Below are 115,343 nucleotides of genomic sequence, written 5' to 3'. Positions count from 1 at the left end.
AAGAAGTCGATAAGATTTTTGATTTAGATGATGAACTTTACATGGGACTTATGAAGTTCTCTAAGCAAGTTGCTAAAGCTGTAGAAAAAGCAGTGCCTTGCAAACGTGTCGGGATGACAGTTATTGGTCTTGAAGTGCCACATGCACACGTTCATTTAATTCCGTTAAATGCTATGGAAGATGCGCTCTTTTCAAAAAAGACAGCACTTACTAAAGACGAATTCGAAAAAACCGCTGCTGCAATTAGTGCAGCTATGTAACAGCACATTTTAACCAAGTGCTTTGTTAATTTTTAAAGTAATTTGCATGGTTGTCCCTTTACCTATCTCGGAATGGGACACTTTGATTTTTCCATCATGGAAATCTTCAATGATACGTCTAGCCAAAGATAACCCCAATCCCCAACCTCGTTTTTTTGTTGTAAAACCGGGTTCGAAAATACTATTAAATTGATTTTTAGAAAGTCCTTTTCCTGTATCGGAAACATAAATTCTTACATGGTGTTCGCTAGGTTCAATTTTTACAGATAATTTTCCTCTCCCTTTCATAGCATCAATAGCATTCTTAACTAAATTTTCTATGGTCCAGCTATACAGTTGGGTATTTAGCAATACAGGGATTTCAGTATTTGGAATATCAATACTAAATTCTATTAATTTTGACGATCGTGATTTTAAGTAATCATAAGCATCAATTGTCTCTTTAACCACATTAGCCTGTTCTAAAGTTGGTACGGATCCTATTTTACTAAAACGTTCGGTTATGGTTTCTAAACGGCTAATATCTTTTTCAATTTCTTGAATATAATCGGGATTAACCTCTTCTATTTTTAAAATTTCTGTCCAACCAATCAAAGACGATAATGGTGTACCTATTTGGTGTGCCGTTTCCTTGGCCATTCCAGACCATAATTTATTTTGAGTGGCAATTTTTGTACTGCGATAAAAACTGTACACCAATCCTGCAAATAGCACGAGTATAAGTACAAATGCAATGGGATAATATTTTAATTTGTTTAAAAGTGGAGAGTTTCCGTAGTATAGGGTGTTTAGTACACGACCGTCGTAAATAATTTCGATAGGACTGTTTTCTTTTTCGAAATCTAGAATAAGATCTTTAATGTAAGCAGAGTCTTCGGCTTTTGTTTCATCTAAATTATTATGTTCAATATTACCATCTAAATCTACCATTATCATTGGTGTGGTCGTATTGCTCTGTAAAATTTGAAGCGGTAATTCGCCTATATCTCCATCTAAATTTGTGCTTTTTATTAAATCGCGCTGCGCTGCAGACCAATTTTCCATTTTTATACGTTCTTCAGCTTTAAAACTTTGAAAAAACATATAAGTGTTCCATAAAATAAGAGAGATTATAACAAACGAAAATCCGATAAATATCCAACGAATAAGGTTTTTATGTTTGGTAAAAAGCATGGAAACTAATTTTAGTGGTAATATAATGCAAATCTGTTAATAATATTGTGCGATCAAGTGTCCAAATCATTTTTTGTTAATTGATAGAATAGTTACCTTTGTAAAATATTAAAAGGGTAAATGGATGTAATTTTGAACCTAAGTAATTAATATTAGTAATATTAAATGCTTAATTGTTGAGTGATGAAGTAGCGGTTTATTAGAATATATCTCTATTTAGTTTTTTAATATAAGTCGTAAAATCTACCAATTATGGTGTTTTAGACAAAAAACACATTCAAAATAATTCAGAAAAACATACGTTGTTGAAAGAAAATCTTTAATTAGGTTGTAATTAATGTTGTAAATTACGACTTAGTATATTAGATGCCTTAAGTTGTACTGAATGTGAGAATGGCGTTAATGAATTTGATAAATAGATACTAAAGTTTTTAAAATTATAACCTATTATAATTGAAAGTTTTAAAAGTGTTTTTTTATCTTAAAGCATAAATATAAAGAGAGTTTTTTAATAGAAATTAAATGTAATGGAAGTACAAGGAAAAGTAAAAATGATAGGAGAAACCCAAACATTCGGAAGTAATGGGTTCAGAAAAAGAGAGTTGGTAGTTACAACAGAAGAACAATATCCTCAACATATATTAGTAGAATTTGTTCAAGACAAAACAGATTTACTAAACAGTTACACAGTAGGACAGAACGTAAAAGTGAGTATTAATTTAAGAGGTAGAGACTGGGTTAATCCTCAAGGAGAGACTAAATATTTTAACTCTATTCAGGGTTGGAGAATTGAAGCCGTACAAGATGCAGCTTCAGGAGCCGTACCTCCAGGACCACCTGCAGATGCTTTTGAACCAGCTTCTAGCTTAAATGAAGACGATCACGACGATTTACCTTTCTAGTTTAAAGGTATACAATGACTAATTCAAAGTGTGATTAACCTCAATATCTAACGATATTGGGGTTTTTGCTTTTATATGGATTCTTTTTTTAAATTAGAGGTATGAAATTTTTAACCCATAAAATAGAATTTCCGAGTATAGATGAAGCCACATCAGAAGGTTTAATAGCTGTTGGTGGAGACTTATCTACAGATCGGTTATTATTGGCTTATAAGCGAGGGATTTTTCCTTGGTTTGAAGATGATAAAGCTATTTTATGGTGGTCGCCAGACCCACGATTTGTTCTGTACCCTGAAGAGCTAAGAGTATCTAAAAGTATGCGTCAGGTCCTTAGAAATTGTAAATTTACAGTAACGGTTAACCAAGCATTTTCTCAGGTTATAGAAGCTTGTGCTAGCATAAAGCGCAACGGACAAGAAGGTACGTGGATTACCGAAAATATGACCAAAGCCTATATAGATTTGTACGAAATGGGGTTTGCAAAATCTGTAGAGGTTTGGGAAGATGGTGCACTTGTTGGTGGATTTTATGGGTTAGATTTAGGCAACGATGTATTTTGTGGAGAAAGCATGTTTTCTAAAGTTAGTAATGCAAGTAAAGCTGCATTTATAACATTTGTGCAAAATACCAATTACAAAGTTATAGATTGCCAAATTTATACTTACCATTTAGAAAGTCTTGGCGCACGTTCCATTTCTAGAGATACTTATCTAAGTTATCTTTAATTTCAATTAAACTTCATTATATCTAAAGCAATCTGTTTCATGATCGTTTACCATACCAGTGGCTTGCATGTGCGCATAGATTACTGTAGACCCCACAAATTTGAATCCGCGCTTCTTTAAATCTTTACTTATAGCGTCGCTTAAAGGAGTATTTGCTGGAGAATCTTTATAGTTTTTAAAGCTGTTTTTTATAGGTTCTCCTGCTACAAAATCCCATATATAAGTACTAAAACTTCCAAATTCTTTTTGAATATTTATAAAGGCTTGTGCATTACTTATGGTTGCTTTTATTTTTAATTTATTTCTAATAATCCCAGTATTTTCTAGAAGTTCTGCTTGCTTACTTTCTGTGTAATGGGCTATTTTTTTATAGTCAAAATTATCAAACGCTTTTCTAAAATTTTCTCGTTTTCTCAGAATAGTAATCCAACTTAATCCCGCCTGAAAGGTTTCCAAAATCAAAAATTCAAAAAGGGTGGCATCATCTTTTACGGGCACGCCCCATTCTAAATCGTGATAAGATTCATATAAGGCGTCATTTTTACACCAACCACATCTGTGTTTTTCCATTTTGTAAGGTTTTTCAATTTGAGCTACTAATGTAACAACTGTTACCTAAAAAAATACATTTAAGAATTAAATTTGTAAGGTAAAATAATGAATCTTATGCAAGCAACACGTACTATAGTTAAGAATGAAGTCATTCAAAAGAGTTTAGAAAACGCCATGACTTATCAGGAGTTTAGGGATTTGGTTAAAGAATTATCAAAAACTGGTGGTGCAACGGGTCATGAGCAAACCGCAGCTCTTGTTGGTTATACTAAAGTGAATGAAAGTAGAATGAAGCGTTGGGATAAAACGTTAAAGGTTTCTGAAACAGATACAGAAGCAATTAAAACTTTTAACGGTGATATAACTTGGTTAGTGATTGCAGAGAGCTGGTGTGGAGACGCTGCTCACGTTATGCCTGTAATTAATAAAGTAGCAGAATTAAATGCTAATATTGACTATAAAGTCGTGCTTCGTGATGATAATGATGAGTTAATGAATCTGTTTTTAACAAACGGCGGAAAATCAATTCCGAAGTTAATTATGATAGATAACACAACAGGGGAAGTTGTTAATACCTTTGGCCCTAGACCAAAAACAGCTACAAAGTTAGTTGCAGATTATAAAGCCGAACATGGTGTTTTAACAGCAGAATTTAAGGAATCATTACAGACATGGTATAACTTAAATAAGGGACAAAGTACTATTTCTGATTTAATAGGATTGTTAAAGGCTTAATTTTTGCCTTCAAAATAAAAGGTAATCGAACCGATTTGTGAAGGTTTTGATGCATCTATATTAAAACGTGCTTTTTTGGCGTACTCTAATGCACTGTCAATTAAGCACTCGTTTTTAGATGTAGACGAATTATTTACATAAGTATCTACCACATCTCCAGCATCACTTACAGTTATATTAATAATAATTTTTCCGCTAGCTTCACACAAATATATGGGCGTTGGTAAATACGTATGCGTTCTATTTACTAGCGAATAATGCATACTACTATTTTTATTTGTAGAAGCATTCATCTCAATTTTATTAGTCGAGTTATTACCGTTTGAAGCATTAGATTTTTGCTTCTTTTGTGTTCGCGCTTTTAAAATACTATTTACAGAGTTAAAAGAAGACAATTCTTCGGCATCCAATTCGGTGTCTTCGGATGTTGAATTTGTCGGATCTATCGCATCTTCACTATCGGTTATCTCACTAGTTTCAGTAGTTCTAGAATTTTCGTAGTCTTTTGGTGGTGCTATAGGATTATAAGCTTGAGAAAAACGCTTGGTTTCTTGTGTTTCGTTAAAGGCTTTATTAGTCTCTGCTTTGGCTTGGTCTGTTTGTTCTGCAAGTTCTTTTTCTTCTAACAGCTCCTGTTCTGTTTTTTGTTCAGGTTGCATGTCGTAAAATGTTTCAGAAAGGAAAAATTCACGCTTTGTAAGCTGTATATTAAACACTACAAGTAAAACTGTTCCTGCAATGAGTGCAGTGATTAAGGCGGCTTTATGTGTGTCTGTTAATTTCAAAAATAGGAGGTAAAAGGGCTTACAAAAAACTAATATACGTTTTTTATAAGATTTTAGTCTTTAAGTTGAGCTATAAACTGCTCTGGACTTAAACTGTCTGCAACGTTAAAATCACCAATTTTGGTACGACGTAAAACAGATAGATGTGCTCCAGATTGTAATGCTTTTCCAAAGTCGTTTGCTAACGATCTAATATAGGTGCCTTTGCTACAAACGACTCTAAACTCTACATTGAGGTCTGAAATATTTGTAATTTCAAATTTAGCAATATGAATTGTTCGGGGTTTAATGTCTACAGCCACACCTGCGCGAGCAAATTCATATAAGCGTTTCCCGTCTTTTTTAATGGCAGAAAACACTGGCGGGTATTGTTGAATATCTCCAATAAATGGCTTGGTCGCTTCGTGAATCATCTTCGGAGTAATATGATCTGTCGGAAAAGTTTCGTTAATTTCGGTTTCTAGATCGTAAGATGGTGTGGTGCTTCCTAAAACAATAGTTCCCGTATATTCTTTAATCTGCCCTTGAAAAGTGTCGATTTGCTTCGTCATTTTTCCAGTGCAAATCACTAAAAGTCCAGTCGCCAAAGGATCTAGTGTTCCCGCATGACCCACTTTTATTTTTTTAATATTGAACGCTTGACGAATTTCCCAACGCAATTTATTTACAGCTTGGAAAGACGTCCAATGTAAAGGTTTGTCTATTAATAAAACTTGTCCGTTTAAGTAATCGTCTAATGTTTTCATATTAATTTAAAACAGTATATCCTATTGCAATGCATCCTACAATAGCACAATAGATTGCAAAATAAGAAAGTTTACTTTTCTTTAATAAAGAGATCATCCATGTACAAGCAAATAATCCACAAACAAAGGCTGCAATAAAGCCTGCAGAAAGCGCAGTAATGTCTGTGTTTTCAAAATTTAATTCGCCACCAAGAATGTCTTTTGCTATTTTCCCGAAGATTAAAGGCACTACCATTAAAAATGAAAAACGCGCTGCTTTTGTTTTATCGTTACCTAATAATACAGAAGTAGAAATGGTTGCTCCAGATCTTGATATGCCTGGTAACATGGCAATGGCCTGAGAGATGCCTATAATAAAGGCGTTACTAAATGTTACGGGTTTTCCGGTATCTTTAGCTTTATCTGCCAAAAATAATAACACAGCAGTAACTAACAACATGGCGCCAACTAAAAGTAAGTTTCCGCCAAAAAGAGATTCTAATTGTTCTTCAAAAAACAAACCGATAATTACAGCAGGAATCATAGACAGTACAATTTTTGAGATGAATTGTAAATCGTCATTCCATTCAAATTTTAAAGCGCCTTTTATAAGATCTAAAATATCTTTTCTAAATATAACAATTGTACTTAAAGCTGTAGCAAAATGTAAGACTACGGTAAATAAAAGGCTTTCTTCTGGTACAGAATGATCGCCTAAAATCGCTTTTCCTATTTCTAAATGACCACTAGACGATACGGGTAAAAATTCTGTTAGTCCCTGAATTATACCTAAGATTATTGCATCTATAGTTTCCATTACTTCTTATTCGGATTTAGTAAAATGGCATAAATTTGAACGCCAAATCCAATTAAAATTAAGGTTGGAGCCAATCTAATTCTTCTAAAACTAAAGATGTCTGGGTTAAATACATTGGGGTCGTCGCTTCCTCCTCCAGACATTAATATAAATCCTAAAGCAATTATACCTAATCCAATAAGCATAAATTTATAGTTTTTCTTTCCAAAGATAAATTCATCTTTAGTTAGATTTTTTTGTTTTTGTTCTCCCATAGGTGTTGTAATAATGCGTTTGCTTTACTGCTCCTGCAAATTAACGGTTTTATTTAAAAAGAATCCTTAAAGCTATTCTAAAATTACTCTAATGTTACAGTATCTAAAATGTCGTGTAACACGGCTTTTTCTTCGTCGTTAGTATAAGACAATATAAACGATAAGCTAAAGCCATAACGTACAATACAGTAAAATTCTTGCTGTACTTTATATGGACCATAAGTGGCTTTTGCCTTTAAGATATCGAATGTTTCTCCGCCCAGATTTTCTGTGTCTAATTGCTCTTCAAACTGATATTGTGCAGGTGTTTGTTTTAATAATTCTTTAGAATTGAATAAATAATCGCGGCCACGTTTTACATCTGGACTTCCTGCAATATTTTCTGCAATTACACTTAAAGATGCGTTGTAATCTTGAGTCGATTTTAACGGATATTTAAACAATGAAAATAAATAAGCGGTGTTAATTTGCGACACTTTTAAAATAGATCCCATTTTAGTGTTCTCGCGTGCTAAATATTTTTCACCTTTATCTGTAATAGCTTTAATATCATGCTTGGATTGTTGCGACCAATCTTTTGGATAATCAAAACTTAATCCAAAATACGAATTGGTATATGTGTGGTCTTTTACTTCTCCAAAATCAAAATCTTCGGGTAGGTTTTTTTGCTCTTCTTTACAGCTTAATAAGCATACAAATAATAGAGAAAAGCAAAGCCATTTTATGTGCGTCATATTAATAATATAGTTGATCAGTTTTTAAATTTAAGAATCGTTGGGTAGCAATAAATGTACTAATCCACGTGATTAAAATTCCTAATATAAATATGGTTAAAAACAAACCGCCAATAAGAATAGGGTTGTTTAATAATTGTAGATCCGGGAATGTTTTATTTAAATAATAAAAGACAATAGCCATACCTATTAAAGCTAAAACAGCCCCAATAACACCAAGTTTAACGCTTTTCCAAACAAAAGGTCTTCTAATAAAGTGCTTGGTAGCTCCTACCATTTGCATGGTTTTTATTGTAAAACGTTTAGAGTACACAGATAATCTAATAGAACTGTTAATAAGCAATACAGCTATTAATGTAAAAATGCCGCTAACCACTAAAATCCAAAAGCTAATGCGTTTTACATTTTCGTTCATTAAGTTCACTAAATCATTATCGTAACGCACTTCATCAACAAAGGTTTTAGCAAGCGCTTCGTCTGAAATAATTTTAAGATGTTCTGAGGTTACGAAATCGGCTTTTAAATGTACATCAATCGAATTTTGTAACGGATTAAATCCTAAGAAATTCATGAAATCTTCACCGTTTTCAGCCTTCATAAATTCTGCTGCTTGTTCTTTAGATACGTATTCGGTTGTTTTTACATATTCAGCCATCGATAAACTTTTTTCAAGCTGTTTTGTTTCAACCTCTTTTGCCGTATCTTTTAAATAAATGGTTACTACAACTTGCTCTTTAAAGTGATCGGCAAGTTTTTTAGTATTTAGCACGAGCATGCCTAGTAAACCAAGTAAAAATAGAACTAAAGCAATACTCAATACCACAGAAAAATAAGACGATATTAATCTACGTTTTTGATAATTTTCAAAAGATGAGCTCATATAAGGCGTGAATTTGTTTGTAAAAATATAAAAGAAATCTATTTCCTTAAGGATAACAACGTTTAAACTTTCAACATTGTTATAATAACCTTAAATTTGCGCCTTTATTAAGCGGAATACACAAACATGAAATATAATTTCAACGACATAGAAGCCAAGTGGCAACAATATTGGGCAGAACACCAAACGTTTCAAGCCAAAAATCAATCTGAAAAACCTAAATATTACATTCTCGATATGTTTCCTTATCCGTCTGGAGCAGGATTACACGTTGGGCATCCGTTAGGGTATATTGCTTCAGATATTTATGCACGTTACAAGCGCCATAAAGGTTTTAATGTTTTGCATCCACAAGGTTACGATAGTTTTGGTTTACCGGCAGAACAGTACGCCATCCAAACAGGACAACATCCTGCAATTACTACCGAAACCAATATTGCAACTTATCGTCGTCAATTAGATCAAATCGGATTTTCTTTCGATTGGTCTCGTGAAGTGCGCACCTCTAATCCAGAATATTACAAATGGACACAGTGGATTTTTATTCAGTTATTCGAATCTTGGTTTAATTTAGATTCTGGAAAAGCCGAATCTATAGATTCTCTTATTGCTGTGTTTTCTGCAGAAGGAAATGCAACAGTAAACGCGGTCTGCGACGATAATATAGAACCGTTTACTGCTGAAGCTTGGAATTCATTTTCATCTGAACAAAAACAAGACGTTTTATTACAATACAGATTAACGTATTTAGCCGAAACTGAAGTTAACTGGTGTCCTGCATTAGGAACAGTTTTAGCGAACGACGAAATTGTAAATGGCGTATCAGAACGAGGTGGACATCCTGTTGTACGTAAAAAAATGACCCAATGGAGTATGCGTATTTCTGCTTATGCAGAGCGCTTACTACAAGGGTTAAATGATATAGATTGGACCGATTCTTTAAAGGAAAGTCAGCGTAACTGGATTGGAAAATCGGTTGGAGCGAGTGTTACTTTTAATGTAAAAGACCATAACGAAAGTATTGAAGTCTTTACAACACGTCCCGACACCATTTTTGGTGTAAGTTTTATGACTTTGGCTCCAGAACACGAGTTAGTTTCACAAATTACTACTGCAGAACAAAAAGAAGCTGTAGAAGCGTATATCGAGAAAACTGCAAAACGTAGCGAACGTGAGCGTATGGCCGATGTAAAAACCATTTCGGGTGTGTTTACTGGAGCGTATGCCGAGCATCCGTTTTCTAAGGAGCCAGTGCCAATTTGGATTGGAGATTACGTGTTGGCAAGCTACGGAACAGGAGCTGTAATGGCTGTGCCTTGTGGTGATCAACGTGATTATGATTTTGCAAAGCATTTTGATATTGCAATTCCAAATATTTTTGAAGGTGTAGATATTTCTGAAGAAGCGTTCGCTGAAAAAGGAAATACTAAACTTACAAATAGCTACTTCTTAAACGGCTTGTCTTATAAGGAAGCAACTCCAAAAGCCATTGAAGCCTTGGAAGCAATCGGACAAGGTGAAGGAAAAACAAACTACCGTTTACGCGATGCCGTATTTAGTCGTCAGCGCTATTGGGGAGAACCATTTCCGGTGTATTACGTAAATGGAAAACCACAAATGATTGCAACCGAACATTTACCAATTCGTTTGCCAGAAGTAGAAAAATATTTACCAACCGAAACCGGTGAGCCACCTTTAGGTCGTGCCGATGTTTGGGCTTGGTGTACAGAAACACATACCGTTGTTAGCAACGAAAAGATAAACCATACCACTGTATTTCCATTAGAGTTAAACACCATGCCAGGTTGGGCGGGAAGCTCTTGGTATTTCTTCCGTTATATGGAAGAGGCTTCAAAACGAGGCGATGCCTTTGCTAGCGAAGATGCGCTTAACTATTGGGGAAGTGTCGATTTATATATTGGTGGTAGCGAACATGCAACCGGTCATTTATTATATTCTCGTTTTTGGGTGAAATTCTTAAAAGACCGCGGATTTGTAAACATTGAAGAACCTTTTAAAAAGCTGATTAACCAAGGGATGATTTTGGGAACTAGTGCTTTTGTGTATAGAGTTGATTTTTCACATCACACATCTACAACTTCAAAAGAGTCTAAAGAACCTAGCTTAAGTAAATCTCTTTATGTTTCTTATGATAGCGTCAAGAAATTTGAAGATTTGTATAACTTTATTCTAAGTTCTAAAATTTCCGCGGAAGATAAGAAGACTTTCGGAATGGGTAATGGCTTCAACAAAGGTTTAGCTAGTGTTATTGAAGATACTGTGTTTTTTGATATATTAAACGACGAGCAAAAAGAAACTGTAATTGCTTTTCAAGAATTATATAAAATTATTGAAAAAGATATATATAATCAGAATTTTGGGGTAGTTGTAGAAGGACTTAAATTTTCACCAATCCACGTAAAGGTTCAGTATGTAAATGCTTCAGATGAATTAGATATTGAAGGATTAAAAACTGATGGCGAGTTTGGAGAAGATTTTAAAGATGCCGAATTTATTTTAGAAGATGGTGTGTATAAAGTAGGTCGTGAGGTCGAAAAAATGTCGAAATCTAAATACAACGTCGTGAATCCAGATCAGATTTGTGCAGAATACGGTGCCGATAGTTTACGTTTATACGAAATGTTTTTAGGGCCTTTAGAGCAGGCGAAACCTTGGAATACAGCAGGAATTACAGGAGTACATGGTTTTCTTAAAAAATTATGGAAATTATATATTGATGAAGATGGTTTAGTGGTAACCGATGCCGAACCAACAAAAGACAATCTTAAAACGCTTCATAAAACCATTAAAAAGGTACAAGAAGACATCGAGAACTTCTCGTTTAATACATCGGTGTCTACATTTATGATTGCTGTAAATGAATTTAATGCTCAAAAATGTGAGAGTAAGGCGGTGTTAGAACCGTTCTTAATTTTGTTATCGCCTTATGCTCCACATATCGCAGAAGAATTATGGAGCCAGTTAGGGAATTCAGCATCTATTTCAGAAGCGCCATTCCCGGTTTTCGATGCCAGTCATTTAGTAGAAAGCAGTAAAGTATATCCGATTTCGTTTAACGGAAAAATGCGTTTCACTTTAGAATTGTCGTTAGATTTAACGAAGGACGAATTGGAAGAGATTGTAATGTCTCACGAGAAAACTCAAGAACAATTGCAAGGCCGTACGCCTAAAAAAGTAATTGTGGTTCCTGGAAAGATTATCAATATTGTAGGCTAATACATTGTTGATATTTTCGGATTCACGAAAATTTAATAGTCTTTTTTTAGAAATATATATAATCACCTCTATAAACATAGAGGTGATTTTGTTTTTGGTAATAATTTGATATTCAGTCTTGTGAAGCTTGTGGGTGTTCGTAAAATTATTCAATTTTATGACACTTAAAATCTGTAAATATGAAAATAGGTGTTCCAAAGGAAATCAAAAACAACGAAAATCGCGTAGGTATGACGCCTGCCGGAGTTTTCGAATTAGTCAATCAAGGTCATACCGTGTATGTGCAATCTACAGCAGGAGAGGGTAGTGGTTTTTTTAATGCCGTGTATCAGGAAGTTGGTGCTATCATTTTAGAAACTATAGAAGAGGTGTATCAATCTAGCGAAATGATTGTAAAAGTAAAAGAGCCAATTCAGGAGGAATATGCTTTAATTCAACCAAATCAGATTGTGTTTACGTATTTTCATTTTGCATCTAGCGAGGCATTAACGCTAGCCATGATTAATAGTAATGCCATTTGTATTGCGTATGAAACGGTAGAAGACGAAGATGGCACTTTACCCTTGTTAACACCAATGTCTGAAGTTGCTGGTCGTATGGCGATTCAGCAAGGCGCTAAATATTTAGAGAAACCCATTAAAGGACGTGGCATTTTACTAGGTGGTGTTCCTGGTGTTACGCCTGGAAAAGTCCTGATTCTTGGTGCTGGTGTGGTTGGTGTTCAGGCGGCAAAAATGGCTGCAGGATTAGGCGCTCATGTTACCATTATGGATGTTAATATGAAACGCTTACGCTATGTAAACGATATTATGCCTAGCCATGTGGTTACAGAATATTCTAGTGTTTATAATATTAAAAAACACATTCAGACACACGATTTAATTATTGGTGGAGTATTGCTTAAAGGCGGAAAGGCACCAAAACTAATTACTAGAGATATGCTAAAAGATATGCGTCCAGGAACGGTGTTAGTCGATGTGGCTGTAGATCAAGGGGGATGCATGGAAACTACAAAAGCAACCACTCACGAAGATCCAACATATATTATAGATGATATTGTACATTATTGTGTCGCGAACATGCCGGGAGCTGTGCCTTATACATCAACTTTAGCCTTAACAAACGTAACCTTGCCATATGTGTTGAAACTAGCCAATAAAGGTTGGGAAAAAGCTTGCATAGAAGATAAGTCTTTGGCCATGGGATTAAATATTGTTTCTGGTAAAATTGTGTATAGCGAAATTACGGAAGCTTTTGAATGGGGATTACAATATGCATAAGCACTGACAAAATTTCTTAATATTAATTTGGCGCATTATTTGATATATTATAGTAAATTTAACCTGATTAAAACTTAGAAGAATGTTTACATATTATATACTTATTGGTGCTATTGCTTTAGTAAGCTGGTTAGTTAGCAATAAATTAAAATCTAAATTTAAGACCTATTCAAAAGTCCATTTAAGAAATGGAATGACAGGAAAAGAAATCGCCGAAAAGATGTTAGCCGATAATGGTATTCGCGACGTAAAAGTATTGTCGACTCCAGGACGGTTAACAGATCATTACGATCCTAGAAATAAAACAGTGAATTTAAGCGAGCCTGTATATTCTCAAGCCAATGCGGCGGCAGCTGCAGTTGCTGCACACGAATGTGGCCATGCGGTACAGCATGCACAAGCTTATAGCTGGTTAACAATGCGTTCGCAATTAGTACCTATTGTAAGTGTGTCGTCTAAAATGTCGCAATGGTTAGTTATAGGTGGTATTATGCTAGGTGCTGCAGCAGGAGCCGGAATAGGGTTCTGGGTATCTGTAGTTGGTTTACTAATGATGGGAATGGCTACTATTTTTAGTTTTATAACTTTACCTGTAGAATACGATGCGAGTAATCGTGCTTTGGCTTGGTTAAAAAATAAAAACATGTTAGCCCCTAATGAATACGATGGTGCAGAAGATGCTTTAAAATGGGCTGCAAGAACGTATTTAGTAGCTGCAATTGGTGCTTTAGCTTCCTTATTATACTGGGCATTGCAAATTCTCGGAAATAGAAATTAATATTATACTATTAAAATTAAAAAGGTCGGATATTTATATCCGACCTTTTTTTATATCAAAATGTTATATTTTATTTTATACCGCCACAAGCAATACGTATTCCAGCATCTCCAGTAGGTTGCGTTGTATAATCGTCTGTTCCCTCGTGTATAATGATACCACGACCACCAATCGTTCTAGTGGTGTCCTGACAAGTAATACACCATTCATCAGTTTCAAAGGTTACGGTTGCTTTTCCGTCTTCATCAGTTGTAAAGTTACCTATATCTCCACGATGGTAACCTTGTGAATCTCCCCATTTTCCATGTTTAGAGTTTGTTGGGTTCCAGTGACCTCCAGATGACTTTGCATCGTGAGACGAGCAGTCTGCTTTTTCGTGTAAATGTATAGCGTGTACCGTCCTTGGTGGTAATCCCTCAAGCTCAGCCAACATTTTTACCGTATCGTTTATTTCAGTAAATACAACCGTTCCAGATACTTTACTATCGCTTTTGGCTTCTAATGTTACTTTTATCTGGTCCGTACTATCTATTTCCTCGGCCATCGCATTATTGGTAATGCTTTCTGAATTAGGCGTATGTGTAGGGTCAGACATCGGATTGCTTTCTTTTTTCTTATTATCGCAAGCGGTTAGACCTACAGCGCATACTGCGATCAAAACTAATTTTGTGATTTTCATGATGTTGATTTTTAATTGTTTGCGTCAAAATTAAAAAACAGATACCATAAAAATTGATGGTAATACATAAAAAAATAACTCAAATCCTAAGAGTATAATGAGGAATTATATCGGAATCTGACGATCTATTTGTTGTTGAAGCGAAATAAATGTTTCTGTTCTAGATACCCCAACTATAGATTGTATGTCTTTGTTTAGTAATTGCATTAAATGCTCGTTATCTCGACATAAGATTTTAATAAAAATACTCCAGTTTCCTGTGGTATAATGACATTCGATAACTTCAGGAATCTTTTTTAATTGCTTTACAGCTTCAGGGTTACTCATGGCTTTATCTAGGTAAATACCAATAAAGGCCATGGTTGTATAACCTAATATTTTAGGATTTATAGTGAATTTAGATCCTGATATTAAACCAGATTTTTCAAGTTTCCTAAGGCGTTGGTGTATTGCTGCACCAGAAATTCCTACACCTCTAGCGATTTCTAAAATAGGAGTTCTTGCATCTTCCATTAAAGCCCGTAGAATTTCTTTGTCTATACCGTCGATTTCTATGTTCTGATTTGAAACTTTCATGTGGTGAGTGTTGTAAATTATAATGTAAAAGTATTAAAACTCTATTTAGTTGAAACAATAGCGTGCGTATAAATTATTAATTGTAATAGAAAGTTCCATAAACGCTTTTTGTTTTGTTATTCTTTTGAGTGTGTCACAAGTGATGATTGCTAACACTCTAAGGTTGAGTTTTACAGCATTTGTAGCACTATTTTTACAAAGTATGGAAGCGTATTTTTGACACAGTTCATCTGTTTTAATGGCTGACTATTTTTCTGTTTTTGATGTGTTTTTTAAATCGTTTTAATGTATTGAAAATTAAGGTGTTATAAATTTGTATTCGGATGATTTTATCTGGTAAATTGTTAATAAAAAAGATGCGTTTTTTTCAATAACCAATGCCTGAAATATTTCTTTTAATGGTCTGTTTTAACTAACTTTGTAGTACAGTTTAAAAGGTATTATAAATTTGATTTATATACTGAAATTGAATGTGCAAAATCTTCTAAAATTCAGTTAAGAATGAATAAAAAAATAATAATTACCGGAGGAATTTTAGGTTTTTTAAGTGTAGTTATAGGAGCTTTTGCAGCACATGGATTAAAGGCGTTAATTTCGGCAGAATCTATTCAAACATTTGAGACTGGTGTGCGTTACCAGATGTATCACGCTTTACTTTTGTTATTTATCGGCGGAACATCTTATTTGCCTGAAAAGAAAAAGGCAGTCATTTTTTATCTCGTATTAATAGGAGTTATTTTGTTTTCCGGCTCCATTTACGGTTTAGCAACGAATAATCTAACTGGGTTTGATTTTAAGACCATAGGATTCGTGACACCAATAGGAGGTTTACTAATGATAGTTGGTTGGTTAATTATGATTTTATCATTTTTTAGGTTAAAAAGTGGTAAAAATTAAAAAATAACATATAACTGAAGTAAATTTATATAAATATGAAAAATATTTAAGACACAGTGTCAGATAAAATTTTGATATTTGTATAGTAAAAAAAGTAATATTATGGTAGATAACATTCAAACTACGAAAACGATTTCGTTAGAGTCTTACGGAATCAAAAATGCAGATGTAAAGTATCAATTGTCTTCAGATGAATTACATCAGATAACCATCGATAAGGGACAAGGTGTGGAAGCTTCAACAGGAGCACTAGCAGTTAATACTGGAGAGTTTACAGGGCGATCGCCTAAAGATCGTTTTATAGTTAAAGATGATATTACTAAAGATCGCGTATGGTGGGGAGATGTAAATATTCCTTTTGAAACTAAAGCGTTTGATGCGTTGTATGATAAGGTTGTAGATTATTTGTCTCATAAAGAAGTCTTTGTTAGAGATAGTTGTGCTTGCGCAGATCCAAACTATAAGCTTAATATTCGCGTTATTACAGAAACACCTTGGAGCAATATGTTTGCGCATAATATGTTTTTAAGACCTTCTGCTTTAGAATTAGAGAACTTTGAGCCAGAATGGTCTATAGTATGTGCGCCAGAGTTTATGGCTGTTCCTTCAGAAGATGGTACACGTCAGCATAACTTTGCCATTTTAAATTTTACAAGAAAAATAGCATTAATAGGAGGTACAGGATATACAGGCGAAATTAAAAAAGGAATTTTCTCTGCCTTAAACTTCATTCTACCCGTATTTAAAAATACATTGCCTATGCACTGTAGTGCCAATGTTGGTGAAGCTGGAGATACAGCAATATTCTTCGGGCTTTCAGGAACAGGGAAAACAACCTTATCTGCAGATCCTAACCGTAAATTAATTGGTGATGATGAGCATGGTTGGACCAACGAGAATACAGTGTTTAATTTTGAAGGCGGTTGTTATGCAAAAGTGATTAACCTGTGTAAAGAAAACGAGCCAGATATTTATAATGCTATTAAAAAAGGAGCTATTCTTGAAAATGTTATTTTAGATAAAGATGGCCATGTAGATTTTGAAGATACATCTATAACGCAAAATACACGTGTAAGTTATCCTATAAATTTTATAGATAATATTCAAGTGCCATCCATTGGTAAAAACCCTAAGAATATATTTTTCTTAACCGCAGATGCTTTTGGAGTTATTCCTCCAATATCTAAATTAACACCAGCACAAGCTGCTTATCATTTTATATCGGGGTATACCGCAAAAGTTGCTGGAACAGAAGCTGGAGTAAAAGAACCACAACCTTCTTTCTCAGCTTGTTTTGGAGCGCCTTTCATGCCTTTACACCCTGCAAAATATGCAGAAATGTTAAGTAAAAAAATGAAAGAAGCAGGTGTAAATGTATGGCTTATTAATACCGGATGGACCGGTGGTGCTTATGGTGTGGGTACTCGTATGAAATTAAAATATACACGTGCCATGATTAATGCCGTATTAAATGGAGATTTAGGTTTATATAACCATCACGATTATCATATTCACTCTGTATTTGGAGTTGCACAACCAAGATCTTGTCCAGGAGTGCCAACTTCTGTTTTAAGTCCGAGAGCAACTTGGAATGACGACGAAGCATATTATACTACAGCATTTAAATTATCGAATGCATTTAGAAAAAACTTCAAACAGTTTGAAAGTATAGCAAGTGAAGAAATAAGACGTGGAGGACCGCAACGTTACAATCCATAATAATCTAAAGTGCCAATTGATTTTTCAAACCACAAAAAAGGCGATTCAATATTTGAATCGCCTTTTTATAATTATAAAACAAAGATATTATTTTCCTTTGTTTGCTTTTTCAATATATTTCTCTAAAGCCATTGTCATTGAAGGCGTTTCTTTAGTAGGAGCAGAAATATCTACTCTTAAGCCTTTTTCTTCAACAGCTTTAATGGTTGTATTACCAAAGACGGCAATACGCGTGTCATTTTGTTTAAATTCTGGAAAGTTATGAAATAAAGATTCTATACCCGATGGGCTAAAGAACACTAATACATCATATAATACATCTGCTAAATCAGATAAGTCACTAATTACCGTTTTGTAAAATACAGCTTCTTTCCAATCAATTCCTAAACCATCTAATATTTGTGGTACTTCTGGCTTTAACTTGTCTGTAGTTGGTAATAAGAATTTTTCGTCCTTATACTTCTTAATTAAAGGCGTTAATTCAGGAAAAGTACGTTTTCCAACATAAATTTTTCTTTTTCTGTAAACCACATATTTTTGAAGGTAATACGCTACGGCTTCAGACTGGCAGAAATATTTCATTGAATCTGGTACTTTAAAACGCATTTCTTCAGCAACTCTAAAAAAGTGATCTACCGCATTACGACTAGTTAAAATGATAGCAGTGTAGTTATTAAGGTCTACTTTTTGCTGTCTAATTTCTTTTGCAGGAACTCCTTCTACGTGAATAAAAGGGCGGAAATCTATTTTTACTTTTTGCTTTTCTTGAAGATCAAAATATGGAGAATTTTCTATTTTAGGTTCTGGCTGAGAGACTAAAATTGTTTTCACTTTCATGAGCGTTTTTTATTAAGTTGACCCTAATACATTGTAATAAATTTATACAAAATAATATAAGGTGCGATTTCGAGAGTGCAAAGATACAAAATAAAATAAAAAAGGTTCGATTTTATTAATTTTTGATAACGTTTTAATGTTGTAGACAACCGTACTATTAAAATTACCATGAAGATTGAAAGTACAATATACAAAATTGTTTTTGATGGAGTTACGCTATAAATTAAAAACGCATTTATTGGAATGAGTAACATGCCAAAGTAATTTTTATAGGTCTTTTTCTGAAAAATATAATGTTCTATGACATCGTCCATACTAAATATATTAGCAATTAATCTTTCAAAAAGTATTTTCACAAACAAAAAAGCACCTATGCCTAGGGTGATATTAAGCATTAAATTAGTCTCTATCTTTAAATCGCTATAAAAGGTTTTAAAACAGATACTCGTAAAAACTGCTGTAGAAATTATAAAATTAGAGAGCAGTAAAAGATCGAAAAGATCTATAAGTTTTTGGTCTCTAGAATAGATGTTAAAATATTTAGAAGTGGTTAAAATAGCAGCTAAATCGTTAAATCTATGCGTAAATTTTGCTTTCGCAATAGTAATACTAATTAAGCCTACCATAATTAAAATGGTAAATATTTCGTTATATGTAACTTCTCGAAGCATGCGTCAAAATTATTTAAAATAATATTAGTCACATTCAAATTATTAAGAAATATTTTAAAAAAAGAAATTATGAAATGATGTACATTTGTAAACTTAATAGCATTTATAAGTGAAAGACTCTATAGTCATAATCCCTACATATAACGAGATTGAAAATATTGAGGCCATAATCAGGGCCGTATTTTCGCAAGTAAAGGACTTTAATGTTCTTGTTGTCGACGATAATTCGCCAGATTTAACAGCTTTAAAAGTAAAGGCATTGCAAGAAGAGTTTCCTGAGCGTTTATTTTTAGAAGTCAGACAAGGAAAATCGGGTTTAGGTACAGCCTACATACATGGATTTAAATGGTGTTTAAAACACAGTTATAAATTTATTTTTGAAATGGATGCCGATTTTTCTCATAATCCATCAGATTTAGTACGTTTGTATAACGCTTGTGCAGTTTCTGGAGCCGATTTATCTATTGGGTCCCGTTACGTAAAAGGTGTAAACGTGGTAAATTGGCCTATGAACCGTGTGTTAATGTCTTATATGGCATCTAAATACGTGCGAGTTATTACAGGAATGAAAATTCATGACACCACAGCTGGATTTGTGTGTTATAAACGCGAAGTTTTGGAGACTATTAATTTAGATAAAATTAAATTTGTTGGCTATGCATTTCAAATAGAAATGAAATTTAAAGCTTACATTAAGAATTTTAAAATTGAAGAAGTACCGGTAATTTTTACCGATAGAACCAAAGGAGAATCAAAATTAAGTTCAGGGATTATCTCTGAAGCTATTTTTGGTGTTATTTCAATGAAATTGAAAAGTATATTTAAAAGACAGTAACATTATGCAGCTAAAACAAGTACTTATAAAAAACGCAAAGATTGTAAATGAAGGCGAAATTTTTGAAGGCGACATTTTAATTGAAGGCGAATTTATTAAAGAAGTAGGCGAATCTATAAGTGCAAAATCTTCTGAAGTTCAGGTTTTTGATGCAGAAGGCAAGTATGTTATGCCTGGAGTTATAGACGACCAAGTGCATTTTAGAGAGCCTGGATTAACACAAAAAGCAAATATTGCTACAGAGTCTAAGGCCGCCATTGCTGGTGGAATTACGTCTTTTATAGAAATGCCAAATACCATTCCGCAAACTACAACTATTGAAAAATTAGACGAAAAATTTGCTATCGCTGCAGAAACTTCGCACGCTAATTATTCATTTATGTTTGGAGGAACTAACGATAATTTAGAAGAAATTTTAAAAGTTGATACTAAAAATGTAGCGGCTTTAAAATTATTCTTAGGATCTTCTACAGGGAATATGCTGGTTGATAATCCGAAAGTTTTAGAAGAGATTTTTTCAAAAGTAGATATGTTAATCGCTGTACATTGTGAAGATGAACAAACGATTAGAACAAACTTTGAAGCTTATAAAGAAAAGTACGGAGAAGATATTCCTATTAAATATCATCCGGAAATTCGTAGTGAAGAAGCCTGCTATTTATCGTCGTCTCAAGCTATAGAATTGGCTAAGAAAACAGGAGCAAGGTTACACGTGTTTCATTTATCTACAGGAAAGGAAACTAAATTGTTTTCGAATAAAATTCCTTTAAAGGATAAGAAAATTACTGCAGAAGTTTGTATTCACCATTTGTGGTTTACAGATGCCGATTACGAGAAAAAAGGCACGTTTATTAAATGGAATCCTGCGGTTAAAACAGAAAAGGATCAAGACCAACTTTGGGATGCGCTTTTAGATGGACGTATCGATGTTGTGGCGACAGACCATGCGCCGCATACTTTAGAAGAAAAACAAAATATTTATACTAAAGCGCCTTCAGGTGGCCCATTAGTACAACATGCTTTACCCGCTATGTTAGAGATGCACCATCGTGGTAAAATTTCTATAGAAAAAGTGGTAGAAAAAATGTGCCATAATCCTGCTATATTATTTCAAGTAGAAAAAAGAGGATTTATTAAAGTGGGACATTATGCAGATTTAGTGGTGGTAGATTTAAATAATCCTTGGACGGTTACCAAAGAAAATATTTTATACAAATGCCAATGGTCTCCTTTTGAAGGAACAACCTTTAAATCGCGTATTACTGATACTTTCTTAAATGGGGAATTGGTATATCATAATTTTAAATTCAACAACGTTAAAGCAGCAAAACGTTTAACTTTTGATAGATAGATGAAACGTTTAATTTTAGGTGTATTAGTCGTATTAATAATGGTGTCTTGTCATCAAGTTTCTAAACCAGAAAAACCAAAAAATCTGATTTCTAAAGACAAGATGCTTAATATTATTATTGATATGAGTTTATTGTCTGCAACACGAGGTTTCGATAAAAAAAATCTAGATAGTAACGGGATAACCTTACAATCTTATATCTACGATAAATATAATATAGACAGTTTGCAGTTTGCAGAAAGTAATGAATATTATACCTTTAATTTAGACGATTATGAGGCTATATACGAGAAAGCAGACGATAGTCTAAAGGTGCTTAAACAAAAATTTCAAGACATTCAGGACGAAGAAGCCGAAGCGAAACGTAAAGCAGATTCTATAAGTAAGATAAAAGAACCGGACTTAATTCCTACAAAACATAGAGAAATTAAAAACTTAAAACCTGAGAATTTAAAATCTTTAGAAAAAAAATCAGAAGATTAAAGGTCGTTTTTAAACTGTTTACAAATAGAAGCAATACTTGTTTCGATTGGGATCCAGTTATAGTTTAACAGTGTTGTTATTTTAGCTGTACTATAGTTAGATGTTGTATTAATAGTTTTGGCCAGTTGTTTACTAAGTAAACGCGGTTTTCTCGTAAGTTTATGGCGTAACCAATCTAGTCGCCAACCCAATTTTGCTTGCCAAGGTTGTACCTCTTTTTTAGGTAAATGTACTCCAAAGTGAGTCGCTATAGTTTGTAATAGTTTTTTGTAACTCCAATGTTCTGAAATCACTATATAACTTTCATTTTTAACATCTGTGTCCATTAAATTTATCATAATAGTCACAACATCTTCCACTGCAACAAAACCAGTAACACCATTAGTGTAATATTTTAAGCCATCGTAAACACGTTTAAATAAATTTCCGCTTCCCTGATTCCATGTACCACTTCCTAAAATAACACCAGGATTTATAATAACCGCATGAAGTCCTTCTTGGGTGCCACGCCAAACTTCCATTTCTGCACCATATTTAGTAATGGCGTATACATTGTTATCTTCTTCTGGATTCCAGTATGTTTCTTCCGTAATGGGAGCGTTGGTTAACGACGTTCCTAAAGTAGCTATAGAACTGACATAACATAATTTATTAACCTTAAAACTTAAGCATAAATTTACAATGTTTGCAGTACCAAGCGTGTTTGTGCGTTTTAAAGCGATATAGTCATTAGGATCAAAAGAAACTAAAGCGGCACAATGGTAAACTTGTGTAATATCTTTAAAAGCAATTTCTAAATCAGGAATGTTTAATACATCGGCTTTAATCCATTCAATAGACTCAAATAGAGAGGTGTCTTGTGAGTAATAAGAAAAGACACGCCTTGTAATGTCTAGTTTGTGTTCCGATCTGTAAATTGCTCTTACCTTTTGGTTGTTGCTCGCGAGTTTATAAAGTAAATGCGAACCAACAAGTCCTGTGCCTCCTGTAACTAAAATCATAAATCTAAGGTAAAGAATTATTTAATATAGGGGTAATTATACTACGATTTTTATCTTTGCAAGAGATTATTAAAATTTTAGAAATAATGACTGAGAATTTTGTTGAAGAATTAACTTGGAGAGGTTTGGTACACGATATCATGCCTGGAACTGAAGATCAATTGAATAAAGAAATGACAACCGCCTATATTGGTTTCGATCCCACTTCAGATTCTTTACATATTGGAAGTTTAGTACCCATAATTATCTTGGTTCATTTAGAAAAAGCAGGGCATAAGCCTATGGCTTTAGTCGGTGGCGCAACAGGTATGATTGGTGATCCTTCAGGGAAAAGTGACGAACGTAATTTGTTAGACGAAGCAACTCTTGCAAAAAATGTTGCCGGAATTAAAAGCGTATTATCTCGTTTCTTAAATTTTGAATCTACTGCAGACAATGCTCCTGTGTTGGTGAATAATTACGATTGGATGAAAGATTTTTCATTTATCGATTTTGCCCGTGATGTAGGTAAACGTATCACCGTAAATTACATGATGGCTAAAGATTCTGTAAAAAAACGTTTATCAGGAGATGAAGGAAACGTTGGGATGTCGTTTACAGAATTTACTTACCAATTAATACAAGGGTACGATTTTTACCATTTACATAAAAACTACAACTGTTTACTACAAATGGGAGGTAGTGACCAATGGGGAAATATTACTACAGGTACAGAATTGGTAAGACGTATGAATCCTGGTGTAGAGTCCAAAGCATTTGCCATGACGTGTCCGTTAATTACAAAAGCAGACGGTTCTAAGTTTGGAAAAAGTGAAGGCGGAAATGTATGGTTAGATGCCGATAAAACATCTGTGTACAAATTCTACCAATTTTGGTTAAACACGACAGATGAAGATGCTGAAAAGTATATAAAAATCTTTACCTTTTTAGATAAAGCAACGATTGACGCTTTAATTGCTGATCATAAGGAAATGCCACATTTAAGATTGTTACAAAAGAAATTAGCTGAAGAGTTAACAACATTTGTGCATTCTAAAGAAGAATTTGAAAATGCTGAAAAAGCATCAAACATATTATTCTCAAAATCGTTTAAAGCAGATATTAAAACCTTAGATGAGAAAACATTTTTAGATGTGTTTGAAGGTGTGCCAATGGCCGAGATTACAAAAGCTGAGTTGGAAGATATAGATATGATTGCAATTCTTGCAGCAAAAACTAATTTCTTAGGCTCTAATAGTGAAGCCAGACGTGCGCTAAAAGAAAATGCAGTTGCTGTAAATAAAGAGAAAGTAAAAGAAGATTATAAATTAAGTACAGACGATTTAATTAACGATAGTTATATTATTATCAATAAAGGTAAACGTAACACATATATCGTAAAAGTGGTATAGTTTAAACATAATGAAGCCGGATTAGAATATAATCCGGCTTCAAAAAAAACCAACTAACCATTAAAAACCAAATTATCTTTAATGAACATAAAGACTAATAGGTTTTAATGTAGTCGCCAGTTAAAGCGTTTACTTTCACTATATTTATTTAATAAAATGTTAAAGTTTTAAATGCTGGTTATAAGGCCATTAAATTACAGCCTCTAATATCTGAATTGTCAAAACGGCCTATCACTTCAAAAGCGTTGTTTCCTGTAATTTTTCCTAAATCTTGAGTAGCAATAAAAGCACAAGAATTTACATTTGCCAAATCTATAACATTAATACCACCTGTTTTTCCTTCAGTTTGAATTGTGAGCGCGTCTTCTGGATCACGCGTTAAAATTTTCATCCATGGCGGACAATTAAAAATACCGTGTCCTTTAGAATAGCCCTGACTTAAAAGTTCTGTCATGCCGTATTCACTGTGTATTTCGTTAACACCAAATCCGGCCTTTAAAATGTCGTGTAATTCGGTTCTAATAAGTTCTTTTCTGCGACCTTTCATACCTCCAGTTTCCATAATTATGGAATGCTTTAGATTAAATTGATGGGCTTCAACCAAATCTAATAAAGCAAAAGATACGCCTATTAATAAGACTTTTTGTCCGCGAGCATCGAGTTCTTCTAATTTCGATTTTAAATCACTTAAATTATTTAAATAAAATCCGCTTTCAGGATGGTTAGATTGATTTATCATATCATTAACCATATAAATTAAAGACGATCCGTTACGTTCTAAGTACGATGGTAATAAGGCTAAAACCACATAGTCTTTAATGTCGCCATAAGCGTCTTTAAACCCATTTCTAAAGCTGTCTTCGTATATAGAAACATCGGTTACTATATGTTTACTTGTTACGCTTCCGGTGGTTCCGCTACTAGAAAATGTACATTCTGCAGGATCTGTACTACTTAGAATCTCTCGAGTTTTAAAAAATTCGATTGGTAAAAACGGAATGTCTTTGTAGTATTTAACGTCGCTTGGGTGTACATATAGTAAGTCGCAAAACGATCTATAGGTACGATTGTTTTTAAACTGAAATTGAAATACGTTCAATGCATGCTCATTAAATTGGGCTTCCGTTTTAATATTAAATATGTCTTGAGTATTAATCATAGTTTTAAAGTAAAAAACAACTGCAAAAGTAGTTAAAATAAAAAAGCATTGCCAAGAGCAACGCTTATAATATAGGTTTAAAAAAGAATGCGAATAACAATAATTAAAATCAATTATCGTTATCTCACTACAAGCTTTCTAGTTGTAGAAATATTGTTTTCTTTAATTTTAATGATGTAAATACCAGGGTTTAATTTAGAGATGTTTATCTCTTTTCCAAATAAAGTAGTTTGCAAGATGCGTTTTCCTAAGACATTAAAAATTTCAATGTCTTTAGTAAGATTCTCTTTAGTAACTATATATAATTTACCGTTACTCACTGGGTTAGGGTAAATAGAAAGTTCTTCAATGTTTTGCGTCATATCAGCATCTACCGACTGTGCTTGGGCGGTAAAGGATATTATAAAAAACAAGGAACACGTTAATAATGTAAGTAAGTAGTTTTTTCCCATCTAATCAAAATAATATATAAAGGTAATAAAACCTCTACAAATTTCAGACCATTATTTGTTAAACTACGATTTTGTTGTGCTTAAATTATTAAAGTGTAATATTCAGGTTACGTTATTGTTATTAAAAAATTGTTTCTTAAGAATGATTGTTATATATTTTATCTTTGAAGATTAAATAACATTTTAATAAACTAAAAATGAATATAAAAATTTTGTTGGTTGATGATGAACCGGATATTTTAGAAATAGTAGGTTATAATTTGTCTTCTGAAGGCTACGAAGTCATTACCGCAGAAAACGGAATTGAAGCCGTGAAAAAAGCTAAAAAAGAACGTCCACAACTTATTATTATGGATGTGATGATGCCAGAAATGGATGGTATTGAAGCTTGCGAACAAATTAGAAATATTCCAGAATTAAAAGATACAATTATTACGTTTTTAACAGCAAGAGGCGAAGACTACTCTCAGGTAGCAGGTTTTGATGCTGGAGCAGATGATTATATAACAAAGCCCGTAAAACCAAAGGTTTTAGTAAGTAAAGTAAAAGCTTTATTAAGACGTTTAAAAGAAGATACTGTAAACGAATCTATTGTTAAAATTGGAGCCTTGACAATTAATAGAGACGAGTATAAAATTGTTTTGGAAGATGAAGAAATTGTTTTGCCTAGAAAAGAATTTGAACTTTTATCATTATTAGCTTCTAAACCAGGAAAAGTGTTTAAGCGTGAAGAAATTTTAGATAAAGTGTGGGGTAACGAAGTGGTTGTTGGAGGACGAACTATAGATGTTCACATTCGTAAACTTCGCGAAAAAATTGGAGACCACTGTTTTAAAACCGTAAAAGGTGTGGGTTATAAGTTTGTAGATTAATGCCAAAAAAAACCAAAAAAACATACAAGTTTGCCATTAAAACGGCAGGCTATTCATCCTTATTATTAGGATTTTTATTTAGTATTTATCTATCTGTATTTTCTACTTTTAATATTTTTCATGTCCTACTTTTAGTTGGACTGTTTTTTATAGGCTGTTTTACTATCATTCAATATCGCGTAGAACTTTTTATCTATAAACGGGTAAAGAAAATTTACGACGATTTAACATTGTTAGAATCTACAACGCTTCGTAAAAAACGAATTACTACAGATATGGCTACACTTACTCAAGAGATTGATAAGTATGCTAAAGACAAAAAAATAGAAATCGAAATGTTACAAGTTCGTGAGGAATACAGAAAGGAATTTCTGGGAAATATTTCTCACGAATTAAAAACACCTCTTTTTACAGTTCAGGGTTATATTTTAACATTATTAGATGGCGCAGGAAACGATAAAAATATTAGAGAAAAATATTTAGATCGCGCCAGTAAAGGGGTGGAGCGTTTAATTTATATTGTAAACGATCTAGATATGATTACCAAATTAGAAGTTGGTGATTTAAGGCTGGAAATTGAACCGTTTGATATTGTAGATCTGGTTTCGAATGTGTTTGATATGTTTGAAATGAAAGCTGCAAAAAAACGTATTACCCTCACGTTCGATAGAACTTATACTGAACCTATTTTAGTTAATGCCGATAAGGAACGTATACAGCAAGTACTTACTAATTTAATTGTAAACTCAATTAAATATGGTCATGATAAAGGAACTACAGAAGTGAGCATTGAAAATTTAATTAAAAATAAAGTCATCGTTCGTGTTACAGATAATGGTGAGGGGATTCAACAAAACCATATTCCGCGTTTATTTGAACGTTTTTATCGTGTAGATAAAAGCGGATCTAGAAAAGAAGGTGGTTCTGGTTTAGGTTTGGCTATTGTAAAACATATTATTGAAGCTCACGACGAAAAAATATACATAGAGAGTGACTTTGGTGTAGGGAGTGAATTTTCTTTTACGCTAGAAAAGGTTAAATAAATCTTTAAAATTGGCAGTTGTATTTTGTCCGTTCAATCCGTTGTAATCATGTATATGTTCTAATTTGTCTACAGTAAAATCATCTTGTTTACAATAGGGTACCAGTTTTAATTCGTCTAAACGTTCGGCTAAATACTCTTGTTCAAATTGGCCAGGTGTAGGGATAAAATAAGCTTTTTTACCCAATACAGATAAATCCATAACAGTGGTGTAGCCCGATCTTGATAATACTATTTTACTAGCATTTAGGGCCGTTTCCAATGTTTTTCCTGTCATAAAATTGGTAATGGTTACGTTACCTTCTGTAATTGTGGTTTGCTCTTTTTCAATTACGCCACGTACACATAAAATACGTCTAGAATCTGTTTTAAATGCTTCAGTAAGTTTATCTTCCAAGAGTGTGCGTTGAGGTTCTGGACCGGAAAGTAAGATTAAGATGTCGTAAATGGCATTTGTGTTTTGTCTTTCAAACCGGCTTAAAGGTCCTAAATATTTTATAGGAATTTCAATACCTTTTAAATGACCAAGTTTTCCGCTTAAACTAGGTTCGTTTTCATGATCTGGTACCCAACATTCATTAAATTTTTCAATAATGCGCTGATGCATTTTTGTACTCAGCCACGTGGTGTTTCCGCTTAAAACTTGAAGCTGATGTGTGATAAACACCGATGGAATTTTTTTGCTATGTACACCAAGTCGGTTATCAGAAATTATACCATCTATATTATGAGTTTCAATGATTGCTTTTGTAGCTTTTTTCTCTGCTTTAATGGCTTTTAGTAATTTTGGAGAATCTTTTAAAAGCTTCAGTTTAAAAAAATGTCCTTTTTTAGCGTAAGTAACATCGTAAGCAGGGAGTTCTACAGTTTCTACCTCAGGGAATTCTTTTTTTAAAAGCGCCAATGCAATACCATCACTAGCAATAATGGGTGTGTAATTGTGTGTAATTAATTGATTTATAATCGGGATGCAGCGTGTAGCATGACCTAAGCCCCAATTTAAAGGCGCAATAAGTATTCGTTTTTTCATAAAAAAGTAGAGCTGAACTCTTTTGAGTATTTCAAAATCTGCCTAAAATGGTTTTCAAAGGATGTTTAAATATCTTAAAAAAGAATCAATTCAATATGACCAAATTCTTATAAAAATCTTTATTAATTATTAAATTTGAAAACTAAAGGCAAAAAAATTGTAAATTAATGACTGTCTGCCGTATTTTTGCACCTATTTTACAAGTAAAATTTTATAAAGTGGGAAGTAAAAATAAGCTTAAACGATTTAGAGAAAATGAAACTTTTGATAATGTGTTTCAACCAACTCGTGAAGAATTAGTAGAAGATGCATTCGAATTAAAAGGACATTGGAACGAAAAAGTATTTAAAAACAATAATCCTTTGGTTTTAGAATTGGGTTGTGGTAAAGGAGAATACTCTGTTGGTTTAGCTCAAAAATTTCCAAATAAAAATTTTATAGGTATAGACATTAAAGGTGCTAGATTTTGGAGAGGTGCAAAGACAGCTGTAGAAGATGGGATACCTAATGTTGCTTTTTTAAGAACTCAAATAGAACTTATACAGCATGCGTTTGCAGAAGCTGAAGTTGATGAAATTTGGATTACTTTCCCAGATCCTCAAATAAAATATAAGCGTACAAAACATAGAATGACAAATACCCATTTTTTACAGAAATACAAAAGTATTTTAAAACCAGATGGGATAATGAATTTAAAAACCGATAGCGAATTTATGCATGGCTACACTTTAGGGTTGTTACATGGTGAAGGACATGAGGTATTGTACGCAAATCACGATGTTTACAAGCAAGAAGGAAGTCCAGAAGAGGTTACCGAAATACAAACATTCTACGAATCTCAATATTTAGTGAAAGGTAAAGCGATTACCTATATTAGATTTAAAATAAAATAGGGTTTGAATATTACGCTCATCTTTTTTCTAGGGTTTATAGTGTCTTTGGTTGGAGTTATTCCGCCAGGGCTTTTAAACATGACTGCGGCAAAAATTAGTCTAAAAGAAGGGTTTACTCGCGGTATTATGTTTTCTATAGGTGCTTGTATTATTGTTTTAATACAAACCTTAATTGCAGTAATTTTTGCCAGATATTTAACTAAACACCCAGATGTAGTTAATGTTTTACAACGTGTTGCATTAGTTATTTTTATATTAATATCGTTATATTTCTTTTTTATAGCAAAAGGAGATGGCGATGTTAGTGACGAAAAAATTCCCGAAGTTAGAAGTAAAAAAAGTCGTTTTTTTCAAGGCATGCTAATGTCTGCATTAAACATGTTTCCTATACCTTTTCAGGCTTATATGAGTGTGACTTTAGCCTCTTTTGGTTGGTTAACATTTGAACACACAGATATTTTTGCCTATGTTTTTGGATCGGCTATGGGATCTTTTGTTATGCTTTATATGTATATGGTTTTCTTTGATAAAATAGAAAGCACCTCGTTTAAGTCGCAAAAAAACATGAATCGATTTATAGGTGGAATTACAGCAATTGTTGCTCTTGTGACCTTAATTCATGTGATAAAAGATTTTTAATGAAGCCAGAAACACTCCGTTTTTTCGATCGTGTTTACGAAGTTGTGAAGCAGATTCCGTATGGCAAAGTCACTAATTACGGTGCTATAGCGAGATATTTAGGAGCTGCAAAAAGTGCTCGAATTGTAGGCTATGCTATGAATGCATCTCATAATATGGACGATGTTCCTGCGCACCGCGTAGTAAACAGAAATGGTTTGCTTACGGGGAAATTTCATTTTGATGGAACAAACCTGATGGAACAACTCCTAGAAAGTGAAGGCGTTGAAGTGAAAAACAATCAGGTTCAGAATTTAGATACTTATTATTGGGACCCAACTCAGGCTTTAGGTGAATTAGATGCATAAAAAAAGCAGATAGATTATAGTGGTTTTTATTATCTTGTAAGGCCAATACCTCTCTATTTATGAAAATTAATATTGTTCTTCTTCTAATATTGTGTTGTTTATGGTCTTGTAAGAAAGAAACCAAAGAGTATTCTAATAAAGAACCAGGAGTCTCTTTGGCTTTAGCGCAGCATAGAAAGTCTAATTTGTCTAATATTAAATATCATTTAAGTTTTAATTTATCAGAAGATAAAACAGAACCTATAGATGCTAACTTGGAATTACAATTTACACTTAAAGATGTCGATGCTCCTTTAGTATTAGATTTTAACCCTAACAATTCAGTCATTCCAAAAGTGTTTATGGTTTCAGGTCTCATTGAAACTACTTACGAAAATGAACATATTATTATTCCAAAGCGGTATTTAGAAAAGGGAGAAAACGAATTTAAAATCCAGTTTCAAGCAGGCGATCAATATTTAAATAGAAACGATGAATATCTGTATACTTTATCTGTGCCAGATCATGCCAGAGCTTTGTTTCCATGCTTCGATCAGCCTAATTTAAAAGCAACCTTTAAATTAGAACTTCATGTGCCACATGTTTGGAGTGTATTAAGTTCTACATACCCTGAATATACCACTAAAACTGCAGAAAACACCACTTATGTGTTTGAGCCTTCAAACTTAATGAGTACTTATTTGTTTTCGTTTGTCGCGGGTAAGTTTGATAAAATTAAAAGAGATGATCAGCATTTTTTATTCCGTGAGCAAGACAGTCTTAAGATAGCAGAGAGTTTAGATCCTATTTTCGATTTGCATCAAAATGCTTTAACTTTTTTAGAAGATTATACTGAGTATGAGTTTCCGTTCCGAAAACTAGATTTTGTAGCCATTCCATTTTTTCCGTTTGGCGGTATGGAACATGTTGGAGCAATCCAGTATAAAGAGTCGTCTTTGTTTTTTGAAGATTATATGCCTAAACTAACACATTGGAATCGTGCCAATTTAATCGCGCACGAAGTCTCTCATATGTGGTTTGGGAATTTAGTGACCATGGATTGGTTTGACGATGTATGGTTAAAAGAAGTTTTTGCTAATTTTATGGCTGCCAAGGTTGTAAATCCAAATTTTCCTGAAGTAAATTTCGATCTCCTAACATTAGTTACCAAAGCGCCTAGAGCATATGCCGTAGATCGTACGCAAGGAACAAATGCTATTCGTCAGCCTTTAGATAATTTAAACAATGCAGGAAGTCTGTATGGTGGTATTATTTATAATAAAGCTCCCATTATGATGAACCAGTTAGAGATGCTTGTAGGTAAAGCACAATTTCAGCTCGGACTTCAGGAATACATCATAACCTATGCGAATGGCAATGCCAGTTGGAATGATTTAGTTAATATTTTCGATGTAAATTCTGATGCAGATATAAAAGCCTGGAGCGATGTATGGGTAAACCAATCTGGACGTCCTGTGTTTACAAACGAAGCGGTATACGAAAAAGGACTTATTAAATCTCTTATATTACATCAAAAAGCAGAAGATGGGAGTGTTAATCTTTGGCCTCAACAGTTAGAAGTTGCTTTAATATATCCAGATTCTATTGCAAAACGAACACTTCATATAAATGGTGCGTCTCAAGACATGACTTCTTTGCAAGGCATGCCAAAACCAAAAGCAATTGTATATAATAGTAATGGTGCAGGTTATGGTGTTTTTCCTATAGATCCTCATACCGCTTTAAGTAGTTTTAAAATAAAAGATGATATTGTAAGGGCTTCAAATTATATAAATACTTACGAAAACGCCTTGTCTGGCAACATTCCCGTACCAACAGCTTTAAATGCTTTCTTTAAAGGCTTACAATACGAAACTAACGAATTAATAATTAGTACAATAAGTTCGAGTTTTGGAAGCCTGTACTGGAATTTTTTAAGTGAAGATGAACGTATAAAACTTCAGCCAAAATTTTCTAAAGCGCTTTGGGCACGATTAAATACTAATTTAACTACAGCGGTTAAAAAAAGCGTATATATAGCTTTTTCTAATTTAGCATATCAAGGTGAAAGTTTAAACCAATTGTATGCCGTTTGGAATACAGACGTTACTATTGATAGTTTAAAATTAAATGAAAAAGATTATACAAATTTAGCCATGAAATTAGCGCTGTATGCACATCCGAAACACGATGAGATTTTAAATACTGCCGAGACCCAAATTAGCAGTCAAGATGCTAAAGATCGATTCCAATTTTTACGCCCAGCTTTGTCTTTAAATGATGAAGACAGAAAAGCGTTATTTGAATCGTTTAAAGATGTCGCACATAGGAAAAATACAGACTGGGTAAGAACGGCTAATTATTATATTCATCATCCGTTACATCAAAAAGAAGCAATTTCATATCTGCCATTAAGTTTAGACGTTCTGGAAGAGGTAAAAAATACTAGCGATTTATTTTTTCCATTAAAATGGTTAGATTCTACTATAGGTCAATATCAATCTGAAGAGGCAAAAACTATCCTAGATACTTATTTAAACGCCAATCCTAATTTAAATAAGCAGTTAAAAGCTAAAATTTTACAAGCTACAGATAACTTAAGTCGTTATCAGGAGATGATTAAAAATTAAACAATAATATTTTTAGATTAAGCAGAGTATGAGACGAGTAATTAACAAATCTTTGCCGAATAAGTGTTTCAATTATTAAACAATTCACAGTATATTTGTGTCTTAGAATTAATCTAAATAAATAATTTCTGAAAATAGTGTAAGACCTTCAGTATTAGCTCTACTAAAAGCGTCTCTAGCTTTATAATTTCACAAAGAATAAATTAAAAATGAAGATACAAAAAGAAGATGTTTTAAAAGCATTACAAACCATTACTGTTCCTGGAGAAGGACAGAACATGGTGGAAAGTGGTGCTGTTAAAAATGTAATAGTTTTTGGTGACGAAGTTGTTGTAGATATTACCATTGCAAACCCAAGCTTACAAGCAAAAAAAAGAACCGAAGTTGACATTTTAAAGACCATTCACGATTTAGTTTATGCGAAAGCTAAAATTAAAGTGAACTTAAAAGTTGAGGCTCCGGCAGCACAACCTAAAAATGAAATTAAAGGGAAGCAAATTCCTGGAATAAAAAATATAGTTGCAGTAGCCTCAGGTAAAGGTGGTGTAGGAAAATCTACAGTAACCGCAAACCTGGCTGTAACTTTGGCTAAAATGGGATTTAAAGTTGGTGTTTTAGATGCCGATATTTACGGACCATCAATGCCAATTATGTTCGATGTTGAAGCTGAACGTCCGTTGTCTGTTACAATTGATGGAAAAGCTAAAATGAAACCTGTAGAAAACTACGGAGTTAAAATTTTATCTATCGGATTCTTTACTAAACCTGACCAAGCTGTGGTTTGGAGAGGACCTATGGCTGCAAAGGCATTAAATCAAATGATTTTTGATGCACATTGGGGCGAATTAGATTTTCTGTTATTAGACTTACCTCCAGGAACAGGAGATATTCATTTAAGTATCATGCAATCGCTGCCTATTACAGGAGCTGTTGTAGTAAGTACTCCACAAAATGTAGCTTTGGCAGATGCTAAAAAAGGTGTAGCGATGTTTCAACAAGAAAGCATTAATGTACCTGTGTTAGGAATTATTGAAAACATGGCGTATTTTACACCAGAAGAATTACCAGAAAATAAATATTACATTTTTGGTGAAGCCGGTGCTAAACATTTAGCAGAAGACTTAAAAGTGCCATTTTTAGGCGAATTACCTTTAGTACAAAGCATACGTGAAGCAGGAGACGTTGGTCGTCCAGCAGCATTACAAACTGCAACTGCTTTAGAAAAAGCATTCGAAACCTTAACCCAAAATGTCGTACAAGAAGTGGTTCAGCGTAACGATGATTTACCGCCAACAGAAGCAATTAAAATTACCACGATGGCTGGTTGCTCATCAGTTAAAAAATAAATTTATGACTTCAGAAGAAACAAAATTAAATGTTGAGAAAGCATTAGATGAAATCCGTCCGTTTTTAGAAAGCGATGGTGGAAACATTTCTCTAATTTCTATAGAAGATGATAAATTGGTACGCGTGCAACTTCAAGGTGCATGTGTAGGCTGTAGCGTAAACCAAATGACGCTAAAATCGGGTGTAGAAATGACGATTAAAAAGTATGCACCACATATAGAGCAAGTGATAAATGTAGAATAAAAAAGTAGTTGTACTTTTTAGAAGATTATAATAGATGATTAAAACCGATATTCTAATTATAGGAGCAGGGCCAACAGGATTATTTACCGTTTTTGAAGCTGGATTATTAAAGCTAAAGTGTCATCTAATTGATGCTTTGCCACAAGCTGGCGGACAATGTTCTGAGCTGTATCCTAAAAAACCAATTTACGATATTCCTGGATTTCCAGAAGTTTTAGCTGGAGATTTAACTCAGAATCTTTTAGAGCAATCTAAACAATTCGAGCCTGGTTTTACTCTAGGCGAGCGTGCAGAAACTATAGAAAAACAAGAAGACGGTTCGTTTATTGTAACCACTAATAAAGGGACAAAACACCAAGCTCCTATAGTTGCAATAGCTGGTGGTTTAGGTAGTTTTGAACCAAGAAAACCACTCATTCCAAATATTGTTTCATTTGAAGATCATGGTGTAGAGTATTTTATTAAAGATCCTGAAAAATATAGAGGCAAACGTGTTGTGATTTCTGGAGGTGGAGACTCAGCCTTAGATTGGAGTATCTTCTTAGCAGAGGTCGCTTCAGAAGTAACCTTAATTCATAGAAGAAACGAATTTCGTGGTGCTTTAGATTCTGTAGAAAAAGTACAAGAATTAAAATCTCAAGGAAAAATTAACTTAATTACTCCTGCCGAAGTTATTAATATTGTTGGCGATGGAAAAGTTAAAGGTGTTGTGGTTGCACAATCTCAGCATATCGAAAAAGAATTTGTTGTTGAAGCAGATCATTTTATTCCACTTTTCGGACTCTCTCCAAAACTAGGACCTATAGCAAATTGGGGATTAGAAATTGAGAAGAATGCCATTAAAGTAAATAATGCCTTAGATTATCAAACCAACATTCCTGGAATCTATGCCATTGGAGATGTAAATACGTATCCTGGAAAGTTAAAATTAATCTTATGTGGTTTTCATGAAGCAACGCTAATGTGTCAATCTGCGTATCAACGAATTAATCCAGGTAAAAAATATGTACTTAAATATACAACTGTAAGTGGTATTGATGGTTTTGATGGATCTAGAAAAGAATCGCCAAAAGCTGTTGTTAAGGCGATAAACTAAAAAATAAAGTGTAGTTTTGGCGGAGTTTTTTTAGAAATCCACCAAGCAGTAATTTACTATGGAAGAACAAGATATAAATATTAAGATAACAGATCGAGATGGTGTGGAACACGAAGTTGTAGCACCTACAGATATGGCAATGAATTTAATGGAAGTCGTACGTTCTTACGAGCTTGCTCCAGAAGGAACCATTGGTGTGTGTGGCGGTATGGCCATGTGTGCATCTTGTCAGTGTTATGTGGAGTCAGATACCGAATTACCAGAAATGCAAGACGATGAAGAGGCGATGCTATCTGAAGCGTTTAACGTAAAAGATAATAGCCGTTTAGGATGCCAGATTCAAATGACACCGGCTATGGAAGGTTTAAAAGTTACACTTGCTCCAGAGAGTTAGATGCTTTATATAACATTTAAGTAAAATAAAATACCCAAAACAGCTTAGTCTAAACGTTGTTTTGGGTATTGTTGTATACTACTGTGAATACGTTAAAAAGATAATCTCTAGGATGTCTTATAATCAATCAATTTCTTTGGGCCGTCTAATACGGTTCGTACAATTCTAAAATAGCCTTCGTCTGTTGTAGATGTATCCCATTTAATAAGAGATATTTCTCCGTGCTCTATTTCTATACCGGTAATACTGTGAGGATGTACACAGCTACCATCATTAAAAAAAGCAATATGTCCGGGTTCGGGAAATCGAGGCCTATGGGTATGACCAACAATGGTTATTAAGTTCTTATTATTTTTAATCCACTTCTTTATTCGGCGTTCAATTCTGATTAATTCGGTATAATTTTTCCCAGGACTTGTGGGATCAGATATGCCCATTACATTTAGGGGTTTCCATAATACTTGAACCAAAAAACGGCTTAGTTTCCAACATTCGTAATTCCACCAATCGGCCTGATGCCCGTGTGTTAAAAACACTTCTTGTGCGGTATCTTTATGCCTTAAAATAAGTCCTTCCTGATAAGTTATATCTGTAAATAAAGGAATATTTAACCCCGTTTTTGGATCGAAAAACGTACTTAAATTTTTCTTGACGTAACTGTCTTTGCGATACACCATATCGTGATTTCCCCAAATTAAATCTAAACGGTTATCGTCGTAAAACGCTTTCATAACCATATATACGTTTTTATGAGCATCGAATATCGATTTAAACGTCAGGTTTTCCCATAATTCATCACCATCTCCTAGTTCACAATAATGAAATCCGTTTTTAAAATATTGTTGTAATGCGTGATAATATATGTTTCTGTTGTGTGCAAAATCATCTGCAATACTATTGTCACCACGATGACAATCACTAAAGAGAATAAATTTAGACGTATCGTCGAATGTTATAACTTTAGCATTGTTATAAGCGCGATCTAATCTTTTTTGAGATGAAAACATAGTTTAAATATACATGAAAAACAGGTTGTATTTTAATTTCTATTTAAAAGCATTAAAACCTGTAATATCTAAGCCCGTAATTAAAAGGTGAATATCGTGTGTGCCTTCATAAGTAATCACACTTTCCAAATTCATAGCGTGTCGCATAATACTGTATTCTCCAGAAATACCCATAGCACCAAGTATTTGCCTTGCTTCTCTGGCTATGGTAATTGCCATCTCTACATTATTACGTTTGGCCATAGAAATTTGTGCGGAAGTCGCTTTGTTCTCATTTTTTAATACACCTAAACGCCAGGTTAATAATTGAGCTTTCGTAATTTCTGTAATCATTTCAGCCAATTTTTTCTGCTGAAGCTGAAACTGTCCAATAGGTTTTCCAAACTGCATACGTTCTTTGCTGTAACGTAAGGCGGTGTCGTAACAATCCATTGCAGCTCCAATAGCACCCCAAGCAATGCCATATCTTGCAGAATCTAAACAACCAAGTGGTGCGCTTAATCCCGATTTATTTGGAAGTATATGGTCTTTAGGGATTTTTACATTATTAAAGATAAGCTCTCCTGTTGCCGAGGCACGAAGTGACCATTTGTTGTGTGTTTCTGGAGTCGAGAAACCATCCATGCCACGTTCCACAATTAATCCGTGAATACGTCCAGTTTCGTCTTTAGCCCAAACGACTGCGATCTGAGCAAAAGGTGCATTAGAAATCCACATTTTTGCACCGTTTAAAAGATAATGATCGCCCATATCTTTAAAATGTGTAGTCATTCCAGACGGATTAGAACCATAATCAGGCTCTGTCAAACCAAAGCAGCCCATCCATTCGCCACTTGCTAATTTTGGTAAATATTTTTTACGTTGTGCTTCGGTACCGTATTTCCAAATGGGATACATCACTAAAGATGACTGTACAGAAGCGGTACTCCGAATTCCAGAATCGCCACGTTCTATTTCTTGCATGATTAAACCGTACGATATTTGGTCTAATCCGGCACCTCCATATGCTTCTGGGATATAAGGTCCAAATGCTCCTATATCTGCTAGTCCGCCTATAATGTGTTTTGGAAAAGCTCCTTTTTGAGCGTAATCTTCAATTATTGGAGAGACTTCGCGTTTAACCCAAGACCGAGCGGCATTTCGAACTAATTTATGTTCCTCAGTTAAAAGATCGTCTAAATTGTAATAATCAGGGGCTTCAAATAGATCGGGTTTCATAAAACTTATGTTTATAGATAAAAGCGAACTGCTTTTGCCTTTTAGTTGAATAATGTTAAGTCTAATCTCTCAAATTTAACGATTACCCATTAAAACATTACATCTTTAAATAGAAATCTTTGGTCAAGTTAATATAGTCGTCGGTGTATTGATGCCGTTCCGTTTCTATAATAAGCTCGTTAATTTCAAGGTCGGTTCTAGTTAAAGAAAACTGTAGTAAACTACGTTTTATGTCAGAGTCAGGGTTGCCTCTTACATGTAAAATTTTATTCGGAAATAAGCTGACTTTAGATGCTAGTTCTATTATATGATTTTCTTCTTTAAACGGTACAATTAAACAAAATACGCCATGATCTGCTAATAATTTAGAAGCACTATCTATTAAATGATTAAAAGGAAGCGCGTCTGCAAAACGGGCTAAGTCACGTTGTTTATCTTCTGTTTTATAATCTTCAGAATAAAATGGCGGATTTGAAATAATAAGATCGTATTTATCTTCAATTTCATCAACAAATTCTTCTAATGCAGCATGATAACAGAACAAGCGGTCTCCCCAAGGAGCATTTTCAAAATTATCTACGCATTGTTCGTAAGCATCATCGTCAATTTCCATCGCATCAATGAGTTCTGCCGAACTACGTTGTGCTAACATTAACGCGATAATACCTGTTCCCGCTCCGATGTCTAAAATAGAAAAGGGATGATGGTCTATACTTGCCCAAGCCCCAAGTAATACGCCATCGGTGCCAATTTTCATAGCACAGCGATCTTGATGAATTTCGAATTCTTTGAATTTAAATGGCTTACTCATATAAAAGTTTGAATGGTGTGCTTCAGTTGTTTTCTTTCTGAAGCATCTTTTTTATAAATAATAAGATTTATTCCTCTAAATATAAATCAATTAAACCTTCTGGTGTTTCTACAAAAATGGTTTTGTTAGGCTTGTCTACTTTCGAAATAAACTCATCATTCATCGGAATTAATATTTCAATACCATCGCGATCTATTTCAAAAAGGGCCTGAGCGGTAGAATCGTTAATAGCTTTAATAATACCTACTTTTCCAAAATTAAGATCTTCGACAGTGAATCCTATAATTTCATGAAAATAGAATTTGTTACCTTCTAACTCAGGTAAAAAATCGAGCGGTAAGTATAAATCCGATTTCATTAAAGCATCGGCATCTGCTTCAGAATCTACATCTTCAAATTTAACACGTAACAATTCCGATTTGTGAAGTTGCGAAGATTCAATAAAAAACGGAACTAAATTATTTCGTAAATCTATAAAAACTGAATCCATATCTTCAAACAGTTCAGGTTCGTCTGTATCGAGTTTTATTAGTAGTTCACCTTTAAAACTGTATTTTTTTACAATCTTTCCTAGAAAGAAACATTCTTCTTTTTTCATAATATTTCAAATAAAAAAACCTGACAAATAATTGTCAGGTTTTAAAAGTATAAAAAATTAATTTTTTATTCTTCTTCGTTAGAAGTTTCTTCTGCAGTTTCAGCATTAGCAGCTTCTTCAGCAGCTTTTACTTCTGCTTCAGCCTCAGCGGCAGCAGCAGTTCTTGCATCATTTACAGCTTTTTCAGCTTCTAAAGCTTTTGCTTTAGCATCAGCATCAGCTTTTGCTAAACCATCTTCTTTAGATGATACTTTTGCAGTTTTTTCTTCAACCCAAGCATTAAATTTAGCTTCAGCTTGCTCTTCAGTTAAAGCACCTTTTCTAACACCACCAGCAAGGTGATTTTTAAGCATAGCACCTTTGTAAGATAAAATTGCTTTTGCAGTATCTGTTGGTTGTGCACCGTTTTGTAACCATGTTACAGCACCGTTTACATCTAATTCGATAGTTGCAGGGTTTGTGTTTGGATTGTAGATACCTAATTTTTCTAAGTATTTACCATCTCTTTTTGATCTTGCATCTGCTGCAACGATCCAGTAAAAAGGTTTCCCTTTTTTACCATGTCTTTGTAATCTAATTTTTACAGGCATAATAATTAATTATTTGAGGTTCTCGACCTCGGTTATTAATAAGGCGCAAAGATACTATAAAAATTTAATTTCCAATAACTTATTATATATGAATTGGTATTCAAATTTTATCCTATTTTTGAATATCTAACGAAAAAGAGAATTAATTTATGAAAACCTGGTTTGCTGTAGTTTTAGTTGGTTTAGTGTTTACCTCATGTGATGAAGATTTAGAGTTTAATTACCCAGCACTACAAGCAAAGAGAAATGGCGAATTATGGACAACATTAACGCAAGAAGTTTCTAATTCCGGCACATTAATTATCACTGCAACGGGCAACGAGGCTACCATTACCATGGAATTACCAGAATTAAAAACGGGCACCTATTTAGTAGGCGTTGTGGGTGAGGATGAAGACGCTACAGCAACGGGAACTTTTACAGATGAAACTGGAGTTACTTATTCTACATTATATAATGCGGTAGATAATATAAGTACACCAAATATAGACGAGAGTGTGGTATATTATTCTGAAGGTGCCATAGAAGTTACCGATATTAATACTACTGAAGGCTATGTAAGTGGTGTGTTTTGGTTTACGGCTTATACCAATTCTGGAGAGAATAAAGTAGATTTTAATGAAGGTGTGTTTTACGAAGTGCCATTTGTTACCGAATAAATTCAAATAGAACGGTTTATATAAAGCAACATTTAGTGTTGCTTTTTTTGTTTATAAAAGAATGTAAACAGTGGTCGGATAACCCATAATAATTCTTAATTTTAACCTCCTTATTTTTTTAGCACAACAGATTTTATGTATTTAATATTCGATACCGAAACAACAGGTTTACCAAAGCGTTGGGATGCTCCGATTAGCGATTCAGATAACTGGCCAAGATGTATACAAATCGCTTGGCAATTGCATGATGAGCTTGGGAATTGTATAGAACATCAGGATTATTTGGTAAAACCAGAAGGCTTTAATATTCCTTACGATGCAGAAAAAATTCACGGTATTTCTACAGAACTAGCTGCGGAACAAGGAATTTCACTGAGTGAAGTCTTAGAAAAATTTAATGTTGCATTAAGTAAAACCAAATTTGTTGTTGGGCAGAATGTGGGCTTCGATGTTAATATTATGGGGGCAGAATTCCATAGAGAAGATGTTGCCAATGCTTTGCAAGAACTTCCTGTTTTAGATACCTGTACCGAAATTACTGCAAAATTATGTCAGATTCCTGGTGGACGAGGCGGACGATTTAAATTGCCAACATTAACAGAACTGCATCAGTTTTTATTTAATAAACCTTTTGGTGAAGCGCATAATGCCACTGCCGATGTGGAAGCAACAACCCGATGTTTCTTTGAATTAATAAGAAGACAACAATATACTGTTGAAGCTTTAGATGTAGAGAAAGACTATTTTGAGCGTTTCAATAAAGCAAATCCTCAGGAAATTCAGTTGATTGGTTTAAAACACATCAACTTAAAAAAGGCGAGTGCTAAAATTAATGAGCGTTTGCAAAAAGCGCAAGCTACAGATCTTTCTGCAGCCGAGATTAAACAAAACATTTCAGAATTATCTGATGTTAATTTTGCGCATTTACATAATCATACGCAATTCTCTGTTTTACAATCTACCATAAGTATTCCTAATTTGGTTTCTGCAGCTGCAAAACAAAATATGATTGGGGTAGCGCTTACAGATCATGCCAATATGATGGGGGCATTTCATTTTGTACGTGCTGTTATTAATCATAATAAAGGGGTTAAAGCAAAGAATGAGGAAGATATTGCAGCAGGAAAAGAGCCTAAGTTAAATGAAATGAAACCTATTCTAGGGTGTGAGTTTTTCGTTTGCGAGGATCATTTAGATAAGAGTAGAAAAGACAATGGGTATCAAATTGTCATTATTGCAAAAAATAAAAATGGGTATCATAATTTAGCAAAATTATCATCTGCAGCCTTTACAGATGGATTTTATTATGTGCCTAGAGTTGATAAAAAACTGATAGAACACTATAAGGAAGACCTTATTGTTTTAACAGGAAATTTATATGGTGAAGTGCCAAGTAAGGTGCTTAATGTAGGAGAGAATCAGGCAGAAGAAGCCTTGTTGTGGTGGAAAGAGCAGTTTGGCGATGATTTATATATAGAATTAATGCGTCACAATCAGGAAGACGAAAATCGTGTAAATCCTGTTTTAATAGAATTCGCCAAGAAGCATGACGTTAAATTAATTGCAACAAATAACACGTATTATGTAGACCAAACCGATGCGAATGCACACGATATTTTACTTTGTGTGCGCGACGGAGAAAAGCAATCTACACCAATAGGTCGTGGTCGTGGTTACCGTTATGGGATGCCAAATCAGGAATATTATTTTAAGACTTCAGACGAAATGAAGTCCCTCTTTAAAGATATTCCAGAAGCGATTACCAACATCCAAGAGGTTGTAGATAAGATTGAGATTTTTGAATTAGCCAGAAATGTATTATTACCTAAGTTCGATATTCCAGAAGAATTTCAGCATGCAGAAGATGATGTCGATGGAGGAAAACGTGGTGAAAATGCATTTTTAAGACATATTACTTATAAAGGTGCTAAAATTCGTTATGGTGAAGAGTTGTCTCCAGACGTTATTGAGCGTTTAGATTTTGAGCTCTCCGTTATCGAGAAAACAGGGTATCCTGGGTATTTCTTAATTGTAGAAGATTTTATTCGTGCCGCTAGAAAAATGGATGTTTCTGTAGGGCCAGGACGTGGATCTGCAGCTGGATCGGTGGTGGCATATTGCCTTTGGATTACCAACATCGACCCAATGTTGTACAACTTACTTTTTGAGCGTTTCTTGAATCCTGATCGTGTAAGTATGCCTGATATTGATATCGATTTTGATGATGAAGGTCGAAGTCGTGTTATGGATTACGTTATCGAGAAATATGGAAGTAATCAGGTTGCGCAAATTATTACTTACGGTACCATGGCTGCTAAATCTTCTATTCGTGACACCGCGAGAGTATTAGATTTACCGCTTTTTGAAGCCGATAGAATTGCGAAGTTAATTCCGAATATGTCTAAACTGAACAAAATTTTTGGTTTAGATGAAAAAGGATTAAAAGAAAAATTTAGAGCTGAAGACTTAGAAAAGGTTAATGAACTTATTAGTCTGGCCGATGGAAATAATTTAGAAGCAGAAACTTTAAACCTTGCACGACGTTTAGAAGGTTCTGTTAGGAATACTGGTATTCATGCGTGTGGTGTGATTATTACGCCAGACGATATTACCAAGTTCGTTCCAGTGTCTTTGGCAAAAGATTCCGATCTATATGTCACTCAGTTTGATAACTCGGTGGTGGAAGATGCAGGGCTTTTAAAAATGGACTTTTTAGGGTTAAAAACATTAACGCTTATTAAGGACACTGTTAAGATTGTAAAAGCAAAGCACAATATAGATCTCGATCCAGAGAATTTCCCGTTAGATGATGTGAAAACCTATGAGTTGTTCCAGCGCGGAGAAACTGTAGGTGTGTTCCAATATGAATCTCCTGGAATGCAGAAACACATGCAGTCTTTAAAGCCAACTGTTTTTGATGACCTTATTGCCATGAATGCCTTGTATAGACCAGGTCCAATGGAATATATACCGAGTTTTATTAGAAGAAAGCACGGTGAAGAAGAAATTGAATACGATTTACCAGCAATGGAAGAGTATTTAAAAGAAACGTATGGAATTACAGTTTACCAGGAGCAAGTAATGCTCTTGTCGCAAAAATTGGCCGACTTTACTAAAGGTGAAGCCGATGTTTTGCGTAAGGCGATGGGGAAAAAACAGATTGCTGTACTGGATAAAATGAAACCTAAATTCATTAATCAAGCGAGCGAAAAAGGACATGACCCTAAGAAATTAGAAAAGATTTGGAAAGACTGGGAAGCCTTTGCAAGTTATGCCTTTAACAAATCTCACTCGACTTGTTATGCATGGATTGCTTACCAAACAGCCTATTTAAAAGCACATTATCCTGCAGAATATATGGCTGCGGTTTTATCGAATAACATGAACGATATTAAGCAGGTTACTTTCTTTATGGAAGAATGTAAACGTATGAAGTTAAGCGTGCTTGGACCAGACGTTAATGAATCGTTTTATAAGTTTTCTGTTAATGATGAATATGCCGTTCGTTTCGGGATGGGAGCCGTAAAAGGTGTTGGACATGGTGCTGTAATGACGATTGTTAAAAATAGAGAAGAAGATGGACATTATAAATCTATTTTCGATTTAGCAAAACGTATAGATTTGCGTGCAGCCAACAAAAAAGCATTTGAAAACCTTGCATTAGCCGGAGGATTTGATTGTTTTACAGACACACATCGTGCACAATACTTCCAAGATGAAGGTGATGGAATTACGTTTTTAGAAAAAGCTGTTAAATACGGAAATAAGCATCAAGAAAATGAAAATTCTGCTCAAGTCAGTTTGTTTGGAGATGCCAGTGATGTGCAAATAGATGAACCTTTAGTGCCACCAGCTGAAGAATGGGGAACCATGGAAAAATTGGCCAGAGAGAAAGAAGTTGTTGGAATCTATATTTCTGGACATCCGCTAGACGATTTTAAAGTGGAGATGAAAAGTTTCTGTAATGCCAACTTAAGTATGTTTAGAAATTTAGAAAATTGTCTTAATGCAGAACTTACTTTTGGAGGCGTTATTACCGATGTGCAACACCGAGTAAGTAAACAAGGGAAAGGATGGGCATTGTTTACTATTGATGATTATAACGATAGTTTTGAATTCAGAATTTTTGGTGAAGACTATTTAAAATTTAGACACTTTTTTGTGGTAAATAGTTTTGTACACGTTAAAACATTTGTACGAGAAGGTTGGGTAAATAAAGATACAGGAAAGAAGAGTGACCCGAGAATTCAGTTTAATAGCTTTCAGTTGTTACACGATGTTATGGATCAATATGCTAAAAAGTTGTCTATTCAATTAAACATAGCTAACTTAACCGAAACTAAGGTGACTAATTTAAAGCAGTTGTTTGATGATCATGTGGGCACTAAATTATTAAATTTCTTGGTGTACGATCAAGAAGATAAAGTAAAATTACCAATGGTAAGTCGTACACAGAAAATAACCATATCGCAAGAATTATTACATGCACTAGATCAGGAAGAGGTGTTTTATAAACTTAATTAAGTTAATTTTATTAAAACGCATCAGTAAAGACAATTTGGCAATAAATAAAACAAATAGTCAGCATGTAAGGATTGGCAGAATTTTTGACTAATTTTGCATAATAAGAAGTAGAACTATTAAAATAAAAAATAATGGCATTAGAAATAACAGACGCAAATTTTGAGGAAACTGTATTAAAAAGTGACAAACCTGTAGTTGTAGATTTTTGGGCTGCTTGGTGTGGTCCTTGTCGTATGGTAGGTCCTATTATTGATGAAATTAGTACAGAATACGATGGTAAAGCCGTTGTAGGTAAAGTAGATGTTGACGCAAATCAAGATTTTGCTTCAAAATATGGTGTACGTAACATTCCTACTGTTTTGGTATTCCAAAACGGAGAAGTTGTTGGTCGCCAAGTAGGTGTTGCTCCTAAAAAAGCTTATACAGACGCTATCGATGAGCTTTTGTAATAGCATAAACATATAACATGTAATTAAAGGTTTGGCTTATTGCCAAACCTTTTTTATTTTTAGATGGTCTTAAAAACAATTCATGGATTTAAAAGAAGAATTACAACATGTAGGCGGATTTGTTAATCTGGAATTGTTGGCTAAACAAGTGGTAGAAGGTTTTATTGCAGGTATGCATAAAAGTCCGTTTCATGGATTTTCGGCAGAGTTTGCAGAGCATAAAATTTATAATCAGGGTGAAAGTACAAAGCATATAGATTGGAAATTGTATGCAAAAACAGATAAGTTGTATACTAAATGTTATGACGAAGAGACAAATTTGCGATGTCATTTAATTCTTGATAATAGTAGTTCAATGCATTATCCAGAGTATAAAAATTTCAATTTAAATCAGTTAAATAAAAGTGCGTTCTCAGCATTAGCTTCGGCTTCTATCATGCACATTCTAAAGAAACAGCGCGATGCTGTTGGTTTAAGCGTATATAGTAATACGTACGATTATTATGCGCCAGAGAAGGGGAGTGATAGACATCATCATATGTTGTTAAATGAACTGGAATACATGGTTAAGTCTCTACCTAAAGCTAAAACTACAGACACCTATACCTATTTGCACCATATTGCAGAAAAGCTACACAAGCGCTCCTTAATTGTTTTATTTACCGACATGTTTCAGGAGTCGGCTAAAGACGATCAATTGTTTGAAGCTTTAAGACATTTAAAGTATAATAAACACGATGTTATTTTATTTCATGTGTTTGATGGCGATAAAGAGAAGCATTTTAATTTTGATAATACACCTAAACGTTTTGTTGATGTAGAAACGGGAGCTTATATAAATGTATATGCCGATAATATAAAAGCCAATTACGAACAACAAATTGCAGATTATTTTGAAGCGCTAAAGTTAAAATGTGCGCAATATAAAATTAAATATGTTGAAGCAGATATTAATAAAAATTTCGATAATATATTGACTACATTTATGTTAGAACGTTCCGGATTTATGTGATTTAAAATAACTGAAAAAAAACATAAAAAAAGTTTGTGTAGTTTAAAAAGCATTGTATATTTGCACTCGCAATAACGCAACGGTCTGGTAGTTCAGCTGGTTAGAATACCTGCCTGTCACGCAGGGGGTCGCGGGTTCGAGTCCCGTCCAGACCGCAAATTGCATTAAGCTCCTTAATTTGGGGCTTTTTTTTGCAATAGAAAGTAGTTGTGTTGTTAGATAAGCCTAGTGTTTATCTAAGGTTTAGTTGTTAAACCAATGAAAGGCTTTCCTTTTTTCATGTTTTTGAAAATCGGGATGCTTTTTTATTTTAAATCCCTTTTGGTCTTAAAGCGGTGTGCCTTAGTTGGTTTAAAAAGACCGATTTCTAAATGAGAAATATTATAAAAAAATATTGCAGATTATAGTTCAGTTATTAAAAAAGGGATGTATATTTGCACTCGCAATAACGCAACGGTCTGGTAGTTCAGCTGGTTAGAATACCTGCCTGTCACGCAGGGGGTCGCGGGTTCGAGTCCCGTCCAGACCGCAAATTGCATTAAGCTCCTTAATTTGGGGCTTTTTTTTGCAATAGAAAGTAGTTGTGTTGTTAGATAAACCTAGTGTTTATCTATGGTTTAAGTTGTTAAACCAATGAAAGGCTTTCCTTTTTTCATACTTTGAAAATCGGGATGCTTTTTTTATTTCGGACTGTTTCTTTGCTTATCTCGTCTTCAGAACATTATTTTAATGGTTTATTTATTATAAAAATTAAATGTACTGTGATTATGTTTTACCGCAAATAATGTCTGATTATTTATAACGAATTTAATGGTCAGGTTGAAGACAAGTTAATTATAAACCATAGTACTTGCTTCTGTAAAAGATCTTAGTGTATAAAAATGAATACGATGAAGATTAAATGAAATCACTACACTAGGCTTATGTTATGCTTAAGTAAACTAATTTTACGTATATATTCACAAAAAAAACGGAATTATAACTTAAATTGTAATTCCGTTTTTTTATTTAATGTATTGAGAACTTATAGTTATGCCGGTCTAATATCTACAGCAACATTCATTTTATTTTTTCCAGTACTATATACTACGCCTTTTAATGGTGGAACATCGTAGTAATCTCGTCCCCATGATACGGTGATGTGTTGGTTTTTCGGAATCTGATTATTAGTCGGATCAAAGTCTACCCAGCCAAATTTTGGAATGTATACTGAGAACCAAGCGTGGGAAGCATCTGTACCTACTAGTTTTTCCTTTCCTGGAGGTGGTAATGTTTCAATATAACCACTAACATAACGCGCAGGTAATCCCATTGAACGCACACATGCAATGGCTATTTGGGCAAAATCTTGGCATACGCCTTTTTTAGCTTTTATAACTTCTTGTATAGGTGTTGCAATGGTACTAAACTCTGAGTCGAATTTAAATTCTGTAAAAATACGCTGCATCAATTCAAAGGCTGCTTCAAAAACAGGTCTGTTTGGTTTAAACGATTTCTCTGCATATGCTTTTACCTCTGGAGAGATTTGAGCAATAAAAATAGATTCTAATATAAATTGTTTGATATCTATAAATTCCTTGTTGTTAGTCTTTAGAATAGACAACGCCTCATTTAAGGTGATGGTCTTACCTGTTTCCGAATCTTCTATATTAGGTTCTAGCTTATAATTTCGTTCAATAATGCTTTTAGCAGTAACCTTTAATTTTTTATGATGTTGTTGAATTGAAAATCGTGTAATTGTATTGCCGAAAAAATCTAATCGTTCAGTGATTTCAGAAGGTTTAGGGCTTATCTCTAAATCGTAATCTAAAAGGGTTTGCCCAACCATTGTTTTAGGTTTTAAAGTGGCAATGTTATGGCAAAAAGTTACGCCGCTATCGTAATCGTAGCTCGTTGTATGTGAGACTTTAAATTCCATAATTATAAATCGAAATTTTGATTAACCAATTGTTTTTGTTGATAAGAGTGATTGAAATAGGTGTCTGAAATGGCTAAAGACATTTCGTGAAGCAAATCACTTAACACGGTTAGGGCATCATCTAAATTTTGTCTGATAATGGTGCCTTCTTTAAGTTCTAATAACGATTCTAAATTTAAATTCTGAATTATAGTATGTGCTTCAGTTATAAATTTCTGACAGTCTGTGGTCTCTCCTAAGCCTTCCGGATGTGGTAATCTGTCTATGTCTTTTTGAATTCTTTTAAGTTGATAGGTTAAAGATTTTGGATATTCTTGACCTAATAAAATTAATCCGATAACATTCTCTGTACTTAAATGCGATCGGTAACTGTATCTGTAAATATTTAAACTTTCATGACTAGAAAGTAGGGCTTCTAAAATTTCGTATTGCGGCTGTTCGTTATAGCTTATAACTAAAAGTGATCGGCACTTTGCAATACTCATCATAGACTGTTCGGTCTGTAAACCAATAAAATATAAGAGTAAACCTTGTTCTACCAATATGCTTTCTTCAATAAGTCCCATAAAAGCGATAAGTCTAGTAATGATCTTATCTAGTATTTTAACCATGGACTGGATTGTTGTTTTTTCATCGGCTTCAGCAACAAACATTTTCCAGTTTTTCTGAATCCCATCAAAAACGCGCCACATGTCTTTAGACCATAAATTACGTAAGGTGTAATAGGAATTATTGAAACTAGAAAGTGTTTGTGCAAAACTTCCAGCTCTATCAGAATCTACAAGAATAGATAAGATTTCCTTTAAAGGATTATCTAAAGCTGCTTTTCCTTTTTCGCCAATAAAGCCAGGGAAAGTGGATGTTATGTGTGTAATAGATTTTAATAAACACACTAAGCTTTCGGATTGTTCTTTTTGTTTATTGTATTGTTCGTTACTCATCTTATTAAGTACCGTGCGTAAATATCTTGCAGTTACAAGTGCACGACCTAAATATCTTCCAGACCAATATAAATTTTCAGCAGTATTACTTGGCAAATCGTTAATGCCAGAGATTGAAATTTTAAAGCTGTTGTCCCAAGAGTAGTTTTGAATATTAGTTTGAGGTTTGTCTGTAACGACCCAAAAATCTTTACTTACGCCACCGCGATGATTAGACACAAATAAGTCTTCACGCTCTGCAGCAACTCTAACTAGTCCGCCAGGCATCACAGAATATCCGTCATCTTTAGCGATAGAAAAAGTTCTGCACATAACTTTGCGTGGCTCTAATTTATCCTTTACAAAATCTGGTGCCGTAGAAAACATTATTTTTTCCTGAGCCACAAAAACAAAAGGATTCTCAATGATTTCTTTCTTTAGATTTTCGAGCTCTGTTTTCTTTAAAAATTCGCAAAATACAATACTTTCTCTGTTTGATTTATCTATACGTTTTAAAACTAAATTAGTTAGATTTTCTAGAACATAATCACGTTCCTTTTTTTGTCCGCACCACCAAGATCCTATTTGCGGAAGAATTAAATCTTCTTTAAAAAAGTATTTACAAACGGCGTTCATAAATGGGATTAGTCCTGAGTTTTCTAAAATTCCGCTTCCAATCGGGTTTACAATAGTTACCTGTTGTTCTCTAACAACATCTAGTAAGCCAGCAACACCTAAATAGGAATCTTCACGAAGCTCTAAAGGATCCATAAACACATCGTCTACACGCCTTAAGATAACATCTACTTGTTTAAGTTCTTTTAAAGACTTCATCCAAACTTTACCGTCTCTTACTACTAAATCGTTTCCAGCAACTAAAGGATAGCCTAAGAACGATGATAAATATGCATGTTCGAAATACGTTTCGTTTAATGGTCCAGGTGTAAGAATAACAATATTAGGGTTCTCCTTGTTCTGAGGTGCAGCATCTAATAGCATTTTGTTAAAGTCCGAGAAGAACGATGTAGGCGGTTTAACATGAATATCGTTAAACACATCAGGTAAAATACGACTTGTAGCATATCGGTTTTCTAGTGCATAACCCATTCCTGAAGGTGCTTGAGTTCTGTCGTTTACAACCCACATACGACCGTCTGGCCCGCGTGCCAAATCTGCTGAATGAATTAATAAATTCTTAGCTGTTTTGTATTGAATTTGATCGCATTGTCTTAAAAAACCACGATGCGCATAAATAACTTCTAACGGGATAATTCCGTTTTTTATAAGCTCTCGCTTACCATATATGTCTTTTAACGTTAGGTTCAATAATTCCGAACGTTGTTGCATGCCTCTATCTATAGTTTCCCATTCTTTTTCGTGAATAAGAAACGGCACAATATTTAGTTGCCAAGAACGGTGCATCCCTTTAGGGTCATTGTAAACATTATAGGTTACACCGTTCTCGTCCATTAACCAATCCATCTCGTTTTGTTTCGAGATCATGGTTTCATTACCCATTTGGGTAAGATTATTTAATAATTTTTCCCAATTTGGATTTACAGACATATTGGATTTAAGAACTTCGTCGTAATTCTTAAAGTCTGAAAAATAATTTTCAAAAAGGATATTCTTGTCAATCGGCATTAATCGTCTATTTTTTTCTTAAATCTAAGGTATAAGGAAATTCGAAATTAATAGGTTGTTCTAGGTATTTAAACTTTCTAGAGCCTTCATGTGTTTCAACATTTCTACTTGCATTATTATCGTCTTGTTCAATTTTTTCGACCTCAAAAATTTCACCTTGTGTATGGCCTTGGTCCCAGAAACGATTAATTCGTCTAGATTCTGCTTCATAGCTATTAATAGGGTAAGTTTCATAAGATCGTCCGCCTGGATGTGCAACAAAATAGGTGCAACCTCCAATAGAACGTTTGTTCCAAGTGTCAATAATATCAAAAACCAAAGGGGTATCTACATCTATTGTTGGGTGTAAGGAGGAATGTGGATTCCAAGCTTTGTATCTAATACTAGCAACATATTCTCCTTTAACACCGGTGTTGTTTAAATTTACTTTAACACCGTTGCAAGTTAATACAAATCTCTCTTCTGTGAAATGAGAAAGTTTAACTTGTACACGTTCTACAGAAGAATCTACGTATCTAGCAGTTCCACCGCCGGTCATTTCTTCTCCTAAAACGTTCCAAGGCTCTATAGCAGCACGTAATTCTAAATTAATATTATTAATTTCTACCATGCCGTGAAGCGGAAATCTAAATTCGAAAAACGGATTAAACCAATCTTCTTGAAATTTATATCCAGCTTTATTTAGTTGGTCTACTATATCTTTAATGTCTTCTCTTACATAGTGTTCTGTTAAAAACTTATCATGTAATTCTGTGCCCCAACGTACTAAATTGTGTTCGTAAGGTTTTTTCCAGAACCAAGCTACTAATGTTCTTACCAACAAGTTTTGCATTAAACTCATTTGAGGATGAGGTGGCATATCAAAAGCACGTAGCTCTAAAATTCCTAATCGACCAGAAGATGAATCTGGAGAATATAATTTATCAATGCAGAATTCTGCACGGTGTGTATTTCCTGTTAAATCGGTTAATAAATGACGGAATAATCGGTCTGTTAACCAAAACGGCACTTCGCCATCTTTAGGAATCTGACTAAATGCGATTTCTAATTCGTATAAATTTTCCATTCTCGCTTCGTCTATACGAGGCGCTTGACTGGTTGCTCCAATAAAAGCTCCGGAGAATAAGTATGACAATCCTGGGTGATGTTGCCAAAATGTAAGTAAACTTCGTAATAAACTAGGTTTACGTAATAATGGGCTATCTGCAGGAGACACACCTCCTAAAGTGACATGGTTTCCACCACCTGTTCCAGTGTGTTTACCATCTAACATGAATTTTTCTGTACCTAAACGCGATTCTTTTGCAAGGCGGTATAATGTTAGCGTGTTATGTGTAAGTTCCTCCCAGTTTTTAGCAGGCTGAACATTGACTTCGATTACACCAGGGTCTGGAGTAATTTTAAGCGATTCTAATCTGTTATCTTTAGGCGGATCATAACCTTCTAATACCACAGGAATTTGTAATTCTCTTGCTGTAGATTCTATAGAAGAAATAAGATCTAAAAAGATTTCGGCAGAATCTAATGGCGGTAAAAATAAGTGTAATTTATCGTCTCTGACTTCGGCACAAATGGCTGTTCTTATAAAATAATTAGATTCGTCTGGAGTTAAACCTTCCGCATATACTTTTCTAATGCGTCTTAACACTTTGTTTTTATAGCTCGGTAATTTTTTCTTAGTTGAAAAATTATCTGGCTGATAGGTTGGGAATTCTCCCGTGTCAGGTTTTCTAATTAAAGAATCTAAAGGTAATCGTAATCCGATTGGTGAATTTCCTGGAATTAGAAACAGGTGGTTACGTCTAAACTGCCAACTGTTAGTGTACCATTGATCTGATGTATTGTTAAGCGGTAAAACATAACCTACAGGTTTAGATTTTCCGTCGTTTAATATTTGTTTTAATTTGTCTTTAACTAATAAGGCACTATCGTCTTTAGTAGGGTCTATATCTATTGGTAATTTACCTTCTTCCCAAATAAAGTAAAACGCATCTTCGTAAGTTGGGATAATGTGTTTGGCAGTAATGTCTAGATATTTGGTTAGTGTCTCTAAAAACAGCTTATCCGCATCTTCTGGCAACACCGTATTATTTGCAAACAGGGCTAATAAATTTTTATTCTGCCATATTTTTTTACCATCTTTTCTCCAGCAAATTTCAATTTGCCAACGAGGTAAAGGTTCGCCAGGATACCATTTTCCTTGCGCTTGATGTAGTACACTTCCGTTATCGTATTCGTCGTATATTTTAGCAGCTAAATTTTTTGCAAGTTCACGTTTGTGTGGACCATCGGCAGCAGTGTTCCACTCTTCAGACTCCATATCGTCTATAGATACAAAAGTGGGTTCGCCTCCCATTGTTAATCTTACATCGCCTTTTTCAAGTTCTTTTTCAACCTTAAATCCAAGTTTGTAAATGGCTTTCCATTGTTCCTCCGTGTAGGGTTTCGTTACACGAGGTGATTCGAAAATACGCTTTACAGAATTTTCAAAAAAGAATTCTGTCTCACAAACATCAGACATTCCCGAGACTGGAGCTGCACTCTCAAAAGATGGCGTACAAGCTAATGGAATATGGCCTTCTCCAGCCAATAATCCAGAAGTCGCGTCGAAACCAATCCAACCAGCACCAGGAAGATAAACCTCTGCCCAAGCATGTAAGTCTGTAAAATCTTCTTCAGGACCAGAAGGACCGTCTAAAGATTTTTCGTCAGATTTTAATTGGACTAAATACCCAGAAACAAAACGAGCACCAAAACCTAAATGACGTAAAGTTTGTACAAATAGCCATGCGTAATCACGACAAGATCCTGTTCTGTGATCAAGGGTTTCTTCGCAAGATTGTACACCCGGATCCATACGGATGTTATATTTTAAATACTCATAAATTTTCTGATTGATATCTATTAGAAAATAAATGGTTTTTCTTGGTGTAGTATCTATAGTCTTTAAGAAATCTTCTAGAAGCTTTCCGCGTTCTGTGATTTCTAAATAGGGCTGAAGCTCTTTTTTTATCGTTTCATTATACGTAAACGGATATTCTTCAGCACTTTCTTCAACAAAGAAATCGAATGGATTAATGGTTTTTAAATCCGCAATAATTTCAACTTCAATAGATAACTCTTTTGTTTTTTCAGGAAAAATTAGTCGAGCCATGTAATTACCAAAAGGGTCTTGTTGCCAATTGAAAAATTGTTCCTCTGGTTCTATTTTAATTGAATAAGCTTCAATTGGAGTTCTGCTATGCGGAGCAGGACGAAGCCTAAATATATGAGGTGATAACGATACTAATCTATCGTATTTGTATTTTGTTTTGTGTGATATTACTATTTTTAATGCCATAAATAATTCAGTTAAAGACATTACAATTTAAGTGATTTTTATGCGAATCCTTATAGAAGTGATAAAAAAAAATAAAAGATTATATATTGTCTATAAATTATTATGGTTAAATGACGTATTTGTAATTTTTAGACATGTTTTTTATAAAATATTATTTAGAGGCTGTTTTAAATTTAATTAATGTTGTAAATCGTGTTAAAAATATAAGATTTTTAAGTCTATTATTCTGTATGTCTGATTCTAGTATGAAAACAGAACAACCATGCTAAGCTGTGAGATTAACCCCTGATTTAAACGACGTTTTTTTGATGCTGTTTTCACCTGAAATAAAATAACAACTTACAAACCAAACTTACAAATCTGAATGTTTACAAGTGTTAATTATCTAATTTACAAATATTTGTGTGTTGTGTCTTTAAAGCGAATTAATAATTCTAAAACTTATGTTGTGTTAACCTTTGGGGAGTAAGATTACTGTCTGTAATGATTTCAAAATCAATTACGCCTAAAAGTAATTCTTCTTCGGTTAAAACTTCTACGCTCCACAACCCCGGTTTAATATTGTTTTTATAGGTGTAACCACGATAACCATTGTTTCTTCCGCCTGTAATATTGTAGCTAATATTGTCTACCGTTACCCATTCGTTTATAGATTCATTATACCACTTCCACCGGTGAATAATAGATTTTTGTAATGCTGTTGGTGCAAAAACAGAAGAAAACACATACACTGGCTCGTTGGGTTGATGTATAAATTTAGAATTATAATCTCTCCAAAAAATAAGATCTTCTTGTCGTTCGTAGGTAACCAAATAGGCATCTTTTGTAGTTGTAACATCGTGTGCAACAATACCAACTTGTAAAGCTAATGGCACAGGAGGAATTAGTTTGAAATAATAAAACCCATTTATAGTGACGTAAATAGCTAGTATTATGGACAATAATTTACCTAGTTTAATTTCTTCGCGTGTACTTGGACTCTTGGCATAAATAAAAGTAATTAAAAGCAAGGTGCATGTTAAGCTTATGGCGCCAGATATTAGGAAAATAGTAGGGTTCATTGCTTTAACAAATACCGGAATCATAAAGGTGAAAAACGTAAAACTTATAAAAAAGTAAATACTAAACTGAAGATATTTGTTCGAAATTCGTTTTTTTAAGAATTCATTTGCTAAAAACAGAGCCACCAAAATCACGAAAAAACTAGCTGTTTTAGATAAAGACACACTTCTAGAAAAATAGATAACATAAGCACTAGAAAGACCACCAAAGAAAAACTGTATAGCTAGAGGGAAATAGTCTTTAAAGCGATCTAAAAAGGTGTTTTTCCAAGCGCCATCATCAGATAAATTATATAAAAACAAGGTTATGCTTAAGGACGTCATATGTAAGCATAATACAACCAAGTCATACAATCTATCTATTCTACCAAGTGTGAGAGTGTCGAAAATAAAACCACCAATAAAAAATAATATTGGTGCATATTTTTGATGTTTAAGTATAAACCTATGTAAGCCACTTTGCTTAAAATTAATTAATTTCTGTTTCATATTAAGTATTAAATAAAGCAAAAAATAAGCGCTTATAAGCCTATTGGAAATGATTATTATCTATTAAAAATACGTCTAGATTTTCTTTGTTCAAAACTATAGAATTTTATTTTCTTAATCCGTTATCAACTTAAAAAAAGACTTATGTCTAGGTTGTGGTCTCTTTATAAGTTGTATTTTTAGTTTAAGCTATTTGCCTTATAATATTTTATAACATTTTTTTTAGTGTAAAACCTTCATGTTTATGAGTATATCTTCAATAAATGGACTTAAAATTGCTGTTTTATCGCTTTTTTTAGTCTCTTGTGGTGTGGAAAAGCAAATAATAGATAAGCCGATTGTTTTTAATGAGGAACGCAAAGTATTAACCATTGATTACCTCAAAAGACATTACGGATTGGAACAAACCACACCTGAAATAGTCCCAAAAATGATAGTGTTACACTGGACCGTTGTGCCGACTTTAGAAAAAACCTATCAGGTGTTTAAAGACCCAATATTACCAAATTATAGAAAAGAGATTACAGGAGCTAGTCCTTTAAATGTGTCTTCTCAATTTTTGGTAGATCAAGATGGTACGATATATAGATTAATGCCAGAAACCACAATGGCTCGCCATGTTATTGGTTTAAATCACTGTGCAATTGGGATTGAAAATGTAGGAGGAACTGCAGATTTGCCTTTAACAGAGCTTCAGGTGAAAGCAAATATTAAATTGGTGAAGTATTTGAGTAAAAAATATCCTATCGATTATCTTATTGGTCATTATGAATATACCAATTTTGAAAATCATCCGCTTTGGTTAGAAAAAGATCAAGGCTATAGAACCGAAAAAACAGATCCAGGACAATCGTTTGTAGAGGCTGTTCAATTAGGGACTTTGAAATGCGGATTTAAAGACACTCCAACACCATAAAATGAATCATATGAAATATATTTTACACAGCATTATTTTACTTTTAAGCTTGTCTGTTTGTGCACAAAACGTAACGTTTACATCTCAACTTTATAAGGGTTACGATGATTATAAAGTTCAAGAGTTTACTACACGTCGGTTAAAACATAGCGATATTCAACCGTTTATTGAAACCCTAAAATCTGATGATGTATATACCGTTAAAAGAGTCGGTACATCTATAGAAGGTCGAGATATAAATTTAATAAGTGTTGGTAGCGGTCCTGTAAATGTGTTTTTGTGGTCGCAAATGCATGGCGATGAAACGACAGCGACACAAGCGATATTTGACATTTTCAATTTTTTAAACGGAAATCACTTTAAAGACGAAAAAGAGGCTATATTAAGCGCATTGACCTTACATTTTTTACCCATGTTAAACCCAGATGGGGCAGAGGTGTTTCAAAGACGAAATGCTTTGGGTATCGATATTAATCGCGATGCTTTGAGATTGCAATCTCCAGAAGGACAAATTTTAAAACGTGTACGCGATAGTTTAAATGCCGACTTCGGGTTTAATTTACACGATCAGAGTCGGTATTACAATGCAGAACGCACAAGTAAACCCGCAACAATATCTTATTTAGCACCAGCTTACAATTATGAAAAGGAGGTTAATGACGTGAGAGGCAATGCAATGAAAGTGATTGTATATATGAATACTATAATTCAGCAATATGCGCCTGGACAAGTGGGTAGATATAATGACGATTTTGAGCCACGAGCTTTTGGTGATAATATTCAGAAATGGGGAACAAGTGCCATTTTAATTGAATCTGGAGGTTATAAAAACGACCAAGAGAAACAAGAAATTAGAAAACTGAATTACGTGTCTATTCTTTCTGCAATATATGTTATTGCCAATAGAGAGTATAAACAAATAGATATAGCAGATTATGAAAAAATCCCTAAGAATGATAGAAAGTTATTCGACTTAAAATTAACCGAATTGACCTATAATTTACATGGAACACCATATGTTTTAGACTTAGGTATTAATTATACAGAAACCGATATTAAGGAACATGCAGACTATTACAATGTTGGACGAATTATAGATCAGGGCGATTTAAGCACTTATTATGGGTTCGATACTTTTAATGCAAAAGGATACACGCTTATACCTGGAAAAATATATACCAAAGTCTTTAAAACAGTAGCCGATTTAAAATCTAAAACCATTACCAAATTGTTACAACAGGGGTATACGTATGTGCGTGTTTTAGACTTAGAAGATTTAGAGAAATTTACTGCATTGCCAATTAATATTGTTAATGAAAATTATAAGCTACCGGAGTTTAACTTAGGTGTTGGTGTTAATCCTTCTTTTTTATTACAAAAGGATAATGTAGTACACTATGCTGTTGTAAACGGGTTTCTAATTAATTTAAATGAAGAGAATAGGGTTTTTAAAAATGCCTTAATTTTTAAAGATTAATAGGTGTCTCTTACATATTCAAAAATCTGTTGCATTCGTGTTTTATTCTCTGCTGTAGGTGTTTTATAATGGTTATTCATAAAACTAAAAATTAGTATTTTTCCAGATTTAGTTAACAAAAATCCGCTTAAACAATAATTGTTTCCTACGGTTCCAGATTTAGCATAAATATAAGGTTCTGGATTTCCGCCGTACCAACTTTTTAATGTACCAGATCCTCCGCCTACGGGAAAGAAGTTTAACAAGCGTTCACGCGGAATTGTAGCATATAATTTTGATAGTATTTGCACAAAAGATAATGGCGAAAATAAATTATATCTGCTCAATCCGGACCCATCTACCCAGCGTGGTTTTTGTTTTAAATCAGTTAAATAATTATCTAGCATATAATTCCTAACTAAGGCAGTGTTTAAAGTATCTGTAATGTTACTAGACGCCATAATAAGCATTTGTTCTGCAAGAAAATTATCGCTTTCGTACATCATACGTTTATATAAGGAATCAGACGGTATGCTGTATGCTATATTAGGTTCTTCTGTAAATCTAGATTTAGAAAAACTTATCTTTCCAGGAAGTATATGTTTCCAAAGGTTTTGAGAGGTTAGACTATCAAACACAATGGGAATTTCTACTGCTCGTGTTTTGGTTGTATCGTAATAAAAAATATTGGTATTGTAAGCTCTACTTATTTTTTTTGTTTTTTGAAAAACGCTGTCTTTAAAATATTTTGGGCTGACTTCTAGTTGACTGCTGTTAGAGATGCTCGCTACATTTCCATACATGGGAAAAGCGGTACGTTCTGGACTATAGTAAGTGTCGTAATCTTCCCAAGCCCAGCCTGGTCCAAATTTATCGTCTGCAAATGAGGATTCTATAATTTTCACATGCTTATAGTTTTTAGCCCATCTTAACGCTGTACTATCTTTAAAATACGGATGTAAAAATGTTGGATTACCTATGCCTTGTATTACTAAAGTATCTGCTTTTTTCTGATAGTAAAATGCAGGAACACTATCTTTTAATAATGTTAATGCACTAAACAAAGTCGCGATTTTGGTGTTGCTAGCCGGAATAAAATACTTTTCTGCTTGGTACTGGTAAACAGTATCTGCTGTCTCCGGATCTATAATCATGATACCTGTAAACTGATTGTCGTAAAAATTACTAGAAACTGTTTTAGTAATGGTTTTAGATATTTTTGCAGATTTACAACTTAAAGCAATTGTAGATAGTATTAATAGGCTAACGATTTTATACATAACCGTTTTTAAGTTGAAAATAGAAATGCAATGCATATAACTAAGGTTTTAAAATAGGGACAATAAAATTCTGATAAATTCCTTCAGAATTATAAATGTACTAAATTTTCATAGGTCTTAAACGGTCTAAAAAATAGGAGTACGCTTTTTGCAGTTTTTTTGCGGTTGTTTCTTAATAATTGACGTTTTAGCTTGCTCTTCTTATGGTAAATGATGCTTTTTTTATAAAAGGTAATGTTTTTTTGTCTGTTGTAAAACAGTGTTTTAGATTGTCTTTTTGTCAAAATAGCAATTATTTACTTCTCAAAAGTCAGCCGTCTAATGTATCGCTATTTTTACTCAATGCTTTTTGATAAATGCTCAGAAATGAAGCTTTCAATTAGAATTCAGTACTTGTTGTGGGTGAGGTTTATATATTTTATGTTAAATTAACATAATATTAAAACCAACTTAAAATATGAGAAAAACACATGTACTTTCTTTTATTGTCTTTTTTACTTCTATGTTTTCAATGCTATTTGCTCAGAACATTGACGTAAAAGGAACTGTAAAAGATGATAATGGTATGCCTTTACCGGGTGTAAACATTCTGTTAAAAGGAACGGCTTCTGGAACCTCAACAGATTTCGATGGAAATTATGCGCTCAAGGCTAATTCAGGGGATGTTTTAATTTTTTCATTCTTAGGATATGAAAAAGTCGAAATGAGTGTAGAAGGCGCAACTTTAAATGTAACTATGGTTATGAGTGAAGGTGAAGCCTTAAATGAAGTTTTAGTCACCGCTTTCGGGATAGAGAAATCTGCAAGGGAAGTCGGATATTCCGTGTCCAAGGTTGAAACCTCAGATTTAGATTTAGCAGGACAATCTAATGCTGTAGCAGCGTTGCAAGGACGTGTGGCTGGATTACAAATTAGCCAAACCTCTGGATCTTCAGGTGGTGGTGTAGACATTTTAATTCGTGGGGTCACTTCGGTAAACCCAGATAGAGATAACCAACCTCTAATTATTGTAGATGGATTAGCGCTTAACAACGATACCTTTTCTGGAGATGTACTACCAAGTACAGGTTCAAACTCTCCAAGTAGTTCAGAGCAATTTTCATTCTCTAACAGAGCTACAGATATTAACCCGGAGGATATAGAAAGTTATAACGTATTAAAAGGAGCAGCGGCAACAGCCTTGTATGGTGTAAGAGCTGCAAATGGTGCAATTGTAATTACGACTAAAAGAGGAAAATTAGGTAAAGCTAAAATAAACATGAGCGCGTCTACTACGTTTAGACAAATTCGTACAACTCCAGATTTACAAAAAACATATAGAGAAGGTTATAGTGGTGCTCCAAGAACTTTGTATACACCAGAAACAGATAGCGGATTTACAAGATTAGGCGGAACATCATTCTATTCTTGGGGGCCAAAATATAGTGACGATTTTTATACTTTAGATGATGGTACTGTAGTAGATTTAACTGGCGACAAATTTTACGATCCGTACGATTTATTCAGAACAGGAGTTAATACACAGCTTAATTTTAGTATTAGTGGTGCTACAGAAAAAATAGATTATTTCTTCTCTGCCGGAAACGATAGTGAAGAAGGTGTGTTACCAAATACATATTACGATAAAACAACCTTTAGGTTTAAAGGAGGGTATAAAGTTACAGACAATTTTAATGTGAATACTTCTATTGCGTATACCAATGCTGGAGGTGCCAGAGGTAATGGTGGAGATAAATCTGTATTTAGTTCACTGTCTTATTATTCTGCTACATTCCCAATTAATGATTATATCAATGCAGATGGTACACAACGTAATTACTCTTTCGGAGTTATCGATAATCCAAGATATTTATTAGAAACAAGTCCTTTATTAGACGATGTGAATCGTTGGGTAGGAAATGCAACATTTAGCTGGACACCTTTAGATTGGATGACAGTTACCTATGCAGCACAAGTAGATAATTATTCAGACCAAAGAAACCGTTTTGTGGCTGCAGATTTAGATGCAGGAGCAGCAGTTGGTGGATTTATTGTTAATCAGAATATTAATTTTACAGGTTTAGAATCTAATTTCTTAGTCGCTATGGAAAAAGAGTGGAGCGACGATTTTAAAACAACACTTACCGTAGGAAATCAAATTTCAGATACAAAAAGAGATTACACTTGGCAGCGTGGAGAAACACTTAATGTGCCTGGAATTAACGACATTTCTAATACTATTAATATGTTTGCAGGAAAAACAATCACGCAATTGCGTAACGTAGGTGTTTTTGGTGAGTTAAAAATGGATTATAAAAACAAATTATTCTTAACTTTTACTGGTCGAAACGACTGGGTATCTACATTACCAGAAGAAAACAGATCTTTCTTTTATCCTTCTGTAAGTTTAGCTTACGATATTCACGATTTAATAGTTAAAGATACAGACGTGTTTAGTTTTGGTAAATTAAGAGCATCTTGGGCAGAAGTGGGTAAAGGCCCTTTATTTGGACAAGTAGGGCACTATTTTGTGTCTGACGGGAATTTCCCTTTCGGAGGAGCTGGAGGATACAGATCTAGTACACTTTTAGGTGACACAAATATGATTCCAGAACGTAACCAATCTTACGAGGTTGGGGTAGACTTGCGTTTTTTTAAAAACCGTATTCGTTTAGATTATGCATACTACAAAACACGTGTTAAAGATCAAATTTTTACAGTTGATGCGGCTTATTCAACAGGATTGTCGGGTATTGTAAGAAATGCAGGAGATTTTGAATCCTTCGGACACGAATTATTAATTGCCTACGACGTCATTAGAAGTAAGGATCTTAAATGGGAACTGGTGTTTAACTGGTCTACTAACGAAGGAAAAGTATTGGATTTACCAGATGATATAGAGTCGTTAATATTTGCAGATTCAGGTTTTGCAGGGGTAACTTCAGAAATTCGTGAAGGTGATAAAATGGGAGATATGTATGGTTATAAATGGACTTATGTTGATGGAGAACGGTATATAAACGAAGATGGAATTCCAGAAATTAATTTAGATGAACGTGTAAAAGTAGGGAATGCATTCCCAGACTTTACGACATCTTTAGGAAGTAATTTTACATATAAAGGTTTCGGATTTAATTTCTTAGTAGAATGGAAAGAAGGCGGAGATTTATATGATGCAGGTAGACGTAACAGTCTAAGAAATGGTATTCTAGTTGAAACTGAATTCAGAGATCAAACTATGGTTATGGATGGAGTTATGGACGATGGCGCTGGAGGGTTTGTAACCAACACAACAGAGGCTTATATCGATCAAGATTACTATAGAGCTAGTAATAACTATAACCGTGCAGCAGAGATATTAGTTCAAGATGCCTCATGGGTAAAGCTTCGTAATATTGGTTTAACTTATAATGTTAAAGGCGATTTATTACAGAAATTAAAAATGGAACGTATCGGGTTTTCAGTAAGTGCACATAACATCTTATTATGGACGCCTTACGAGAGTTACGATCCAGAAGGTAACCAGTACAGTGCTGGAAGTAATGTCTATGGATTTACAGGTTTAGGGACTCCGCTTAGTGAGAGTTTTTCAATGGGAATTAATTTAGGATTTTAAAAGATGAAAATGATGAAAAAGTTTATAATAAAAACAGGAATGTTAGGACTGCTTTTAGTTGGACTTTCTGCCTGTAGTGATAATTATTTTGATGTGAACACACCATCAGGTACCGCAGAAGAGGAAGAGCTAAGAGTTAGTGATCTAATGGCACCTGTCATGTACAGAGCTTTAGCAGGACAATATTCTGCCGAGCAATCTTTTGGTAATTATACACAATATTTTGTTGGAGAAGGCGGTGTAGCTTCAGGAGAAACAACAGCCTCTGGTTTATGGTCTAGCGTGTATTTATACACCCTACCAAATGTAGAAACCATTAAAGAGAAGGCAGATGAAATAGGAGCAATTCATTATAGTGCTGTAGCCGATATTTTAACAGCTGTTAATCTAGGAGTTGCTACAGATACATGGAATAATATTCCGTATACAGAAGCCACAAATGGTCAAGATAATTTATTTCCAGATTTCGATACTCAAGAGAGTATTTATACTGAAATCTTTACGCTTTTAGATACGGCAATAGCACAATTGCAACAAACAGACGATTCTGGAACGTATTTAGGAACAGATGATTTAATTTATGCAGGAGATACAGATAAATGGTTAAGAGCAGCTTATACCTTAAAAGCACGTTATCAACTGCATTTGGTTCAAAAAGGAACTGTTTCTGCGAGTGAAGTTCTATCTACTATAGAAAATGGATTCGTGTCTAACGATGATGATTTTCAAATGTTTTACGATGATGAAGATCAAAACCCTTGGTATTCTATTGAAGTTGTAGCCAAAAGTACAGGGAATTATCATAACGATTTGGCTAGTCAGTTAGTGAGTTCTATGAATGGTGATTATTTTCCTTTCGAAAGTGATGCGTTAACAATAGATCCACGTTTACCCGTATTTGGCGATAATGGTGGTGAAGACGAGTGGAAAGGTTATGTAAGTGGTGGTGGCGGATTAGCGCCAGACGGTACTTCAGGTAATACTGGTTTTGCTGCAGATGGGTATTACACGAGTATAGATTCACCTTTATTACTTATAAGTTATGCAGAGGCACAGTTTATAAAAGCTGAAGCTGCATTTTTAGCAAATGGAGGATCTACAACAAGTGTTGGATCAAGTGCAGTGGCTTACGAAGCGTATTTAGCAGGAGTAGAAGCAAGTCTCTCTAAGTATGATGTAGACGGTACCGACTATTTAGCAGACGGCGCAATTGCTGTAGGCGAATCAGGATTAATGTTACAACACATCATGAAAGAGAAATACATTCATAATTTCTTAAACCCAGAAACGTTTGTAGATTTTAGACGTTACGATTTTTCAGATGATGTATTTAAAGGCTTATCCATAAGAGAAGAAGAAGATTCTGATGGTGATTATGCTGGCGAGTGGTTTAGACGAGCAACGTACCCAACAACCGAAGAATTTACAAATCCAGATGTTGTCGCAGCGAATAAAGTGACACCAGTAACACCAGTGTGGTGGGATGAATAATTAATTTTTAAGTGTGTTAATAAAAAAGCGTTTTCATTAAGTTGAAAACGCTTTTTTTATGCCTTTATTTAAGGGCTCGCTTTAAGAAGTCTATGTCTGCTTTTGTATGATTGGCAGATAGAACAATCCGACTTAAAACATCTTGAGGTGTGGGATAATTAAAATGAGTGATAACGATGTTTTTATTCAATAAGGCTTCGTAAAACTCACGGTTGAAATTATAAATATTTGGATAATTTGTGTTGTACACAAAAGCATCATCTAATTGTAGTCCATCAAAAAAGTAATCTAAATTAGCTTTAAGTTTATCTTGTTGTTGCTTATAAATGGCTCCCGATTGAAGGTAAGCTTCTAAATACGCAGGACTCATTCCTGAAGCCGTGGAAAACATAACCGTGTTTTTTATGTTTTCAATCGTATTAGAATCTCCAGCAATAATTCCGCCAGGTAAGCCCATAGCTTTTCCTAAAGAACCCACTAAAATTTTTTGAGACAGATGTGTGGTTGGTATTTTACTAAAAATTCCCATTCCAGAGTCTCCAGTAATGCCAATACTATGCGATTCATCTACAACTAAAGTTAGGTGTTTTTGCTTCGGAATATTATTGATAAAACGAAAGTCAATACTTTGTACATGAGCTGTAGGTATCGCATCTGTACAGATTACAATATCTTCAACAGTTTCTGTTAGTAATGCGGGGTGTAATCCGTTTTCAATATATAGAGGTAAACTGTTGGGTGCTAATATGGCCGGATGTGTATTTGGATAATGATAAAAACGTGTATGCGATTGTGCTAAATAATCTAAAATTAGTTTGCCAGCTAACATGCCGGAAGAGACAGTAACACAGGCTTCTGTGTTTAGTTGAGAAGCTAATAAGTGCTCAGCTGCTTTAAATATACTCAGTTTTACATTGGCATGCCTAGAACTACCGTAAGCCGTTCCCCATTTTTTAATACCTTGAATTACTTGGTCTTGAAATGCTGGAAGTGTAGCAAGCCCTAAATAAGAAGTGCCTCCAAAATAGGAAACACTTTTATGCATTAAGGATATTTTATCGTTGGGTGCTTTATTAACTTCCATATATTGTTATAGTAAAGTGACTCCAGTCCCGTTTAAGTCGCTATAGTGTGTTACTCCATTATCTATAGTAATACCTGTTGCAATATCTCTAGCCAATAATATAGCACCATCCATATCTACATAATCTAATAATGGTAGTAAATGGGCTATTGCTGAAATACCTACAGAAGATTCTGTCATGCAACCCACCATGGTTTTCATACCTAAAGATCGTGCTTCGGTAAGCATAGTTCGGGCAGGAGTTAAGCCGCCACATTTTACAAGTTTAACATTTACACCATGAAAATGGTTGTGGCATTTTGCAATATCTGCAGAGACCTGGCAACTTTCGTCTGCAATTACAGGTAAAACAGAGTCTTGATATACTTTTTTATGCCCGTCCCAATTGTCGGCTTTTAAAGGTTGTTCAAGAAATTCAACGCCTAGTGCTTTTAAAGCAATAGCATTTTTTAATGTTTCATCGACCGTCCAACCACAATTCGCATCAATTCTAAATACGGCATCTGTGTGTTTTCGTAATTCGGTAACAATTTTAATGTCTTCATTAGTGCCTAATTTAATTTTGTAAATCGGCCACGGTAACTCCTTCATTTTAGATACCATTTTTTCAACAGTATCAATTCCTATAGTGTAATCGGTTAAGGGATTGTTAGAAATATCGTAACCCCAAAGTTCATACAGTTTTTTATGTTGTTTCCTAGCGTATAAGTCGTTGTAAGCAAGGTCTAATGCGCAAAGTGCAAACATATTGTGTTTTAAAAGCGGATACATTTTAGCATAAAACACTTCAGGTGTTTCATCTATAGTCGTTTCAATAATGCTTCTAACTTTAGAGAGCTCGGCCATCATTATTGGCACTGTAATATTGTAGTATGGGTTAGAGGTGGCTTCACCATGACCGCGAAAGCCATCGTCTTCTAAAACCACAATTAAACTAGGTTGTACATCTATAGATTCTCGAGAAATGGTAAACGTATGTTTTAAATCTAGAATGTAGTCTTTTAAAATAAGTTTCATATACTAAGGAGTTGTGACTCAAAAATACGGAATAATCCGTTTTTATAGTTTTTAAAGCCTACTTATTTTATGAAAGATTATCCCATTTTGGGTTTAAAAAACGCCTAACAACAATTGATGCTAGGCGTTAATAGTATAGACTAAAATAAGCTTCTAAATCTTGAGTAACTTAGACGCGTGTTGTTGGCCTTCTGAATTTAAAATATGAACGATATAAAGTCCAGGTTTTAATTCTGAAACATCAAATGTATCTGTTGACGTATAGTGACCTTTAAATTGTTTTATTCGTTTTCCTGTAACATCAAAAATGCTAACATTTGAGGTGTTGGTATTGATTTGAAAACTATGTCGTGATGGATTGGGATAAACGGTAAAAGTCTCTCCTAAAAGTGTATCGTCTAGGCCTAAACTTTGTGGCATCGTATTTCCGTAAATTTTGAAAGTTCCAGGTTCTAACGTAATAGCATCAGTAGACGAAATTGAAGTCTTTCCTGTCTCATCCATTAAATCGTACCAAGTTCCTGTGCTAGGAAAATCTGGTTCTACGGTTTGTATTGTGGTATCAAAATTTGCGACAATTACCACGTCATTTAATTCTGTTGAGGCTAAATCGGAATTCCAAATACGAATTCGAGGGGTTAAATCTCCAGAGGTAATGGTGTAATCACCTTCAAATACGTCTTCATTAATTTTTAATTCATTTAATCTAGACCAAGTATTGTAAACTGCAGTTCTGCTTTCGTTTCCTAACCAATTCTCTGTCCATTGAGGCTGAGGTTTTGTGCTTAACTTACAAGAATCGTCTGAAGAAACTGAGCCGTCTGTACATGTAAAGATAGAATTGTCCATTCCTAAATCACCAAAATGCCAAATCATTTTTGGTCCAGGTATGGTTAAGGTAATCGCCCCTAAAGTTTCCATGCGTTGTAGTGCTGTAGTCAGATCTTTAACATTGTAAGAGCCTGAAGATGCACCATATTGAAGATTTTTATACATCAGGCGTTCTTCGTCATGACTTTCTGCATATCCAACTAAACGTTTTCCTGTAAAACCATGGGCGTCACTTCCCATTCTTTCAAAGTTAGAGTCTGAAGCATATCCCATGGTAAGTTGATTATACGGATCTGTCATTTTTCCCCACATCATGATACCTTTTCCTTCATCAATTTTATAGTTAGCCCATTCTTGTTCTTCGTTATCTTGCCCTAAATGTTCAAAAATAACATATTGTGTGGCGTCTAAATCCCAAGAATAATCGGCATATTGTTTTAAAATATCTACTCGATCTTGTTGGTAGCTATTGGTGCAATTTTCGTCTGAGGCTGTACAATTTTGAGTAAATCCTTTAGTTAAATCCCAGCGAAATCCATCAATATTAAAATCGGTGATCCAATGCTCGACCACGCGTTCTACATAATATTGAGTGCGTGTTTGTTGATGATTAAAATCGGATCCCACACTATAACTATGTGTCGCTTCTGTATTAAAATAAGGGTTTTCGCTACTTGGGTCGCCCCAACCATCGCCATCAGGATCTTCCATCCACATGCGCACCATCGGATTTCTGCCGTAAGCATGATTTAGAGCGACATCTAAAATAACTGCAATACCATTTTGGTGACACACATCTATAAATTCTTTGACTTTGTTTTCTGTGCCATAAAACTTATCTAAAGCCATATGGAAAGACGTATTGTAACCCCAACTTTCGTTGCCTTCAAACTCCATGATTGGCATAAGTTGAATGGCGTTTACGTTTAGATTTTTAAAATAATCTATCCGATCTATCAAGTCTTGAATATTTCTGTCTGCATCAAAATCGCGGATTAAGACTTCATAAATCACTAAGTCTTCCTTTTTAGGTTTTTCAAAATTTGTGACTTGCCAATCGTATTCAGACATTCCGGTTTGTAGAACGGTAACTTCACGTTCTTGACCAGTTGGGTAATCAGGAAGATTCGGGTAGGTTTCTGAAGATATTTCAGGATCATCGAAAGGTGATAAGACTAAGGTTGAAAATGGATCGGCCGTTTTAACCATAATAGGAGTATTAGTTATAGGTGTTTCATCTACAACCCAATATTGATAGGTCTCTATATTTTGAGCAGTTAATCCTGTTAGTTCTAACCAAAACATTCCGGAATTAGGATCTTTTTTCATGGCATAAGCCGAAGAAGGCGACCAGTTATTGAAACTTCCAGCGACATAAACAAAATCTTTTAGAGGCGCGTCTAAAACCAAGGTTGCTATTGTCGCATCGCTTTCATGGTAATTGATCCCATTTTCTAATCCGTCTGCCATAGCCTGAGAAATGGTGCCTGGATTTACTAGTGCAGCAAAGGTTTTGGTAACTGTATTTGAATTTTGGGTAATGGTTAGCTCATAATTTTGATTCGATGTGATGTTAGTATGCGTAAAAGAATAGGTTTTAATGTCTGTTTTTGAATCTAAAATACTTCCGTTTGCGGTAAGCGTATAATTAGCATTACCGGCTGTATTTGAAGCAGAAATATTTAGATTCTCTCCAGAAGATAGAATTGTGGTGCTATTTTCTTCTGGGGTATTTAAAGTCACTTGAAAATCGCCTACACTAATAAATAGGTCCGAACATCCTGTAGCCTTTAATTCTTGATTTCCTGCAGCATTTCTGAATACCATGCCCATTTTTGTGGCAGAAGCTGCCTGAGTATCTGTTAAGCCATAATAGGTTTTTGGCGTTATTGTTATGCTCCATGTACCATTGTTATTGTTAGTCATTTCTCCAACACCATCGTCGGTGCCCCAATTCCCAATAACATTATAACCCCAAGGGTTAGAGTCGTCTCCAATACCGGAATGCATATATACTTTAGTAGGATTACTTAACGTATTACAATCTGTATCTGAGCTTAAAATATCTACAGTAATGGTTACTGTTTCTGACGTGTTAAACGTAGTGGGACTTGTTGTTACTTGAGCATAGTTAATGCTTGTAATAACTAAAAATATAAAAGCGAGTAAAGTTTTTTTCATAATGAATGCTTTAAAAACAATAAGGGCTGTGATAGTAATGTCACAGCCCTTATTTATTTGTTATTTAGTTAACGTATATGTTGGGTTAGAGGTGTCTGATAAATCTAAAACAATATCGTAAGTGCCCGCTGTAATGGCGATGTTGTCTCCTCCATCGTCTAAAATACCATCGGCACCAGTATCTCCATAATTAATACCCCAATCGTTATTGGCTCTAAACTTCATTTCACCATCTGTTAGTGTTACGTCGTTTAAATACCATACACCATCGGTGCTATAATCCATATTCATAACAGTGTCTGGTCCATCCCATCCATTTGGAGTGGCATCGCCAACAAGTCCCCAAAGGTTTTCAATAGATTCAAGCGAATACGTTAATTCGTTTAGGTTTAATGTGACCAGATAGTTTCCTGCTGTAACAGCAATATTATCACCACCATCATCTAAATTACCGTCTGCATCAGTATCCCCGTAGTTGAAACTCCAGTCATTATTTTTTCTAAATTTCATTTCACCAGTTGTAAGTGATACAACTGCACGCCATTGGTCTGATGTCGGATCGTAAGTTAAGGCTGTGTCTGGTCCATCCCAACCGTTAGGTGTAGCATCTCCAACAAGTCCCCAAGTATAAGCTTCAATTTTATAAGTTAAGGTACCCGCATTAAAGGTTACTTTATATGTTCCTGCGGTAACAACGATATTGTCTCCGTTTTCTTCTAAAGTCCCATCTGCTCCAGTATCACCATAGTTTAAATCCCAACTATTGTCTTGTCTAATTTTAAGTTCACCATCTGTTAAAGTTACATAGGCGTTAAAAATATCGTCTTCACTAGTGGTATAGAATGGCATATCTGGTCCGTCCCATCCGTTTTCTGTAGCGCTTCCAACAAGACCCCAAACTGAAGATAAATCTAAAGTATCTGTATATCCCGTTACATTTATATCGCTAATATTAGAGGTCGCAGCTACTGTATAAGTTCCTACAATGCTTACAACTTTAACATCTAAAGCGGTCTCCATATCAGCTTCGATTTCTAGAGTTTGTAAAATGGTATTTAACTCTTCTGTAAGTAAGCTGTATTCTAAATCGCTTCCAGCATCTTTTGTGACTGCGTTTTGAAAATTGTTTCCTGCAACATCAAAATATACCATATATGTTGGTATGGCACTGTATCCGTAATCTGGTTCTGTCCAGCTTAAATTTAAAGCTGTGCTGCCTTCGTTATCTTTAAGTAACACAATATCTGTGGCAGATGCTGTAAGTGTTGTTGTGGCTGTATCGTTTAGAATCGTGTCCGAGTCGTCGGTGGTACAGCTGTATAATGCCAGGGTTACTAACATTATACTTAATAATTTTGAAACTAGATTTTTCATATTATAATGCTTTTATATTAGTATCCTGAGTTTTGTTCTAAGTTAGAATTAATAGAGATTACGTTGGTTGGTAATGGGAATATATCTCTATAAGATTCTACACCATTACCATCGCTAGAGCCTCCTTTAAAAGGCCAAACATAAGTGTCTGTTGTAAATAAATCGTAACGGATTAAGTCTGTTCTGCGGAAGCCTTCCCAATATAATTCTCTTGAGCGTTCGTTTAACACAAAACTTAATGATAAATCTGAGATTGAGATATTTCCAGTATCGCTACCATAAGCACGAGCTCTTAATTGGTTTACTAAGCTTACGGCTGTATTTAAATCTCCTCCACCGCCTCTTAAAGCTGCTTCTGCGTAGTTTAGGTAAATTTCTGCCAATCTAATTAAAGGAATATCTGTATCTGCAAATTCTCCAGAGGTATCGTTTGCCTGGCTACCATCACTATTTACGTTTGAAAATTTAGTAACGGCATAGCCATCTGTAAAGGTGTTTGATATGGTTGTGATTTCGTATTCCTGTCCGTCTGTATAAAACATTGCACGGTGATCTGACCAAGCTATTGGATCTCCGTCACTATCTCTAGCAGTAATTGAACTAGCAAATTTACTCACTAAAGCTTTTGTCGTTCTAAGGCCTGCCCAACCACCGTTTACACCATATGCCAACGGATCCATGCTACCTCCAATCGCTGCGTGAATTAAAAATGTAGTTCCGCCATAGGTTGTAGATTGTACGCCATCAAAGTTTGCTGTAAATATAAATTCGTTTTGAGCACCATTACTGTTGTTGTCTGCTAAGAATAACTCATCGTAAGCCGAGCCATTTCCATTGACATCATTTGTGTTAATGCTATAAGAAGAGTTGATTACACTGTTAGAATATGTAATACAATCTGCATATTTATCTTCACCAATCCAAGTTTCAGCATTTAAATATAAACGAGATAAAAGGGCCCAAGCAGCGACTTGGTCTACACGGCCATATTCGTTACTTTCTGCTAACAAATCCTGAATTTCTAATAATTCTGATTCAACAAAATTGAATAATTCTATTCTGTCGCTTTGTAAAGGTAGTTCTGTAGATACAACTGTTGTTAAAGGTACATTCGCATATAAATCTATTAAGTTATAATAAGCATATGCGCGTAAAAAACGAGCTTCTGCAATATATGTTTGTGCTTCAGCATCTGATAAAGCAGCTGCATTGTCTATAAAAGAGTTGCAAAAAGAGACTTCTTGACCTAATCTGTAATACATGGCTTCAGAAAAGTCGTTTCCAGAAGACCAGCTTAAGTTGTGTAAATCTGGTAATCCTGGATCTCCCCATCCTACAACAGCATGATCTGTTGTGAGTTCGTTAAGATTAAATAGCATACGTGTATACTGTGAGAATCCTTCATCGATTCCTGAAATATCTGCATCTCCAGCGGGACCTTCTTGTCCAGTTAATGCTAAACTTGCATAGAGTTTTGCTAAAGCACCTTTGGCTTCATCTATATTAGCAAAAACATCTTCTTCTGTAAAACTATCTGGATCGATAGGTGTTTGATCCAAATCGTCATGACATGACACTATTGAAAGCGCTAAGGCTATTCCAACTGTGAATTTATTTATTATATTTTTCATGAATTCTTTTTTTAAAAGTCAATATTTACACCTAAAACATATGTTCTTGGTCTTGGGTAGAAATCGTTATCTATTCCACCATAAACTTCTGGGTCTAAACCGTCGTAATCTGTTACCGTTAACACGTTTTGAACAGAACCGTAAAAACGGAATGTGGTGTTTTTAATGGCTTCAGTTAACGTATATCCTAAAGTGATATTATCTAGTTTAAAGAATGATGCATCTTGTACGTAATGATCGCTTTGTAAACCATTATCTGTTAACGATTGGAATCCTGTATCGTAATAATCTGTATGTAGATTGGTTAAGATTCCGTTTTCTGTAGCTCTGTTTAAAGTTCCAGCTCTGGAAGCTACGTTGTTGTATACGTAGTTTCCAATATTTGCTCTTGTTACTACAGCCAAATCCCATTTTTTATAACTTAAGTTTGTACTTAAACCCATGGTTACATCTGCATACGGATCGTGGTTAATATATCGATCATCATCATTAATAATGTTATCTCCGTTTCTATCTACATAAGCGCCTTCAATAGGAGTACCAGAGCTATCGTATACTTGTTCGTATACTAAGAAACTGTAAGGTGCTTCGCCTTCTACATGTGTTTGTACTGTATTTCCTGTACCACCACTAATACCTCCAACGTATTGTTGATCTGGAAGGTTTGTAATTTCATTGTCGTTAAAAGCAATGTTGTAGTTTAGGCTCCATTCAAAATTATCGTTTCTAACAGGGATAACGTTCAGGTTAAATTCAATCCCTTTGTTTTCCATGTCTCCAATATTGGCTTCAATCTGATTTCCGAAATTGGTAAACGGATCTACAAAAGAATCACTAATTAAGTCTTTTGTTTTCTTAGAGTATACGTTTACAGAACCAGAAAGACGTCTAGAAAATAAAGCATAATCTATCCCTATATTTAATGTTTGTGCTACTTCCCAACGTAAATCTTCGTTTAAAGCCGAAGGTCTGTAGGTTTGGTAAAAACTGTCTCCAAATTGGTAGTTTGCTGTAGATTGACTACCGGTATAGCTGGTTATAAACTTATAATCGTCTAAGCCATTTACGTTACCAACTTCTCCATAACCTAATCTCAATTTTAATTCGTTTACTGCAGTATCTTCTAAGAATGATTCTTTATGAATATTCCATGCTAAAGCCGCTGAAGGAAAATATCCCCAACGATCGTCTGGATTTAATTTAGAAGATGCATCTGCTCTTAAACTTGCCGTAATTAAGTATTTTTCGTTTAAAGTGTAGTTCACACGTCCAAAATAAGAGAGTAAGACGTTTTTAGATTTATCTATAAATTCGTAATCTACACCATCTTCTTCATCTTCACTATCGTAACTGAAGTTGTTATATTCAAAAGATTGGTAAGAATATCCCGCAACAGCTGTTAAGGCGTTTTTCTCATTAATGGTTTTTGCATAAGTAACATACGCATCAAATAACTTGTTTGTAGCTTCTTGAGTATAACTGGTACGTGAGCCGTTCCAAGTTTCGTCTGGAGTAGGAATTAATTCTGAAGTTACCGTACGACCGTGACTGTTTTGTTTGTCTATACCAATGTTAATTGTTGCTGTTAAATCTTCAAAGAAATGTAGGTTATAATCTACTTTTGCATTGGCAACTAAGCGGCGTACTTCTGATGTATCATCAACCAAATCAAGTAAAGCCACAGGATTTGTTGGTGCTAAACTAGGTTTGTTTCCTGTGTTTGGATCAATCCAAGAGAAATATCCGCCATATTTAGAATCTGCATCATATACAGATTGTGTAGGGTCGAAATCGATTGCGGAACTTATAGCTCCCGTATTTGCAAATGTGTTTTCTGTATACATACCACGAGCATTTAAGTCTAATTTTAAATGATCGTCGAATAAACTAGGCTTAATATTTAAAGCTCCCGTTGTTCTTGTTAGGTTGTCGTTTTTTAAGATACCATCCTGGTCTGAATATCCAATTGAAGCTCTTATTGGTGTTCCAAATGCATTCCCAATTGCGCTAAAGGCATGGTCAGATCCGTAAGCATTACTGTAAATTTCGTCTTGCCAATCTGTGTTAGCCGATCCTAATAAGGCAATGTTTGCATCTGTTCCGTTTTGTTCTATTAGCGTTGTAAATTGTTCTGCAGACATCACATCTACCTTATTAAAAGGCGTTGAAACGGTTGCTGAGCTACTTAAATTGAATTTAAAACCACTGTCTTTTCCTTTTTTAGTGGTAATTAAAATAACGCCGTTTGCAGCACGTGATCCGTAAATTGCAGTTGCAGAAGCATCCTTTAAAACCACCATACTCTCTATATCGCTAGGATTTATAAAGTTTAATGGGTTTCTAGAGCCGCCTACACTTCCGTTATCAATAGGAAATCCATCAATTACGTACAGTGGTGTACCTACTAAAGATAAAGATCCTTGACCTCTAATTACAATGTTTTGTCCTTCACCAGGAGCTCCACCGCCAGAAGTTACCGATACACCGGCCACTTTACCGCTAATTAATTGTTGGGGAGATAAAACCGGACCTTCATTAAAATCGTCTGAGTTTATCATGTCTACGGCGCCAGTTAAGTCTTCTTTCTTAACACTTCCGTATCCTATTACAACTACTTCGTCTAAAACGGCTGTATCTTCTAAAAGTTTTACATTAAGGGTGGTTTGCCCTGCGTAGGTTAGTTCTTGCGATTTATAACCAATATAAGAGAATTCTAAAACATCTCCCTCGTTTACAGAAAGAGCATAGTTACCATCGAAATCTGTAGCTGTCCCAGAGGTTGTTCCTTTAACAATAATATTTACACCAGGTATGGGTAAATTAGAAGTGTTTTCGGAAACGGTTCCTGTGACGGTTGTTTGCGCCAACACTAATGTTGGAACAAAAAACAATGCCAGTAATACACTGTTAAAAATTGTTTTCATACAATATTAATTAAATTAAATCTGAATTAGTTTGTTTGTTCATACTTTTACTTCTCGAGACTAAAATTATGTAAATTTTATGTTAATTGGAATTTTGGTTTTGCGAAATCCTCAACATAAACGTTTTCGTGTTAGTAACTTTTTCTATTTTAACACATATTGAGCGTAATTACTGTAAAATATGTAAATATGACAAGATTGTGCTATATTTACAATTGTAAAATGCTAGTTATGAAAAAGAAAGTAACCTTAAAACAAATTGCTCGAGAATTAGATGTCTCTATAGCAACCGTGTCTAAAGCCTTAAGAGATAGTAAGGAAATTAGTGAAGACACTCGAGACAAGGTTAAAGCGTTTGCCAAACTCTATCACTACAGGCCTAACAATATTGCTTTAAGTTTAAAGAATAGAAAAACTAAAACAATTGGTATTATTATCCCTGAAATTGTGCACCATTTTTTTTCGAAAGTGATAAAAGGTATCGAAGAAGTCGCTAATAAAAAAGGGTATAATGTTATTATTGGCTTATCTAACGAATCGTTTGATAAAGAAGTTATTAATATGGAGATGTTGGCTAATGGTAGTATAGACGGATTTATATTGTCTATTTCTAAAGAAACCATGTTGCAGCAAGATTACCACCATTTTAACGAAACAATTAGTCAAGGTATGCCTATTGTAATGTTTGATAGAATTGTAAATGAAATACATTGTGATAAAGTTATAGTAGACGATTTAAAAGGAGCAAAAAAAGCCGTTATTAAGCTCATAGAAAATCAGTGTAAACACATTGCAATCATTACCACCAAAGATTACGTTAATGTTGGCCGATTACGAACTCAGGGGTATATTGAAGCTTTAAATGACTATGATATTGAAAGTCAATCTGATTTAATTTTGAAAGTAGACGATAAGTTAATGTCTGAAGATTATATCGATATTTTAGAGCAAGAAATAATGGATTTATTTCATAAAAATCCTGAAATAGATGGCGTGTTTGCGGTAAACGAGTTATATGCCATTACAACTATGAAAGTGGCCAGAAAATTAGGAAAACAAATTCCAGAACAGCTTCAGGTTATCGGATTTACAGATGGTGTTTTATCCCGACATGCTATGCCAAGTTTAACCACTGTAAGTCAGCATGGCAAAAAAATAGGTATAGTAGCGGCAGAATTACTAATTGAAAAATTAGAAAACGAAGTTGAAGATGAGCAAGTTAGTACTGTGGTTATAGAAACAGAATTAATAGAGCGAGAGTCCACGAAATAAAATTTAACATAGCTAATTTAAAATCTTTTGTATATTAGCACCTTAATCAAAACTTTTACTTCTCACTAATAAGTTTTGATAAGTTTATCGCTTATCAATGGTATTCATTTAAATATACTATTAATGAAAAAGCGTGCCCTCAGTTTTTGGGAAATCTGGAACATGAGTTTTGGATTCCTAGGAATACAATTCGGATTTGCATTACAAGGAGGCTTTATGTCTCGAATATTTCAAACATTAGGAGCAGATAAAGAAGCCATCCCATTGTTATGGATTGCTGCGCCCTTAACTGGTTTACTAATTCAACCTATTATTGGCTATTTAAGTGATCGGACATGGAGTCCGAGGTGGGGAAGACGTAAGCCTTTCTTTCTTATAGGTGCCATTTTAAGTTCTATTGCCTTATTAATTGTGCCGCATTCTCCTGTATTATGGGTTGCTGCTGGTTTTTTATGGATTTTAGATGCCTCTATTAATGTGTCTATGGAACCTTTTCGTGCTCTTGTAGCCGATAAATTACCCGATTCTCAGCGGTCTTATGGTTTTGTAGTTCAAACTTTAATTATTGGTATAGGTACTTGGGTAGCTAGTAATTTACCTTGGATGGTCTCTAAACTTGGTGTAAGCGATGCTGCGGCAATGGGCGTTGTACCTATGTCTGTTAAAGTTGCTTTTGGTATTGGAGCTGTTGTGTTTTTAGTGAGTATTTTATATACGGTGTTTACCACCTCAGAATATCCTCCAGAAGATATGGAAGCTTTCGAAAAAGAAAAGGCTAAAAAGAGTAGCTTCATCTCAGACATTACCAATAACATAGGTAATATGCCAACCACAATGAAAAAATTAGGATTGATTCAGTTTTTTAGCTGGTTTGCTTTTTTTACGATGTGGAGTTTAGCTAATCCTGCTTTAACCGAGCATGTGTATCATACTCCAGCTCCAATAGAATCTGCTTACGATTTTTCAATTCCAGAACAAGCTGCAGCCTTTGATGTTGTAAATACAGCGTTTCAAAAATCTTCAAATTTAGTGGGATCTTCCATGGGAGTGTATGGTTTGTCTTCTATGGCTTTTGCTTTAGTTTTAGCTTTTTACACCTCTAAAAAACGTATTAACCGTAAATATGTACATATGTTCTCGCTCTTTATAGGCGGGCTAGGATTTTTATCCATGTACTTTATTCCATCACCAGAGTTTTTAAAATACTCCTTTATTCTTGTCGGAATTGCATGGGGAAGTATACTTTCTATGCCTTATGCCATGCTTTCCAGCGCAGTAGACCCAAATAAAATGGGGGTTATTATGGGAATTTTTAATATGTTTATAGTAATTCCGCAAATCATTGCAGCAATAGGAGGTATAAATTTTGTCTCTAATTTAATTGGAGACGACACTATTAACGCCATGTTAGTAGCTGGCTTTAGTTTAATTATTGCAGGATTTTGCAACTTATTAATTACAGATAAAAACGCTATATCATATCAACCAGAATTAGAAAACGCATGAAAACAAAAGGATTTATATTCGACTTAGATGGTGTAATTGTAGATACTGCAAAATACCATTTCTTGGCTTGGAAAAACTTAGCCAACAGCTTAGGATTCGATTTTACAGAAACCCAAAACGAGCAACTAAAAGGTGTAAGCCGTGTAGAGTCGCTTAAAAAAATATTAGCTTGGGGAAATACCACGGTTTCCGACGATAAATTTCAAGCTTTAATGGCTTTAAAAAACACAGAATATTTAGAGTTTATAAATAAAATGGACGATTCTGAAATTCTTCCAGATGTACCTCGTGTTTTAGATTATTTAATAGAAAACAATCAAGGCGTCTCTCTAGGATCTGCTAGTAAAAATGCAAGAGTAATACTTGAAAAAGTAAACCTCTTATCTAAATTTAAAACCATTGTTGATGGTAACGATGTTAGTAAAGCAAAACCAGATCCAGAAGTGTTTTTAAACGCCGCAAAATCTTTACATATTAATCCTGAAGATTGTGTGGTTTTCGAAGATTCTGTAGCAGGTGTTCAAGCCGCAAATACAGCCAACATGATTTCTATAGGTATTGGTAGTAAAGCGGTATTGCATGAAGCCGATTATATTTTTAACGACTTCACAGAAATATCTACAGACTTTATAAATAAATTAATTAACAACTAGAATATTTAAAAGCGAACAGGAACCGATATCTATATTCGGTAGCCTAAAGCCTTATTCTATTATCTTAAACAAAATGAATCAAGATTATATTAAACCAGACAATTGGTCGATTATTGAAGAAGGATTTGATGTAGAACGCGTTAAATCGTCAGAGAGTTTATTTAGTATCGGTAACGGAGCCATGGGGCAACGTGCTAATTTTGAAGAGTACTATTCGGGACCAACATTTCAAGGGAGTTACATCGCAGGTGTATACTACCCAGATAAAACCCGTGTAGGTTGGTGGAAAAATGGCTATCCAGAATATTTCGCAAAAGTCCTTAACGCACCAAGTTGGATTGGTATTAATGTGTTTGTAAATGGTAATCCGTTAGATTTATTTACTTGTAAAGAGGTCGTAGCTTTTAAGCGTGAATTAAACATGAAAGAAGGCTGGTTATCGCGAACTTTTAAAGCAACCTTGCCTAACGATGTAGTAGTTGCTGTTGAAGCCAAACGTTTTTTAAGTTTAGAATTGGATGAGGTTGGTGCCATTTCTTACAGCATCACACCATTAAATGGAACTGCCGAAATTACGTTTGAGCCATATTTAGATTCAGGCATCACTAATGAAGATACCAATTGGGACGATAAGTTTTGGGAAACAACAGCAGTTAGCCAAGACGGGAATAAGGCCTTTATTGAAGCACATACCATGAAAACAGAGTTTAAAACCTGTACGTTTATGGCGTCGCAATGTTTCATAAATAGTGAAAAATTAGCATTAGAGGCTAATGTTTCTCATACAGAACGCAGCATTTCATTTAAATACTCACAGCAAGTAAAGCAAGACGACACGTTTAGTATTCATAAATTTGGAGGCTATACTGTCGATAGAAATCATGAGGCTTCACAATTAGTTTATGCAGCCAAAACGGTACTTGAAAAGGCACAAGATTTAGGATTTCAACATTTATTGGCGCAACAAGAATTGGCTTGGGCTAAAATTTGGGAAATGGCAGATATTACTATCGATGGAGATGTTAAAGCGCAACAAGGAATTCGTTTTAATATCATGCAACTAAATCATACTTATCTTGGTAAAGATGCACGTTTAAATATTGGTCCAAAAGGCTTTACTGGCGAAAAATATGGAGGCAGCACTTATTGGGACACCGAAGCCTATTGTATTCCTTTTTACATGGCGACCAAAGATCAAGAAGTCGCTCGTAATTTACTAGAATACCGTTATAATCATTTAGATCGTGCTATAGAAAATGCCGAAAAATTAGGGTTTACTAATGGTGCAGCTTTGTATCCAATGGTAACTATGAACGGTGAAGAATGCCACAACGAATGGGAAATTACTTTTGAAGAAATTCATAGAAATGGTGCGATTGCCTTTGCTATTTTTAATTACTACCGCTATACACACGATTACAGTTATATTCCAGAAAAAGGCTTAGAAGTTTTAATTGGTATTGCTCGTTTTTGGCAACAACGTGCGACCTATTCTACAGCGAAAAAACAATATGTTATTTTAGGCGTTACGGGACCAAACGAATATGAAAATAACGTAAATAATAATTTTTATACCAACTATATTGCCAAGTGGTGTATTGATTATGCAATAGAAAATATTAAAAAAGTAGCTTCAGAATATGAAGCAGATTTTGACCGTATTCAGAATAAAGTTCAACTGTCTCCAGAGGAATTAGAGCAATGGAAAGCAGTGGCAGGAAACATGTATTTGGCCTTTTCTGAAGAGCAAAATGTGTATTTACAACAAGATGGTTTCTTAGATAAAGAATTAATAACGGTAGCCGATTTAGATAAAGCTTCTAGACCAATTAATCAGAAATGGTCTTGGGATCGGATACTGCGTTCTCCTTATATAAAACAAGCAGATACCTTACAAGGATTCTACTTTTTTGAAGATCACTTTACAACTGAAGAATTAGAACGTCATTTCGATTTTTATGAGCCTTATACAGTTCACGAAAGTTCATTGTCTCCTTGCGTACACAGTATACAAGCTGCAAAATTAAATCGAATGGATCAGGCGTATGAGTTCTATTTAAGAACGTCGCGTTTGGATTTAGACGATTATAATAAAGAGGTTGAAGAAGGTCTGCATATTACATCTATGGCAGGAACATGGATGAGTATTGTTGAAGGATTTGGAGGCATGCGAATTAAAGATAATACCTTGTCTTTCGAGCCTAAAATACCAAAACAATGGGAAGGATATTCGTTTAAAGTGAATTTCAGAAATCAAGTAGTAAAAGTAAAAGTCACCCAGAAAGGAGCAGAATTTAAGCTTGAAAAAGGAGACGATTTAGACATTATTGCAAATAATATAAAAATGCGTCTGCGTTTAGAAGACGAATAAAAGTACCCTTCATTAGGTTTTACTCTCGTTGTTTTTATAAGAAAATGGCGAGAGTTTTACAGCCTAATACTAGTGGTTTAAATGTGTTTTAATTGAAGAGAAATCTCGTATGACTGTATTTAAAAATCGAAAATCACCAAATAAATCAGGCCTTCTTTTCTTTGGTTTATTAGTATTTAATCTTACGCTTCATGCACAAATTACACGTGTAGAGCCTCCTAATTGGTGGGTGGGTTTTAAGAATACAGAATTACAATTATTAGTACATGCAACAGCTGTTGGTAACGCTATTCCAAACATAAATTATCCAGGTGTCACAATTCTAAATGTGCATCAGGCTAAAAGTCCTAATTATTTATTTATCGATTTAAATATAGATGCCTCTACAAAACCAGGTGTTATAGATTTGCGTTTTCAAATGGAAGATGGTTCTGTATTAACCTATAATTACGAGTTAAAATCCCGTGTAAAAAAAGCAGAAGCATATGTTGGTTTTAATAGTAGTGATGCTATGTATTTAATTACACCAGATCGCTTTGCAAACGGGAATTCTAAAAACGATAGTTATACCAATCTTAACGAAACAGGTACAGATCGAGCAGATGATTATGCACGACACGGTGGAGACATTCAAGGGATCATTAATCATCTGGATTATATTCAGGATTTAGGATTTACCTCCATTTGGCCAACACCGTTATTAACAAATAACATGTCCAGTTCATCTTATCATGGCTATGCAATAACCGATTTTTATCAAGTAGATCCACGATTTGGAACTTTAGAAGATTATAAAGCATTGGCTCGAGATATGGACAAGCGTGGGTTAAAACTTATAATGGATATGGTGGCCAATCACTGTGGGAGTTTGCATTGGTGGATGGAAGACTTACCTTTTGAAGATTGGATTAATCAACAACAGGCTTTTGAAAGCCAAACAGATTTAAAAAACTCAAACCATAGACGCACTGCAAATCAGGATTTATACGCTTCAAAAATTGATAAAAAAGAAATGACAGAAGGGTGGTTTGTACCCAGTATGCCAGATCTTAATCAGACAAACCCATTTATGGCCAAGTATATCATTCAGAACAATATTTGGTGGATAGAAACTTTAGGTTTAAGCGGCATTCGTCAAGATACGTATCCGTATTCAGATAAATATTTTATGAGTTATTGGGCTAAATCCATTATGGACGAATATCCAAATTTTAGTATCGTAGGAGAAGAGTGGAGCACAAACCCTTTACTGGTTAGATATTGGCAATCAGGTACACCAAATAAAGAAGGTTATGAGTCGTATTTAACATCGACTATGGATTTCCCCATGCAGGAACACATTGTTAGTGCTTTAAATGAAGCGGAAGGTTGGGATACCGGTTTTGTTAAAATGTACGAAGGATTAGCTATGGATTTTGCATACACTAAGCCAGAAGCTATTTTAATTTTTCCCGACAATCATGATATGGATCGTGTGTTTACACAGTTACATGAAAATGTTGCAAATACTAAAATGGCGTTCAGTTATATGTGTCTCATGCCACGTATTTTACAAATGTACTACGGAACGGAAATTTTAATGCAGAATAGCTCGAAACCAGACAATCATGGACTTATAAGATCAGATTTTCCTGGAGGTTGGAAAGGTGATTCGGTTAATGCTTTCTCAGGTGAAGGGTTAACTACATCTGAAATTGAGATGCAGGATTTTGTTCGGAAAATAATAAATTATAGAAAGCAAAGTCAGGCCATTCACAAAGGGAAAACCATTCATTTTGCTCCAGAACAAGGCGTGTATGTTCTCGCTAGATTAGAGGGAGAAGAAACCGTGGTCTTAATTCTAAATAAAAATGAAAATGAAAATGAGCTTAACTTAAATGTATCTCGTTTTGAGGAGTTGGGATTAACTGGACAAACATTAAAAAATATCATTACCGGAGAAATGGTAACATGGAATCAGAGTTTGAAACTTACCAATCCAGGACCTGTGCTTTTAACCACTAAACTCTAGCAGATGATACCATTTTTAATTATAGGGTTATTTGTTCTTTTTAAGGTTTGCCTGAAGGTTGCCGATGCCGAGATTGCATCAGGAACATTAGATCAGATTTTCCAGTTTTCCTCTAAATATATCACACCAAGAACTGTCGGAGTTTGGTCGTTAGAAGACTATAGCGTGACTAATTTTATAAACACACGGTTGAAGGCGCAGAGTATTTCGAAGCGTCATGGCAAACCAGATTACATATTCCAATTACTTTTCTAAAGTCTTATTAAAATGAAAAATTTATTTCGAATTATATTTTGTGTATGTATATCGCAATGGACTGTTGCGCAGAATAAAAATCGTGTTTTTGTTCAGGCAGAACCCGAAGCAAAGCACTATAAAGTTGAGGTTAACGATGGTTTTTATCGGTTTAGTTTATACAATAGCAACATTGTAGAAACTACATTTGTTCCTAAAGGGGAGCAAATTAAGCCAGATTCTCATGCTGTTGTTTTAAAAGCATATGAAGCGTTTAGTACGATTTCTGAAAAACCAAATGAGATTCTTTTAGCCTCTACTGGTATTGCTGTGCGTATAACCAAGTCGCCATTTCAAATTGCATATACATACAAAGGCCAACCTGTTATTTCTGAAAAGAATGGTTATTCAAAACTTGAAGATGGTGAAGCGATTCAGTTTAATCTAAACGATTCTGAAGTCCTTTATGGCGGAGGCGCAAGAGCCTTGGGGATGAATAGACGTGGTAACCGTTTGCAATTATATAATCGGGCACATTATGGTTATGAATCCCATAGTGAACTAATGAATTTTACATTGCCTATCGTGATGTCGTCTAAAAAATATATGATTCACTTTGATAATGCACCAATTGGATATCTGGATTTAGATAGCAAACAAGATAATACGTTAACTTATGAGACCATTTCAGGACGTAAAACATATCAAGTTATTGCAGCAGATTCATGGATAGATATCGTGGACCAGTATACCACTTTAACAGGAAAGCAACCCATGCCACCACGTTGGGCTTTAGGGAATTTTTCTAGTCGTTTTGGATACCATTCTGAAGCAGAAACTCGAATGACGGTTTCTAAATTTAAAGAGGAAGACATTCCCGTTGATGCAGTGATATTAGATTTATATTGGTTTGGAAAAACGGTAGAAGGCACTATGGGGAATTTAGTTTTCGATAGAGATTCATTTCCAACACCTGAAAAAATGATTAAAGATTTTGAAACTCAAGGTGTAAATACTGTTTTAATTACCGAGCCATTTGTGTTAACCTCATCAAACAAATGGCAAGAGGCTGTAGCGCAAGATGTGATGGCAAAAGATTCTGTAGGTAATCCTTATACTTACGATTTCTTTTTTGGAAATACGGGACTTATCGATATTTATAGTACATCTGGTTTTAATTGGTTTTCCGGAATTTATAATGATTTATTTAAAATGGGTGTGTCTGGTATTTGGGGAGACTTAGGCGAGCCAGAAGTGCATCCTAAAGCATTAATTCATGCCACAGGAACGGCAGACGAAGTTCATAATATCTATGGTCATGATTGGGCCAGATTAGTCTACGAAAGTAGTTTGGATTTTAATAATAAAAGGCGTCCTTTTGTTTTAATGCGTGCCGGCTATTCAGGCTCGCAACGCTTTGGCTTAATACCTTGGTCTGGCGATGTAAATCGAACTTGGGGTGGCTTACGAAGTCAGCCAGAAATTGCTTTGCAAATGGGCATGCAAGGTTTAGGCTATATGCATAGTGATTTAGGTGGTTTTGCTGGCGATAATTTAGATGATGAGTTGTATGTGCGTTGGTTGCAATATGGCGTGTTTCAACCTATTTATAGACCTCATGCTCAAGAAGAAGTGGCTAGCGAACCTGTTTTTAGAGCAGAAAATGCTAAAAACTTAGCGCGAAAAGCCATAACATTACGTTATGCACTATTACCTTACAATTACAATCTAGCGTTTCAAAATAATCAAAAAGGAACACCATTAATGCGTCCGTTATTTTTTGAAAATTCAGATGATAGCAATCTTCAAAATATTGCGAATACCTATTACTGGGGAGATGCCTTTTTAGTGTCGCCAATACTAGAAGCCGGAGTAACAACGCATGACGTGTATTTTCCGAAAAATCATGTGTGGTTCGATTTTTATTCAGATGAAAAGATTCAAGGCGGACAATCTAAAACGGTTGCTGTAGTTAAAAATAGTATTCCAACGTATGTTAAAGCTGGTGCATTTATCCCAATGGCCAAGCCCATGCAAAACACTAAGGCCTACACCGGAAAAGATTTGATACTTCATTATTATAATGATGATACGGTTTTAAAAAGTAGCTATGATTTATATAATGATGACGGTAAAACGTTTGAAGCCTTTGAAAAGGGCGCTTATGAAATGCTTAATTTTTTATATGTAAATGATAAAAAAGGGATTCAATACAGGTTTACATCCAATACAGGAGCATCGTATGCCAATCAAGCTAAACGTATTCAGCTCACCATTCATAACATGCAAACTGAACCACAAAGTGTAAAAATCGGAAAAAAAGAGACGCCGTTTACATATAATAAACGTACACATATTCTGGAAATACCTGTAATATGGGAAACGGAATCTGAGTTAGAAATTAAAATAATATTATAATGATTAAAGAACGTATAGTGTCAATTGCAATGATTTTATTAGTTTTAATCAGCTGTGATTCAAAAAAGAAAGAGACATTGGAAGAAAATATTAAAGCAGAGACTGCTACCGCACCAAAAAAAGAAGTCGTTTATCAAGTATTTACACGTTTATTCGGAAATACCAATACCACAAATAAACCTTGGGGAACCATTGAAGAAAACGGCGTAGGAAAGTTTAACGATTTTACAGATAAGGCTTTAACCGAGATTAAAGATTTAGGAGTAACTCATATCTGGTATACAGGTGTGCCACATCATGATGTTATTACAGATTACACGGCATATGGTATTAGTAACGACGATCCCGATGTTGTAAAAGGACGTGCAGGTTCGCCTTATGCGGTGAAAGATTACTATAATGTAAATCCTGATTTAGCTGCAGATCCAGCGAATCGCTTACAAGAATTTGAAGCTTTAATAGCACGTTCTCATAAGGCTGGATTAAAAGTGATTATAGATATTGTACCTAATCATGTGGCACGAAATTACAAAAGTATAAGTAAGCCAGAAGGTGTAACAGATTTTGGTGAGACCGATGATAAAACAGTAGTGTATCATGTCAATAATAATTTTTATTATAATCCAGGACAGCCATTTGTAGTGCCAGAACGTCCAAATGGTTATGTGCCATTAGGCGGAGATACAAGCAATGCTTTATTAGATGGAAAATTTGATGAAAATCCATCTAAATGGACTGGAAATGGATCGCGTTTACCGCAACCAGATCCAAACGATTGGTATGAAACAGTAAAGATTAATTATGGAATAACTACAGATGGACATCATGATTTTGATAGTTTACCAGAAGGATTTGATGCTAAAGATTACAAAGCACATTTCGAATTTTGGAAAGATAAAACCGTGCCGGATTCTTGGATAAAATTTAAAGAGATAGCTCTGTATTGGACAGCAAAAGGTGTAGATGGTTTCCGTTACGATATGGCAGAAATGGTTCCAGTAGAGTTTTGGAGCTATATGAATTCAGCAATAAAAATGGAAAATCCAGAAGCCTTTTTATTAGCAGAAGTGTATAATCCTAGTTTGTATAGAGACTATATCCGTAAAGGAAAAATGGATTATTTATACGATAAGGTTCAGTTGTATGATACTTTAAAACATGTCATGCAAGGTTGGGGAAAAACAGATGATATTTGGCCAATTCAGCGCGATTTAAAAGATATTGAGCACCATATGTTGCATTTTTTAGAAAATCATGATGAACAGCGTATTGCAAGTCCAGAATTTGCTGGCGATGCTCAAAAAGCAAAACCTGCTATGGTGGTTTCAGCAACCATTAGTACGTCGCCAACTTTAATTTATTTCGGACAAGAATTTGGAGAACCTGGTGCAGAAGATTTAGGATTTGGAGATCCGTCTAGAACATCTATTTTTGATTATGGAACTGTACCAACATTAAATCGCTGGGTGAATAATAAGCAATTCGATGGTGGACAATCTACCGAAGAAGAACTAGAACTATATGATTTTTATAAGCGATTATTAAACTTTACTATTACTAGTGACGCTTTAATGGGCGAGTATCAAGACCTTCATGAATATAATACATACCATACAGAACATTACGGATTAAAACAATTCTCTTATGCCCGTTGGAGTGCCAATGAAAAATTAATTATTGTCAATAATTTTGATGCTAATTATGGTACAGAATTTTATTTAAAACTACCAAAAGGAGTTATTGAGGCTTGGCAATTACAACCCGGCGATTATACATTAACAGATCAGTTATATAATACCTACACCGCACAGTTACATGTCACAGATCAAGGTGCGGAAGTTAAAATTAAGGTAGAGCCTTTACAATCATTTATCTTAAAATTACAATAGATTATGCGTAACTTTATAGTAGTTTTAATATTAGGATGTATGCTTACAGGGTGTCAAAATAAAACAGATAAGACAATGGATAACAGTAGTGTTAAAGCACCTTTCGAGTGGGATGCTGCTACCATCTATTTTATGCTAACCGATCGCTTTAATAACGGAGACACGTCTAACGACAATAATTTCGGTAGAACTAAAGAAACAGGTGTATTACGTGGTTTTGAAGGTGGAGATATAAAAGGAGTAACTCAAAAAATTAAAGCAGGTTACTTTACAGATTTAGGTGTTAATGCCATTTGGATGACACCAATTGTAGAACAAATACATGGCGGAACAGATGAAGGCACAGGTTTGTCTTACGGTTTTCATGGCTATTGGACTAAAGACTGGACCAATTTAGATCCCGATTTTGGAACCAAAGCAGACCTTAAAGAGCTTATAGAAGTTGCCCATAGTAAAGGCATCAGAATTGTATTAGATGCTGTAATTAATCATAGAGGTCCTGTTACAGAACAAGATCCTGTTTGGCCTGAAAGTTGGGTGAGAACAGGCCCAGCTTGCGATTATCATGATTTTGATAGTACTGTAAGCTGTACTTTGGTTGAAAACTTACCAGACATTAGAACAGAAAGTAACGAGGTTGTAGAATTGCCACCACAACTTATCGCAAAATGGAAGGCAGAAGGACGTTATGAAAAAGAGGTAGCAGAATTAGATGCCTTTTTCGAACAAACAGGATATCCAAGAGCTCCGCGTTTTTATATCATGAAATGGTTAGCCGACTATATTACAGAGTTTGGTATAGATGGCTATCGAGTAGATACCGTTAAGCATACAGAACCTTATGTGTGGCGAGAATTCAGAAAAGTTGTCGATACTGCTTTTGCTCAGTTTAAAACAGAACATCCAGATAAAGTCTTGGATGATAATGGATTTTATCTTGTTGGAGAAGTCTATAATTATGCCATTAGTAACGAAAAGGCATTCGATTTTGGCGATCGTAAAGTCAATTATTTTGATAAAGCATTTAATCAATTAATCAATTTTGAGTTTAAATGGAATGCTCAACAAATGGATTATGAATCTATGTTTGTCAAATACGATAGTATACTCCACAACGATTTAAAAGATTACAGTGTTTTAAATTACTTAAGCTCGCATGATGATGGACAACCTTTTGATCCAATGCGAGAAAAACCTTTTGAATCTGCCAATAGATTATTGCTTACGCAAGGTGCTGCTCAAATTTATTATGGCGATGAATCTGCACGTGTTTTACACGCTGATGGTGCAACAGGTGATGCCAATTTAAGAACGTTTATGAATTGGGACGATATAGAGTCTAACCCAACAACAAAAGCTATTTTATCTCATTGGCAACTTCTTGGTCGCTTTAGAGCAAACCATCCCGCTGTTGGAGCCGGCAGACATAAAATGATTTCACAGTCACCTTATGTGTTTTCTAGAACATATGTGAATGGCGATTTTAAAGAAGCTGTAGTTATTGGCTTAAATCTTGAAAAAGGAAAGAAAATTATTCCTGTTGGAAAGGCTTTCCCAGAACGCATGAATCTTCATGATGCGTATTCAAACACTACTGTTACGGTTGAAAATGGAAATGTTATTTTAAATAATGAATACAGTATGGTGTTGTTGGAATTGGCTCACGATTCTAAATAATAACAAAGCTGTATTCTTATTTTAAACCCTATGGTGATCTATTAAATGGATTGCGATAGGGTTTATGCGTTTAAAAGGCGTGGTATTACCATCAACTTATTTGTAAGGAAAAGGGTTATTTATAGTCTTAATAACTATGTCGTTTACATTTCAAAAAATTGTAAGATTATTAACAAGCGATATTTTTATCAGTAATAGTAAATCGGCATCTTTGTATTATAAGTTTAACACTTAAAGAAAGAAAATCATATGCTTACATGGAAAAATGTTATCGATTTTGCAGTAAATGGAAATCCAGAGCCTGAGCGTCGAGTAGAGAAACCTAATGATGAATGGCGTGAGTTATTAACACCAGCGCAGTTTAGAATAGCACGATTAAAGGGAACAGAAGCAGCACATTCAGGAGCGCTTTGTAGTGCACATGAAGCCGGAAAATACGGTTGTGTGTGTTGTGGTACTCTGTTATTCGATTCTACAATAAAATTTGAATCCAGTTCAGGGTGGCCAAGTTTCACTCAGCCCATACAAGAGAATGCCATTAAGTACGAAAAAGATACCGCTTTTGGCATGGTACGCGTAGAAGTGATGTGTAATACTTGCGATGCACATTTGGGACATGTTTTTCCTGATGGTCCGGAACCTAGCGGATTACGTTATTGTGTGAATTCTGAATCTATAACCTTAGAGAAAGCTTAAAATTATGAGTCAAACCATAGAAAAAATCACACTGGGAGGCGGATGCTTTTGGTGTGTAGAAGCTGTTTTTCAACACGTGAAAGGTGTCGAAAAAGTGGTGTCAGGATATACTGGAGGTACAGCTCCTGGAATACCAACCTATCGTGAAATTTGCTCGGGTTTAACAGGGCATGCAGAAGTGGTTCAAATCTCATTTGATACTAATGTCATTTCATTACAAGATATTTTAATTATCTTTTTTACCACTCACGATCCTACGACTTTAAACAGACAAGGAGCAGACCGTGGCACGCAATATCGATCTGTAATTTATTATCATAATAACGAACAGCAACGTTTGGCGCAAACTGTTATCGAACAAGTGCAACCTTATTTTGATCATAATGTCGTTACCGAACTCAGTGCTTTAGGACCGTTTTTTGAAGCCGAAGCGTATCATCAAGATTATTACGAAAATAATACAACACAAGGATATTGCACCGCTGTTATTAGTCCAAAACTGGCTAAGCTAAGAGCTATGCATGCCGATAAATTAAAATAGATATTATTGAAAACTTTTAAAACACATATAGAAGATACATTCACTAAAGAGCTTCCTGCAGATCCAGTTTTAGAGAATGGCAGAAGACAAGTAACGGAAGCGTGTTTTTCTTACGTAACACCCAAGAAAACGTCTCAGCCGCAATTGCTGCATGTGTCACCAGAACTACTAGAAACCTTAGGCATTTCGGAAACAGAAAGTCAGTCTGATGAGTTTTTAAATGTCTTTACAGGAAATGAAGTATTACCGAACACCAAGCCATTTGCGATGTGTTATGGCGGACATCAATTTGGAAATTGGGCAGGGCAATTGGGCGATGGGCGTGCAATTAATTTAACCGAGATTAAATATAAAAATCAACGTTGGGCTTTACAATTAAAAGGCGCAGGACCTACACCGTATTCTAGAACTGCCGATGGATTAGCTGTTTTACGCTCGTCTATTCGCGAGTATTTATGCAGCGAAGCCATGTATCATTTAGGTGTGCCAACTACTCGTGCCTTATCATTAGCCGTAACGGGAGATCAGGTGTTGCGAGATGTGATGTACAACGGAAATTCTGAGTATGAAGAAGGTGCTGTTGTGTGTCGTGTGGCTCCATCTTTTTTACGTTTTGGAAGTTTCGAAATTTTGGCTTCAAGAGAAGATACTAAAACTTTAAAACAGTTAACAGATTACACTATAAAGCATTTTTATCCCGAGTTAGGAGCGCCTTCAAAAGCCGTGTATTTGGAATTTTTTAAAACTGTTTCTAATCGTACATTAGATATGATTATCGATTGGCAACGTGTAGGTTTTGTTCACGGTGTAATGAATACAGATAATCTATCTATTCTAGGATTAACCATAGATTATGGCCCTTACGGGTGGTTGGAAGGTTTTGATTTTGGGTGGACACCAAATACTACAGATCGTCAGCATAAACGTTACAGGTATGGGAATCAGCCTAATATTGGATTGTGGAATCTATACCAATTGGCTAATGCATTATTTCCTTTAATTGAAGATGTAGAAGCATTACAAGCTATTTTAGATGACTATAGAACCCAGTTTGAAACTAAGTCTTTGCAGATGATGCGATCTAAAATTGGACTATTTACTGAAGATGAAACAGATTTAAAACTGATTCAGCGTTTAGAAGATGTGTTGCAAATGATGGAAACAGATATGACTATTTTCTTCAGAAATTTATCAAAATTTGAAAAAGATAAAAAGTCTAACGGTTTAGATCTTATTCAAGATGCGTTTTATAATCCGCAAACAATGCCTAAAGATGCTGAAGTATTCTGGCAGCAATGGTTTCAAGATTATGGGACACGTTTACAACAAGAAACACTATCAGATGCAGAGCGTGCCGAGAAAATGAATGCTGTTAATCCAAAATATGTGCTTCGAAATTATATGGCGCAATTGGCTATAGATGATGCTGAAAAAGGCGATTATGCTTTAATTGATGAATTGTTTCAACTCTTAAAGCAACCTTATGCAGAGCAAGAATCGGCTGAAAAATGGTTTGCAAAACGCCCAGAATGGGCACGAAATAAAGTAGGATGTTCTATGTTATCATGTAGTTCGTAAGCTTACACTATTAATAGTACTAAAAGAAATCACCGTATGAAAAGTCAGAAACTAGTCATTGAAAACGAAAAAGGAGAAAAACTTCAAGCGTATTTAGAGTTGCCTGCAAATCAGAATCCAAATTATTTTGCTGTATTTGCACATTGTTTTACGTGTACAAGTACGTTGTCTGCGGTTAAAAATATTAGTCGTTCGTTAACCAATCACGATTTTGGAGTATTACGTTTCGATTTTACAGGATTAGGGCGAAGCGAAGGTGAATTTTCTGATAGTCATTTTTCTTCAAATGTGTCCGATTTGCTTGCTGTAAGTGCGTATTTAGAGACGCATTACAAAGCTCCCGCATTGATGGTTGGACATTCTTTAGGAGGTGCAGCAGTGATAGTTACATCTTCAAAATTAGAGTCGGTTAAAGCGGTAGCCACTATTGGAGCTCCTGCTACAGTCGATCATGTTACGCATTTATTTTCTCATGGTTTTGATGATATTGAAGATAAAGGCGATGTTGAGGTTAATATTGGAGGCCGACCATTTAATATTAATAAAGAATTTGTAGACGATTTTAGTAAAACAGATTTAATAGCTATCACCGAAAATTTAAGAAAACCATTGCTTATAATGCATGCACCTTTTGATGCTATTGTGCCTATAGATAATGCCGAACGATTATATAAAACAGCACATCATCCTAAAAGTTTTGTCAGTTTAGATCAAGCCGATCATTTATTAACAAACTCCAGAGATAGTGTCTATGCTGGTAATGTTATTGGGGCATGGGTGCAACGTTATTTTGACGCTAAAGACAGCGATATATTAGATACTCAAGGTGAACAACTGGTGGCGCATTTAAATCTTAAAGAAGACCATTTTACAACAAATATTCAGACTAAAAAGCATACGCTAGTTGCCGATGAGCCAGAGAGTGTGGGCGGAGATGATTTTGGTCCGTCGCCATACGATTATTTAAGTGCCAGTTTAGCAGCTTGTACAGCCATGACCCTTAAGCTTTATGCAGAACGTAAAAAGTGGGATTTACAAGAAGTCTATGTTTATATAACCTATTCTAAAAAACATAGTCAAGATTTAAAATTAGATGGTAAGCCAGCAGGGAAAATAGATTATTTAAAGAAAACTTTGAAATTTATTGGAGATTTAGACGACAAACAAAAAGAACGATTAAAGGAAATAGCTTCTAAATGTCCGGTACATAAAACCTTGCAATCCGATACTGAAATAGAAACCAGTATCGAATAAGCACTTTTTTTATGTGATACAGTTAATGAAAATGAGGGCTATTTTACATTTTTGTAATCAACAGCCAACTCATGACATTAAAAGACCAATTTGCACATACGCGAGAACGTTTTAAAACGATTTGCGAGCCTTTACTTACCGAAGATTATTCGGTACAACCTGCTATATTTGTATCGCCTCCTAAGTGGCATTTGGCACATTCAACATGGTTTTTTGAACAATTTGTACTTCAAAAATTTGTAGCAGATTACACGGTTTTTAGTGAAGATTTCGCTTACTTATTTAATAGTTATTATAACAATGCTGGCGAACGTGTATTGCGTCCCAATCGTGGATTAATGACACGCCCAAGTGTAGCATCTGTTTACGCCTATCGTGATTATGTTACCAAACAGTTGTTAACTTTTTTAGATACAGCAGTTTCAGAAGAGGCTAAAAGTATTATAGCATTAGGGATTAATCATGAGCAACAACATCAGGAATTATTTTATTACGATATAAAATATATTTTAGGAAATCAGCCTACATTTCCTAGTATTCAAAACAATTTAAAATTAGAGCCGGTAATCAGCCCGTCAGAATTTATTAACATTTCAGAAGGGTTATATACTATTGGGCATCAATCCGATTCTTTTTGTTATGATAACGAGCAAGGTGTACATCAGGTATATCTTCAAGATTTTCAAATCAGTAAAAATTTAGTCAGTAACTCAGAATATATCGCTTTTATAGAAGCCGGAGGTTATCAAGATTTTAATTTATGGCATGCCGAGGGTTGGGATTTTATTCAGCAAGAAGATATTAAAGCGCCTTTGTATTGGCATAAAGTGAATGGCGTTTGGCATCAGTATACGTTAAACGGATTTCAGGAAGTGCCAAAAAATGAACCGGTGATGCATTTAAGTTTCTATGAAGCTTTTGCTTTTGCCGAATGGAAAGGAATGCGTTTGCCAACCGAGTTCGAATGGGAAGCAGCTTCAAGCAAATTTAAATGGGGACAACTTTGGGAGTGGACCTATAGTGCATATATGCCGTATCCTAATTTTACCAAGGCAGAAGGCGCATTGGGAGAATATAACGGCAAATTTATGGTGAATCAAATGGTGCTTCGTGGCGCATCAATTGCCACAGTAGCAAACCATAGTAGAGCAACATATCGCAATTTTTTTCACGCCAGTATGCGTTGGCAATTTTCAGGACTTAGACTAGTAAAATAATATGGAAACCACAATTATACCAGAAATTGTTCAAGGCTTACAAGCGGAACAAAAACACATTTCTTCAAAGTTTTTTTATGATGATGCCGGCAGTCGGATTTTTCAAGAAATCATGCAAATGCAAGATTACTATTTAACAGATAGTGAATTTGAAATCTTGTCGCTTCAAGCAGAAAAAATTTATCGCGCTTTGGAGTTTTCAGAACCTTTTAATATTATAGAGTTGGGTGCTGGAGATGGGTTTAAAACCTTTAAATTATTAGAATATCTCGTTTCCAAAAATATTCCTTTTAATTATGTGCCTATAGATATTTCGCAAGAAGCTATTAGCATGTTGTGCGCTAAGTTAAAAGAACGATTACCAGAATTACAAATAAAACCTCAAGTAGGCGATTATTTTGAAATTCTAAAAGAAATGTCTACAGAAACCATACCGAATTTGTTATTGTTTTTGGGGAGTAATATTGGGAATTATTTAAGGGCAGATGCTTTAAATTTACTGCGCTTATTTAATGATAATATGAATACAGGCGATAAGTTATTAATCGGTTTCGATTTAAAGAAAAATCCTTTAACCATTCAAAAAGCGTATTTCGATTCACTTGGAGTGACAAAGCGTTTTAATTTGAATTTATTACAGCGAATGAATCGCGAATTTGATGCCGATTTTAAATTAGACGATTTCGATTTTTATTGTCACTACAATCCTACAGACGGCCAAGTAAAAAGTTATTTGGTGAGTTTAAAAGCGCAAACCGTTCATTTTAATGCTATAGGAGAAGCTGTTGTGTTCAAGCAAAACGAGTTAATTTGGACAGAGCTTTCAAAAAAATATAGTGTGTCTGATATTGAAACTTTGGCAGAGCTTACTGGTTTTAAAACCAATGAACATTTTTTAGATTGTAAGCATTATTTTACAGATAGTCTTTGGGAAAAATAGCTAAAGTTTGAAAACTGATTTATGTGGCAATAATTTAAATATAGTTTAGTAACTTCGAGTTTAAATTGAAATACAACATGCCAAAACATACTCAAATAGGATTAGGTTTAGCCGCTATTGGGCGACCAGAATATATAAATATTAAGAAAGACGATATTCCACAAACTCAAGAGGTGTTTCAAGCTAATGCCATGCAGGTTTTAGATGATGCCTATCGTTTTGGAGTACGGTATTTTGATGTTGCACCATCTTATGGTAAAGGCGAACAATTTTTAATCGATTGGCATAACTCAAGAGCCTATCCAGATGTGACTTTAAGTACAAAATGGGGCTATACTTATATGGCTAATTGGGAATTGGGGTATGAAGGGAAACATGAAATTAAAGAGCATTCTCTGCCTAAACTATTAGAACAATGGCAAGTTTCTCAAGTGCTTTTACCCGAACTAAAAATTTATCAGGTGCATTCTGCAACGCTTGAGAGTGGTATTTTTACAAATACAGATGTGCTTAAAGAACTTCATAAAATAAAACAAGACACAGGTGTTCAAATAGGAATATCTACTAGTGGTTCCAATCAAGCAGAAATTATAGAAAAAGCTTTAACCATTAATATAGAAGGCGAAGATTTATTTAGCAGTTTTCAAGTTACTTATAATGTGTTTGAGCAATCTACATTTAAAATTTTAAAAACACTTTTAGGCGATCAAAAAACCGTTATTATAAAAGAGGCTTTAGCAAATGGGCGTGTATTCCCGAACGACACCTTTTCAAATTACCAGGCTGCTTACACTTACTTTCATGTATTGAGCAAGAAATATAATGTGGGCATAGATGCCATTGCTTTACGTTTTGTAATCGATAGTTTAGAGCCTCATGTAGTTTTAAGTGGTGCTTTAACAAGTCCTCAGCTTCAAGATAATTTAAAAGCTTTATCATTTCAGCTTGCTACAGAAGAAATTCAACAACTTCAAATATTCGCTTCACCGTCTCAGTTGTATTGGGAAGAACGCAGTGCCTTAGCATGGCGTTAAGTTTAAAATCAATCTAATACGATCAATTTTAAAACGATTAGAGTCAATCTAAGCTGTACTATCATCCTACCTTTGAAGTATTAAGTTTAACCATTAAAATTAATACAATGAAAAATTTAGGAACTACAATTATAGGAGTTGTCGCAGGAACTGCATTAGGTGCAGCAATGGGTATATTATTTGCTCCAGACAAAGGAAGTAAAACACGTAAAATGATTGCTAAAGAAGCAGATACTACAAAAACAAAAATTGCAGATCACGCTTCAGAATTAGCCGATACAATTGCTAAAAAAGTGAATGTTAAAAAACAAACTTTAGATGAGCAATTAGAACATGTTGTAACAGACGCTAGTCATAAGTCTAATGAAGTTATTGATGCTCTTGAAAAAAAATTAGAAGTATTAAAAACAAAAAATAGACACTATCGTGATGAAGCTAAAAACGGAATCAAAAAATCTACCGTAACAGCATAATCTACCTTTAAATTTTTAGATATGAACATTTTTGAAGCCATAAGACACGATCATGATATTCAGCGCGATTTGTTAGATAAATTGGTAGATACTTCAGGCGATACCTCTAGAAGAGATGAGCTTTTTAAAGCTGTAAGAAATGAATTAGAGGTACATGCAGATGCGGAAGAGCGTCATTTTTATAAGCCTTTAATCTCTACAGATATGATGCAAGATCATGCAAGACATGGTATTGCAGAGCATCATGAAATTGATGAATTGATTGAGCAGCTTGAAGAAACCGAATACGATTCGTCTGCCTGGCTTAAAATTGCTAAAAATTTAAAAGAAAAAGTAGAACATCATTTAGAAGATGAAGAACATGCGTTTTTTCAACTGGCAGGTAAAACTTTGTCAGAAAAAGATAAATTAGATTTAGCTTCTAAATATGAAACATATATGAAAAAGAATAGATAAACTTAGGTTGGTTAGTTAGTTTATTCAGGCACTAAATTTGTGTAATTCGTTACATAGATTTGGTGCCTTTTTTTATGAAATCTAATTTCATATCAGATAAAAGCAAATTAAAATGAGGTTCTCAAAAATCATTTTAATAGTTTTGAAACTTAATAGACATAATATATGAAGACAGCAAATGAGCTATTAGAGTTATTAGATTTAAAATCTATAGATTCAGTACAATTTGAAGGTGTAAGCAAAACTATTGGTAGTCCGCATGTTTTCGGCGGACAAGTTTTAGCGCAGTCTGTAAATGCAGCGTATAGAACCATTACAAATCAGCGTGTTTTACATTCTTTGCATGCGTATTTTTTAGAAGCTGGTGATCTTAATCTGCCTATTGTTTACGACGTAAATGAGGTGCGTGATGGCGGAAGTTTTTCTACACGCCGTGTGCTTGCTAGCCAAAACGGAAAAGCTATATTTATATTAGCTGCATCTTTTCATAAGTTAGAATCAGGATACGATCATCATATACAAATGAATGCCGACTTAAAACAGCCGGAAGAATTATTAAGTTGGACAGAAATGTTATCGAGGTATGGAAGTGTGTTGCCTAAAATCACCAAACATTTTTTAGAAATAGAACGCCCCATAGAATTTAAACCTGTAGAAGTTGTTAATCCGCTAAAACAGGAAAATTTACCACCGTACTCTAACGTGTGGTTTAAACTTAAAGATCCACTTCAAGATTCAGATTTAGCGACTAAACAGCAAGTTTTAACATATATATCAGATTATAATATCCTCGCAGCAGCATTATTACCACATGCCAGTAAAGCACATTTCGGAAATACACAAATGGCAAGTTTAGATCATTCTATGTGGTTTTTTAGAGATTTCGATTACGACGATTGGATGTTATATTCTATAGAAACACCTAATGCATCTAATGCACGCGGATTTGCTAAAGGAAATATTTTTTCTCGAGATGGAAAACTTATAGCGTGTGTGGCGCAAGAAGGTTTAATGCGTCCGATGGTCAAGAAATAAAAGTGAAATGACATCCAAATGCTTAGTTATAGGTCATCGTGGTGCGAAAGCCTATGTTGCAGAAAATACATTAGAATCGATACAAAAGGCATTAGATTTTAATGTAGATGGTATCGAAATCGATGTACATTGTTGTGCTTCTGGTGAGTTGGTCGTGTTTCATGATTTTACCTTAGATCGGATGACAAATGGTAATGGTAAACTAGAAGAATATACGCTTTCTGAATTGAAAGATTTTTTAGTAGATGGGCAATATAAAATTCCGACTTTAGAAGAAGTAATTCAGTTAATTGATAGAAAGAGTCTTTTAAATATTGAATTAAAAGGAAAGCATACTGCTGAAGCGACATGTCTTACTATTCAAGATTATGTAGATCATAAAGGTTGGGCGTATACCGATTTTTTAGTGTCTAGTTTTGATTATCATGAATTGGAAGATGCTTTTAAAACGAATAGACACATTCCGCTTGGAGTATTAACAAATGATAATATGGATGAAGCTTTAGCGGTTGCAGAAACCATACGTGCACAAGCGATTAATCCTAATTTTAAAATCGTAAATCGCGATAATGTAAAATTGGCTCAAGATAAAAACTACAATGTAAATGTGTGGACTGTAAATGATGCGGCCGACATAAAACGCATGAAAGCATATGGTGTACATGCTATTATTTCTGATACACCCGATAAAGTATGAAGCAACACGATGTAATAGTAATTGGAGGAGGTGCTGCAGGTTTTTTTGCCGCTATTAATATTGCCGAAAAACACTCTAACTTAAAGGTTCTTGTTTTAGAACGTGGTAAAGATGTGCTGGGGAAGGTTAAGGTTTCTGGTGGCGGGCGCTGTAATGTCACACATGCCGAATTTATTCCGCAGGAACTTGTAAAATATTATCCGCGTGGCGAAAAAGAATTGTTAGGACCGTTTCATCAATTCATGACAGGAGATACAATGGCTTGGTTTGAAGATCATGGTGTGGAACTTAAAATTGAAGACGATGGTAGAATGTTTCCAATGTCTAATTCCTCACAAACCATTATCGATTGTTTTTTAAATACAGCTAAAGCACATCAGGTTGAGGTTTTAACTAATTCTGGTGTAAAATCCATTACAAAAGATGGAGATTATTGGACTGTAGAAACAAATCATGAGAGTTTTACTTCAAAATTTGTGGTTGTAGCCACAGGAAGCAGCCCGAAAATGTGGAATCTGCTTCAAGATTTAGGACATACCATTTCCCAACCGGTTCCCTCGTTATTCACATTTAATATAAAAGATAAGCGTTTAAAAGATATTCCAGGTGTCGTGGCACTAGATGTTGCCGTGACTGTTTTAGATACCGATTTATACTCTGAAGGACCGCTCTTGGTAACACATTGGGGGTTAAGTGCACCAGCGATTTTAAAATTATCAGCCTTTGGTGCTATAGAATTGGCTAAGCGTAATTATAAATTTAATATAGAAGTCAATTTTGTAAAGCAAAGCTTTAATACGGTTTTAGACAATTTAAAGCAGGTTAAGTTGGATGCTGCTAGAAAGTCTGTATATAAATCGGCACAATTCGATTTACCCAAACGCTTATGGCAACAATTAGTATTGGCTTCAGATTTAACCGAGGAAAGTCGTTGGGGAGACATCAATAAAAGTCAGTTAGAACAATTAGCTGCTCAGTTAACGCAAGCCGTGTTTAAAGTAGATGGAAAAAGTACATTTAAGGACGAGTTTGTAACTGCTGGTGGAGTAGATTTAAAAGAAATTAATTTTAAAACGTTCGAAAGTAAATTGCATAGCAACTTATACTTAGCTGGTGAAGTAATTAATGTTGATGCTGTAACGGGGGGATTCAATTTTCAGAATGCGTGGACAGGTGCGTTTATTGTTGCAAAATCTATCACACAACAATTATGATAACGTATGTTGCTTTACTTCGGGGTATAAATGTTGCGGGACAGAAAAAAGTTCCCATGGCAGAATTACGCGCATTAATGAACGAATTAAGTTTCAAAAATGTCCAAACCTATATTCAAAGTGGGAATGTGGTGTTTCAAACTTCAGAGCAATCTTCCGCAGTAATAGAGAGAAAAATTTCAGAAGCTATTCAAAACACCTTTCATTTTGAAGTGCCCGTTTTGGTGAAAACGTATTCAGAATTACAAACTATTTTTGAAGTAAACCCCTTGGATAAAGCACAGTTTGAATCTACATATTTCACTTTGTTACATCACATGCCTTCAGAAGATGCTATAGAGACGGCTTCAAAAGAACAGTTTGTTAACGAAAGTTTTAAAATTACTGCTACATGTGTATATGTTTTTCCTGGAAACGGATATGGGAAAGCCAAATGCAATAACAATTTTTTTGAACGGAAATTAAAAGTTTCAGCAACCACAAGAAATTTTAAAACGATGCAGAAGTTGTTATCTTTGTGCTCAGATTTATAAATTCATGACCGAACAACAATTTATTCCTCAGCCTTACGATAATCAAATCTCAGAAGGCCAAGTATCTTGGGAATCGCCAAGTAATATTGCTTTAGTGAAATATTGGGGGAAAAAGAAACATCAAATTCCAGAAAACCCATCTATTAGTTTTACGTTAAATCATTGTAAAACCACAACGGTTTTATCGTATGCTAAAAATGAAGATCCATCAGCTTTTAATTTTGAAGTGTATTTAGATGGTGAACATAAACCTGATTTTCAGCCAAAAATTAAGACCTTTTTTGAACGTGTAGAAATCTATTTGCCGTTTTTAAAACAATTTCAATTTAAAATTGAAACATCAAATTCATTTCCGCATAGTTCTGGAATTGCATCATCGGCAAGCGGAATGAGTGCTTTGGCCTTGTGTTTAATGAGTTTAGAGAAAGAACTTCAGCCAGAAATGACTACTGCATTTTTTAATAAGAAGGCGTCATTTCTATCTCGTTTAGGATCTGGATCTGCGTGTAGAAGTGTTGAAGGCGATATTATTGTTTGGGGAGAAAATACTACTGTAGAAGCTAGTTCGGATTTATTTGGTGTAAAATATCCGCATGCCGTTCATGATAACTTTAAAAATTATCAGGACACTATTTTATTAGTCGATAAAGGTGAAAAACAGGTAAGTAGTACCGTTGGGCATAATTTAATGCACGGACATCCTTTTGCAACACAACGTTTTGCACAAGCACATGATAATTTAGCAAACCTGAAGCCTATTTTAGCATCAGGAAACTTAGACGACTTTATCTCGCTTATAGAAAGTGAGGCTCTAACGCTGCATGCGATGATGATGACAAGTATGCCGTATTTTATTTTAATGAAGCCAAACACTTTAGAGGTTATTAATAAAATTTGGGCGTTTAGAAAAGACACCGGATTACATATTGGTTTTACTTTAGATGCAGGTGCCAATGTGCATGTATTATACCCAAAAGCAGAAGCCAATGCAATTTTAGATTTTATAAAAAACGAATTAGCTAGCCATTGCCAAAACGGACAATACATTTGTGATGAAATTGGTTTTGGAGCGAAAGCACTTACCATATAAAATATAAATAAGACGTACTTATCCTTTATATTTAACATTTAAAACAGATTGGAAAAGGATACTTGTTGTGCGTAATCCCTTATAAAACAGCGATAGCGTTAAGAGTCAGTGGAATAGCGTTAATGGTAGTACAACGATTTATTGTGTAAATAAGTATATAAACAGAATTTAATTGTTAATTTTGCAGCAACAATTTGTAATTGTGTATACATGAAAGGACCTTTATTTTATTCTAAGATTTTACTTTTTGGTGAATATGGTATCATAAAAGATAGCAAGGGATTGTCTATTCCTTATAGTTTTTATAATGGTGCTTTAAAATTAATGGATACACCAACAGAAAAAACAATAAAGTCTAACGAAAGTTTAAATCGTTATGCGGCTTATTTAGCTACTATTAATCCAGATTTAGTGGTTTTTGATGTTGTAAAATTGAATGCAGATATCGATGCAGGTATGTATTTTGATTCGTCTATTCCTCAAGGCTATGGCGTAGGAAGTAGCGGTGCATTAGTCGCCGCACTTTACGATGAGTATGCACAAGATAAAATTACAGTTCTAGAAAATCTTACACGTGAAAAATTATTAAAGTTGAAAACCATTTTCTCAGAAATGGAATCTTTTTTTCACGGAAAATCTTCAGGTTTAGATCCTTTAAATAGTTATTTAAGTATTCCTATTTTAATTAACTCTAAAGATAATATTGAAGCAACGGGTATTCCATCTCAAAAAAGTGATGGTAAAGGTGCAGTGTTTTTAATAGATAGTGGTATTGTTGGAGAAACAGCTCCGATGGTTCAAATCTTTATGGAAAACATGAAGCAAGAAGGGTTTAGAAACATGATTAAAGATCAGTTTATAAAACATACCGATGCTTGTGTAGATGATTTCTTAAAAGGCGATGTTAAGTCGTTATTTAAAAATACTAAACAATTATCTAAAATTGTTTTAAATCATTTTAAGCCTATGATTCCACAGCAGTTTCACGACTTATGGAAAAAAGGGTTAGAATCTAACGATTACTATTTAAAACTTTGTGGTTCTGGCGGCGGTGGTTATATTCTTGGATTTGCTGAAGATTTTGAAAAAGCAAAACAAGCACTTCATGCTTATAAACTAGAAGTGGTTTACAATTTCTAGTAGGCCGAAGCCCATTTTTTTTAACTCCCTCTTTTTTAATTTATAGCTATGTTCTCTAGAAAACATAAACATATTTTGTTGAAATTTTTCAGTATGTTTTCTGTAGTACGAGGCTATAATGTACTTATGGTTGTTGTTGCGCAATATGTTACAGCAGTGTATGTTTTAGCGCACGAAAAACCAGTTCGTGAGGTTATTTTCGATCTTAATTTATTTATGTTGGTATTGGCATCTTCAGCAACCATTGCTGGCGGATACATTATTAATAATTTTTACGATTCCGAAAAGGACTTAATTAATAGGCCTCAAAAATCGATGCTAGATCGGTTAATTAGTCAGAATGTAAAACTCTCCTTTTATTTTGTACTTAATTTGCTTGCTGTAATTATGGCCAGTTATGTATCATTTAAGGCTGTTATCTTTTTTGCCTTATATATTTTCGGGATTTGGTTTTACTCACACAAATTAAAAAAAATGCCTGTTGTCGGGAATGTTACATCTGCCATTTTAACCATAACGCCATTCTTTGCAATTTTTATGTATTATCAGAATTTCGAGCACGTTATTTTTGTGCATGCGACTTATCTATTTTTAATCATTTCAATGCGCGAGTTAATTAAAGACTTAGAAAATATCCCTGGCGATTTGGTTCAGAATTATAAAACTATCCCTATAGCATATGGCGAGAACTATTCAAAAATTATGCTAACCGTGTTAGCTACATTAACATTTGTGCCAGCCTATTTCTTGCTTACAAGATTTGATATTGGCCACATGTATTATTTCTTTTATTTCACCATGTTTTTATTGGCTCTGTTTTTGGTGTTGTTATGGAATTCAGATTCAAAAAAACATTATTTAATTCTTCATAATATTCTAAAATTTATTATTTTTTCTGGTGTATTTAGTCTACTACTTATAGATGTAGATTTGGTTTTAAACCGCCTTTTTTAAAAGGATTTACATAAAAATAAGAAATCGTAAATTATAGTATATCTTTGCACAAAATAAATACATCACAATGAATAAGCAACAAGGCAGCAATAAAAAAGGAAAAGCTTCAGGACGCGGATCAGGAAATTCACGAAATACAAGTTATGCAAGAGGAAATGCGCCTATAAAAAAACAGGTTGTTACAAATAATACACCTAAGTCTGAACCAAAGAAATCGAATCCAGGCGATATTCGTTTAAATAAATATATTGCAAACTCAGGTATTTGCTCACGTCGCGATGCCGATATGCATATTTCTACAGGTTTGGTTTCTGTAAATGGTAAGATTGTTACCGAAATGGGATACAAGGTTAAACTTGAAGACGAAATACGTTTTGATGGTGCGCGTGTAAACCCAGAAAAGAAAGCCTATGTGCTTTTAAATAAACCAAAAGGTTTTGCTACAACTACAAGTGAAGGTAAAGGTCGTACCGTAATGGATTTAGTAGCAAATGCAACGTCTTCTAAAATAAAGCCTATTGGGCGTTTAGGAAGAAACTCTTTAGGGTTAATTCTATTTACTAATGATGAAGATGTTGCAAAAAAGTTTACAAACTCTAAAAATGGAGTACCTAGGTTATTTCATATCGAGCTGAATAAAAACTTAAAACATGAAGATTTTATAAAAATCAAGGAAGGTTTTAAAGTAGAAGGCAAGCTTGTAGCAGTAGAAGAGATAAGTTATATTGATAAAGGTTCTAAAAAAGAAATTGGTTTAAAGGTTAAAAATACAGGAAGTACAATAATCCGTACCATTTTTGATTATTTAAAATACGATATCGAAAAGATAGATTGTGTTAGTATTGGACAACTTACTAAAAAAGATATTCCTCGCGGACACTGGAAACATCTAACAGAACAAGAAGTTATTAGTCTTAAAATGCTGTAATTCAGTATTTAAAAGTTTTTGAAAAAAAATCGAAAAAAAGTTTTTTTTTCGATTTTTTATAGCACATTTGTATAAGCGTTTAGCTGAACATCATGAAAAGTGTTTCTGTGTTCGGGCTTTTGAAAATTAGGAAGTCATATTCAAAAGCTGCTTATCAGATGAGCAACCGAATTTTAGAGCTAACTTCCGCATACTCCATAATTAAAAGCCAACATGTGTATGGCTTTATTCCTACAACCCATAGTCAAATTCAGATTTGATAAATAGTTAACATAATAAATTGTATTATGCAGAATAGTCTGCGTAAATTATTTTTTTTAATTATTATATCATCAAATCATGAATACTAAATACATTGATCTAATAAATCAATCTTTTTATTTCCCACAAGAAGAATTTAAATTACGTAATAAAACACTACAATTTCACGATATAGATTTAATGAAATTGATAGAAGAATATGGTGCACCTTTAAAGTTCACCTATTTACCACAAATATCGAACAACATTTCCCGTGCTAAAGGATGGTTTGCAAAAGCTATAGAAAAGAACGAGTACAAAGGGAAGTATAATTATTGTTATTGCACAAAAAGCTCACATTTTAAACATGTGTTACACGAGGCTTTAAAAAACGATATTCATATTGAAACCTCTTCGGCTTTCGATATTGATATTGTAGAAAGTTTAAAGAAAGAAGGTAAAATTACAGATGAAACTTTTGTGATTAGCAACGGTTTTAAGCGTGCACAATATGTGACTAACATTGCTAGATTAATTAATGGAGGACATAAAAACTGTGTACCAATCATAGACAATTACGAAGAAATTGATTTGTTGTCTGAAGAAATTAATGGTAAATACAGTATCGGAATTCGTATCGCTTCAGAGGAGGAGCCAAAGTTCGAGTTTTATACCTCTAGATTAGGAATTGGATACAAAAATATTGTCCCTTTTTACAACAGACAAATTAAAGATAACGATCAAGTAGAGCTTAAAATGCTCCACTTTTTTATAAACACTGGAATCCGCGATAATGCGTATTATTGGAACGAACTATTAAAATGTTTAAAGGTGTACACGGCATTAAAAAAGATATGCCCAACCTTAGATAGTTTAAATATTGGTGGTGGTTTTCCTATTAAAAATTCATTGGCTTTCGAGTTTGATTATGAATATATGGTCGATGAAATCTTACACCAGATTAAAATGGTTTGTGAAGAGGAAGAAGTCGACGTGCCAAATATTTTTACAGAATTTGGTAGCTTTACAGTAGGTGAGAGTGGAGGAGCGGTTTACGAAGTTTTGTATCAAAAACAACAAAACGATCGTGAAAAATGGAATATGATAAATTCATCTTTCATTACAACTTTGCCAGATACTTGGGCTATAAACAAACGTTTTGTTATGTTGCCAATTAACCGTTGGCACGAAAGTTACGAGCGTGTGTTATTAGGAGGTTTAACTTGCGACAGCGACGATTATTACAATAGTGAACAGCATATGAATGCGATTTACTTACCAAAATATAACAAAGATAAACCCTTATATATTGGCTTCTTTAATACGGGAGCTTACCAAGAAACTATTGGAGGTTTTGGTGGATTACAACACTGTTTAATCCCGACTCCAAAACATATCTTAATAGATAAGGATGAAGATGGTAACATCACCACAAAATTATTTAGCGAACAACAAAAAAGTGAAGACTTACTTAAAATTTTAGGTTACAATGAGCTATAAAACGTATGCTGGAATTCCTGAAGATTATGCAAAATTAGAAACAGCTAAAATTGTATTAATTCCAGTACCTTATGATGGTACAAGTACATGGCAAAAAGGTGCAGACAAAGGGCCAAAAGCCTTTTTAGATGCCTCTGAAAATATGGAAACGTACGATATTGAGACACAAACTGAAGTGTACCAACAAGGTGTGTACTTGGCAGATGCGGTGACAGAAAACAGCTCGCCAGAAGCTATGGTAGATGCCGTTCATAAAATGACCAAGAAATATATAAAGAAGAACAAGTTTGTAACTCTTTTTGGAGGCGAACATTCTATTTCTATAGGGTCTATTAGAGCGTTTAATGAGTGTTTTAACGATTTAACGGTATTACATATCGATGCGCATGCAGATTTACGTAAATCGTACCACGGCTCGACATGTAATCATGCTTGTGCTGTTTACGAAGCGAGTCAAACAACCAATTTAATTCAAGTTGGAATTCGTTCTATGGATGTTAAAGAAACCACGGTTATGGATCCTGAAAAGACGTATTTCGCTCACGAATTAGCGGCTAACGAGTTTTGGATGGATAGCGCTATAGAGCAAATGACAGGGAATGTTTTTATTACATTCGATTTAGATGCGTTAGATCCATCTATTATGCCAAGCACCGGAACTCCAGAGCCAGGAGGACTATTTTGGTACGAAACCTTAGACTTTTTAAAGAAAGTTTTTGAAGAAAAAAACGTGGTAGGATTTGACATTGTAGAGCTTTGTCCGAACAAAAAAGAAAAATCTTCAGATTTTCTTGCCGCAAAATTGTATTATAAAATGTTGAGTTATAAATTTATGGATGAAAACATAGACGATGACTACGACAACACATTCGAAAGTAAAACACAAAAAAATAACACATCAAAATTCATAGAAGACGATGAGTACTAAAGGAGCAATTTCAAATTTTATAGAAAAATATTATTTACACTTTAATGCCGCTGCTTTAGTAGATGCTGCAAAAGGGTATGAAGATCAATTAAATAAAGGTGCTAAAATGTTAGTGTCTTTAGCAGGTGCGATGAGTACTGCAGAATTAGGAAAGATTTTTGCAGAAATGATTCGTCAAGATAAAGTACAAATTATATCTTGTACAGGTGCAAACCTTGAAGAAGATATCATGAACTTAGTTGCGCATTCGCATTACAAGCGTGTGCCTAACTATCGCGATTTAACACCTCAAGAAGAATGGGATTTATTAGAGAAAGGATTAAACCGTGTTACAGATACATGTATTCCAGAAGAAGAAGCGTTTAGACGTTTACAGGAACATATTTTTAAAATTTGGCAAGAAGCAGAAGCTAAAGGCGAACGCTACCTACCACATGAATATATGTACAAAATGTTATTATCTGGTGTGCTAGAAGAGTATTACGAGATCGATTTAAAAGATTCTTGGATGTATGCTGCTGCCGAAAAGAACTTGCCTATTATCTGTCCAGGTTGGGAAGATAGTACAATGGGTAACATCTTTGCTAGTTACGTGCTTAAAGGCGAATTAAAAGCAAGTACCATGAAATCTGGTATAGAGTACATGACGTTCTTAGCAGATTGGTATACAGCAAATTCAGAAAATGGTATTGGTTTCTTCCAAATAGGAGGTGGTATTGCTGGAGATTTTCCAATTTGTGTTGTACCTATGTTGTACCAAGATATGGAGCGTCCAGAAACACCATTCTGGAGCTATTTCTGTCAGATTTCAGATTCAACAACAAGTTATGGATCGTATTCTGGAGCTGTACCAAACGAAAAAATTACCTGGGGTAAGTTAGATATAGACACTCCTAAATTTATTATTGAAAGTGATGCAACCATTGTTGCTCCATTAGTTTTTGCTTATTTATTAGATATGTAACCCGTTATACAAAAGAATGAAACGCGTAATTGTAGACTACCAAAAATTAAATGAAGACATTTTAGATCTTCTTGTTGAAAAATTTCCTGATGGATATGATGATTCAGATATCATTTCATTTAGAAATGCAAAGAATGAAATTGTTGAAGCTGTAGAGGTTAAAACCGAAGACACGATTTACTTAGTAAAAGTAGGAGTGAGATTGGTTAAAGCCATGGAAAACTACATTGAAGACGATGAAGACGATGATGTTGCAGATGATGAAGCCAATGTAGACTTCGACGAAGTTAAAGACGAAGATGCAGAAGATGACGATAACGATTAAATAAAAAATAAAAATAACTTAAAATGAAAGTTGCTGTTTTTCAATCTTACACAAACGGATTATACACGTTTATGTTTGAAAATGGTGAGGATATGATTTTTGATGAGATTCATCCTCGCGCTTTAAAACAATTCGATTTAAAGCATGATGAAAGCTATATCGATCAAACCTTTAAAATTACATTCGTAGAAGTTTCTGCTAGCGACGACGATGTAATTTACAGAATAGATAGTTTAAAACTCGTGTCGTAAACAGTTTTAAAATACTATTATCATTTCAAGTGAGCTTTCACTTATAAAGCGACACTTAGGCTGTGTTGTCTTAAAATGTAAGCTATAAAACCTAAAAACGGTCTAAACAAATTCATGTTGTTTAGACCGTTTTACTTTGTATTGTCGTTTAATCGCGAATTTCCGACTTCATTTTGCAAACTAACAGACTTGCCTATTTGCTTTTTTAATAGTACTTCATATATAAATACGCCATATACGATAATATATTCAAAAGCAATTACCCATAAATTTTCTGTGTTGTCTGAACTGACATAAGCCAGATAACTAAATATTATAGTTACACTCCATACCAAAGGGAATTTATAGCTTGTAAACATAGATAAAACCAATAATAAACTCACGTACCAAGGATGTACGGTTGTGGCCATAAAATAATATAACGCAATTAGCAGTAGCATATTAACTAAAAGATTTTTCATGTCTTTTAATGCTGCTTTATAGGTGGTAATAGCAATATATAAAATAACTAACATAGCCATAATAGGACCAATAAGCTTTATTTTATTATGTCCCGTAATTGCAAACCCGATGCCTTTAGCAATGTTAAATAAGCTAGCATTAAACTCGAAATTTTTGAACCAAAGCCCGACAGTTTCTGCGTAGTTAGTAATAAATTCTGTGCTTACAAAGGGTAAGAAGAGAGCTATGTTAATAAGTCCTACTATGGCACAAAATAGAAACCCTTGTTTCAGTTTTAAATATTTAAAAATAAAGGGTAGAAAAATTAACGGAATTAATTTAGTGGCTACAGATAGCGAAAATGCAACAGCAGCCCATTGCCATTTTAATTTTTGCAACAGGTATAAACTCAATACAAGAAAGAAGAGCATAACGCCCTCAAAGTGTAAGTTGCCTGTTAGCTCTATAATAATAAATGGATTTAAAAAATACCAAAAGATCCGATTGCTTGGTAAATTGAGATGTTTTAAAAGTTTACTTCCAAAGTGTAGAATTCCAATATCTGCCAATATAATAAGTAAGCGCATAACAATTATTGAACCTAATATAGAGGAGTTTGCAAATACGGCAGCCATAAAATAACAAAACTGACTAACAGGCGGATAGTTGGTAAAATGGGAAGCGCTTAACGGTCCCATTCCGTTATACAAGATTTCTGCTTGCGGTATAGGAAGCTCTCCTTTGGCAAAGAAAAAGTCTGGAGTGTACAAATACGGATTATAACCCTGAAAAATCATACGCCCATCCCAAATAAAACGGTAGAAATCTTGAGATAAGTTTGGTGTTGCAACTAAAAAAATAAGTCTAGATATACATGCTACACCAATTAATTGTCTAGAATTTAACTGTCCAATCTTCACGAGTTTGTAACTTAACGCTCCTAACGACAAATACAGTATTATAAGTTTAACATACTCTGTTCTGATTAAATGATAAGCAAAAATATAGTTTATTGAAAAAATGAAAATTACAAGAAAAACGGTAATTGTTAACTTTATTTTAACACTTAATATTGTGTTCATAATATAAATGTGTAGGTTTTAATTTGCTGTTTATCAGTTAAATGTATAATTTATAACGTTTGAAATAACACGATGTTTTTGTCCGTTATACATGATAACTATCATAAATTAACTTATAATCATAGTGTAATTTTGTAAAGAACATTATAAATAATCATAATAAATAATTTTAAAATGAATATTTCACATATAGAGCATATCGGGATTGCTGTTGAGAATTTAGAAGAGTCTATTAAATACTACGAAGGTGTATTAGGATTAAAATGTTATTCTATTGAAGAGGTGGCCGACCAAAAAGTTAAAACGGCATTCTTTTTAGTAGGACAAACTAAAATAGAATTACTAGAAAGCACGTCTCCAGACGGACCAATAGGAAAATTTGTTGCTAAAAAAGGCCAAGGTATGCATCATATTGCATTTGCTGTAAACGATTCTACAGAAGCTTTAAAACTAGCGGAAGAGCGCGGCGTAACACTTATAGATAAAACGTCAAGAAAAGGTGCAGAGGGACTTAATATTGGCTTCCTTCACCCTAAATCAACCCAAGGCGTTCTTACAGAACTTTGTTCAAAAGAAAAATAGTTTAATAAAAAGACAAACAAAACACGTACTAATGGCAAATCAAGAAAAAATTAATGAGCTCATTGAAAAAAGAGCAAAAGCAAAATTAGGTGGTGGTGAAAAGCGTATCGAATCGCAACACGCAAAAGGAAAATTAACTGCGCGTGAGCGAATAGATATTCTTTTAGATGATGATAGTTTTGAAGAATTCGACATGTTTGTTACGCACAGAACAAAATCTTTCGGATTAGACAAACAAATATATTTATCTGATGGTGTGATTACCGGACACGGAACTATAGACGGAAGAATAGTATATGTATTTTCTCAAGATTTTACAGTTTTTGGAGGATCGCTTTCTGAAACATATGCTTTAAAAATCTGTAAAATTATGGATATGGCCATGAAAATTGGTGTGCCTGTAATTGGATTGAATGATAGTGGTGGAGCACGTATCCAAGAAGGAGTAAGATCTCTTGCTGGATATGCAGAGATTTTTCAAAGAAATATAATGGCGTCTGGAGTTATTCCTCAGATTTCTTCAATATTAGGACCTTGTGCAGGTGGTGCTGTATATTCTCCAGCCTTAACAGATTTTACAATCATGACAGATCAAACTAGTTATATGTTTGTAACTGGACCTAAAGTGGTGCAATCTGTAACCGGAGAACAAGTGACTACCGAACAACTTGGTGGCGCGAAAATACATTCTACAAAATCTGGAGTATCTCATTTCTTAGCAGATAGCGATGAAGAAAATTTACTATTAATTAGAAAACTATTAAGCTACTTGCCTTCTAATAATTTAGAAGAAGCGCCAGTAGTAAATTGTACAGATCCTATAGACCGATTAGACGATGCTTTAAATAATATCATTCCAGAAAATGCGAATCAACCTTACGATATCGTAGATGTCATTTCTATTCTTACAGATAATGGTGAGTTTACAGAAGTACATAGAGATTACGCTCGAAACATAGTTGTTGGTTTTGCACGATTTAATGGACGTTCTGTAGGTATTGTAGCGAATCAGCCTAAATATTATGCAGGTGTGTTAGATTGTGAAGCGTCTAGAAAAGCAGCACGATTCGTAAGATTCTGTGATGCTTTTAATATTCCTATCGTCACTTTAGTAGATGTGCCAGGATTCTTACCAGGAACAGGACAAGAATATGCAGGGATTATTTTACATGGAGCTAAATTACTATTTGCTTATGGCGAAGCTACAGTGCCAAAAGTGACAATTACATTGCGTAAATCTTATGGTGGTGCGCACGATGTTATGAGTTGTAAACAATTGCGAGGCGATTTAAATTATGCATGGCCAACCGCAGAAATTGCAGTAATGGGTGCTAAAGGAGCAGTAGAGGTTTTAGAAGGGTCTAATATTAGAAAAATAGAAGATGCTGGTGAGAAACAAACCTATATCAATGAAAAAGAACATGAGTACAATACCAAGTTCGCTAATCCTTATGTTGCTGCGAAATACGGATTTATTGATGATGTGATTGAGCCTAGAAATACGCGATTTAGAATTGTAAGAGCGCTAGAATTATTAGCAAATAAGAAAGAGGTAAATCCGCCTAAGAAACATTCAAACATTCCGCTATAATGAGACATTTATTAACATTGATACAAGTCAAAGATGCACTTCCTGTAGATCCTATAGAGGAAGGATATATCGTATTAGTAACAGGTTTATTAATTGTGTTTGCAGGTTTAATTATTTTAACCTTATTCTTTAAATATGCCTTGCCTTTAATGCTTTACATATATAAAATTATATCTAAAGGACCAGATCGTAAAGTTTCAGATATTTCACCGAAACAGAACGAAGATTTTACTGGAGAGATAGCTGCGGCTATTTCTACCGCTATTCATTTGCATTTAAACGAACAACACGATCATGAAAATGCAATACTAACTATTAAACAAGCTCGTAAAATGTACTCGCCTTGGAGTTCTAAAATTTACGGCGTGTACAATAAGCGGTAGTTAAGGGGTAATTTTTGAATATTTAAAGACATTAAAACATGAAAAATTTCACATTCAATATAAACGAAAACAGTTACAGTGTTAGAATTGTTTCGCAAGAGAATAACATAATAGATTTAGAAGTAAACGGGACGAAATATTCTGTTAAAATGAAAGAAGAGTTGAAAACGGTAAAAACACCAACTCTTGTCCGTACAGCATCTAAAGCAGCTCCGGAACCAGTAAAGATTAAAAATCCGAGTTCGGGTTCTGGTAGTGTAAAAATAACAGCACCTATTCCAGGTATCATTTTAAGTTTAAATGTAAAAGTAGGATATACGGTAAAACCTGGCGATTTATTACTGGTATTAGAAGCCATGAAAATGGAAAATAATATTACGTCAGATAAATCAGGAGTGGTATCTGCAATTAATGTTTCCGTTGGGCAGCAAGTTTTACAGAGCGAAGTAATGATAGAATTAGAATAGGCATTAACAGACAAGTATATTTTTAAGAAAAATGTATTTCGACGTTCAAAAACACTAAAAAAATGAAGAAAGTAATATTAATATTTGGAGTGCTGTCGTTGCTAGTTTTTATAAGACCTGCTTTAGGATTAAGTTTTAGCTCTGCAACAAACACTACAGCAACAACTTCAGTATCTACTCAAGAGCACGATTCAGAACGTAGTTTTGTGTCTGAAGCCATTGGAGGTATTAAACAATTTTATCAATACACTGGTTTTGCAAATGCTGCCGGAGGAAATATCATCATGATTATTATTGGAATTGTGTTTATTTATCTCGGCATAAAATTCGATTACGAACCCTTGCTTTTAATTCCAAT

Annotated in this window: 98 protein-coding genes, 2 tRNA genes and 1 pseudogene (1 of these 101 running past the window's edge); 68 read left to right on the top strand and 33 right to left on the bottom strand. The window is 34.4% G+C overall.

Features of this window, described 5'->3' with window-relative positions; genetic code table 11:
- Window positions 1-260, top strand: partial view of an HIT family protein gene (locus AST99_RS14525; RefSeq protein ID WP_057782900.1) — the 3' portion only. Its footprint begins 130 nt before the window's first position; the window shows 260 of its 390 coding nt (coding positions 131-390); the start codon falls outside the window, past its left edge; it ends in the stop codon at window positions 258-260.
- 9 nt (window positions 261-269) lie between these two features.
- Here the strand turns inward: AST99_RS14525 and AST99_RS14520 are convergent, their stop codons facing one another.
- Window positions 270-1,433, bottom strand: coding sequence for a sensor histidine kinase (locus tag AST99_RS14520; protein ID WP_057782898.1), 1,164 nt, complete (start codon window positions 1,431-1,433; stop codon window positions 270-272).
- 527 nt (window positions 1,434-1,960) lie between these two features.
- Here AST99_RS14520 and AST99_RS14515 point away from each other — a divergent pair.
- Both AST99_RS14515 and aat read left to right on the top strand, forming a co-directional pair.
- Window positions 1,961-2,335, top strand: a complete 375-nt coding sequence (locus AST99_RS14515; RefSeq protein ID WP_057782896.1) for a DUF3127 domain-containing protein — start codon at window positions 1,961-1,963, stop codon at window positions 2,333-2,335.
- A gap of 101 nt (window positions 2,336-2,436) precedes the next feature.
- Window positions 2,437-3,060: a leucyl/phenylalanyl-tRNA--protein transferase gene (gene aat, locus AST99_RS14510; RefSeq protein WP_057782894.1), complete on the top strand. Its 624-nt coding sequence runs from the start codon at window positions 2,437-2,439 to the stop codon at window positions 3,058-3,060.
- 6 nt (window positions 3,061-3,066) lie between these two features.
- On the opposite strand, the gene AST99_RS14505 is transcribed toward aat, so the two are convergent.
- Window positions 3,067-3,630, bottom strand: a complete 564-nt coding sequence (locus AST99_RS14505) for a DNA-3-methyladenine glycosylase I (protein WP_057782893.1) — start codon at window positions 3,628-3,630, stop codon at window positions 3,067-3,069.
- Window positions 3,631-3,726: 96 nt separating this feature from the next.
- On the opposite strand from AST99_RS14505, the gene AST99_RS14500 reads away from it, so the two are divergent.
- Window positions 3,727-4,347: a thioredoxin family protein gene (locus tag AST99_RS14500; RefSeq protein WP_057782891.1), complete on the top strand. Its 621-nt coding sequence runs from the start codon at window positions 3,727-3,729 to the stop codon at window positions 4,345-4,347.
- Here the strand turns inward: AST99_RS14500 and AST99_RS14495 are convergent.
- From AST99_RS14495 to AST99_RS14470, 6 genes are all read right to left on the bottom strand, one after another.
- Window positions 4,344-5,132 carry a hypothetical protein gene (locus tag AST99_RS14495; protein ID WP_069727863.1) on the bottom strand — a complete coding sequence of 263 codons (789 nt, stop codon included), beginning with the start codon at window positions 5,130-5,132 and terminating at the stop codon, window positions 4,344-4,346. The two genes, AST99_RS14500 and AST99_RS14495, sit on opposite strands and share 4 nt — an antisense overlap.
- A 53-nt stretch (window positions 5,133-5,185) precedes the next feature.
- Complete coding sequence (gene truB / locus AST99_RS14490; RefSeq protein ID WP_057782888.1) at window positions 5,186-5,878, bottom strand: tRNA pseudouridine(55) synthase TruB; 693 nt, start codon at window positions 5,876-5,878, stop codon at window positions 5,186-5,188.
- A 1-nt stretch (window position 5,879) separates the two neighbouring features.
- A complete protein-coding gene (locus AST99_RS14485) occupies window positions 5,880-6,674 on the bottom strand; it encodes an undecaprenyl-diphosphate phosphatase (protein ID WP_057782887.1) in 795 nt (264 codons plus the stop codon).
- Window positions 6,674-6,928, bottom strand: a complete 255-nt coding sequence (locus AST99_RS14480) for a DUF3098 domain-containing protein (protein ID WP_057782885.1) — start codon at window positions 6,926-6,928, stop codon at window positions 6,674-6,676. The genes AST99_RS14485 and AST99_RS14480 overlap by 1 nt, the downstream gene beginning before the upstream one ends.
- A gap of 83 nt (window positions 6,929-7,011) precedes the next feature.
- On the bottom strand, window positions 7,012-7,662 hold the full coding sequence (locus AST99_RS14475) for a hypothetical protein (RefSeq protein ID WP_057782883.1): 651 nt from the start codon (window positions 7,660-7,662) through the stop codon (window positions 7,012-7,014).
- 1 nt (window position 7,663) lies between these two features.
- A complete protein-coding gene (locus tag AST99_RS14470; RefSeq protein WP_057782881.1) occupies window positions 7,664-8,542 on the bottom strand; it encodes a cell division protein FtsX in 879 nt (292 codons plus the stop codon).
- A gap of 126 nt (window positions 8,543-8,668) precedes the next feature.
- Here AST99_RS14470 and AST99_RS14465 point away from each other — a divergent pair, with 126 nt between their 5' ends.
- From AST99_RS14465 to AST99_RS14455, 3 genes are all read left to right on the top strand, one after another.
- Entirely contained in the window at window positions 8,669-11,779 is a 3,111-nt protein-coding gene (locus AST99_RS14465; protein ID WP_057782879.1) for a leucine--tRNA ligase, read from the top strand.
- A 179-nt stretch (window positions 11,780-11,958) separates the two neighbouring features.
- Complete coding sequence (gene ald, locus AST99_RS14460) at window positions 11,959-13,059, top strand: alanine dehydrogenase (RefSeq protein ID WP_057782877.1); 1,101 nt, start codon at window positions 11,959-11,961, stop codon at window positions 13,057-13,059.
- Between the two features lie 82 nt (window positions 13,060-13,141).
- Window positions 13,142-13,837 carry a zinc metallopeptidase gene (locus tag AST99_RS14455; RefSeq protein ID WP_057782875.1) on the top strand — a complete coding sequence of 232 codons (696 nt, stop codon included), beginning with the start codon at window positions 13,142-13,144 and terminating at the stop codon, window positions 13,835-13,837.
- A gap of 70 nt (window positions 13,838-13,907) precedes the next feature.
- Here the strand turns inward: AST99_RS14455 and AST99_RS14450 are convergent, their stop codons facing one another.
- Entirely contained in the window at window positions 13,908-14,516 is a 609-nt protein-coding gene (locus tag AST99_RS14450; protein ID WP_057782873.1) for a superoxide dismutase family protein, read from the bottom strand.
- A gap of 105 nt (window positions 14,517-14,621) precedes the next feature.
- Entirely contained in the window at window positions 14,622-15,092 is a 471-nt protein-coding gene (locus tag AST99_RS14445) for an Lrp/AsnC ligand binding domain-containing protein (protein WP_057782871.1), read from the bottom strand.
- Window positions 15,093-15,593: 501 nt separating this feature from the next.
- On the opposite strand from AST99_RS14445, the gene AST99_RS14440 reads away from it, so the two are divergent.
- Both AST99_RS14440 and pckA read left to right on the top strand, forming a co-directional pair.
- Window positions 15,594-15,989, top strand: coding sequence for a DUF423 domain-containing protein (locus AST99_RS14440; protein ID WP_057782869.1), 396 nt, complete (start codon window positions 15,594-15,596; stop codon window positions 15,987-15,989).
- A 102-nt stretch (window positions 15,990-16,091) separates the two neighbouring features.
- Window positions 16,092-17,708, top strand: coding sequence for a phosphoenolpyruvate carboxykinase (ATP) (pckA, locus tag AST99_RS14435; protein WP_057782867.1), 1,617 nt, complete (start codon window positions 16,092-16,094; stop codon window positions 17,706-17,708).
- Window positions 17,709-17,795: 87 nt separating this feature from the next.
- Here pckA and AST99_RS14430 read toward each other — a convergent pair whose 3' ends face one another.
- Both AST99_RS14430 and AST99_RS14425 read right to left on the bottom strand, forming a co-directional pair.
- Window positions 17,796-18,545 (bottom strand): uroporphyrinogen-III synthase, encoded by a 750-nt coding sequence (locus AST99_RS14430; protein ID WP_057782865.1) that lies wholly within the window; start codon window positions 18,543-18,545, stop codon window positions 17,796-17,798.
- A 23-nt stretch (window positions 18,546-18,568) separates the two neighbouring features.
- Window positions 18,569-19,216 carry a DUF4271 domain-containing protein gene (locus tag AST99_RS14425; protein WP_057782863.1) on the bottom strand — a complete coding sequence of 216 codons (648 nt, stop codon included), beginning with the start codon at window positions 19,214-19,216 and terminating at the stop codon, window positions 18,569-18,571.
- A 109-nt stretch (window positions 19,217-19,325) separates the two neighbouring features.
- Between AST99_RS14425 and AST99_RS14420 the strand changes: the two genes are divergently transcribed.
- The 3 genes from AST99_RS14420 to AST99_RS14410 are packed head-to-tail and all read left to right on the top strand — an operon-like array spanning window position 19,326 to window position 21,885.
- Window positions 19,326-20,051 carry a polyprenol monophosphomannose synthase gene (locus AST99_RS14420; protein WP_057782862.1) on the top strand — a complete coding sequence of 242 codons (726 nt, stop codon included), beginning with the start codon at window positions 19,326-19,328 and terminating at the stop codon, window positions 20,049-20,051.
- A gap of 4 nt (window positions 20,052-20,055) precedes the next feature.
- The gene (locus tag AST99_RS14415; protein WP_057782860.1) at window positions 20,056-21,402 is read left to right on the top strand and encodes a dihydroorotase; all 1,347 of its coding nucleotides are present in this window, start codon (window positions 20,056-20,058) and stop codon (window positions 21,400-21,402) included.
- On the top strand, window positions 21,403-21,885 hold the full coding sequence (locus AST99_RS14410; protein ID WP_057782857.1) for a DUF4296 domain-containing protein: 483 nt from the start codon (window positions 21,403-21,405) through the stop codon (window positions 21,883-21,885).
- Here AST99_RS14410 and AST99_RS14405 read toward each other — a convergent pair.
- Window positions 21,882-22,886: an NAD-dependent epimerase/dehydratase family protein gene (locus tag AST99_RS14405; protein ID WP_057782855.1), complete on the bottom strand. Its 1,005-nt coding sequence runs from the start codon at window positions 22,884-22,886 to the stop codon at window positions 21,882-21,884. The genes AST99_RS14410 and AST99_RS14405 overlap by 4 nt on opposite strands.
- A gap of 86 nt (window positions 22,887-22,972) precedes the next feature.
- Between AST99_RS14405 and tyrS the strand changes: the two genes are divergently transcribed.
- A complete protein-coding gene (tyrS, locus tag AST99_RS14400; RefSeq protein ID WP_057782854.1) occupies window positions 22,973-24,277 on the top strand; it encodes a tyrosine--tRNA ligase in 1,305 nt (434 codons plus the stop codon).
- A gap of 178 nt (window positions 24,278-24,455) precedes the next feature.
- On the opposite strand, the gene AST99_RS14395 is transcribed toward tyrS, so the two are convergent.
- Together AST99_RS14395 and AST99_RS14390 are read right to left on the bottom strand one after the other, a co-directional pair.
- Window positions 24,456-25,436 carry a LuxE/PaaK family acyltransferase gene (locus tag AST99_RS14395; protein WP_057782852.1) on the bottom strand — a complete coding sequence of 327 codons (981 nt, stop codon included), beginning with the start codon at window positions 25,434-25,436 and terminating at the stop codon, window positions 24,456-24,458.
- 119 nt (window positions 25,437-25,555) lie between these two features.
- A complete protein-coding gene (locus tag AST99_RS14390) occupies window positions 25,556-25,888 on the bottom strand; it encodes a T9SS type A sorting domain-containing protein (RefSeq protein WP_057782850.1) in 333 nt (110 codons plus the stop codon).
- A gap of 197 nt (window positions 25,889-26,085) precedes the next feature.
- Here AST99_RS14390 and AST99_RS14385 point away from each other — a divergent pair, with 197 nt between their 5' ends.
- Together AST99_RS14385 and AST99_RS14380 are read left to right on the top strand one after the other, a co-directional pair.
- A complete protein-coding gene (locus AST99_RS14385) occupies window positions 26,086-26,760 on the top strand; it encodes a response regulator transcription factor (protein ID WP_057782848.1) in 675 nt (224 codons plus the stop codon).
- On the top strand, window positions 26,760-27,803 hold the full coding sequence (locus tag AST99_RS14380; RefSeq protein ID WP_057782846.1) for a sensor histidine kinase: 1,044 nt from the start codon (window positions 26,760-26,762) through the stop codon (window positions 27,801-27,803). The genes AST99_RS14385 and AST99_RS14380 overlap by 1 nt, the downstream gene beginning before the upstream one ends.
- On the opposite strand, the gene AST99_RS14375 is transcribed toward AST99_RS14380, so the two are convergent.
- The gene (locus AST99_RS14375; protein WP_057782844.1) at window positions 27,786-28,832 is read right to left on the bottom strand and encodes a glycosyltransferase; all 1,047 of its coding nucleotides are present in this window, start codon (window positions 28,830-28,832) and stop codon (window positions 27,786-27,788) included. The two genes, AST99_RS14380 and AST99_RS14375, sit on opposite strands and share 18 nt — an antisense overlap.
- Before the next feature lie 218 nt (window positions 28,833-29,050).
- Here AST99_RS14375 and trmB point away from each other — a divergent pair, with 218 nt between their 5' ends.
- From trmB to AST99_RS14335, 8 genes are all read left to right on the top strand, one after another.
- Window positions 29,051-29,725, top strand: coding sequence for a tRNA (guanosine(46)-N7)-methyltransferase TrmB (trmB, locus tag AST99_RS14370; RefSeq protein ID WP_057783082.1), 675 nt, complete (start codon window positions 29,051-29,053; stop codon window positions 29,723-29,725).
- Between the two features lie 3 nt (window positions 29,726-29,728).
- Window positions 29,729-30,364, top strand: coding sequence for a LysE family translocator (locus tag AST99_RS14365; RefSeq protein WP_057782843.1), 636 nt, complete (start codon window positions 29,729-29,731; stop codon window positions 30,362-30,364).
- Window positions 30,364-30,711, top strand: coding sequence for an MGMT family protein (locus tag AST99_RS14360; RefSeq protein WP_057782841.1), 348 nt, complete (start codon window positions 30,364-30,366; stop codon window positions 30,709-30,711). Before AST99_RS14365 ends, AST99_RS14360 begins: the two co-directional genes overlap by 1 nt.
- Before the next feature lie 59 nt (window positions 30,712-30,770).
- On the top strand, window positions 30,771-33,320 hold the full coding sequence (locus AST99_RS14355) for a M1 family metallopeptidase (protein WP_057782839.1): 2,550 nt from the start codon (window positions 30,771-30,773) through the stop codon (window positions 33,318-33,320).
- 209 nt (window positions 33,321-33,529) lie between these two features.
- Window positions 33,530-34,666 (top strand): Mrp/NBP35 family ATP-binding protein, encoded by a 1,137-nt coding sequence (locus AST99_RS14350; RefSeq protein ID WP_057782837.1) that lies wholly within the window; start codon window positions 33,530-33,532, stop codon window positions 34,664-34,666.
- Between the two features lie 4 nt (window positions 34,667-34,670).
- The gene (locus AST99_RS14345) at window positions 34,671-34,910 is read left to right on the top strand and encodes a NifU family protein (RefSeq protein WP_057782835.1); all 240 of its coding nucleotides are present in this window, start codon (window positions 34,671-34,673) and stop codon (window positions 34,908-34,910) included.
- 34 nt (window positions 34,911-34,944) lie between these two features.
- Entirely contained in the window at window positions 34,945-36,006 is a 1,062-nt protein-coding gene (locus AST99_RS14340) for an NAD(P)/FAD-dependent oxidoreductase (protein ID WP_057782833.1), read from the top strand.
- Between the two features lie 58 nt (window positions 36,007-36,064).
- Entirely contained in the window at window positions 36,065-36,400 is a 336-nt protein-coding gene (locus tag AST99_RS14335; RefSeq protein WP_057782831.1) for a 2Fe-2S iron-sulfur cluster-binding family protein, read from the top strand.
- A 107-nt stretch (window positions 36,401-36,507) separates the two neighbouring features.
- Here AST99_RS14335 and AST99_RS14330 read toward each other — a convergent pair whose 3' ends face one another.
- The 5 genes from AST99_RS14330 to AST99_RS14310 all read right to left on the bottom strand — a co-directional run bounded on the left by AST99_RS14330 (window position 36,508) and on the right by AST99_RS14310 (window position 40,624).
- The gene (locus AST99_RS14330; RefSeq protein ID WP_057782829.1) at window positions 36,508-37,407 is read right to left on the bottom strand and encodes a metallophosphoesterase family protein; all 900 of its coding nucleotides are present in this window, start codon (window positions 37,405-37,407) and stop codon (window positions 36,508-36,510) included.
- Between the two features lie 39 nt (window positions 37,408-37,446).
- On the bottom strand, window positions 37,447-38,625 hold the full coding sequence (locus tag AST99_RS14325; protein WP_057782827.1) for an acyl-CoA dehydrogenase family protein: 1,179 nt from the start codon (window positions 38,623-38,625) through the stop codon (window positions 37,447-37,449).
- Window positions 38,626-38,722: 97 nt separating this feature from the next.
- Entirely contained in the window at window positions 38,723-39,436 is a 714-nt protein-coding gene (locus tag AST99_RS14320) for a tRNA1(Val) (adenine(37)-N6)-methyltransferase (RefSeq protein ID WP_057782825.1), read from the bottom strand.
- 67 nt (window positions 39,437-39,503) lie between these two features.
- Window positions 39,504-40,034, bottom strand: coding sequence for a ribosome maturation factor RimM (gene rimM / locus AST99_RS14315; RefSeq protein ID WP_057782823.1), 531 nt, complete (start codon window positions 40,032-40,034; stop codon window positions 39,504-39,506).
- Between the two features lie 65 nt (window positions 40,035-40,099).
- A complete protein-coding gene (locus AST99_RS14310; RefSeq protein WP_057782821.1) occupies window positions 40,100-40,624 on the bottom strand; it encodes a 30S ribosomal protein S16 in 525 nt (174 codons plus the stop codon).
- Between the two features lie 149 nt (window positions 40,625-40,773).
- On the opposite strand from AST99_RS14310, the gene AST99_RS14305 reads away from it, so the two are divergent.
- The 6 genes from AST99_RS14305 (at window position 40,774) to AST99_RS14280 (ending at window position 47,797) form a co-directional block, all read left to right on the top strand.
- Window positions 40,774-41,283, top strand: coding sequence for a DUF6252 domain-containing protein (locus tag AST99_RS14305; protein WP_057782819.1), 510 nt, complete (start codon window positions 40,774-40,776; stop codon window positions 41,281-41,283).
- A 135-nt stretch (window positions 41,284-41,418) separates the two neighbouring features.
- Window positions 41,419-45,807, top strand: coding sequence for a DNA polymerase III subunit alpha (gene dnaE, locus AST99_RS14300; protein WP_057782818.1), 4,389 nt, complete (start codon window positions 41,419-41,421; stop codon window positions 45,805-45,807).
- 131 nt (window positions 45,808-45,938) lie between these two features.
- Window positions 45,939-46,256: a thioredoxin gene (gene trxA / locus AST99_RS14295; RefSeq protein ID WP_038532223.1), complete on the top strand. Its 318-nt coding sequence runs from the start codon at window positions 45,939-45,941 to the stop codon at window positions 46,254-46,256.
- 82 nt (window positions 46,257-46,338) lie between these two features.
- Entirely contained in the window at window positions 46,339-47,268 is a 930-nt protein-coding gene (locus tag AST99_RS14290) for a DUF58 domain-containing protein (protein ID WP_057782816.1), read from the top strand.
- A gap of 81 nt (window positions 47,269-47,349) precedes the next feature.
- Window positions 47,350-47,423: transfer RNA gene (locus AST99_RS14285), tRNA-Asp, on the top strand.
- 300 nt (window positions 47,424-47,723) lie between these two features.
- Window positions 47,724-47,797 (top strand) — tRNA-Asp (locus tag AST99_RS14280).
- A gap of 501 nt (window positions 47,798-48,298) precedes the next feature.
- On the opposite strand, the gene AST99_RS14275 is transcribed toward AST99_RS14280, so the two are convergent.
- The 4 genes from AST99_RS14275 to AST99_RS14260 all read right to left on the bottom strand — a co-directional run bounded on the left by AST99_RS14275 (window position 48,299) and on the right by AST99_RS14260 (window position 56,640).
- Complete coding sequence (locus AST99_RS14275; protein ID WP_057782813.1) at window positions 48,299-49,186, bottom strand: transglutaminase family protein; 888 nt, start codon at window positions 49,184-49,186, stop codon at window positions 48,299-48,301.
- 2 nt (window positions 49,187-49,188) lie between these two features.
- A complete protein-coding gene (locus AST99_RS14270; RefSeq protein ID WP_057782811.1) occupies window positions 49,189-51,750 on the bottom strand; it encodes a circularly permuted type 2 ATP-grasp protein in 2,562 nt (853 codons plus the stop codon).
- Window positions 51,751-51,757: 7 nt separating this feature from the next.
- The gene (locus tag AST99_RS14265; protein WP_057783081.1) at window positions 51,758-55,090 is read right to left on the bottom strand and encodes a transglutaminase family protein; all 3,333 of its coding nucleotides are present in this window, start codon (window positions 55,088-55,090) and stop codon (window positions 51,758-51,760) included.
- Between the two features lie 434 nt (window positions 55,091-55,524).
- Window positions 55,525-56,640, bottom strand: a complete 1,116-nt coding sequence (locus AST99_RS14260; RefSeq protein WP_057782809.1) for a DUF2914 domain-containing protein — start codon at window positions 56,638-56,640, stop codon at window positions 55,525-55,527.
- A 244-nt stretch (window positions 56,641-56,884) separates the two neighbouring features.
- On the opposite strand from AST99_RS14260, the gene AST99_RS14255 reads away from it, so the two are divergent.
- Both AST99_RS14255 and AST99_RS14250 read left to right on the top strand, forming a co-directional pair.
- A complete protein-coding gene (locus AST99_RS14255) occupies window positions 56,885-57,556 on the top strand; it encodes a peptidoglycan recognition protein family protein (protein ID WP_198151526.1) in 672 nt (223 codons plus the stop codon).
- Window positions 57,557-57,566: 10 nt separating this feature from the next.
- Window positions 57,567-59,033 (top strand): M14 family metallopeptidase, encoded by a 1,467-nt coding sequence (locus tag AST99_RS14250; protein WP_083495703.1) that lies wholly within the window; start codon window positions 57,567-57,569, stop codon window positions 59,031-59,033.
- Here the strand turns inward: AST99_RS14250 and AST99_RS14245 are convergent.
- Window positions 59,030-60,328 (bottom strand): D-alanyl-D-alanine carboxypeptidase, encoded by a 1,299-nt coding sequence (locus AST99_RS14245; RefSeq protein ID WP_157486412.1) that lies wholly within the window; start codon window positions 60,326-60,328, stop codon window positions 59,030-59,032. The two genes, AST99_RS14250 and AST99_RS14245, sit on opposite strands and share 4 nt — an antisense overlap.
- 421 nt (window positions 60,329-60,749) lie before the next feature.
- Between AST99_RS14245 and AST99_RS14240 the strand changes: the two genes are divergently transcribed.
- Window positions 60,750-63,887 (top strand): SusC/RagA family TonB-linked outer membrane protein, encoded by a 3,138-nt coding sequence (locus AST99_RS14240; protein WP_057782801.1) that lies wholly within the window; start codon window positions 60,750-60,752, stop codon window positions 63,885-63,887.
- Window positions 63,888-63,899: 12 nt separating this feature from the next.
- The gene (locus tag AST99_RS14235) at window positions 63,900-65,378 is read left to right on the top strand and encodes a SusD/RagB family nutrient-binding outer membrane lipoprotein (protein ID WP_232301632.1); all 1,479 of its coding nucleotides are present in this window, start codon (window positions 63,900-63,902) and stop codon (window positions 65,376-65,378) included.
- 64 nt (window positions 65,379-65,442) lie between these two features.
- Here AST99_RS14235 and AST99_RS14230 read toward each other — a convergent pair whose 3' ends face one another.
- From AST99_RS14230 to AST99_RS14205, 6 genes are all read right to left on the bottom strand, one after another.
- Window positions 65,443-66,462, bottom strand: coding sequence for an aminotransferase class I/II-fold pyridoxal phosphate-dependent enzyme (locus AST99_RS14230; protein WP_057782799.1), 1,020 nt, complete (start codon window positions 66,460-66,462; stop codon window positions 65,443-65,445).
- A 6-nt stretch (window positions 66,463-66,468) separates the two neighbouring features.
- Complete coding sequence (locus AST99_RS14225; RefSeq protein WP_057782797.1) at window positions 66,469-67,479, bottom strand: dipeptide epimerase; 1,011 nt, start codon at window positions 67,477-67,479, stop codon at window positions 66,469-66,471.
- Between the two features lie 153 nt (window positions 67,480-67,632).
- Entirely contained in the window at window positions 67,633-70,491 is a 2,859-nt protein-coding gene (locus AST99_RS14220; protein ID WP_057782794.1) for an alpha-amylase family glycosyl hydrolase, read from the bottom strand.
- Between the two features lie 60 nt (window positions 70,492-70,551).
- A complete protein-coding gene (locus tag AST99_RS14215; protein ID WP_083495701.1) occupies window positions 70,552-71,865 on the bottom strand; it encodes a SusE domain-containing protein in 1,314 nt (437 codons plus the stop codon).
- Between the two features lie 17 nt (window positions 71,866-71,882).
- Complete coding sequence (locus tag AST99_RS14210) at window positions 71,883-73,496, bottom strand: RagB/SusD family nutrient uptake outer membrane protein (RefSeq protein ID WP_057782790.1); 1,614 nt, start codon at window positions 73,494-73,496, stop codon at window positions 71,883-71,885.
- 11 nt (window positions 73,497-73,507) lie between these two features.
- A complete protein-coding gene (locus AST99_RS14205; RefSeq protein ID WP_057782788.1) occupies window positions 73,508-76,420 on the bottom strand; it encodes a SusC/RagA family TonB-linked outer membrane protein in 2,913 nt (970 codons plus the stop codon).
- 231 nt (window positions 76,421-76,651) lie between these two features.
- Here AST99_RS14205 and AST99_RS14200 point away from each other — a divergent pair, with 231 nt between their 5' ends.
- The 30 genes from AST99_RS14200 to AST99_RS14050 all read left to right on the top strand — a co-directional run bounded on the left by AST99_RS14200 (window position 76,652) and on the right by AST99_RS14050 (window position 110,439).
- Window positions 76,652-77,692 carry a LacI family DNA-binding transcriptional regulator gene (locus AST99_RS14200; protein ID WP_057782786.1) on the top strand — a complete coding sequence of 347 codons (1,041 nt, stop codon included), beginning with the start codon at window positions 76,652-76,654 and terminating at the stop codon, window positions 77,690-77,692.
- Between the two features lie 123 nt (window positions 77,693-77,815).
- Entirely contained in the window at window positions 77,816-79,198 is a 1,383-nt protein-coding gene (locus tag AST99_RS14195; RefSeq protein ID WP_057782784.1) for an MFS transporter, read from the top strand.
- On the top strand, window positions 79,195-79,851 hold the full coding sequence (pgmB, locus tag AST99_RS14190) for a beta-phosphoglucomutase (RefSeq protein WP_057782782.1): 657 nt from the start codon (window positions 79,195-79,197) through the stop codon (window positions 79,849-79,851). Before AST99_RS14195 ends, pgmB begins: the two co-directional genes overlap by 4 nt.
- A 73-nt stretch (window positions 79,852-79,924) precedes the next feature.
- Complete coding sequence (locus tag AST99_RS14185) at window positions 79,925-82,222, top strand: glycoside hydrolase family 65 protein (protein ID WP_057782780.1); 2,298 nt, start codon at window positions 79,925-79,927, stop codon at window positions 82,220-82,222.
- 109 nt (window positions 82,223-82,331) lie between these two features.
- On the top strand, window positions 82,332-84,233 hold the full coding sequence (locus AST99_RS14180; protein ID WP_057782778.1) for a glycoside hydrolase family 13 protein: 1,902 nt from the start codon (window positions 82,332-82,334) through the stop codon (window positions 84,231-84,233).
- A gap of 267 nt (window positions 84,234-84,500) precedes the next feature.
- Entirely contained in the window at window positions 84,501-86,885 is a 2,385-nt protein-coding gene (locus AST99_RS14170; protein ID WP_057782774.1) for a glycoside hydrolase family 31 protein, read from the top strand.
- Complete coding sequence (locus AST99_RS14165) at window positions 86,885-88,774, top strand: alpha-amylase family protein (RefSeq protein WP_057782772.1); 1,890 nt, start codon at window positions 86,885-86,887, stop codon at window positions 88,772-88,774. Before AST99_RS14170 ends, AST99_RS14165 begins: the two co-directional genes overlap by 1 nt.
- A gap of 3 nt (window positions 88,775-88,777) precedes the next feature.
- Window positions 88,778-90,451, top strand: coding sequence for an alpha-amylase family glycosyl hydrolase (locus tag AST99_RS14160; RefSeq protein WP_057782771.1), 1,674 nt, complete (start codon window positions 88,778-88,780; stop codon window positions 90,449-90,451).
- 249 nt (window positions 90,452-90,700) lie between these two features.
- Complete coding sequence (gene msrB / locus AST99_RS14155; protein ID WP_057782768.1) at window positions 90,701-91,147, top strand: peptide-methionine (R)-S-oxide reductase MsrB; 447 nt, start codon at window positions 90,701-90,703, stop codon at window positions 91,145-91,147.
- A gap of 4 nt (window positions 91,148-91,151) precedes the next feature.
- A complete protein-coding gene (gene msrA / locus AST99_RS14150; protein ID WP_057782766.1) occupies window positions 91,152-91,688 on the top strand; it encodes a peptide-methionine (S)-S-oxide reductase MsrA in 537 nt (178 codons plus the stop codon).
- Between the two features lie 6 nt (window positions 91,689-91,694).
- Window positions 91,695-93,266 (top strand): protein adenylyltransferase SelO, encoded by a 1,572-nt coding sequence (locus AST99_RS14145; protein WP_057782764.1) that lies wholly within the window; start codon window positions 91,695-91,697, stop codon window positions 93,264-93,266.
- 36 nt (window positions 93,267-93,302) lie between these two features.
- A complete protein-coding gene (locus AST99_RS14140; protein ID WP_057782761.1) occupies window positions 93,303-94,520 on the top strand; it encodes a bifunctional alpha/beta hydrolase/OsmC family protein in 1,218 nt (405 codons plus the stop codon).
- A gap of 71 nt (window positions 94,521-94,591) precedes the next feature.
- Entirely contained in the window at window positions 94,592-95,737 is a 1,146-nt protein-coding gene (egtB, locus tag AST99_RS14135; RefSeq protein WP_057782759.1) for an ergothioneine biosynthesis protein EgtB, read from the top strand.
- 1 nt (window position 95,738) lies between these two features.
- Window positions 95,739-96,677 (top strand): L-histidine N(alpha)-methyltransferase, encoded by a 939-nt coding sequence (locus tag AST99_RS14130; RefSeq protein WP_057782757.1) that lies wholly within the window; start codon window positions 95,739-95,741, stop codon window positions 96,675-96,677.
- 77 nt (window positions 96,678-96,754) lie between these two features.
- Window positions 96,755-97,711, top strand: a complete 957-nt coding sequence (locus AST99_RS14125) for an aldo/keto reductase (protein WP_057782755.1) — start codon at window positions 96,755-96,757, stop codon at window positions 97,709-97,711.
- Window positions 97,712-97,818: 107 nt separating this feature from the next.
- On the top strand, window positions 97,819-98,184 hold the full coding sequence (locus tag AST99_RS14120; RefSeq protein WP_057782753.1) for a YtxH domain-containing protein: 366 nt from the start codon (window positions 97,819-97,821) through the stop codon (window positions 98,182-98,184).
- A gap of 21 nt (window positions 98,185-98,205) precedes the next feature.
- Window positions 98,206-98,640 carry a hemerythrin domain-containing protein gene (locus tag AST99_RS14115; protein ID WP_057782752.1) on the top strand — a complete coding sequence of 145 codons (435 nt, stop codon included), beginning with the start codon at window positions 98,206-98,208 and terminating at the stop codon, window positions 98,638-98,640.
- A 165-nt stretch (window positions 98,641-98,805) separates the two neighbouring features.
- Window positions 98,806-99,675 carry an acyl-CoA thioesterase gene (locus tag AST99_RS14110; protein WP_057782750.1) on the top strand — a complete coding sequence of 290 codons (870 nt, stop codon included), beginning with the start codon at window positions 98,806-98,808 and terminating at the stop codon, window positions 99,673-99,675.
- A 7-nt stretch (window positions 99,676-99,682) separates the two neighbouring features.
- Window positions 99,683-100,372, top strand: a complete 690-nt coding sequence (locus AST99_RS14105) for a glycerophosphodiester phosphodiesterase (RefSeq protein ID WP_057782748.1) — start codon at window positions 99,683-99,685, stop codon at window positions 100,370-100,372.
- A complete protein-coding gene (locus tag AST99_RS14100) occupies window positions 100,369-101,586 on the top strand; it encodes a BaiN/RdsA family NAD(P)/FAD-dependent oxidoreductase (protein WP_057782746.1) in 1,218 nt (405 codons plus the stop codon). Before AST99_RS14105 ends, AST99_RS14100 begins: the two co-directional genes overlap by 4 nt.
- Entirely contained in the window at window positions 101,583-102,119 is a 537-nt protein-coding gene (locus tag AST99_RS14095; RefSeq protein WP_057782744.1) for a DUF1697 domain-containing protein, read from the top strand. The genes AST99_RS14100 and AST99_RS14095 overlap by 4 nt, the downstream gene beginning before the upstream one ends.
- Before the next feature lie 4 nt (window positions 102,120-102,123).
- Window positions 102,124-103,209, top strand: a complete 1,086-nt coding sequence (locus AST99_RS14090; protein WP_057782742.1) for a diphosphomevalonate decarboxylase — start codon at window positions 102,124-102,126, stop codon at window positions 103,207-103,209.
- A gap of 210 nt (window positions 103,210-103,419) precedes the next feature.
- Window positions 103,420-104,349, top strand: coding sequence for a mevalonate kinase family protein (locus AST99_RS14085; protein WP_057782740.1), 930 nt, complete (start codon window positions 103,420-103,422; stop codon window positions 104,347-104,349).
- Between the two features lie 48 nt (window positions 104,350-104,397).
- Window positions 104,398-105,303, top strand: coding sequence for a geranylgeranylglycerol-phosphate geranylgeranyltransferase (locus AST99_RS14080; RefSeq protein WP_057782738.1), 906 nt, complete (start codon window positions 104,398-104,400; stop codon window positions 105,301-105,303).
- 67 nt (window positions 105,304-105,370) lie between these two features.
- Window positions 105,371-106,231: a pseudouridine synthase gene (locus AST99_RS14075; protein WP_057782737.1), complete on the top strand. Its 861-nt coding sequence runs from the start codon at window positions 105,371-105,373 to the stop codon at window positions 106,229-106,231.
- A gap of 339 nt (window positions 106,232-106,570) precedes the next feature.
- Window positions 106,571-107,971 carry an arginine decarboxylase gene (locus AST99_RS14070; protein WP_057782735.1) on the top strand — a complete coding sequence of 467 codons (1,401 nt, stop codon included), beginning with the start codon at window positions 106,571-106,573 and terminating at the stop codon, window positions 107,969-107,971.
- Window positions 107,961-108,899 carry an agmatinase gene (gene speB / locus AST99_RS14065; protein WP_057782733.1) on the top strand — a complete coding sequence of 313 codons (939 nt, stop codon included), beginning with the start codon at window positions 107,961-107,963 and terminating at the stop codon, window positions 108,897-108,899. Before AST99_RS14070 ends, speB begins: the two co-directional genes overlap by 11 nt.
- On the top strand, window positions 108,889-109,863 hold the full coding sequence (locus AST99_RS14060; RefSeq protein WP_057782731.1) for a deoxyhypusine synthase family protein: 975 nt from the start codon (window positions 108,889-108,891) through the stop codon (window positions 109,861-109,863). The genes speB and AST99_RS14060 overlap by 11 nt, the downstream gene beginning before the upstream one ends.
- A gap of 16 nt (window positions 109,864-109,879) precedes the next feature.
- Window positions 109,880-110,188: a hypothetical protein gene (locus AST99_RS14055; protein ID WP_057782729.1), complete on the top strand. Its 309-nt coding sequence runs from the start codon at window positions 109,880-109,882 to the stop codon at window positions 110,186-110,188.
- Between the two features lie 23 nt (window positions 110,189-110,211).
- Complete coding sequence (locus AST99_RS14050; protein WP_057782727.1) at window positions 110,212-110,439, top strand: hypothetical protein; 228 nt, start codon at window positions 110,212-110,214, stop codon at window positions 110,437-110,439.
- Between the two features lie 131 nt (window positions 110,440-110,570).
- On the opposite strand, the gene AST99_RS14045 is transcribed toward AST99_RS14050, so the two are convergent.
- Complete coding sequence (locus AST99_RS14045) at window positions 110,571-111,962, bottom strand: MptA/MptB family glycosyltransferase (RefSeq protein ID WP_057782722.1); 1,392 nt, start codon at window positions 111,960-111,962, stop codon at window positions 110,571-110,573.
- A gap of 174 nt (window positions 111,963-112,136) precedes the next feature.
- Here AST99_RS14045 and mce point away from each other — a divergent pair, with 174 nt between their 5' ends.
- The 5 genes and pseudogenes from mce to AST99_RS14020 all read left to right on the top strand — a co-directional run.
- The gene (gene mce / locus AST99_RS14040) at window positions 112,137-112,544 is read left to right on the top strand and encodes a methylmalonyl-CoA epimerase (RefSeq protein WP_057782720.1); all 408 of its coding nucleotides are present in this window, start codon (window positions 112,137-112,139) and stop codon (window positions 112,542-112,544) included.
- Between the two features lie 31 nt (window positions 112,545-112,575).
- On the top strand, window positions 112,576-114,135 hold the full coding sequence (locus AST99_RS14035; protein ID WP_057782718.1) for an acyl-CoA carboxylase subunit beta: 1,560 nt from the start codon (window positions 112,576-112,578) through the stop codon (window positions 114,133-114,135).
- Window positions 114,135-114,518, top strand: coding sequence for an OadG family protein (locus AST99_RS14030; RefSeq protein WP_057782717.1), 384 nt, complete (start codon window positions 114,135-114,137; stop codon window positions 114,516-114,518). The genes AST99_RS14035 and AST99_RS14030 overlap by 1 nt, the downstream gene beginning before the upstream one ends.
- A 38-nt stretch (window positions 114,519-114,556) precedes the next feature.
- A complete protein-coding gene (locus tag AST99_RS14025; protein WP_057782715.1) occupies window positions 114,557-114,985 on the top strand; it encodes a biotin/lipoyl-containing protein in 429 nt (142 codons plus the stop codon).
- A gap of 62 nt (window positions 114,986-115,047) precedes the next feature.
- A pseudogene (locus AST99_RS14020) lies at window positions 115,048-115,343 on the top strand (glutaconyl-CoA decarboxylase subunit beta); the annotation flags it as partial.

The sequence above is a fragment of the Formosa algae genome, from assembly GCF_001439665.1.
In the GTDB taxonomy this organism is placed as follows: Bacteria; Bacteroidota; Bacteroidia; order Flavobacteriales; family Flavobacteriaceae; genus Formosa; species Formosa algae.
The sequence above is the reverse complement of the archived record's forward strand: the minus strand, read 5'-3'. Positions and strand labels throughout refer to the sequence as shown.

Excerpts from the sequence above, each read along its gene's own strand:
- AST99_RS14520 (WP_057782898.1), bottom strand. The coding sequence starts at position 1,433 with ATGCTTTTTACCAAACATAAAAACCTTATTCGTTGGATATTTATCGGA.
- AST99_RS14515 (WP_057782896.1), top strand. The coding sequence starts at position 1,961 with ATGGAAGTACAAGGAAAAGTAAAAATGATAGGAGAAACCCAAACATTC.
- aat (WP_057782894.1), top strand. The coding sequence starts at position 2,437 with ATGAAATTTTTAACCCATAAAATAGAATTTCCGAGTATAGATGAAGCC.
- AST99_RS14505 (WP_057782893.1), bottom strand. The coding sequence starts at position 3,630 with ATGGAAAAACACAGATGTGGTTGGTGTAAAAATGACGCCTTATATGAA.
- AST99_RS14500 (WP_057782891.1), top strand. The coding sequence starts at position 3,727 with ATGCAAGCAACACGTACTATAGTTAAGAATGAAGTCATTCAAAAGAGT.
- truB (WP_057782888.1), bottom strand. The coding sequence starts at position 5,878 with ATGAAAACATTAGACGATTACTTAAACGGACAAGTTTTATTAATAGAC.
- AST99_RS14485 (WP_057782887.1), bottom strand. The coding sequence starts at position 6,674 with ATGGAAACTATAGATGCAATAATCTTAGGTATAATTCAGGGACTAACA.
- AST99_RS14480 (WP_057782885.1), bottom strand. The coding sequence starts at position 6,928 with ATGGGAGAACAAAAACAAAAAAATCTAACTAAAGATGAATTTATCTTT.
- AST99_RS14475 (WP_057782883.1), bottom strand. The coding sequence starts at position 7,662 with ATGACGCACATAAAATGGCTTTGCTTTTCTCTATTATTTGTATGCTTA.
- AST99_RS14470 (WP_057782881.1), bottom strand. The coding sequence starts at position 8,542 with ATGAGCTCATCTTTTGAAAATTATCAAAAACGTAGATTAATATCGTCT.
- AST99_RS14465 (WP_057782879.1), top strand. The coding sequence starts at position 8,669 with ATGAAATATAATTTCAACGACATAGAAGCCAAGTGGCAACAATATTGG.
- ald (WP_057782877.1), top strand. The coding sequence starts at position 11,959 with ATGAAAATAGGTGTTCCAAAGGAAATCAAAAACAACGAAAATCGCGTA.
- AST99_RS14455 (WP_057782875.1), top strand. The coding sequence starts at position 13,142 with ATGTTTACATATTATATACTTATTGGTGCTATTGCTTTAGTAAGCTGG.
- AST99_RS14450 (WP_057782873.1), bottom strand. The coding sequence starts at position 14,516 with ATGAAAATCACAAAATTAGTTTTGATCGCAGTATGCGCTGTAGGTCTA.
- AST99_RS14445 (WP_057782871.1), bottom strand. The coding sequence starts at position 15,092 with ATGAAAGTTTCAAATCAGAACATAGAAATCGACGGTATAGACAAAGAA.
- AST99_RS14440 (WP_057782869.1), top strand. The coding sequence starts at position 15,594 with ATGAATAAAAAAATAATAATTACCGGAGGAATTTTAGGTTTTTTAAGT.
- pckA (WP_057782867.1), top strand. The coding sequence starts at position 16,092 with ATGGTAGATAACATTCAAACTACGAAAACGATTTCGTTAGAGTCTTAC.
- AST99_RS14430 (WP_057782865.1), bottom strand. The coding sequence starts at position 18,545 with ATGAAAGTGAAAACAATTTTAGTCTCTCAGCCAGAACCTAAAATAGAA.
- AST99_RS14425 (WP_057782863.1), bottom strand. The coding sequence starts at position 19,216 with ATGCTTCGAGAAGTTACATATAACGAAATATTTACCATTTTAATTATG.
- AST99_RS14415 (WP_057782860.1), top strand. The coding sequence starts at position 20,056 with ATGCAGCTAAAACAAGTACTTATAAAAAACGCAAAGATTGTAAATGAA.
- AST99_RS14410 (WP_057782857.1), top strand. The coding sequence starts at position 21,403 with ATGAAACGTTTAATTTTAGGTGTATTAGTCGTATTAATAATGGTGTCT.
- AST99_RS14405 (WP_057782855.1), bottom strand. The coding sequence starts at position 22,886 with ATGATTTTAGTTACAGGAGGCACAGGACTTGTTGGTTCGCATTTACTT.
- tyrS (WP_057782854.1), top strand. The coding sequence starts at position 22,973 with ATGACTGAGAATTTTGTTGAAGAATTAACTTGGAGAGGTTTGGTACAC.
- AST99_RS14395 (WP_057782852.1), bottom strand. The coding sequence starts at position 25,436 with ATGATTAATACTCAAGACATATTTAATATTAAAACGGAAGCCCAATTT.
- AST99_RS14390 (WP_057782850.1), bottom strand. The coding sequence starts at position 25,888 with ATGGGAAAAAACTACTTACTTACATTATTAACGTGTTCCTTGTTTTTT.
- AST99_RS14385 (WP_057782848.1), top strand. The coding sequence starts at position 26,086 with ATGAATATAAAAATTTTGTTGGTTGATGATGAACCGGATATTTTAGAA.
- AST99_RS14380 (WP_057782846.1), top strand. The coding sequence starts at position 26,760 with ATGCCAAAAAAAACCAAAAAAACATACAAGTTTGCCATTAAAACGGCA.
- AST99_RS14375 (WP_057782844.1), bottom strand. The coding sequence starts at position 28,832 with ATGAAAAAACGAATACTTATTGCGCCTTTAAATTGGGGCTTAGGTCAT.
- AST99_RS14360 (WP_057782841.1), top strand. The coding sequence starts at position 30,364 with ATGAAGCCAGAAACACTCCGTTTTTTCGATCGTGTTTACGAAGTTGTG.
- AST99_RS14355 (WP_057782839.1), top strand. The coding sequence starts at position 30,771 with ATGAAAATTAATATTGTTCTTCTTCTAATATTGTGTTGTTTATGGTCT.
- AST99_RS14350 (WP_057782837.1), top strand. The coding sequence starts at position 33,530 with ATGAAGATACAAAAAGAAGATGTTTTAAAAGCATTACAAACCATTACT.
- AST99_RS14345 (WP_057782835.1), top strand. The coding sequence starts at position 34,671 with ATGACTTCAGAAGAAACAAAATTAAATGTTGAGAAAGCATTAGATGAA.
- AST99_RS14340 (WP_057782833.1), top strand. The coding sequence starts at position 34,945 with ATGATTAAAACCGATATTCTAATTATAGGAGCAGGGCCAACAGGATTA.
- AST99_RS14335 (WP_057782831.1), top strand. The coding sequence starts at position 36,065 with ATGGAAGAACAAGATATAAATATTAAGATAACAGATCGAGATGGTGTG.
- AST99_RS14330 (WP_057782829.1), bottom strand. The coding sequence starts at position 37,407 with ATGTTTTCATCTCAAAAAAGATTAGATCGCGCTTATAACAATGCTAAA.
- AST99_RS14325 (WP_057782827.1), bottom strand. The coding sequence starts at position 38,625 with ATGAAACCCGATCTATTTGAAGCCCCTGATTATTACAATTTAGACGAT.
- AST99_RS14320 (WP_057782825.1), bottom strand. The coding sequence starts at position 39,436 with ATGAGTAAGCCATTTAAATTCAAAGAATTCGAAATTCATCAAGATCGC.
- rimM (WP_057782823.1), bottom strand. The coding sequence starts at position 40,034 with ATGAAAAAAGAAGAATGTTTCTTTCTAGGAAAGATTGTAAAAAAATAC.
- AST99_RS14310 (WP_057782821.1), bottom strand. The coding sequence starts at position 40,624 with ATGCCTGTAAAAATTAGATTACAAAGACATGGTAAAAAAGGGAAACCT.
- AST99_RS14305 (WP_057782819.1), top strand. The coding sequence starts at position 40,774 with ATGAAAACCTGGTTTGCTGTAGTTTTAGTTGGTTTAGTGTTTACCTCA.
- dnaE (WP_057782818.1), top strand. The coding sequence starts at position 41,419 with ATGTATTTAATATTCGATACCGAAACAACAGGTTTACCAAAGCGTTGG.
- trxA (WP_038532223.1), top strand. The coding sequence starts at position 45,939 with ATGGCATTAGAAATAACAGACGCAAATTTTGAGGAAACTGTATTAAAA.
- AST99_RS14290 (WP_057782816.1), top strand. The coding sequence starts at position 46,339 with ATGGATTTAAAAGAAGAATTACAACATGTAGGCGGATTTGTTAATCTG.
- AST99_RS14275 (WP_057782813.1), bottom strand. The coding sequence starts at position 49,186 with ATGGAATTTAAAGTCTCACATACAACGAGCTACGATTACGATAGCGGC.
- AST99_RS14270 (WP_057782811.1), bottom strand. The coding sequence starts at position 51,750 with ATGCCGATTGACAAGAATATCCTTTTTGAAAATTATTTTTCAGACTTT.
- AST99_RS14265 (WP_057783081.1), bottom strand. The coding sequence starts at position 55,090 with ATGGCATTAAAAATAGTAATATCACACAAAACAAAATACAAATACGAT.
- AST99_RS14260 (WP_057782809.1), bottom strand. The coding sequence starts at position 56,640 with ATGAAACAGAAATTAATTAATTTTAAGCAAAGTGGCTTACATAGGTTT.
- AST99_RS14255 (WP_198151526.1), top strand. The coding sequence starts at position 56,885 with ATGAGTATATCTTCAATAAATGGACTTAAAATTGCTGTTTTATCGCTT.
- AST99_RS14250 (WP_083495703.1), top strand. The coding sequence starts at position 57,567 with ATGAAATATATTTTACACAGCATTATTTTACTTTTAAGCTTGTCTGTT.
- AST99_RS14245 (WP_157486412.1), bottom strand. The coding sequence starts at position 60,328 with ATGCATTGCATTTCTATTTTCAACTTAAAAACGGTTATGTATAAAATC.
- AST99_RS14240 (WP_057782801.1), top strand. The coding sequence starts at position 60,750 with ATGAGAAAAACACATGTACTTTCTTTTATTGTCTTTTTTACTTCTATG.
- AST99_RS14235 (WP_232301632.1), top strand. The coding sequence starts at position 63,900 with ATGAAAAAGTTTATAATAAAAACAGGAATGTTAGGACTGCTTTTAGTT.
- AST99_RS14230 (WP_057782799.1), bottom strand. The coding sequence starts at position 66,462 with ATGGAAGTTAATAAAGCACCCAACGATAAAATATCCTTAATGCATAAA.
- AST99_RS14225 (WP_057782797.1), bottom strand. The coding sequence starts at position 67,479 with ATGAAACTTATTTTAAAAGACTACATTCTAGATTTAAAACATACGTTT.
- AST99_RS14220 (WP_057782794.1), bottom strand. The coding sequence starts at position 70,491 with ATGAAAAAAACTTTACTCGCTTTTATATTTTTAGTTATTACAAGCATT.
- AST99_RS14215 (WP_083495701.1), bottom strand. The coding sequence starts at position 71,865 with ATGAAAAATCTAGTTTCAAAATTATTAAGTATAATGTTAGTAACCCTG.
- AST99_RS14210 (WP_057782790.1), bottom strand. The coding sequence starts at position 73,496 with ATGAAAAATATAATAAATAAATTCACAGTTGGAATAGCCTTAGCGCTT.
- AST99_RS14205 (WP_057782788.1), bottom strand. The coding sequence starts at position 76,420 with ATGAAAACAATTTTTAACAGTGTATTACTGGCATTGTTTTTTGTTCCA.
- AST99_RS14200 (WP_057782786.1), top strand. The coding sequence starts at position 76,652 with ATGAAAAAGAAAGTAACCTTAAAACAAATTGCTCGAGAATTAGATGTC.
- AST99_RS14195 (WP_057782784.1), top strand. The coding sequence starts at position 77,816 with ATGAAAAAGCGTGCCCTCAGTTTTTGGGAAATCTGGAACATGAGTTTT.
- pgmB (WP_057782782.1), top strand. The coding sequence starts at position 79,195 with ATGAAAACAAAAGGATTTATATTCGACTTAGATGGTGTAATTGTAGAT.
- AST99_RS14185 (WP_057782780.1), top strand. The coding sequence starts at position 79,925 with ATGAATCAAGATTATATTAAACCAGACAATTGGTCGATTATTGAAGAA.
- AST99_RS14180 (WP_057782778.1), top strand. The coding sequence starts at position 82,332 with ATGACTGTATTTAAAAATCGAAAATCACCAAATAAATCAGGCCTTCTT.
- AST99_RS14170 (WP_057782774.1), top strand. The coding sequence starts at position 84,501 with ATGAAAAATTTATTTCGAATTATATTTTGTGTATGTATATCGCAATGG.
- AST99_RS14165 (WP_057782772.1), top strand. The coding sequence starts at position 86,885 with ATGATTAAAGAACGTATAGTGTCAATTGCAATGATTTTATTAGTTTTA.
- AST99_RS14160 (WP_057782771.1), top strand. The coding sequence starts at position 88,778 with ATGCGTAACTTTATAGTAGTTTTAATATTAGGATGTATGCTTACAGGG.
- msrB (WP_057782768.1), top strand. The coding sequence starts at position 90,701 with ATGCTTACATGGAAAAATGTTATCGATTTTGCAGTAAATGGAAATCCA.
- msrA (WP_057782766.1), top strand. The coding sequence starts at position 91,152 with ATGAGTCAAACCATAGAAAAAATCACACTGGGAGGCGGATGCTTTTGG.
- AST99_RS14140 (WP_057782761.1), top strand. The coding sequence starts at position 93,303 with ATGAAAAGTCAGAAACTAGTCATTGAAAACGAAAAAGGAGAAAAACTT.
- egtB (WP_057782759.1), top strand. The coding sequence starts at position 94,592 with ATGACATTAAAAGACCAATTTGCACATACGCGAGAACGTTTTAAAACG.
- AST99_RS14130 (WP_057782757.1), top strand. The coding sequence starts at position 95,739 with ATGGAAACCACAATTATACCAGAAATTGTTCAAGGCTTACAAGCGGAA.
- AST99_RS14125 (WP_057782755.1), top strand. The coding sequence starts at position 96,755 with ATGCCAAAACATACTCAAATAGGATTAGGTTTAGCCGCTATTGGGCGA.
- AST99_RS14120 (WP_057782753.1), top strand. The coding sequence starts at position 97,819 with ATGAAAAATTTAGGAACTACAATTATAGGAGTTGTCGCAGGAACTGCA.
- AST99_RS14115 (WP_057782752.1), top strand. The coding sequence starts at position 98,206 with ATGAACATTTTTGAAGCCATAAGACACGATCATGATATTCAGCGCGAT.
- AST99_RS14110 (WP_057782750.1), top strand. The coding sequence starts at position 98,806 with ATGAAGACAGCAAATGAGCTATTAGAGTTATTAGATTTAAAATCTATA.
- AST99_RS14105 (WP_057782748.1), top strand. The coding sequence starts at position 99,683 with ATGACATCCAAATGCTTAGTTATAGGTCATCGTGGTGCGAAAGCCTAT.
- AST99_RS14100 (WP_057782746.1), top strand. The coding sequence starts at position 100,369 with ATGAAGCAACACGATGTAATAGTAATTGGAGGAGGTGCTGCAGGTTTT.
- AST99_RS14095 (WP_057782744.1), top strand. The coding sequence starts at position 101,583 with ATGATAACGTATGTTGCTTTACTTCGGGGTATAAATGTTGCGGGACAG.
- AST99_RS14090 (WP_057782742.1), top strand. The coding sequence starts at position 102,124 with ATGACCGAACAACAATTTATTCCTCAGCCTTACGATAATCAAATCTCA.
- AST99_RS14085 (WP_057782740.1), top strand. The coding sequence starts at position 103,420 with ATGAAAGGACCTTTATTTTATTCTAAGATTTTACTTTTTGGTGAATAT.
- AST99_RS14080 (WP_057782738.1), top strand. The coding sequence starts at position 104,398 with ATGTTCTCTAGAAAACATAAACATATTTTGTTGAAATTTTTCAGTATG.
- AST99_RS14075 (WP_057782737.1), top strand. The coding sequence starts at position 105,371 with ATGAATAAGCAACAAGGCAGCAATAAAAAAGGAAAAGCTTCAGGACGC.
- AST99_RS14070 (WP_057782735.1), top strand. The coding sequence starts at position 106,571 with ATGAATACTAAATACATTGATCTAATAAATCAATCTTTTTATTTCCCA.
- speB (WP_057782733.1), top strand. The coding sequence starts at position 107,961 with ATGAGCTATAAAACGTATGCTGGAATTCCTGAAGATTATGCAAAATTA.
- AST99_RS14060 (WP_057782731.1), top strand. The coding sequence starts at position 108,889 with ATGAGTACTAAAGGAGCAATTTCAAATTTTATAGAAAAATATTATTTA.
- AST99_RS14055 (WP_057782729.1), top strand. The coding sequence starts at position 109,880 with ATGAAACGCGTAATTGTAGACTACCAAAAATTAAATGAAGACATTTTA.
- AST99_RS14050 (WP_057782727.1), top strand. The coding sequence starts at position 110,212 with ATGAAAGTTGCTGTTTTTCAATCTTACACAAACGGATTATACACGTTT.
- AST99_RS14045 (WP_057782722.1), bottom strand. The coding sequence starts at position 111,962 with ATGAACACAATATTAAGTGTTAAAATAAAGTTAACAATTACCGTTTTT.
- mce (WP_057782720.1), top strand. The coding sequence starts at position 112,137 with ATGAATATTTCACATATAGAGCATATCGGGATTGCTGTTGAGAATTTA.
- AST99_RS14035 (WP_057782718.1), top strand. The coding sequence starts at position 112,576 with ATGGCAAATCAAGAAAAAATTAATGAGCTCATTGAAAAAAGAGCAAAA.
- AST99_RS14030 (WP_057782717.1), top strand. The coding sequence starts at position 114,135 with ATGAGACATTTATTAACATTGATACAAGTCAAAGATGCACTTCCTGTA.
- AST99_RS14025 (WP_057782715.1), top strand. The coding sequence starts at position 114,557 with ATGAAAAATTTCACATTCAATATAAACGAAAACAGTTACAGTGTTAGA.